Genomic DNA, 112,396 nt, shown 5'->3' with positions numbered 1-112,396 from the left:
GCGCCATGTTCGCCCCCCTTGATCCCGCGCCCTGCAAGGTGGCGGTGCTGGCCGAGACCCCCGAATGCCCCGCCGACCCCGAGGTCTCGGCGGCGATCCGGCAGGCGGCGCAGATGCTGGCCGCCGCAGGTTATCAGGTCGAGGAGGTCACGCCCCCCTCGTTGCAGGAGCTGATGGATTACTGGCGGCTGATCCTTGGCAACGAGATGCGCGCCGGGCTGGGCCCGCTGATGCTGGCCCATGGCGATCACCGGATGAAGCGCGCCCTTGAGCTGCTGCTGCACGAGGTCCCCGACCTGACCGGCCGCGATGCCTTCCTGGAGGCCTATGCCCGGCGCAGCACCCTGCTGCGGCAGTGGCAGCTGTTCTTCCAGGATCATCCGCTGCTGCTGACGGCCACCAGCTGGGCGCGGCCGATGGTCGATGATTACGACCTGCGCGAGGATGTCGATATCGACTGGTTCTTCCGTGTCGCCGCCCCCATGAGCGGTACGCCGATCATCGGTCTGCCGGGGTTTTCGGTGCCGGTGGGCACGGAACCCGGGCGCCCGATGGGGGTGCAGCTGCTGTCGGACCGCTTTCAGGACCGCCGCCTGCTGCAGGCCGGTCTGGCGCTGGAACGGGCAATGGGACCGATCACGCCGGTGGATCCGATGGTTTCGCGGGCATCCGCGACAGTGTGACCGCCCTTTTCCCTGCGGCATCTTGCCCGAACCGGGCCGGGTGCCGCCTAATCCCGCCTGCGGCCCAGGTCAGGAGGAGACCATGCTCGACCCCCGTTCCGCGCTGCCGCCCGAGCTGCTCTCGGCGCATGGCGCGCATCGCTACTATACCGACGAGATGGACCAGACCTGCCGCCTGGTGGCGCGTCTGGCGACCGAGGGCGAAAGCCTCTTTGCCATCGAAAGCGTCTATACCCGCGGCTTTACCTCGCGCTACCATTCCCATGCCGAGGGGCAGGTCAGCTTCGTGCGTGCGGGGCTGATGTCGCTGGTGACGGAGGGGGCCTCTTTCGTGGTGCCGGCGGGTCATGCGATCTGGATCCCCTCAGGCGTCATGCATCTGGCGCGCGCCCATGGCGAGGTCTGCATGCTGTCGGCCTATTCGGGATCTGATTTCCTGAACGGCCTGCCCGAACGCTGCGCGGTCTTCCAGGGCTCGGACCTGCTGGAACCGCTCCTGAAGCGGGTCATCGGCCAGCAGCTGCGCCGCCAGGAGGGCCCGGTCTACGACGCGCTGCTGCTGCTCTTGCACGAGGAACTGGCGGGCTGCCGGCGCCTCGATACCGCGATCCGGATGCCGCGCGATCCGCGGCTGCGGCGGGTCTGCGGCGCGGTGCTGAACGAACCCACCATCGCCACCAGCAAGGAGGCGCTGGCGCGCATCGGCAACATGTCCGTGCGCACCATGACCCGCCTTTTCCGCAAGGAGCTGGAGATGACCTTTCTGGAATGGGTCCAGCAGGCGCTGATCATCTCGGCGGTGGCGCGGCTGTCGCGCGGGGAACCGGTGGCGAACGTGGCCGCGGATCTGGGCTATGCCAGCCCCTCGGCCTTTACCGCGATGTTCCAGCGCCGCATCGGGCGCACCCCCTCGACCTTCCAGGGGCGGCTGCGCCTCAGCTAGCCTATGCGGGCCAGCACATCGGCCTTCAGGAAGCGTTCGATCACCAGCATGAACCCCAGCGAGGGCACCAGCAGGATCAGCGCGGTGATCGAGGCCACCTGATAGTTGCCCTCCATCGCGGCATTGTACATCAGCAGCGGCAGGGTGGTGACATCGGGCACGCCGACAAAGAACGTGCCGGTGAATTCGTCCATCGAGGTCAGGAAGACGAAGATCGCGCTGGCAATCAGCCCGGGCAGCGCCAGCGGCAGGCTGATGGTGCGAAAGACCGTCAGGCGCGAGGCGCCCATGTTGGCGGCGGCGTCCTCCAGCGCGGGATCGACGGCGGCAAAGGCGGCCGAGGCGATCCAGACCGAAAACACCAGCCCCTGCAGCGTGTGCACCAGCACGACGCCGGTGAAGGTGCCGTTCAGCCCCAGCCCGTAGAAGATCCGGCCGATGTTCATCTGCACCGCGATCGCCGGGAAGGCCTGCGGCAGCAGGAACAGCAGCAGCACCGCGCCCCGCCAGGGCAGCCGCCCGCGGCCAAGCGCCAGCCCCGCAGGCACCGCGACCAGCAGGGACACCAGCACCGTCAGGCCCGCGATGATCAGAGAATTGGCAAGCGATTCCATGGCATTGCCCTGCGGGCGCAGGACCCGCTCCCAGAACGACAGGCCATAGCTTTGCGGCAGCTTGGCGGGGAAATACCATGTCTCGGTGAAGGCCCAGAGCAGCATGTTACCGATGGGGCCGAAGATCGCCAGCGCCAGCGCCGCCAGGGCAGTGCCGGTCAGGATCGGGCGGATCAGGGTCATCGGGTGTTCTCCTTCAGGCCGCGGCGCAGGTAGATCCAGGCGACAAGGCCGGTCATCGCATAGGCGATCAGCCCCAGGGCATTGGCGGTGCCGTAATCGCCATAGGCATTGATGCGCCAGGCCATGTCGACGGTCAGCAGCGTCGGCTGCTGGGCATTGATCATCATCGGCACCGACAGGACCGACATCATGGTGACAAAGCTCAGGATCAGCCCCGTTCCCAGGCTGGGGCGCACCTGCGGCAGCACCACGTCCCACAAAAGCCGCAGCCGCGAAGCGCCGAGGTTGCGCGCGGCCTCGATGGTGGAACGCTCCAGCGCGGCCATGGCGCCGGCGGTCAGCAGCGCGACGAAAGGGGTCTGCTTCCAGACGAAGGTGATCACCACGCCGCGCCAGTCCAGATAGCTGTGGGTGGTGAAGGGCGTCAGCAGCCCCAGCTCGACCAGCGCGTTGTTCATCATGCCGTTCTTGGCCAGAAAGGTGCGCATCAGCTGGGCGGCGACGACGAAGGGGATGAACAGCGGCCAGCGGTACAGCCAGCGCAGCACCGCCACCATGCGGGCGTTTTCGCCCAGCGTCAGATAGCCCGCGATGGCGGTGGCAAGCCCCCCCGTCAACAACACCGACAGCCCGACGATGACCAGCGAAAAGACGATGTCGGCAGAGTAGAACTGCCAGGCGCGGACAAAGTTGCCGATGCCCCAGCCGCCGGGATCCTGTTGCCGGAAGGCCGAGGCCAGCGACAGGCCCAGCGGCCAGACGAACAGCACTGCCATCAGCACCAGCGCCGGTGCGACAAGCACGAGGGAGGCCTTGCGACCGATCATGGGGGATCTTTCCGAAAAGGGGGGCCGGGGGCGCGTGGCCTCCGGCCCCGGGGGGGCGTCAGTTGGTGACCTGGGTCTCGTAACGCTGCAGGATGTCGGTGAAATATGCGCCCAGCGGGAAGGGCTTGGCGTTCTTCGCCAGATCCTCGGGGGTGATGTCGGTGAACAGTTTGTCCCAGCTGGCCTTATCCAGCACGCCTTCCAGATGGCTGGCGTCGATGCCCGGATACCAGTTGAATTTCTTCACGATGCCCTCGGCCTGCACCTGCGGCGAGGTTGCCAGCGCGATGAATTTCTTCGCGGCCTCGGCATGGTCGGTCTTCGCGGGGATCGCATAGTAATAGGGCTGGCCGGGCATGCCGGGTTCGGGCAGGAAGATCTTCAGCCCGGGGTTCAGGCGGCCGTCCTGCTGCCAGCTGTAGAACATGTCGACCCAGACCGGGCCCATGGCGATCTCGCCCCGGTTCAGCATGTCGAGGGTGCCGGCGTTGCCCGGCGTGAAGGTAACCGACTGGTCGAAGGTCTTCAGATCGGCCAGCGCCTTGTCCCAGCCAGCTTCCTGTGCGGTGTCGTAGGGGCCCTTCATCAGAACGTCGGCATCGCCGCCGAAGGCGTAGATCCAGGCGGTGGCGAAGGCCACGCCCGACATGCCGTTCTTGATGCCGTTATAGCCGAAGGCACCCTTGTGGGCCTCGGCCCAGTCGCGGATCTGGGCCATCGACTGCGGCACGTCCTGCACCAGCGCGGGATTGTAGGCGATGGCGGTCTGAGAGATGAACATCGGCATCACATAGCCGTCGACATCGGTGCCAAGGGCGTTCTTCGCCACGTCGCTGGTGACCAGCTTGCCGGTGTCGATGTCGTCGCGGTATTTCATCAGCAGGCCGTCGTGGACCATCTCGGCGGTCTTAAGCTGGGCGGTGACGATGACGTCCATGTCCCAGTGATCTTTGGACTTTTGCGCGTTCAGCTTTTCCAGGATCGCCTGGCTGCCCGCATCGCCCGGGCCGGTGCCCACGACATTGACGGTCCAGCCGGGGTTCTGCGCCTCGAACATCGGGCCCAGATAGTCGGTCACGTAATCGACCATGTTCTGGCTGCCGCCGGTGGCGACATAGAGCGTCTCTTCGGCATGGGCGAGGGTCGCGCAGGCCAGGGTCAGCGCCACGGGCGCGAGGGTCTTGGCAAGTCGGAGGGCCATGGTGTTCTCCAGGGGCTCTGAGAAGGCGCGCTCAGGGGCGCGCGGGGTAAAGGCAAAGGGCCGGGGCCGGCACATGCAGGCCCAGGGTGGTGCCGGCGGGATGCCGGGTGGGGGTATCGACCAGGATATGGTCGGGGCCCAGGGCAACCTCGTGCCGGTAGACCGACCCCAGATAGGATTGCGTCATGACCCGCCCCGAAAGCGTCAGCGCCGGCCCGCAGGCCGGCCCCGTGCGTACCGCATCGGCGCGGAACATCGCCTGCGCCGGGCCATCGGACAGGCCCTGCGGCGCATGGGCGCCCGCCTGCACCAGCTGCGGATCGGCCGTCAGGGTCAGGCTGTTGTCATAGCCCATGAAGCGGGCGACATAGGGGCTGGCGGGGCGGTGATAGACCTCTTCCGGGGATCCGGCCTGGGCGATGCGGCCCTGCTGCAGGATCACCACCCGGTCCGCCATCGACATCGCCTCTTCGCGGTCATGGGTCACCAGGATCGTCGTCAGCCCCAGGCGTTGCTGCAGGGCGCGGATCTCGTGGCGCATGGTGGCGCGGATCCCGGCATCAAGGTTCGAGAGCGGCTCGTCCAGCAGCAGCACCGGCGGGTCGATGGCCAGTGCGCGCGCCAGCGCCACCCGCTGCCGCTGGCCGCCCGACAGGTCCTGCACCCGTCGTCCGGTCAGATCACCCAGGCCCACCAGCGCCGCCATCTCGGCCACCCGGGCGCGGATCTGCGGGCGCGGCTGACGGCGCAGGCGCAGCCCGTAGCCGATGTTCTGCGCCACCGTCATATGCGGCCAGAGCGCGTAGCTTTGGAACATCATCGCCATGCCGCGGCCTTCGGGCGGGGTCCGGCTGAGGTCGCGGCCCTCGACGGTGATGGCGCCGCGGCGCACCGGCACGAACCCTGCCAGCGCCCGCAGGATCGTCGTCTTGCCGCAGCCGGATTCGCCCAGCAGCGCGATGAATTCGCCGGCGGCGACCTGCAGTGACAGGTTTGTGATCACATCCTGATCGCCATAGCCAAGGTGCAGATCCGTCAGGGAAATGCTGCGGCCAAGGGCGGCCTGAAGGGGCTGGGTCTGGATCATCGCATTTGCCTTCATGAAACTGCCATGGTTCTTCTGCACACGTGTTCACATAGAGACCCCGCGTGACATCCGCGTGACGACGGCAGGAGAATTCGGCAGATGCAGCAGACGGGCGGGCGGCGGGTGACGGCGGCGGATGTGGCGCGGGGGGCGGGGGTGTCGCGTTCGGCCGTGTCGCGGGCCTTCACGGCGGGCAGCTATGTCGATGCGGAGAAGCGTGCGCGCATTCTGCAGGTGGCGCAGGATCTGGGCTATCGGCCGAACGTGCTGGCGGCGGGTCTGCAGGGGCGGGGGCGCTCGAACCTGGTGGCGGTGGTGGTGGGGCGGCTGCACAACCATTTCGACAGCGATTTCCAGGCTCGCCTGATGGAGGGGCTGGGGCGGATGGGCAAATGGCCTCTGGTCATCGCCGGAGAGCCCGAGCTGATCGAGGGCGACATCCTGAACGTGCTGGGCTTTCCGCTGGATGCGCTGATCCTGCGGGGGGGATCGGTGCCTGCCCCGGTGGTCGACTATTGCAGCAAACTGGGGATCCCGCTGGTGGTCTCGGGGCGGGTGCTGGAGGGCGCCCCGGTGGATTGCGTCTGCGGCGACAATGCGGGCGGCGCGGGGCGGGCGGTGGCGGCGCTGCTGGCGCGGGGGCGGCGGCGGATCGGCTATCTGGGCGGGCCGCGGGGGCTGTTCTCGGATCAGGAGCGTCGGGCGGGGTTCCATGCCGCAATGCAGGCCGCGGGCATGACCCCCGCCGCCGAGGACAGCGCCGATTACAGTTTCGAGGGCGGCCAGGCCGCGCTGCCGCGTCTGCTGGCGCAGGCGCCGGATCTGGACGGGCTGTTCTGCGGCAATGATGCCATGGCGCTTGGCGCGATTGCCGCGCTGCGCGATCAGCAGGGCCGGGCGGTGCCCGAGGCGGTCTCGGTCGTGGGCTTCGACGATATTTCCATCGCGCGCTGGCCGGGCATCGGCCTGTCGACGCTGCGCAATGACGCGGCCGAGACGGTCGCGCAGATTCTGTCGCTGCTGGCCTCACGGTTGGAAGATCCCGGTTTGCCGGGCCGCATCCGGCGCATTCCCACCCCCTTTGTTTCAAGGACAACCCATTGACTGTAAACACCGTTCACTCTGTCTGGCTGACCGCCATGGGTCCGCAGGACCGGGCCTTGCGCAGCCTTGTCGCGGATCTGGCGCAGCGCACCGGCACGCCCGCCTTCCTGCCGCATGTGACGCTGGCGGGCGATGTGGCGCTGCCCGCCGAAACCCTTGTGCCGCTGCTGGCGCGGATCGCCGATCTGCCCACGCCCTGCGCCCCGGTCACGGGCCTTGCGGGGGAGCCCACGCGGTTCCGCGCGCTCTATCTGGATCTGCAACCGGTGCCCGCGCTGCTGCGCCTTCAGGCCGCGCTGGCCGCGCATCTGCCCGCGGATCCCGGCCCCTTCCGGCCGCATCTGTCGCTGGGCTATGGCCCCGCCGCCCATGCGCTGGTCGCGCCGCTGCAGGCCCCGCTGGCGCATTGGAGCGGGCAGGCGCTGGCCCTGGGGCAGCTGCATCTGGTGCGCTCGGCGCAGGACATCGCGGTCGAGGACTGGCAGGTGCTGCACAGCTGGACCCTGCCCGCGCCCCTCGTGCATGGACCCTGCGCCGCCGCTGCGCTAGGCTGAACCATCACCCCCGGAGGACTTGGGACAACGATGGCAACGATCCGGGATATCGCGAAACAGGCGGGGGCGTCGATCTCGGCAGTGTCGCGGGCGCTCAACAACAGCGGCTATGTCTCGCGCGAGTTGCGCGAACGGATCGAGGCCGCCGCGCGCGATCTGAACTATCAGCCGAACGCCGGGGCGCGGGCCCTGCGCAGCGGGCGCTCGGGTCTGGTGGGGGTGCTGCTGCCCTCGCTTGAGGTCGAGTTCTTTGCCCGCTTAGCGCACCGGCTGGAACAGGCGCTGTTTCACGCGGGCTATCAGGCGCTGATCTGCGCGACCGCCGAGGACAGCGCCCATGAACAGGCCTATCTGGGCACCCTGCTGGCCAAGCAGATCGACGGGCTGCTGATCGCGGCTGTCGGTCAGGATGAAACCGGCCTTGCGGGGCTGGCCGAGCGCGGCGTGCCGATCGTGGCGATCGACCGGCAACTGGCGGCGACGCCTGCGGTTTCGGTGGCGGGGGATCACCGGATGGGGGGGCGGCTGATGGCGCAGCACCTGTCGGGGCTGGGGCACAGCCGCGTGGCGATCTTTGGTGCGCCGCAGCATTCCCGGCCGATCCTGATGCGGCTGGAGGGGATGCAGGCGGGGATCCGCGATGCCGGCCTGCCGCTGCCGCCCTGCCATCTGGGCCCCGTCCATTCCGTGCCCGATTGCGAGGCCCATGCCACCCAGGTCCTGCGCGCCCATCCCGAGCTGACGGCGTTGATGTGCACCTCGGACGTTGCGGCAATCGGGGCGCTGCGGGCGGCGCGGCGGCTGGGGCTGTCGGTGCCGGATCAGCTGTCGGTGACGGGCTATGACGATCTGCCCATCGCCAGCTACCTCTGGCCCGAGCTGACGACCATACGCCAGCCGCTGGACCGGATCGCGGCCACCGCGGTGGGCTGCCTGACCGAGCGGATGCGCCCCGGCGCCGACCTGCCGCCCGAGGACATCCGGCTGCAGGTCGAGCTGATCCAGCGCGCCTCTAGTGCGGCGCCACGGACAGCTGATAGCGCGTGACGAAGGGCGCATCCGGGTCAAGGGCCATGGTCGTGGGCACCCCCGCCTGCGCCAGCGGCGTTGCGGCCACCGAGGCGCCGCAGCCCAGATCGAAACAGGCCCTGACCGGTTCCACCCCAAGCGCTAGGTGACGGCCCAGCCAGGGCGCACCTGTGCGGCCCCGGTTCGACACCCACAGCATCAGGGCGGGGAACTGCGCCGGATCGAACCGCAGGGTGGTGGTGCTTTCGGCGCCGTGCAGAAGCACGCGGCCGCGGGTGGGGGTGACCAGCAGGCGCGTCTCACTGGCGCCGGGCAGGGGCAGGCGGGTGAAATCCAGCAGGCTTCCGTCGCGCGCGGGCACTGCCTGCAGACCGGGGGCGCGCTGGCCGGGGGCGACCGGGGTCGGATCGCCTGCCGTCGCCGGATGGGTCCAGACCTGATGGGGGCCGGGGACCTCCAGCCGGGCAGAGCCGGGTGTGTCGGGCAGCGCAAGGACGGGGTGCAGCCCCAGCGGCAGGGCGCAGGGGCGGCGGACCTCGATTGTCAGCGTGATCTCAAGGCTGTTGCCATGGGGGTGCAGCAGGCGGGTCAGGCGGCGGACCGGATGGGGGCCGGGCAGGTCGATCCGGGCGCGGATGCCGTGGTCGTCGCGGGCAAGCTGCCAGTGCCGGTGGGCGGCGGTGCCATGGGGCAGCGGGTCCTCCCATACCTCGGGGGCGCCCTGCCAGGGGGCGGGGACCGGATCGCCCGGGGTGCCGAAGGGCACGCAGGGCCATTCCCCCGACAGCCCCGCCATCAGCCCGCTCTGGCCATGGCCGGGGGTGTCGATCCAGGGGGCACGCGCCAGCGGGTGCACCTGCCGCCCCCCCCGGAAGGTCGAAACACAGCGCCGCGATCATCGCGCCCAGCGGCTGCACCGCCAGATGCCCGCCCGGCCAGTCCAGCGTCAGGGGCGTGCCGGGGTGATCGGGCAGGGTCACTTGCGCTCGATGGTGAAGTTGACGAAGACCGCCCCCAGGATCAGCGCGCCGCTGACCACCTGCTGGGCATAGGGGTTGAACCCCCACAGCGTCATCGCATTGATCACCACCCCCAGGAACAGCACCCCCACGAAGGCCCCGAAGATCGAGCCCTTGCCGCCGAACAGGCTGACCCCGCCGATGATCACCGCCGAGATCACCTGCAATTCCATCCCCTTGGCGATGGTCGGGTTGCCCGAGTTGATCAGCGAGGAATAGATGATCCCGCCGATGGCGGCAAAGACCGCGACGATGATCATGCACAGCGTCTTGGTGCGCCAGACGTTGATGCCCGACAGGCGCGCCGCCTCGATATTGCCGCCGACGGCGTAGACCGAACGCCCGAAGGCGGTGAAATTCGCCACCGCATAGGTCGCCCCGAAGGCGGCAGCCAGCAGGAAGACCGGCACCGGCACGCCCAGCAGCCGGCCGCTGCCGATCAGGTAGTACCACGAGGGGAAGGCCTCGATCGCCGAGCCGTTGGTGATCAGGTTCGCCAGCCCCGCCAGGGTCGCCATCATGGCAAGCGAGGTGATGAAGGTGGGCACCCCGATGCGGTGGCGCAGCACGCCGCTGAGCGCGCCCATGGCCACCGCAAAGACCAGCGTTGCGGCGATTGCCAGGGCCACGACGCCGGGCCCCGGTTCAAAGGCATTGCCCGACAGGGTGCGCACCAGCCAGGCGGTCAGGCACGAGGCCAGCGCCACCATGGATCCCACCGACAGGTCGATTTCGCCGACGATGATCACCAGCGCCATGCCGCAGGCGATGATCCCGGGCACGGCGATGTTGCGCAGGATGTTCAGCTGGTTGTCGATGGTCAGAAAGCCATGCGCCGTGACCGAGACGATGACGTAGAGCACCGCCAGGATCACCAGCATGGAATTGCGGCGCAGCAGCGCGCCAGGGTTCGGGCCGCGCACAGGCATCCGGGCGGTGGCAGAAGCGGTCTGGGACATCAGTTGATCCTCTGGGATTGGGTCTGGCCCTGATCAGGGTCGGCCGTCATGCAGGCGGCATAAAGGGTGCGGGGGTCCAGGTCGTGGTTGCGGAAGCTTTCGGTGATCCGGCCGTCGCGCAGCACCAGGATGCGGTCGCAGCACTCGGTCAGGTCCTCAAGCTCGGTCGAGACGACGATCGAGGACAGGCCGCGTTCGGCCATTTCCCAGATGATCTGGTAGATCTGGTGCTTGGCCTGCACGTCGACGCCGCGGCCGGGTTCGTCGAACAGCAGGATCTCGGGGGCGTTGTTCAGCCAGCCCCCGACGACGATCTTCTGCTGGTTGCCCCCCGACAGCGACGACACCGGCAGGCCCGGATCGCCGGCCTTGATCTGCAGCTGGCGGATCTGGCGGTCGACATGCGGCCTTTCGCGCCTGAGCGAGGTCCAGCCCGAGGGCGCGATGCGCCGCTGGCCCGCCAGGCACAGGTTCGCATGGCTGGAGAGCACCTGCACCAGCCCCGCGGCCTTGCGGTCCTCGGAGGCATAGCCCATCCCGGCGGCCTTCATGGCGGGGATGGTCGGGCGCGCGTAGCGGGTGCCGTTGACGATCAGCTCTCCGGCATCAAAGGGCCGGGCACCAAAGAGGGCGTGCAGCAGTTCCGTGCGCCCCGATCCCAGCATCCCGGCGATGCCCAGGACCTCGCCGCGGTGCAGGGTCAGGCTGACGTCGCTCAGCCAGGGGGCGAGGGCGAGGTTGCGCAGCTGCAGCACCGGATCGTCGGGGATCGGCCGCAGCGGCCGGTCCAGCGGCGGGATCGGTCCGAACATCAGCGTCAGGATGACCTCGGGGGTGGCCTCCTCGATGGGGACGGAACCCACGAAGCGGCCGTCGCGGATGGCGGTCACGGTCTGGGCGATCTGCGGCAGTTCCGACAAGCGGTGCGAGATGTAGATGATCGTGACGCCCCGGGCGCGCAGCCGGTCGATCAGCTGGAACAGGCGCGCCACCTCGGCCTGCGCCAGCGCCGAGGTCGGCTCGTCCAGCAGCAGCACCTTTGGGTTCAGGCTCATGCCCTTGGCGATCTCGACCACCTGCTGGCGGCCGACCGAGAGGTCGCGCACCAGGCTGCGGGGGTCGATGTCGGTGGCGCCGATCTCTTCCAGCAGGGTGCGGGCGCGGGCATGAAGGGCCTTCCAGTCGCAGAAGGGTCCGCGTTTCGGCAGCCGCCCCAGAAAGAGGTTCTCGGCCACGCTCAGGTCGGGGACCAGCGACATTTCCTGATAGACGGTGACGACGCCTGCGGCCATCGCATCGCGCGGCCCCGAGAACGCCAGTTCCGTGCCGTCGATGCAGATGCGGCCTCGGGTCGGGCGCAGGGCGCCGGACAGCATCTTGATGAAGGTGCTCTTGCCGGATCCGTTCTTGCCGATCAGCGCATGGACCTGACCGGATTCGAACCGGTGGGTAAAGCCGTCCAGCGCCTTGACGGGGCCGTAATGCCTTGTCAGGTCGTGAAATTCCAGTTGGCTCATAGGGGGGGCTCCCTGTCAGGCGGCCGGGGCCGCCATTGCAGATGCCGCCCGGGCGCAGGGCGCACCCGGACGGGGACAGCGGTAAGGGGGGCTCAGTTCCTGAGCGTGGCGACGTAGGACAGGATGCCGTCCTTGTCGCCGCGTTGCAGCAGGATGGCGGGCACGGTGTTCTGTTCCTGCACCGGCTTGCCGGCCAGCAGGTCCAGCGCCGCCTGCGCGCCTTCGGTGCCCATGGTGGGGCCGTCCTGGGCGGTGGTGGCCTGCAGCACGTCATCCGAAGACATCAGCCCGCGCGCCAGCTGTTCCGAGCCGTCGATGCCGAAGACAAAGACCTTGCCCGCCTTGCCGGCATTGCGCACCGCCTGCATGGCGCCGACGGTGCCGCCTTCGTTGGCGGCAAAGATCACGTTGATGCCGGGGTTGGCGGTCAGCATGTCGGTGGCGACCTGCACGGCCTTTTCGGGCAGCCAGGCATCCTGGGCGCTGACCACGTCCAACTGGGCGCCGGTGGCGGCGGCGGCCTGCCTGAAGCCACCGGTGCGGGCGTCGGATTGTTCGGGCAGCAGCGACTGGAAGGCCAGGATGCCGACGGTGGCCTTGCCGCCCAGTTTCTCGTTGATGAACTGGCCCGCCGCCGTGCCGGTCGAGGCGCCCAGGTCGTGGCTTTCGGTGCTGAAGGTCGCATCCGCGATGCCGGGATCGGCAAGCCCGCCGTTCAGCGCCACGATCTTGATGCCCGCGGCCTTGGCGCGTTTCAGCGCCGGTTCCGAGTTCTTGGCCGACAGCGGCGCGATGACGATGGCGTCGACGCCGCGGGAAATATAGGTGTCGATACTCTGGGCTTCGCGTGCCAGATCGCCGTCGACGTTCAGTTCCAGCACCTTGGCGTCATTGGCGCCGGCGGTGGTGCGGATGCCCTTTTGCAGCGAAGTCATGAACTGGTCGCCCATGAAGACGATGCTGGCAATGACGGGCTGTTCCTGCGCCAGCGCCGGGCCGGACAGCAGCGATACGCCCAGAAGGGCCGCAAGGCCCAGACCCGCGCGGCGGGTGATGGTGGTGGTCATCGGGTTCTCCTCCCCCTTGATCGAACCGTTGGTGGTTCAGGCCCGGGCCTCCAGGAACGGAAGCATCCGGCCAAGCGTCCCCAGATCGGGGATCGCATCCGTGGCGGTCGCTCCTCCAAGCGACTGTGCCGCCACGGCACATCCCAGCCGCACGCAATCGGCGGCGGGGAAATCTTCGTGCAGCCCGTGCAGGACACCGGCGGCAAAGGCATCGCCCGCGCCCACGGGGCTGACGATGCAGGCGGGATCGACCCGGGCAACGGGCCAGTGCTGGCACTGGCCGCCCTCAAGCCACAGCACCAGATCTGTCGTGTGCAGCACCACGGCGCGGCGCACGCCGCCTGCAGCCATGGCGCGGGCCGCGCGTTCCAGCCCCGCTGCATCGTCGGGCGCGATGGGCGGCTGGCCGGTGGCGCGGGCGGCCTCGACCTCGTTCAGCAGCAGCACGTCGATGGCCGGCAGCGTGCCCAGCACGACGGCGCGGTAATCCGGCGCGCTGGACGAGACAAGATCGACGCAGCACAGCATTCCGGCCGCCCGGGCGCCCGTCAGCAGGTCATGGGCCAGCGGCCGCCCCGCGGGCCCCATCCGGTCCAGCCCCGGCAGCAGGTTCAGGTAGCCCAGATAGAAGATCCGCAGCCGCTGCGCCGCCAGCGCCGCCAGATCGACATCCCCGGGGCCAAAGCCGTCATTGGCGCCGGGTTCGTAAAAGAACGTCCGGCTGTCGCCCGGCACGTTCATCACATGGGTATGCCCCGAGGCCCGCCCCGGCACCCGCACCAGCCCCTGCGTCGCCAGACCGGCGCGGTGGCACAGATCCAGGATCGTGCGGCCATGGCCGTCGTCGCCGATGGCGCCCAGCGGCACCACCGGATAATCGACCCCCATCGCCCTGAGGTCGGCCGAGACATTGGCCGCCCCCCCGCCCAGACCCGCTGTCTGCCGGGAAATCCGCACCAGATCGGATTTCGCGGGCCAGGCGGGGATGTCGTGCACGATGTCGAGGATCCAGTTCCCCGCACAGGCAATGCCACGGCGCGCCGTCATGGCCGGACCTCGTTCCACAGCAGGCGGTGGGGCGGTTCGTCCTCCTCGATGGCGGCAAAGCGGTCGGGCGCCTCGAGGAAGTAGTTGTCGCCCATGTCGTCATTGCTCTGGCTGACCTCGGCCACGAAGACCGGCGCGCCCTCGCCCCAGAAGCGGTGCTGGACGCCGCGCGGCACGGTGATGCTTTGCCCGGCGTGCAGGCGGTGGACCTGCCCCAGAAGCGGATGCGGGGCGCCGTCGATGCGGACGTGATCGGGTAACGGATCATCGCCCACATGGCCCTGATCGGTGAATTCCAGGCACAGCGTGCCGCCGCCCCGGACGATGATGTCCTCCAGCTTCATCTTGTGGGCGTGGAAGGGGGTTTCCTGATCGGGATCGACGAACAGCAGCTTTTCCGCATAGGGCCGTTCGCCGGGGGTGCCGGGCTTGCCGTTGCGCAGGCACAGCAGCGTCAGGCCCCGGCGCGGGAAATCCCCCGCGCCAAAGTCGGTCACGTCCCAGCCCAGCTGGCGCTCGGCCAGCCATCCGGCCAGGGCCGGGCGGGCGCGGTGATCCTCGGCCCGCCAGCCGGCCCAGTCGGGCAGCGCCCAGCCGTGCCGGGCGATCATCGCCTCGGCGCGGGTGACGGCCGCGTTGATCTGCGAGCGCTTCATGCGGGATAGGCGACGGGAACCACCGTGCCCTCCTGACCCGATTGCAGCGCGGCGGTCATCAGCGCGTGATGCTGGGCGGCCTCCTGCGGGGTGGCACAGGTGAAACCGCGGGCATCGCCGCCTGCCAGTTCATCGACGAAGGCCGCCCACATCTGCTGGATCGCATCGGTGAAGCCGAATTCGAAGATGCCGCCGGTGATGGTGGGGAACAGCGGGGTATAGCCCAGATCCTCGACCTGCCAGCACTGGCTGCCGCCGGGGGTGTAGCGCATGAACTGCCACTGCCGGGGGTTCTTGGTGCTGAAGAAGGCCGAGCCCTGCATCCCCAGCACCTTCAGCGACCAGGTGTTGCTTTCGCCCGGCGCGATGCGCCAGGTCTTCATCACCAGCGGGAAGCGGCCGCCCTCGTCCTCGACCATGCCGGTGATGGTGGCATTGTCCCAGGTCTCGCAGGGGACGCGGGCGCCGGTGGCATCGGGGCGGGTGGTGACGCGCTTCACGAGGCTTGCCTGCACCGAGGCCGGACGCCAGCCCAGCCGCAGCGGCACGTGGCAGACATGCATCCCCAGATCGCCCATGCAGCCATATGCGCCGTTGACGCCCACCATCCGTTTCCAGTTGATCGGCTTGTCGGGATTGATGTCCGAGCTGTGCAGGAAGGCGGATTCGACCTCCAGCAGGGGGCCCGTTGCGCCCGAGCGCACAAAGTCGATGACCTTCTGCGCGCCGGGATAGAAGGGCATCTCGGACGAGCAGCGCACCAGCAGGTCGGGGCGCGCGGCGATGGCCTTCAGGATGGCGTCGTTCTGCGCGCGGTCCATGCCGAAGGGCTTTTCGCCCAGCAGGTGCTTTCCCGCCGCCAGGATCTGCGGATAGAGGTCCTCGTGCAGCACATGCGGCACCGCGCAGTAGACGGCATCGACCTCGGGGTTGGCCAGCAACTCTCGGTAGTCGGTGGTGCATTGCGTGACGGTGCCCAGATTGTCGCGGTACCAGCCCAGCAGGCTTTCGTTGGTGTCGCAGACGGCGACGATCTGGGGCCGGGCGCGGCTGTCGGACAGGTGCATCCAGCGCGCTGCCGCCGAGGCGAATTCCCGCCCCATGAGGCCGCAGCCGATGATGCCGAAACGGATCGTCTTCATGGCGTCATTCCACCATCGCCAGGGCGTCTTCGACGCTGGCATTGTCGTGGACGATGGCCATCAGGGCGCGGGTGATGGCGCCGGGGTTGGCATGGTGGATGACGTTGCGGCCATAGACGATGCCGCGCGCGCCCTGATCCATCAGCACCCGCGTCCGCGACAGGATTTCCCGGTCCGAGACCTTGCCGCCGCCGCGCACCAGCACCGGGATGCCCTGGGCGATCTGGATGACGCGATGGTATTCGCTCGGATCGGTGCAGGGGTCGGCCTTGATGATGTCGGCGCCCAGTTCCACCGCCTGACGGACCAGGGGGATGATCTTCGACAGGTCGCCGTCGACCATGTAGCCGCCCTTGGCATTGTCCTGCATCACCAGCGGTTCCACCATCAGCGGCATCGAGGCCTGGTCGCAGACATGTTTCAGCGCGTTGATGTTGCGGATGCAGGCGCGGTAGACCTCGGGTTCGCCGGGCAGCATCAGCAGGTTGACGACGACGCAGGCGGCATCGAGGCGCACGGCCTGTTCCACCGGCTTGTCGATCACCTCCGAGAACAGCACGTCGGGCAGCGGCGTGCCGTAGACATTGGCGATGTCGGTGCGCAGCACCAGCGCGGGGCGGTCCTTGCCGGGGCGGGCCTGCAGGATCGGCGCGGTGCCGGGCGGCAGCTGGATCGCATCGGGGGCGGCCCTGGCCACGATGTCGATGGCCGAATGCATGTCCTCGATCCCGCCGAGGAAGCTTTCCTCGTTGAACATGCCATGGTCGATGGCCACGTCAAAGCAGTTGCCCGACGGGGCAAACAGGCGGTTCATCCGCGCAGCTTTCATGATTTTCTCCTCCTGACGTTTCCTGAAACGGTGTGGAAACGTTTCTACATTGCTAGGCGGGCAGTGCGTGGCGTGTCAAAAGGAAAAATGGAAACGTTTCCACATTCTGTTTCCGGCATTTGTTCAATTCACTTGTCTTACCAATCTGGATTGGTAAAATCATCGCGTCTTCATGCAAGGATCCCCAGATGAAAGCCGTGCTGATTGCCGATGACCTGACCGGCGCCCTCGATTCCTCGGTGATGTTCGCGGCGCGCGGGCTGCGGACGCTGTGCGTGCTGGCGCCCGAGCGGCTGGCGGAGGCGCTGGACCAGGGCGCGGATGTGCTGGCGGTCTCGACCGGCTCGCGCGAGATCCCTGAAGCCGAGGCCGCCGCCCGGGTCCGGGCCGTGGCCGATGTGCTGGCGGCGCATCCCTCGACCGCGGGGGCCTTCTGGATGAAGAAGATCGACAGCCGTCTGAAGGGCCATCCGGTGGCGGAAACGCTGGCGATGCGGCGCCCGGATCAGCCGATGTTGCTGTGTCCGGCGATCCCGGACATGGGGCGGATCGTCAAGGATGGCCTGTTGCAGGGCACGGGCGTGGCGCAGCCGCGCTCGGTGGCCGATGCGGTGCCGCTGCCGGGGGCCGAGACGCCGGATGCGGAAACCCAGACGCAGCTGAGCGCGCGGGTGGCACAGGCGGCGCCGGGGATGCTGTTTGTGGGGGCGGCGGGGCTGTCGCTGGCGCTGGCCTGCCGGCTGGCGGAAACCGCGCCCGCGCCTGCGCCCGCGCTGCCGGGCCCGGCGATCTTCGCCATCGGGTCGCGCGATCCGATCACCATGGCGCAGTTGCAGGGCTTTGCGCCGCTGCTGGCGCCGAACGGGGCGCTGGACATGCTGCCCGATGCCCCCCTTGTCCCGGCCGAGGTGATCCAGATGACCCCCGGCCTGCCCGAGGTCGCGGGCGATCAGGCGGCGCGGGCCTTTGCGGCCTCGGTCGCGCAGCGGATCCGCGCCACGGCGCCGCGCACCCTTCTGGCCTGCGGCGGCGAAACCGGCGGCGCGATCCTGGCGCAGCTGGGCTGTTCCATGGTCGAGGTCCTGGGCGAGGCGCTGCCCGGGCTGCCGGTCTCTCGCGCGCTGAACGGCCCCGAGGGGCTGATGCTGGTGACGAAATCAGGCGGCTTCGGCGCGCCCGACACGCTGCACACGCTGGCTGCGCGGCTGGTCGCCTGATGGCGGGCGACCGGCCCCGGCGCCCGCTGGCCGAAGGCGTCTACAACGCGATCTTCAGCCGCATCGCCAGCGGCGAATACCGCACAGATCAGCGGCTGCCGCCGGAAACCCGGCTGGCGCAGGAATTCGGCGTCTCGCGGCCGGTGCTGCGCAGCGCGCTGGAGCGGCTGCGCGCCGAGGGGCTGATCCAGGCGCGTCAGGGGGCGGGGAATTTCGTCCGTGCCGCCTCGGGCGGCCCCGTGGGCTTTGCCCGGATCGAGACCCTGGCCGACATCCAGCGCTGCTACGAATTCCGTCTGGCGATCGAGGGCGCCGCCGCCGAAGCCGCCGCCACCCGCCGCAATGCCGCAAGCCTTGCCGCGCTGGAGGACGCGCTAGCGCAGATGCAGGCCGCCACCGGCAACCGCCAGCATTCCGAGGACGCCGATTTCGCCTTTCACCTGCAGATCGCCCGGGCGGCCAACAACCCCTATTTCGAGGCCTCGCTGAACGCGCTGCGCGATCATGTCCATGTCGGCATGGCGCTGCATGGCGATGCGCTGATGACCGATGGCGCGCGCGCACTGGCCCATGTGCTGGAGGAACACCGCCAGATCCTGCAGGCGATCCGCGAGGGCGATGGCGCGCGCGCCGGCGCCCGGATGCGCGCCCATCTGCAGGGCGCGCGGGGCCGGTTGTTCGGGGACGGGCTGCTGGATCTGGCGCTGCCCGGCCCCCGGTAGCGGCCTCAGCGGCCGGCGGCCAGAAGGCCCGCGTAATCCATTGCCGCCAGCATGTTGACATGGTTCGCGCGGCCGGTGCCCGCGATGTCGAAGGCGGTGCCGTGATCGACGGAACAGCGGTCGATCGGCAGCCCCAGCGAACAGTTCACCGCGGTGTCGAAGGCGATCAGCTTGATCGGGATATGGCCCTGATCATGGTACTGGGCGATCACCAGATCGAAGGCGCCACCATTGGCGCGGGCATAGACGGTGTCGGGCGGGATCGGCCCCTGCACGTTCAGCCCCTCGGCCTTTGCCATGGCGACGGCGGGGGCGATCTGCAGATCGTCCTCGGACCCGAACAGGCCGCCCTCGCCGCAATGGGGGTTGATGCCCGCGACCGCGATGCGGGGATTTTCGATCCCCATCCGCTTCAGGTGGCGATGGCCCACGCGGATGGTCTCCAGCACGCGCTCGGGGGTGGCGCGGTCGATGGCGGTCTTCAGCGACACATGGGTCGAGACATGCAGCACATTCAGCGTCGGCGACGCCAGCAGCATCCACGAGCTTTTCGAGCCCGTCAGATGCGCCAGCATCCCGGTGTGCCCGTCATAATGGTGCCCCGCGGAATTCAGCGCGGCCTTGTTGATGGGGGCGGTCACGATACCCTTGGCGCGCCCCTCAAGGCACAGCGCCACGGCGCGTTCGATGTAGCGAAAGCTGGCTTCGCCGCAGGCATCCGACAGTTCGCCAAACCGGCCCGGCAGGCCCGGCACCGGCACGTCGATCACCTGCAGCGCATCGTTCGACGGCCCGTCCGAGAACGCCAGCGTGACGTCGCAGGCCCGGCAGGCGCGCGCCAGTGTGTCGGGATCGCCCACCACCGCATAGCGCGCGCGGGCCTCGGGGGTGAGGGTGGCCATGGCCTTGACGGTCACTTCGGCGCCCACGCCCGAGGGGTCGCCCATGGTGATCAGGATCGGTTGGTCGGTCATCATCTGGTTCCTTCTGTCCGTCGGGGGCGCTTACAGGCCCGCATATTCCAGCAGCCCGCGCAGGGCGAGGATCTCTTTCACCGCCCGGTCCTGCTCGGGGGTGGGCAGCAGCGCGGGCTGGCGCGACAGCCCGACCGAGGGATCGTTCATGTAAAGCGCGCGCTTGACCAGCGCCGGCGGGAAGCCCAGGGCGTAAAGATCGCCCCGCAGCCCGGCAAAGGCCTTCTGTGCCTCTTCCGCCGCCGCCAGATCGCCGCTGTTGAAGCCCTTGATGATCGCGGCCAGCAGCTGCGGCGCGACATTGCCCAGCCCCGAGACCACCCCGGCGCAGCCCTGCTGCAGGCCCCACAGGACCAGGTGATCGGGGGCGCAGTAGACCTCGAAACCGGGGACGCGGCGGGCGACCTCAAGGTAGTCCAGCACGGTTTCCATGGCGCCGCCGGAATCCTTGATCCCGGCGATGTTGCCATGGCGGGCCAGGGTCTCGCAGGTGGCGGGCTCGATATGGTTCTGAGTGCGGGCGGGGATGTCGTAAAGGTAGACGGGGGTGGTCAGCGCATCCGCGACGGTGCTGAAATGGCGGATCAGCCCGTCCTGGGTGCAGGCGATGAAATAGGGGGTGACGACGGCGATGCCATGCAGCCCCAGCCCGTCGACGGCGCGCGCCAGTTGCAGGGTTTCGAAGGTGGCGGGGCAGCCGATATTGGCGATCACCTTCACGCGGCCTGCGGCCTCGTCCATGACCTCTTCGCACAGGCGGATCTTTTCGGCCTGGGTCAGGGCGGTGAAATCGCCGTTGGTGCCGCAGACCATCAGGTCGTTCCCGGCCTCGACCTGGCGGCGGGCCTGGGCGCGGGTGGCGGCATAGTTGACGGTCTCGTCCTCGTTGAAGCAGGTCACCAGGGCGACATGGGCATTACGCATGAGGATACTCCTTAAGGTCAGGGCGGGAGGGCTCAGAGAGAGGCACCGGCGCAGAGCGTGATCTGCTGGCCGGTCAGGCTGGGCACCGCATCCGAGAGCAGGAAGCCGATGGTCCGCGCGACCTCGCGCGGGTCGACGAACCGGCCCATGGGCGGCGTTTTCGGGGCAAGCCCGGCGCGTTCGGGCGCCGAGAGCATGGGGGTATCGGTGGCACCGGGCGCCACCACGTTGACGCAGATCCGGTCCTGCACCAGTTCCGCCGCCCAGGAGCGCGCCATGGCCAAAAGCGCGGCCTTTCCGGCGGCATACTGGCTGCGACCGGGGGATCCGGCGGCGGTGCGGCTGCCCACCAGAACGACGCGCCCGCCCGCAGGCAGGGTGGGGGCCAGATGCGCGACGATCTGGGTCGCGGCATCGACATGCAGGCGCCACATCTGCCAGCCATCGCGCCGGTCCAGCGTCTCGATCGTGCCGGGGCGCAGGATGCCTGCCGCATGGACGATGGCATCGACGGGGGCGAGGGTGTCCAGCACCTGCGCCAGCGCGGCCTCGTTCGCGATGTCGACGCCGTGCCAGTCCAGCCGCTCATGCGCCAGTTCGGGCGCCCGGCGGCTGAGGCCGGTGACATGCCAGCCCGCCTCCAGCAGGTGCAGCGCGGTGGCCGCCCCGATGCCCGAGCTGACGCCGGTCAGCAGCACCCGTCCGGGCAGGGTGACGGGGCGACGCTCAGCCATGGGCGCGCTCCCGCGAGGGGGTGCCCAGATCCAGCTGCAGCTGGCCAAGGCCCGCGATGGCGGCCTCGATCCGGGCGCCGGGGGGGGCGTCATGGGCGCCGCCGAAGGCGCCGGTGATGATCCTTGTCCCCGCGCGCAGCCCGTGGCCCTGCGCCCCCAGATGGCCCACCAGCCAGACCAGCGGCGCCAGCGGATCGCGACCCGAGGGATGCGGCAGGGGGCCGTTCACCACGTTCTGGCCGTCGATGGTCAGTCGGGCGTCGCAGGGGGTATCGCGCAGGAAGGCATCGGCGGGCTGCAGGGCCCCGTGGATCATCGCGTGATTGCCCAGCCGGTCGGCCAGCGCCAGATGCGGCGCCTGCGAAGGCGCCAGACGGCGGGCCAGAAGCTCGACCGCGAGGAAGGCGCCGGCGAGGGCGTCGATGATGTCGCGGCGGCTGTGCGTCATGCCCGCGGGCAGGTCGCGGCCCAGCAGGAAACCCACCTCGACTTCGGCGCGCAGGGGGGTGTCGGTGGGAATGCAGGCGGGGGCGGCATGGACGTCGTCCGCAAGGATCGCGCCCCAGCTGCCCGGGCCATCGCCAACCCGCGCCACCTTGAAGCCGCCAAGGCCCCGCTGCGCCACCTGTTGCCATTGCACGGCCTCGGCTTCGGCGGCGGTGGCGGGCCAGAGGGCGGGCGGCACGGGCGTGCCGTCGCGGGCCTGCAGCAGCAGGGCGGCAAGGGTCACTTCGGGCATGGCAGGCTCAGATGCTTGATGGCGCGGCGGAACCAGGTGTAGGCGACGTGCAGGCGGCCATCCTCGGCCTCGATGATGGAGGGATAGGACAGTTCCCGGTTCAGCGAGTCCTTCGAATTGTTCGACAGGCAGAAGCCGTCGCCCAGCTCCAGATCCAGCCACACCGGCCAGCTTTTCCCCTGATCGGAGGAGATCACCAGCGTCATCGGCGCCCGCGGCGCCCCCCAGAAGGCCGTCGGCCGGTCGGTGATCGTGGTCGGATCGACCGAGACACCGGCCTCGTCATCCTCGATCTCGTCATAAAGCGACAGGCGGCGTTCGGCGGCGTTTTCCCGGCTTGACCAGTTCATCACCATCGCCAGCCGCCCGTCGCGCAGCGCCGTCACCTGGATCGAGGAATTGTTGTTGGGCAGGTCCAGATCGCGCACCGCAGACCAGCTTTCGCCTCCGTCCTCGGAATAGCTGACCCGCACGTGATCCGCCCAGCGAGAGCGGAAGAACGCAGCATAGCGCGCCCCGCCCAGGGCCACGATGTTCATGTGCACCGCGCCCAGGCTGTCGGGCACATCGACATGGCGCCAGCTTTGGCCCTGGTCCTGGCTGATCTTGACGGCGGCGGTGTCGTCGTTGCCGACCCAGGCGATGCCGGGTTCGGTGCGGCACAGGAAGACCGGCAGCAGCCAGGCGCCGTCCTCGCGCACGATCACCGGCTGGCGCACGAAGGTGCCGGGGTCCTCCAGCAGCTCGGCGATGGGGCCCCAGCTGGCGCCGTTGTCGTCCGAGATCCGGTAACGCACCAGCGAGGTGTCCTGACGGCCGCTGAACTGCGCCGTCCAGATCAGCCACAGCCGGCCGTCGGGGGCGGGAAACAGGATCGGGTTCTGCTCGGACCGGGTGGGGTCATCCGACAGCTTCTGCGCCGGGCCCCAGCCGTCCTTGCCCAGCCGCGAGAACCAGATCGAGATATCGGCAATGCCTTCCTGGGTGCCGCCGAACCAGGTGCAGGCGATGTCGCCGCCGGGCAGTTGCATCAGGTTGGCGGCATGGTTCTGCACGCAGTCCGAGGGGATCAGGGCCGTGCTCGCGCCGCTCAGATCGGGGTGGGGGCGCAGGCGGCCGTCATGGGGCAGGCTCAGGTCGGTGTCTTGGGTCATCTCAGGTCCTCTGGAAGGCGCGGGGGGCCGGTGATGGCCCCCCGGGGAGGGTCATCATTCGCCGTGCAGGGCGGCGGCCTGGGCGCGCTGGCGCAGAAGGTCGTCGACCTCCATCCGGGCGGTCTGGCCCTGCTTGGCCCTGGAATTGTCGCCAAAGATCCGGGCGCGGATCACGAAGCACCACACCATCATGGCCCAGAACGCCACCAGCAGCAGGATCCACACCGGTGTCAGGCTCTTGAACAGGACGATGCCCAGGCAGATGCCAAGGAAGATCAGCCGTTCGGGCAGCGCCAGGTTCTGGTGCATGTAGGCCTGGATGAAGGCAGCCCAGGCGGCGGTGGCGCACATCATGCCGAAGAAGGCCAGCAGGATATGCGAGAGCGGGCCGCTCCACAGGATCACCGGGTCGTTGACGAAGCCGAAGGGGATCAGGAAGCTGACGGCGCCCATGCCGGTGGCCAGCATCGCGGTCTTCATGGTATTGGACTGCGCCACCCCTGAGGCCGCGAACGAGGCCAGCGCCACCGGTGGCGTCACCATCGAGAGCACGCAGAAGAACATCACGAAGAAGTTCGCCGCCAGCCGGTCGATGCCCATGTCGACAAGCGCCGGCACGAACATGACCGAGCCGATGATATAGGCCGCGACCGTCGGCAGGCCCATGCCCATGATCAGGCAGCCGATGACGATCAGGATCAGCGACAGATACAGGTTGCCGCCGCCCAGCACCGTCAGCCCGGTGACGAATTTCAGCGCCAGGTTCGATTGCGTGGCCGAGGCCATGATGATGCCGATGGCGCAAAGGGGGATCGACAGGATGGCCATCTGCTGGGGCACTTCCAGCGCGATCTCGTAGAGCTTGCGCAGGGAATAGCGCGTGGTCTTGCGCAAAAGCGGTGCGACCAGCGCCGCGAGCGAGGCATAGAAGGCCGAGAACGGCGCCGAGAAGCCCGCGAACAGCATGAACAGCAGCAGCAGCGGCCCCACCAGCAGGTGCAGGCGCGGGCGCAGGGGCGCGATCATCTTGCGGGTGTCGATCTGCACCGATCCCGCGCCGGTCTTGCGCGCCCGCAGGTCGACGATCAGGAACAGCGCGCCGTAGAACGCCAGCGCCGGGATGATGCCCGCCAGCGCGATGCGCGTGTAGGGGATGCCCATCAGGTCGGCCATCACAAAGGCCGCGATCCCCATGACGGGCGGCATCAGCTGGCCGCCGGTCGATCCGATGGCCTCGGTCGCGGCGGCCTCTTCGCCGGTATAGCCCGCGCGGCGCATCAGCGGGATCGTCAGCACCCCCACCGCCGCCACGTTCGACACAGCCGAGCCCGAGATCGTGCCGAACAGCGCCGACCCGATCAGCGCCGATTTCGCCGCCCCCCCGGTCAGCCGGCCCGCCGCCATCATCGCGATGTCGATGAACAGCTGCCCGCCCCCTGTCGCCGCGAAGATCGCGCCGAACATGATGAAATAGAAGACGAAGTTGATCGAGGTCGAGGAGGTCACGCCGAACAGCCCGTCGGTGTTCATGCTCATGATGTCGGTCAGTTCCGACAGGTTGAAGCCGGAAAAGCCCAGCGGACCCGGCACCAGATAGCCGAAGGCGGCATAGGCCAGGAAGACCGCGATCATGATCAGCAGGCTCCAGCCGACCGAGCGGCGGACGCATTCGAAAAGGATCACCGTGCCCAGCACGAAGACCAGCTTGTCGACGGCGAACACCTCGTCAAGGTAGGGCAGGCGGGTCTGCATCCGGTCAAGGTTCACCACGTAATGCGCGGCCATCAGCAGGCAGGCCACCACCATGACGATTTCCAGCCCGCGCACCAGGTTGCGTGCCGTGGTTCCGGCAGGGCGGATCGGCATCAGCATCACCGTCAGCGCCATGGCCGAGAACACATGCACCGGGATCGCCAGCATCGGCGGATCGGGCCAGAAGAACTGCTTGAGCAGGAAGGCGAAGTACAGCAGTGACAGCGCCACCAGCAGCAGGCGATGGAACTTGGGATAGGTGATCATCGGAAGACCCCTTGAGCTGTGATCTGGATCGGGACGCAGGCCGCGTCCGGCGCGCCGGACCGTGCGGCGCGAGGCGGGGGGCGCGCGCGGGATGGACGCGCGCGCCATAGGCGGCCCCGGGGGGAAGGGGCCGTCAGGCAGGCGGGATCAGTTGATCGCGCCCAGCTCCTCGCACAGGCGCTTGGCGCCGGGGTGCAGCGGCGGCGAGCCCGCATCGACGTGGCAGCCCTCTTTCGGATCCCAGGCCGCCAGGGGGGCGTGGGTCTCGCCGATGTAGGTCTTGTTGTCGACGAGGGTCTTCAGGAAATTGTAGACCTCGTCATCGGGCACGTCCTTGCCGGCGATCAGCATGGTGTAGCTGACCGGGGTGACATAGGGCGCGTCCTGGCCGCGGAAGCTGTTCGCGGGCATGGTGCCTTCGGGCATGCCTTGCTTGGCCAGCGCCTCCATGTCGGCCTGGGTGAAGGGCACGAAGACCATGTCGTTGGTCAGCGTCATCTCGGTCACGGTCGCCTGTCCGGCGGGGGCGTTCTCGATATAGACGTCGATACGCCCGTCGGTCAGCATCGAGCTGAGCTGCCCCGAGGACGCCTGGGTGATCTCGCCCTTCTTGCGCAGGTCCTCCAGGCTGGTGCCTTCGGCCTGGAACAGGAAGTCAGCGATGATCGGCACCTGGCTGCCGGTGGGTTTCAGGCCGATCTTGGGATCGACACCCGCCTTGAACAGGTCGGCGACGGTCTTGATGTTGTGTTCGTCGACGAATTTCTTGCGCGCGATGACCAGGGTATAGGCGGTCTGCATCCGGCTGGTGACCTGGCGGATGTTGTCGGCCTTCTTGCCCTTGTAGACCGCTTCCAGGCCGTCCTTGGCCCAGACCGCGGTGTTCGAGGTGGTAAAGCCGAAATCGGCCATGCCGCGATCCACGGCGGTCGGGTTGCCGAAGGCGCCGCCGCGGGGAATGATCTCGGCCTTCATGTTGGCGGCCTTGTTGTCATCCAGCAGCTTCGAGAACGTCGCCGCATAGGTGTAAAAGCTGCCGCCCGGTTCCTGGGCGCCGATCTTGACGGTCTGGGCCGCCAGGGCCGCGGTGCCGCTCAGCGCCAGGCCGAGGCCGGCGGCGACAAGGGTGCGGGTCAGGGTCTTGGTGGTCATCAGTGCTCCTCCACTGCTGGGGCCGTGGGCGGCCCCGGTAAAGGGTGGGCGTCGCTGCGCGCCCTCCCCGGTTGGGAAGATCGGCGATCCCGGTCGACCCGCCCTCCAGTCGGGGCCGGCCGGGGTCCTCCCGCCGATCTGCCGGTTCGCCCGATCTCAATTTGATCGGATAGCGAACGTTTGATCTTATAATGATCAATGGGAAGCACAGTGATCCGGATGCGTCAAGCAAAGTTTCACCGCCACGGCCGCTTGGGGACGGTCAACGGGCAGGCAGGCAGGGCCCGCCCCAAGCCTGATGCAGATGCGGCAAGTCACTGGAAAATTTGACGGGTATTCGCTCTTTCTGACCACGGGAAGGGCCGCCGCCGTCGCACAGGCCGGACAAGCGATTTTGCCGGGGGCCGGGGAACGGGCTTGCCAAGCCTCAGCCTTTGCCATCAAATGTTCGCAATCCGAACGAATGCGAGGCCCCGATGACGACCCCTGATTCCAAGCGCGCCAGCAAGCCCGAGAACCCGAAGAACTCGGTCCAGTCGGTGGTGAAGGCCTTCAACGTGCTGCGCAGTTTCACCCCCGACCAGTTCGAACTGTCGATTTCCGAGGTGGCGCAGCGCACCGGGCTGGACCGTGGCACCGCCTACCGGCTGCTGCACACCCTGCGCGAAGAGGGCTATATTGCGCCAGTGCCAAAGACCCGCCGCTTTCGGCTGACGCTGAAATGTCTGGAGCTGGGCTTTACCACGCTGTCGCATTTTTCGTTGCGGGACCTGTCGCGGCCGCTGCTGATCGGCCTGCTGGAGGACGTGGCGGATGCGGCGTCGCTGGGGATGCTGGATGGCGCCGATGTGGTCTACATGGAGCGCGTGCAGGGTGATATGGGCGGGCGCCTGCTGGAGCGGCGCATTGGCGTGCGCACCGGCATCTACGCCGCAGCCCTTGGCCAGGCGATCCTGGCCTTTGAGCCCGAGGACATCCAGCGCCGCACCCTTGAGATGAGCGACCGCATCAAGCTGTCGGAACGCACGGTGACCGATATCGACGCCCTGCTGGCGCGCCTGTCAGAGATCCGCGCCCGTGGCTGGGCGGTATCGGATGGCGAGAACGCCTATGGCCTTCGCACCGTCGCGGCACCGGTCTTTGACGCGCGGGGGCAGGCGGTCGCGGCGGTCTCGGCGACGGTGGGGGCAGAGCGCTGGACGTTGGAAGGGTTCCTGGAAAAGGCCGTGCCCCGGGTGCTGGAGGTGACGCGGGAGCTGTCAGAGGGGCTGCGCATGTCGGGCGGGGCGATTCCCCTGCGCCGTGCGGAATGATCTTACCAATATCCAGATTGGTAAAATGATGGCCCCCGGCATCCGGCTGATTCAGCTGGAAACGGAGGGGATTCCACGAAATCAGGCAAAGTTGTTTTACCAATTGACAGGGCCTGCCCCAGGCGGCCATAGTCACGGCGAAACCGGCCCGGGCATCTTCGGGTGCCTCACCGCCCTCCAGCGGGCCTGCCTGGCAGGGAGTATTCCGGATGACCGATCTGACCCATGCGCTGGAGATGCAGCGCCCCCCCGTTCTGCGCTTTGGCAGCGGAACGCTTGCGACGCTGGCTGACTGGGTGCGTGCCCAGGGCTACAGCCGTCCCTTCGTGGTGGCCGATGCCGTCAATGCCGCGCGGCTGGATCTGCTGGGGCTGGGGGCCGTTCCCTGTTTCGGCCAGGTGGTGCCCGAACCCGACATCCCCAACCTGATGCAGGCGGTCGCCGCCGCGGGCGAGGCCGATCTGGTGATCGGTTTCGGCGGCGGCTCGGCGATGGATCTGGCCAAGCTGGTGGCGGTGATGGCGGGAACCGACCTGCAGCTGTCGGACATTTCCGGGCCGCAGCGGGCGCCGCGGCGCAGCCGGGGTCTGGTGCAGATCCCCACCACCGCCGGGACGGGCTCCGAGGTCGGCACCCGCGCGCTGGTCACCGATCCCGAAACGCTGAACAAGGTGGCCACGGAATCCGTGCACATGCTGGCGGATCTGGCGATCATCGACCCGGATCTGACCATGTCGGTGCCGCGCTTCGTCACCGCCGCCACCGGCGTCGATGCCATGGCCCATTGCACCGAGGCCTATACGTCGAAACGCTCTCATCCGGTGATCGACGCCTATGCGCTGCAGGGGGTCGAACTGGTCGGGCGCTTCCTGAAACGCGCCGTGGAGGACGGCAGCGATGCCGAGGCGCGCGCCGGTCTGGCGCTGGCGGCCTTCTACGGCGGCGTCTGCCTGGGGCCGGTCAACACCACGGCGGGACATGCGCTGTCCTATCCGCTGGGCACCCGGCACAAGCTGGCCCATGGCATCGCCAATGCGCTGATCTTCCCGCATGTTCTGGCGGTGAACCAGCCGGCGGTGCCGGAAAAGACCGCCCGCATCGCCGCGGCCCTGGGCTTTGACGGCAGCAGCCCCGCCACGGTCGAGGCCGGCGCGCGTGCCTTCTGCGAAGGGCTGGGGCTGGATATGCGCCTGCGCGCCCATGGCGTCCCCGAAAACGACCTGGCCGCGATGGCGGCCGAGGCCCATGGCATCCGCCGCCTGCTGGACTGGAACCCGGTCGATCTATCGGTCGCGGAGATCGAGGCGCTTTATCACCGTGCCTGGTAGGGGGGGCTGGTAGGCCTCGCCGCGCAGGGCATCAGCCCATGGCGCCCGCCTCCAGAAAGCCCGCGACAAAGGGCGTGGCGGGGCGGGCGCGCAGTTCGGCCGGGGCGCCGATCTGCTCGATCCGGCCCATCGACATGACCACCACCCGGTCCGCGAGGCTCAGGGCCTCGTGCTGGTCATGGGTGACGAAGATCGTGGTCAGGCCGGTGGCATCGTGGATCTCGCGCAGGCCGGCGCGCAGCTCCTTGCGGACCTGGGCGTCAAGGGCGCCGAAGGGTTCGTCCAGCAGCAGCATCCGCGGCTCGGTCGCGAGGGCGCGCGCCAGCGCCACCCGCTGGCGCTGCCCGCCCGACAGCTGCGCCGGATAGCGCCCGGCGATGTCGGGCAGGCGGATCAGCTCCAGCAACTTGCCGACGCGGCGGGCGATCTCGGGGGGCGCGGGGCGGGTCGCGCGGGGGCGGGCGCGCAGGCCGTAGGCGATGTTCTCGAACACGCTCATGTGGCGGAACAGCGCGTAGCTTTGGAACACGAAGCCCGCGCCGCGGTGCTGGACGGGGCGCCCGGTGGCATCCTGGCCATCCAGCAGCACCCGCCCTGAACTGGGCTGTTCCAGCCCCGCGATGATGCGCAGCAGCGTCGTCTTGCCGGATCCCGACGGGCCCAGCAGCGCCACCATCGCCCCCGAAGGAACCGAGAGCGAGACGGGCGACAGCGCCTGCGTGCCGCCGAAGGATTTCGCGATGTCGTCGATGTCGATATGCATGGGGGTCTCCGGGGATCAGTGGCGGCGGGTGGCGGCCAGAAGGTCCGCGTGCTGCCATTCAAGAAGGGATTTCAGCGCCAGCGTCACCAGCGCGAGGGCCGCCAGCAGCGCCGCAAGGGTGAAGGCCGCGGCGGACAGGTATTCGTTGTAGAGCATCTCGATCAGGATCGGCAGGGTGGTGGTCTGGCCGCGGATCTTGCCCGAGATCACCGCCACGGCGCCGAATTCGCCCATCGCGCGGGCATTGCACAGCAGCACGCCATAAAGCAGCGCCCAGCGGACATTGGGCAGCGTCACGGTGCGGAACATCCGCCACCCCGAGGCGCCCAGCGTCAGCGCCGCCTCTTCCTCGGCCGGGCCCTGTTCGGCCATCACCGGGATCAGTTCGCGGGCCACGAAGGGGAAGGTGATGAACAGCGTCGCCAGCAACAGCCCCGGCAGGGCAAAGACGATCCGCAGGTCATGCGCCTTCAGCCAGTCTCCGAACACCCCGCCCGCGCCGTAGAGCAGCACCAGCGCCAGCCCCGCCACCACCGGCGAGACCGAGAAGGGCAGGTCGATCAGCGTGATCAGCACCGCCTTGCCGCGAAAGTCGAAGCGCGCGATGGCCCAGGCGGCGGCCAGTCCGACGATGGCGTTCAGCGGCACGGCCAGGGCGGCCACCGTCAGCGTCAGCCGGATCGCGGCGCGGGCATCGGGCTGGCGCAGCGCGTCCCAGGCGGTGGCGATGCCGCCGCGCAGGGCCTCGGCAAAGACCACCGCCAGGGGCGCCAGCAGCAGCAGCGCGACCAGCGCCACCGCCACCAGCGTCAGGCCAAGGCGCATGAGCGGCGCTTCGGTGCGGGCGGGATGGGCAAGGATGTCAGACATGGCGCACCTCGGCCTTGGGACGCGGGGGGCGGGCCATGTGCAGACCCAGCCAAAGCGCACCCAGCAGGGCTGCGGGCAGCAGCGCCCAGGCCAGCAGCGCCGCCAACAGGCCCGCGCCCGCCAGCCACAGCAGCAGGCCCGCCAGCAGGCCGCAGGTGCCGAAGGCGGTGGCGATCAGGAAGCCTCCGGCAGGGGGGATGCCGCGGTCGGCGGCGTAAGGGATGTCAGGCATGTCCGATCCTCCGTCTTGCCCAGACCTGGGTTGCATTGATCAGCAGAAGCATCGCGAAAGAGACCGCCAGCATGGCGATGCCGATCGCGGCGGCGGCGTCGTAGTCGTATTCCTCCAGCCGGATGACGATCAGCAGGGGGGCGATCTCGGTCAGCTTGGGCAGGTTGCCGGCGATAAAGATGACCGAGCCGTATTCCCCCACCCCCCGCGCCAGCGACAGCGCAAAGCCCGTGGCCATGGCCGGCGCCAGCACCGGCAGCACCACCCGGCGCAATGTCCGCAGCCGCGAGGCGCCCAGCGTGGCCGAAGCTTCCTCGCATTCGGGGTCGATTTCCTCGATCACGGGCTGGACGGTGCGCACCACGAAGGGCAGGCCGACAAAGATCAGCGCCAGCCAGATGCCGGCCTGGCTGTAGGCGATCTGCAGCCCCAGATGGGCCAGCACCGCCCCGAAGACGCCGTTCGGCGCATAAAGCGTGGTCAGCGCAATGCCCGCGACGGCGGTCGGCAGGGCGAAGGGCAGGTCCACCGCCGCATCGATCAGCCGCCGCCCGGGAAAGCGGTAGCGCACCAGCACCCAGGCCAGCAGGCTGCCCGCCAGCAGGTTCACCACCGCCGCCCCGAAGGCCGCGCGAAACGACAGCCACAGCGCCGCGCGCACCCGTTCGGGCGCCAGATGCGCCAGCAGCGCCTCGGGGCCTATCGCCACCCCCCGCCCCAGCAGGGCAGCAAGCGGCAGCAGCACGATCAGGCCCAGGGCGCCGCTCAGCACCCCGAGGCCGAGGCGAAAGCCCGGCAGCGCGGAGGGGGAACGCAACAGCATCGCCTAGCCCCCGTAAACCTGGTCAAAGATCCCGCCCGATCCGAAGAAGCGCGGCTGCGCCTGCGCCCAGCCGCCGAAATCGTCAATCGTCAGCAGATCCAGCTTGGGGAATTTCGCCAGATCCTCGGGCGCTGCCGCCGAGGTGTCCCAGGCGCGGTAGCCGTTCTTCAGCGCCAGCGCCTGGGCCTCGGGGGAATAGAGGTGCTGCAGATAGGCTTGGGCGGCGGCGGTCTGCTCGGGGTCGTGCAGGTTGCCCGGCAGCAGCGCCACCGGCGGATCGGCCCGGATCGAGATCGAGGGCACGACGATCTCGAACCTGTCGGGGCCCAGTTCCTGCACCGCCAGCAGGGCCTCGTTCTCCCAGGCCAGCAGCACGTCGCCGGTGCCGCGCTGCGTGAAGGTGGTGGTGGCGCCGCGCGCGCCGGTGTCCAGCACCGGCACATGGGCGAAAAGCTGGTGCAGATAGTCGCGCGCCGCAGCCTCGTCGCCGCCATGGGTCTTCAGCGCCCAGCCCCAGGCCGCCAGCACGTTCCAGCGCGCCCCGCCCGAGGTCTTGGGATTGGGCGTGATCACCTGCACGCCCGGCTTCACCAGGTCGCCCCAGTCGTGGATGCCCTTCGGATTGCCCCGGCGCACCAGGAACACGATGGTCGAGGTATAGGGCGCGCTGTCATGGGGCAGCGCCTTCTGCCAGTCCTTCGGCAGCGCCCGGGACCGATCGGCAATGGCGTCGATGTCCGAGGCCAGCGCCAGCGTCACCACCTGCGCGTCCAGCCCGTCGATCACGGCGCGCGCCTGGGCGCCCGATCCGCCGTGGCTTTGTTCGATGGTGACGGGCGGGTGGCCCTGCGCCTGCCACCAGCTGGCGAACATGGCATCATAGGCGCGGTAGAATTCGCGTGTCGGGTCGTAGGAGACGTTCAGCAGCGTCGTGTCGGCCAGCACGGGGCCGGACAGCGCGGTGAGGCCAAGCAGGGCGGCAAGGACCGGCCCTGCGCCCCGGGTCAGAAGGGTGCGGGTCATGGAAAGCTCCGGTTGTCGAAGGGTCAGGCGGGCAGGATGCGCACGCGCCAGTGGCGCGGATCGCGGCCGCACATCAGTTCGCGGGCGGCCAGCTGGGGATCGCGGGCCAGCACCGTCAGCGGCTGGCCGTTCAGGCAAAGGGGGCGTCCGGTGTCGCGGGCCACGAGATGCAGCACGTGCACGCGACCGGGATGCGGTGTCGGGCAGGCAGGTATCATTTCGGTCCTCCGTAGCGGGACGCGGGGGCATCCCCGCAATACCCTTAATATCTACCGAGGTTGTCGTGAATGGGAGGGAATGTTTTCGCTGTTCTGCATCCGGCGCCGGAGAAGATTATTCTCCCGCGACCCCACCCGAGGCGGACGCAGCCCCTGCACCGGCCGTGTCATCGCCCGTCAGATCCAGGATTTTACCCGTCTTTTCAGGGCCCTGAAGCAGATCCTGCAGGGTCAGGGATTCGATCAGCAGCAGGTAGCTCCAGAACACCTCGCCCAGCACGCGGCGCAGCTGGCAGCTGTCTTCGTCGGTGCAGTCGTCGCAGCGGCGGTAGGCGCGGCGCGACAGGCAGGGCAGGGGCGCGATGGGGCCCTCGACCTCCTGCAGCAGGGCGCCCAGGGAAATCCGGGCGGGCTCTCGGATCAGGAAATAGCCCCCCGCCCGGCCGCGCTTGGCGCCCAGATAGCCCGCCTTGCGCAGGTCCAGCAGGATATGTTCCAGGAATCGTTTCGGCGCACCCGAGCGCTGCGCGACCTCTTCGATCGTCAGCGCCTCGCCGGGCTTCAGCGCACCGAGCGCCATCATGGATTTCAGGGCGTACTTGGCCTTCTGGGTGATCATCGCCAGAGTAAATCACCAATTCAAAGCCAGGGAAAGACGGCTTTTCCGCCTATACACGATAAACACGGTAGACATTTAGTTCTTTTGCGGCATCCTGAGAGCAGAACGACCCTCGGGAGGGCACAGATGGAACTGGACCGGATCGACCGCAAGATCATCGCCGCGCTGATGGCCGATGCGACGGTGCCGCTGGCGCGGCTGGCGGATCAGGTGGGGCTGACCCAGACGCCATGCTGGAAACGGGTCCGCAAGCTGCAGGATGCGGGGATCATCCGGGCCCGGGTGGCGCTGGTCGACCCCGAACACCTGGGCCTTGGGCTGACGGTCTTCGCCGGTGTCAGCGCCCCCGACCAGGGCGCCGACTGGCATGATCGTTTCGAGGCGCTGCTGGCCGCCATCCCCGAGGTGATGGATGCCTACCGTCTGGCCGGCAGCCAGGACTACGTGCTGCGCATCGTCGCCCGCGACATGGCCGATTACGACCGCATCCGCCGCCATATCACCGAGGCGATCCCGGTGCGCGACATCACCGCCAGTTTCGCGCTGAAGCGGCTGAAGGCCAAGACGGTGCTGCCCGTCGACACACGCAGCGCGTGAAGCCCGGGCGCGCGGTAAGCCCGCCGACGGCATTTCCGTAAATTGCCAATCCCGCGGTCGCGGATATAGAGGAGGGAAGGGCCCCGGCCTGCTCCTCACCCTCTCCTGGATCCAGAAGGCATCATGCCCATTACCCTGACCCGCGCCCCTGCCGCGGCCGTCCCCTGCGGCGCGTCCCGCTATCTGCTTGGCCGCGTCTCCTGCGCGCTGGCACTGTTTGCCGCGCTGATGGCCAGCACCACGCCCAGCCCGCTTTATCCGCTTTATATCGAGCACCTCCATCTGTCGCAGGGGATCGCCACCACGATCTTCGCGGTCTATGCGGTGGGCACGCTGCTGGCGCTGTTTCTGGCGCCGCGGCTGGATGCGCGGGTGGCCGACCGGCGCAGGCTGCTGATCCCGGGGCTGCTGATGACGATGCTGGGGGCGGTGCTGTTCGCTCTGGCGGGATCGGTCACGATGCTGATCGCCGGGCGGGTGCTGTCGGGGGTGGCGACCGGGCTGATCACCAGCACGGCCTCGGCGGCGCTGCTGGATCTGGATCCCTCGGCCAACCGCAAGCGGGCGGCGGTGATCAGCACCGTCGCCTTCACCGGCGGCGCGGCGACGGGCCCGGTGGTGTCCTCGGTGGCGCTGGCCCTGGGGATCGCGCCGCTGGTCACGCCCTTCCTGGTGATCGCGGGCACTGCGGCGCTGGCGATCCTGGGGCTGCTGGCCTCGCAATGGCAGACCCGCCGTCATGCCGAGCCGACCCCAAGCGGCGCCGATCTGGGGCAGGGTCTGAGCGATGCGATGCGGCGCAACTATGCGCTGCTGGCCTGCCTGTCGATCGTGGTGGCCTGGATCCTGGGCTCGGCGTTGATGGCCACCGGCGTCACTCTGGCGACGCAGCTGTTCGACCTGCGGGTGCATGCGCTGGCGGGGCTGCTGCCGGCCATTTTCCAGGCCTTTGCCGGCCTGGGCCAGGTGCTGGCGGGACGCTTCCGGCCGCTGGGCGCGGTGCTGGTGGGCTGCCTGTCGATGGCGGCGCTGCAGCTGGGGCTGCTGCTGGGGGCGGGGGCCGGACTGGCCCCGGTCTTCGTGCTGGCCATGCCGCTGTGCGGGCTGGCCTATGGCGCGGCCTTCGTCGGCGGCGCCGCCCTGACGAACGAGGCCGCCACGGCGCAGAACCGCACCCGGCTGATCTCTCGGTTCTACGTGACGGGGTATCTGGGCAATGCGATCCCGACGCTGGCCTTCGGCATGCTGATCGATGTCATCGGCCTGGGGCGGGCCTTTGGCATCTTCTCGGCGGCGCTGGCGGCACTGGCGCTGGTCACCGGGCTGATCGCCTGGGGCCTGCTGCGACGGCGAACTTAGGGCGCGTGGATATTCACAAGATGTTTCCTTTTGCCGCACGGCCTTGACCTGGCCGCGCCGCAGTGCAGAATCCACCGGTAATAGTTTGAACCCTCAAGTTTTTTGACGCCAATGGCGCGTACCGGGGGTCTGGTTGCGGGGTGGCTTCGGCGGGTCGGGGCGCCTAGTGGCTGCGCGCCTGCCCGACCCGGATGGCATGGAAGCACTGCAATGACCGACACCCCCACCGCATCGAAATACGAACATTCCGTTCCCTGGTTCTGGCCCATGGCCACCTGGATGGAGTTCGAGAAAGCCGGCTTTCGCGCCGTCGAGGACAGCCTGCGCTACATGAAGGAGGCGGTCGAGGTCACCGCGCCCCCCGATCCGCAATGGGCGACGCCGAACCAGATCCTGCTGGATCTCGACACCATGCGGCTGCGTGATTTCGGCGGCGCGGGCGGCGGTATCCCGGTGATCGTGGATGCGCCCTTCGCCGGCCATTCCGCCACCATCGCCGATTACGATGCGGGTCAGAGCCTGATTGCCACGCTGCTGGCGGCGGGGCTGGGCCGGGTGGTCTGCACCGACTGGAAAAGCGCCACCCCCGGGATGCGCGATTTCGACATCGACAAATACCTGGCCGAGATCAACGTCGTGGTCGATGAACTGGGTGGCCGGGCCATCCTGGTCGGGCTGTGCCAGGGCGGCTGGATGTCCTCGATGTATGCGGCGCGCTTCCCCGACAAGGTGGCGGCGCTGGTGCTGGCCGGTTCGCCCATCGACACCGATGCCGGTGACGGCCCGATCCGCAAGATGGCGCATGAGATGCCGCTGTCGGTCTACCAGGAGATGGTCACCGCAGGCGAGGGCCGGATGCTGGGGCAATTCATGCTGACCGGCTGGAAGAACATGCACCCCGACAAGCAATATATCGGCAAGTTCGTCGACCTGTTCTCTCATATCGAGGACCCGGCCTATCTGGAGCGCACCGAGACCTTCGAAAGCTGGTACGAACGTCCGCTGGACCTGCCGGGGGTCTATTACCTTCAGGCGATCGAGCTGCTGTTCAAGAAGAACCTGTTCGCCAAGGGCGAATTCGTGGCCCTCGGGCGGCAGCTGAAGCTGAAGGACATCACCTGCCCGACCTACCTTCTGGCCGGTGAAAGCGATGACATCACCACCCACGAGCAGGTCTTCGCGGCCCGCGACCTGCTGGGCACCCCGCCTGAACAGATCGAGAGCAAGCTGGTCCCGGGCGGGCACATCGGGCTGTTCATGGGGCGCCGGACGCTGGCGGACACCTGGCCCGGCATCGCCGCCTGGCTGGCCGACAAGGGCGCGCGCTAGGCTGCCCCGACCCGGTCCGCAAGCTGGCGCAGAAAGGCCTGCAGGCTGGCGCGCGGACCGGGCTGCTGCAGGTGGCAGGCGATCTGCTGCGGGGTCATCTTCATCAGCGCGAAGCGGGCGAAGACCTCGGGGGCGAAACCGGCGCTGAGCGTCGACAGCACCAGCCGCAGCTGCGCCAGCATGTCCTCGCCCCGGTGCGAGGCATGCAGCAGCGCGATGGGCTTGCCGATGATCTCGTCCCGGGACACCATCCAGTCGAGCGCATTCTTCAGCCCGCCGGGAATGGCGCGGACGTATTCGGGGCTGGAGATCACCAGCGCGTCGCAGTCCCGCAGGGCGTCGGCAAAGGCCGCGACGGGGGCGGGCAGGGCGGTGCCCTCCTGGTCCGGGCTGAAGACCGGCAGGGCGCCCGTCCCGGCGATGATCTGGACATCATGGGCGGGCCCGGCCGCCACGGCCAGCCCCCGCAGCAAGGCGGTATTCGTCGAGGCAGCCCGGCCGCTGCCGGAAAGAGCAAGGATCTTCATGCCGCCTGCCTAGCCGCAGCCGGACGGGCGGGCAAGCGGATCAGGCCGTGATCAGCAGCCGCAGCGCCAGGGTCCACATCACGATGGCGATGACCCCCTCAAGGGCCCGCCAGGCGCGCGGGGCGGCAAACAGCGGCCGCAGTGGCCGGGCGCCGAACCCCAGCAGGAAGAAGAACAGGAAGGACCCCAGGATCGCGCCGCCGCCAAAGGCTGCGGCCTGACCCGGGAACTGCCCCGACAGGCTGCCCAGCAGAACCACGGTATCCAGATAGACATGCGGGTTCAGCCAGGTGATCGCCAGGCAGGCCAGCAGCGTCCGCCCCAGCCCGGTCAGCGCCTGCGGCCCGTCGGCCTGCAGCGCCCCCCCGGGCCGCAGCGCCGCCCGGGCGCTCTGGGCGCCGAACCACAGCAGATAGGCGGCACCGGCATAGCGCATGACCGGCCCGATCCAGGGCAGCCAGCCCGCGACACTGCCGAACCCCGCCACCCCCAGCGTGATCAGCACCGCATCCGACAGCGCGCAGGCCAGGCAAACGGCCAGCACATGCTGCCCGCGCAGCCCCTGCCGCAGCACGAAGGCATTCTGCGCCCCGATGGCCACGATCAGGCTGAGGCCCATCGACAGCCCCGTCAGAAAGACCGGAAAATTCATGGCAGCGTGCCCCTTGGTTGTTGTGCCGCTTGCTGTAGCCTGGGCCGATGAATTAGGAAAATTAAGGTATGTAATCTCGATTAAGGAAAACTGATGTCGATCGACTACCCCGCCGCCCGCGCCGTGGCCGAGGTCGTGCGCACAGGCAGTTTCGAACGCGCGGCCCTGGCCCTACACGTGACGCCGTCGGCGGTGTCGCAACGGATCAAGCAGCTGGAGGAACGCCTGGGCGTGGTGCTGGTGCGCCGGGGCACCCCCTGCACCGCGACCGACCGCGGCGCCGCGCTGTGTCGGCACGTCGAGCAGGTCGGGATGCTGGAGCAGGACCTGATGGCCCGCCTGCCCGAGCTTGCCCCGCCCGACGGTGCCGCACCTCGGGTGACGCTGCCGCTGGCCACCAATGCCGACAGCCTGGGCACCTGGTTCCTGGAGGGTATCGCTGCCTTCACCGCCGCCAGCGGCCATCTGGTCGATATCGCCCTTGATGACGAGGACCACACGGCCGACTGGCTTCGCCGGGGGCGGGTAGTGGCGGCGGTGACCTCGATCGGGCGGGCGGTGCAGGGCTGCCGGGTGATCCCGCTGGGGCGGCTGCGCTACCATGCCACCGCCAGCCCGGCCTTCATCGCGCAGCATTTCCCGGCCGGGGTCGACCGGGCGGCGCTGGCCCGGGCGCCGGCGCTGATCTTCAACCAGAAGGACAGGCTGCAGGCCGACTGGGTGCGGCAGAGCTTCGGGCAGGAGGTCGCGCTGCCGACGCATTGGCTGCCGTCGACCCAAGGGTTCCTCGATGCCAGCCTGGCGGGCATGGGCTGGGCGCTGAACCCCGCTCCGCTGGCCGCGCCGCATCTGGCGGCAGGTCGCCTGGCCGAGCTGATCCCCGGCGCCGTGCTGGACCGTCAGCTGTACTGGCAGATCAACCGCGTTTCGGCGGCGGCCCTGTCGGGCCTGACCGACTGCCTGCGCCGCGCCGCGCGCCGCCATCTGGCGCCGCCCGACCCGGGCTGAGCCCCCCCTCAGGCCCTGGCCTCGGCGCGCAGCCAGTCGCAAAGCGCGGCCGGGGCTGCGGCATCGCGGGCGCCGGGCGGATGCACCAGGTAATAGGCCAGATCGCTGGCCAGCGTGGTGGGGAAAGGGGCCAGCAGGCGGCCCTTGGCCAGTGCCTGCGCCACCATCGAGCGCCGCAGCAGCGCGACACCCTGTCCCGCCAGTGCGGCCTCGGCCGCGCCATTGCCATCGACGAACAGCGGCCCCGTTGCGGCCTCGGTCTGCGGGGCGCCGGCGGCCATCATCCACAGCGGCCAGTCCTGGCGGTGCTCGTCATGCAGCAGGCGCGCCCGGCCCAGGTCGGCGGCCGTGTCGAAAGGCCCGTGGCGGGCCAGATAGCGCGGGCTGCACACCGGGGTCAGCCCGTCGTCGATCAGCCGTTCGGCGACCAGGCCGGGCCAGCGCCCCAGCCCGTGGCGGACCGACAGGTCGATGCCGTCCCGGCCAAAGTCCAGCACCCGGTTCGAGGCGCTGATGCGCAGGTCGATCCCGGGATGGGCCTGTTCGAAGCGCGCCAGTCGCGGCAGCAGCCACTGGCTGGCAAAGCCCGAGGTGCAGCCCAGCGTCACCACAGCGGGGGTCGGGCGGGCCCGGGCCCGGGCCGAGGCCTCGCGCAGGATCCGCAGGGCACTTGAGGCGGAGGTGGCCAGCTGGGCGCCGGTCTCGGTCAGCACGATCTGCCGGGGCCGGCGCAGGAACAGGGCCACCCCCAGGTCGCGCTCCAGTTCGCGGATCTGCTGGCTGACCGCACCGGGGGTCACGCAAAGCTCGTCTGCGGCGCGGCTGACGCTGCCATGGCGGGCGGCGGCCTCGAAGGCGCGCAGCGCGTTGAGCGAGGGGAGGGGACCTGGCATGAGTTAGAAAATCTCAAGCATAGAGGCAGAAATCATCGTTTGTCTTCATCGCCGGTCCGTGGTCATTCGGGCAGAACGGTCGCGGGGGCGGATCCGCATTGGTGTAGATATTCTAAGACATGGAAGACAGATGTCGCAACATTCCTCGCCGAAGGCGCTTGACTGGTCGCTGCTGATCCTGCTGTCGGTCCTGTGGGGCGGGTCGTTCTTTTTCTCGAAGGTGGCGCTGGCGGCGCTGCCGCCGCTGACGGTGGTGTTGTGCCGGGTGATGCTGGCGGCGCTGGCGCTGTGGATCTACCTGCGGGCGCGCGGCACGCGCCTGTCGCTGGGCCCGGCCGCCTGGCGCGCTTTCTTCCTGATGGGGGCGGTGAACAACGTGATCCCCTTCAGCCTGCTGGTCTGGGGGCAGACGCAGATTGCCAGCGGGCTGGCCTCGATCCTGAACGCCACGACGCCGGTCTTTGCCATCCTGGTGACCAAGGCCCTGGCCCCCGAGACCGAGGTCTCGGCCAACCGGCTGGTCGGCGTGGCGCTCGGGCTGGCGGGGGTGGCGGTGCTGATGGGGGGGGATCTGGTGTCGGATCACGGTTTTCCGCTGCTGCCGATGCTGGCCTGCCTGGGGGCGACGCTGTCCTACGGCTTTGCGGGTTATTTCGGCCAGCGCTTCCGGCAGATGGGCATCGCCCCGGCAACCGGTGCCTTCGGTCAGCTTGCGGCCTCCAGCGTGATGATGGTGCCGCTGGCCGGGATCGTCGAGCAGCCCTGGACGCTGGCGGTGCCGGGTCCGGTTGTCCTGGCCGCGCTGGTGGGGCTGGCGCTGCTGTCGACGGCGCTGGCCTATGTGATCTACTTTCGCAGCCTGTCCAGCATCGGCCAGCTGAACACCTCGATGGTGACGCTGATGATCCCGGCCAGCGCCATCGTGCTGGGCAGCCTGGTTCTGGGCGAGCGGTTGCAGGTCAACCATTACGCCGGGCTGGGGCTGATCGGGCTGGGCCTGCTGGCGATCGACGGGCGGATCTGGGCGCGCCTGCGCTGCCGCGGGGGCTGACGCCCGGCCCCTGCCAGCACGGGTGCCCGGGCCCTGGCCCGATACGGGCTGCAGGGGCCGGGCGGCAATACCCGCGCAGCGCCACGCGCGGCGTTGCAGGGGGCGATCCCGGCGGCGTTCATCGCCGATGACCGCGGTCTTTATCCTGTCGAAAGGCCCCTCGGCACAGGCCCCGCCCGATCAGCACCGAAGGCAGCGGTATGGCAGCGCATCACCGTCTGCAGCGCCCGGTTCGTGCAGAACCGACCCCAGAGCCAAAGGCTGTGCCCCAAAGGCGTGTCGCCACCCGGCGGGGCATGCCGACGGCCGAATATCGCTGGGCACGGGGGCATGAGGGTGATCCATCAAGGCGCCATCATGGCGGACGCCTGGGGCGGCCAGCCGACCCTTCCCCGCGTCCTCCTGCCACAGGCCCGTATCCGGCCCTCGGTTGCAGCCGTCAACCGCCCGTGGCCCGGCTGCGGCAACATGCGGAACGCCTCCCGGCACGATCTGGTGCTGGCGCCCTGGCTTGCTATCGTGCCGCAGTTGCAATCATCTTCGTGGTGATCCGCTTCAATTTCACTGACGTTGGCTTGCGCGACATACGCGGTCTGCGCCACGACCACAGCCGTACCGGGGTCTGCGCGCCCCCTTCTGGAAGGACCCCCGCCATGCAAGGCGAAACATCATACTGGAAAGACGCGGCGCCGGATTACCGACCCCGCGAGGTGGCCCCGATGACAGAGGCCGATGTGGTCATCGTCGGCGCGGGCTATTCCGGGCTGGGCTGTGCGATGTATCTGGCGCGGGCCGGCCGGTCGGTCGCGGTCTATGACGCCAACGAGGTGGGCTTTGGCTGCTCGTCGCGCAATGGCGGCATGTTCGGCCCCAGCTTCCACAAGCTGGGCATCGCGGGGCTGACCGCGAAATACGGTGCCGCCAAGGCCAGTGCCATCCTGGGCGAGGGCATGACCGCCGTCGCCCATTTCGAGGCGCTGATCGCCGAAGAAGGCATCGACTGCGATTTCAGCCCCGTCGGCCGTTTCCGCGGTGCCACCACCCGCGCCGCCTACGACGCCTCGGCGCGCGAATGCGAGGCCCTGCACAAAAGCGTCGGCCTGACCTTCCAGATGGTCCCGCGCGCCGACCAGCATGCCTATGTCGGTTCGGATTTCTACCATGGCGGGGTGATCTACGACCGCGACGGCGGCATCCATCCGCGCAAGCTGGTGCAGGGCCTCGCGCAGCGGGCCGAGGCCGCGGGGGCGGCGCTATTTCCGCATGTGGGCGTCACCGGCCTGCGCCGCGACGGCGCCCGTTGGGAGGTCCGCCATGCCGCCGGCATCACCCGTGCCCGCGAGGTGATCGTGGCGACCAACGGCTATTCGGACCGGGGCGTCGACAGCATGCGCCGCCGGGTGGTGACGCTGCGCACCTCGGCCGGGGTGACCGCGGAACTCCCCCCCGAGGTCATCGCCTCGATGAGCCCCAGAAGGATGATGCACGGGGAATCCACCCGAGTCTTCATGTGGTACCGCCCGACGCCTGACGGCAAGCGGATGCTGTTCGGCGGTCGCCTGGCGCCGCGCAATGCCTCGGACGCCCGGCGCCGCAGGCTGATCGCCGAAGCGGCGCGGCGGGTCTATCCGCAGCTCGAGACTGTGCCGATCACGCAGGCCTGGTGGGGCGACGTGGCCTATACCCAGGATCATTCGGCGCATCTGGGGCAGATCGACGGCATCTGGCACCTGGGCGGCTACTGCGGTTCGGGCGTCACCCGCTCGCTCTATTTCGCCGCCAAGACCGCGCGGCGGATCCTGGGCCAGCCCGATGCGGACACCGCCTTTGACGACCTGCCGTTCGATCCGATCCGCTTTCACGCCTTCGCCGTACCGGTGGCCAATGCGCTGACCACCTACTACGCCTGGCTTGACCGCCGCGAATTCGCGCGCAGGGGCGCGGCGTCCTGACGGGGGACGGCAGTGACCAGGCGCTTGCGGATGCCGCCGCCCGCGCGGCCCTCTGGCAGGAGGTCCCTGCCGCGCGGCCAGGCCACTGACCCCCTGCGAAGCCGCGATTGCCGATCCGGTGCAGGTCTGCCGGTGGGCAGGGGGGGGATCTGGCGCGGCTGCCGGACCTGCAGGTGACCCGGCCCATCGCCAGGGTCTTCTCCTGCCCGCAGAGATCGACGTCACGACCGGTTAATCGGCCGGGCGTGCCGTGCCCGGGGCGATCTTGTCCGAAGGACATCCCCGATGGCCAAGCGGATCACCACCCGCAACGACCAGTGACCCTTAACCGTGAGACCCATGTCTGGGCTCGTGGCGCGGCCCGGCGCCTGATTTCGAAGCGGCGATGCTGACGGGGCTTGCATCCGACGACGCGACCTTGGTCTTCGAAGCGATCCCAGGGGGTTCGGCCGCCGCATGGGCCTGCCCGTCGCGCATTTGGCGAACGTTGGCAACAACAACCTCCCCGACCGGGTGCTGCGCGACGCCACCTGCCGGGCCCGCCGCCCCATCCGTCCAGTGATGGCAGGCCAGGTCAGCGCGGATATCACGCGGCTCTTGGTCGATGCGACGGGGTGTGAGGGCGTGGCTGAGGGGGGGGCGCCCGGACGGTGGTGTTGACCTGCTGGCCGGGTCTTTCGGTCCGGGGCGGTTTCTGCGGCCGCAGCCTTGGCCCGCATCCCTGCCGTAACCGGCATGCTGCCGGGTCCGCATTCGGCCATCGGCCTGGCCACAGCCGGGCGCCGACAGGCCGGGGTCCCGGTGATTGCGAGAACCAGAGCCCATCCCGCCAAGGGCTGCAAAGTGGTCGCATGCGCCACTCGCTGGCCCCCGGCGCGATCACATGGCGGGGCCTCGGGGCCATCCCGGATGCCGCCTGGCCATCGCGCCCGCCGCTGCGCAGATCAGGGCGGTGCGCCTGCCGACACTGGAGGGATCCCGGCGGGCGCCTGTCGCCACGCGGGCGGCAGATCGCCCGGCCGACCGCCCGCCCGCAGCGCCAAAGCGCCCTGCCACAGGGCTTGCGCATGGGTATCGGGCAGGCTGCGGATTGGCCTGGCGCCCAGCCGACCCTGCCAGCCTGCCGCATCCAGATCCCGCAGCGTCACGTTCAGATGCACGGCGGCATGGGCGAACAGGTTGCGCAGCGCCTGCGGTGGCAGGGTCGCGGCCAGGGCAATGTCGGCGGGATCGGGGATGGGGTCGGCCACCCCACCCTCCAGCGCTTCGGCCAGGCGCCGGGCGGCCAGCCCGACCCCGGCCACCACATGGGCGCGGCTTTGCCCGGGCCGGGTCGAGGCCCCGGCCAGATCGGCATCGCTCAACCCGTTCAAAAGGCGCGCGAAATAGGCGGTGCCCAGCCGCATCTGCTCTAGCGCGGCGGCGGGGGCAGATCCGGCATCATAGCGCGCACCAGGCCCCTGACGGGCCCGCAGCGCGGCGCGCTCGGCTTCTTGCGGGGTCATGCCTCGGGCCCGGCCACGAAGGTGCGGTGGAAATTCAGCCGCTCGATGATCGGCGCATCCGAGAAGCGGAACAGATCGAACCCGGTCTCGGCCTCCAGCGACCAGGATACCCAGGAGGGCACGACGAACATGTCGCCTTTTTCCAGCCTGTGCGTCTGGCCCCCCAGCACTACCGCGCCGCGCCCTTCGAAGACCTGAAAGACGGACGAGCCGACCTCTTGACGCGCGGGCGTCTGGGTGCCGGCGCGCAGGCGGTGGAATTCGCAGCGGATGGTGTTCATCACATCGCCGCCGGTGGTCGGGTTGACATAGCGGATCGCCGCATGGCCCTGCTCTACCGTGGCGGGCTGGCCCTCTTCCTCCAGCAGCAGTTGTTCTGTCAGCGCGCGGTCGGTGTGCTCCCAGCGATAGGCGGGCAGCGGAGAGGACACGGTATCGCGCAGCCCCGACAGGGGCCGCAGCCCCGGATGCCCCCACAGCCGTTCGGCGCGCGAATAGCGCGGCGTGGCGTAATCGGTCACCCGGTCGGCGCCGAATTCGAAAAAGCCCACGTCGTTCTGCTGGCTGAAGGGGATGTCCAGCCCGTCGATCCAGGCCATCGGCTGATCGGTATCGTTGTGATGGCCGTGGAAGTTCCAGCCCGGCGTCAGCAGCAGGTCGCCCCTGCTCATCCGCACGGGATCGCCGTTGACCACGGTCCAGACGCCCTCACCTTCCACGACAAAGCGGAAGGCGTTCTGGGAATGGCGGTGTTCCGGCGCGGTTTCGCGCGGGCCCAGATACTGGATCGCGGCCCAGAGCGTGGGCGAGATATAGGCATTCCCCCCCAGCCCCGGATTGGCCAGCCCAAGGGCGCGCCGTTCGCCCCCCCGGCCCACCGGCACCAGATCGCCCGAACGCTGCGCCAAGGGCAGCAGCACCGACCATTTCCAGACATGGGGCAGGGCGCGCGGGCGCGGGGTTTCGGGCATCAGGTCGCCGCGCTGCGTCCACAGCGGCAGGATGTGGTTTTCCGCGAAGGCGGCATAAAGCGCGCGCAGTTCGGGGGTGTCGTCGGGCTCCATCGTGTGGGGCATGTCGGCGATGTCTTCGGGCATGTCAGGTCTCCTCCCTGAGATGAACGGGGATCAGGTGGCGTCGGGCTGGCGCGGCGGGGCGGCCCCGGCAAAGGCGGGCAACGCGTCCAGCCGGGCGAAGATCGCCGCGATGGTGGGCCAGGGGGCGGTGGAAATGTCGAAGCGGCGGTTGTTCCAGACCTGCGCATAAAGACAGCAATCGGCCATACCCGGCGTGTCGCCGTGGCAATAGAGGCCGGTCTGCGGATCGCGCGCCAGCTGGGTTTCCAGCGCGTCGAAAGTGGTGGTGACCCAATGGGTGAACCACGCCTTCTGCGCCTCTGCATCGGCGTGCAACTGGTCACCCAGATAGCCCAGCACCCGCAGGTTGTTCAGCGGGTGGATTTCGCAGGCGATCATGTAGGACAGCGCGCGCACGCGGGCGCGCCCATCGGCATCGGTGGGCAGCAGGGGGGGCGTGGGATGGGTGTCCTCCAGCCATTCCATGATGGCCAGGGATTGCGTCATGAAGGTGCCGTCGTCGCGTTCCAGCATCGGCACCAGGCCGGCGGGATTGCGCGCCAGATAGGCTGCGGTCCGGGTTTCCCCGTCCCGCAGCAAATAGGGCACATAGTCATAGTCCAGCCCCTTCAGCGCCAGCGCGGCCCGCAGCCGCGTTGACGTGGAAGAGCGGAAGAAATTGTGCAGCTTCAAGGTCATGCCTTGGGTCCGATGGTGGTGCTGATCTGTCCCAGCCCTGCGATGGAAACGGTGCAGACATCGCCTTCGACCAGCGGGCCAACCCCGGCGGGCGTGCCCGTCATGATAAGGTCGCCCGCCTTCAGCACCACCTGGCGCGACAGGATCGAGATGATTTCAGGCACCGACCAGATCAGCTCGGCCAGGTCGGCATCCTGTTTCACCACGCCGTTGACCTCCAGCCGGATGGCGCCGGCTTCAGGATGGCCGACAGAGGCGACCGGATACACCGGGCCGATCACCGCAGAGGCATCGAAGGCCTTGCCCATGTCCCAGGGGCGGCCCTGTTCACGCGCCGTCATCTGCAGGTCGCGCCGGGTCAGGTCATTGCCCACCGCATAGCCCCAGACATGGGACAGGGCGGCGTCTTCCGACACATTGCGCGCCTCCGAACCAATGACGACGATCAGCTCGGCCTCGTACTGGAAGTTGGCGGTTTCGGGGGGATAGGCGACGGTCTGGCCATCATCCACCACCGCATCGGCGGGCTTGGTGAAGAAGAACGGCGGATCGCGGTCGGGATCCTTGCCCATCTCGCGGGCATGGGCGGCATAGTTGCGCCCGACACAGAAGATGCGGCGGACGGGCAGGCGGTCTTCGGTACCGGCGACGGCGACACTGGCAGTGGGCAGGGGGGCGAAAACGAAAGTCATGGTAAGGCTCCGGGTCTTGAGGGATCAGCCGATCAGGTAGCGGTTAACGCGGTTTTCCAGGCGCTCCTGCGCGCCGGAACGGGGCTGGGGATCCAGGCCCTCATCGGTGACGCGGGCGGCGGCGGCCTCCAGCGACCCCGCCAGCATGGATTGCGCGGCGGGGGTCTGCCAGCCGGCGTAACGGTCGCGCAGGGGGGCCTCCAGCACCTCATCCTGCAGCATCTTCGCGGCCGCCTTCAGACCGGCGGCGCAGACATCCATCGCCCCCACATGAGACAGGATCAGGTCTTGGGGATCCAGCGACTGACGGCGCACCTTGCTGTCGAAATTGGTGCCGCCGGTGGTGAAACCACCTGCCTTCAGCACCTCATAATAGGCCAGCGCGACCTCGGGGACGTTGTTGGGGAACTGGTCGGTGTCCCAGCCCGATTGGTAATCGTTGCGGTTCATGTCGATCGACCCCAGGATCCCCAGGGCGCGCGCCAGATGCAGTTCATGTTCAAAGCTGTGCCCGGCCAGGATCGCGTGACCCTGTTCGATGTTCATCTTGACCTCGGTTTCCAGCCCGAACTCCTTCAGGAACCCATAGACCGTGGCGACATCGAAATCATACTGATGCTTCGAGGGTTCCTGGGGTTTGGGTTCCACCAGGATCGTGCCCTTGAAGCCGATCTTGTGCTTGTACTCGACCACCATCTGCAGGAAGCGGCCGTAGTGGGCGCGCTCGATCCCCATGTCGGTGTTCAGCAGGGTTTCATAGCCCTCGCGCCCACCCCACAGGACATAGTTTTCCGCGCCCATGCGGTGGCTTGCGTCCATGCAGGCCTGCACGTTGGCGGCGGCCCAGGCAAAGACATCGGGATCGGGATTGGTGGCGGCGCCGGCCATCCAGCGGCGGTGGGTGAACATGTTCGCCGTGCCCCAAAGGCACTTGACCCCGGTCTTGTCCATCTTCGGCAGGACGTAATCGACCCATTCGAACAGCCGGTCACGGCTTTCGGCGAAGGTCGCGCCCTCGGGGCGGACATCGGCATCGTGCCAGCAGAAATAGGGCGCGCCGAGGATCTCGAACATCTCGAAGGCGGCATCGGCCTTGATGCGCATGGTCTCCATCGCGTCCTGGGGATACCAGGGGCGTTCAAAGGTGCGCCCGCCGAACGGGTCGCCCCCCTCCCAGGCGAAGGAATGCCAGTAGGCCACGGCAAAGCGCAGGTGGTCCTTCAGGGGTTTGCCCATCACCACCTCTTCGGGGTCGTAATGGCGGAAGGCGAATTCATTGGCGCTGTCGCGGCCCTCGTAACGGATGGGGGCGATGTCCTTGAAGAACGGGGGGGTGGAGTGGTCTTTCATGGGGGCCTCTGGGGTCAGCGAAAGGTCAGAAATGGGCATCGGGGGCGCCATCGAAGGCATCGACGGGGCTGTTGCGGTTCCATTCACCGCGGCCCAGCAACAGGTCGATCACCGCCTGCTGCATGCCGTCCATCGTCGCGAAGGCGTTGATGTAGGTGGGCACGCGCGGCGCGTCGTAAAGATAGTAGGGATAGCCGAAGCTGATCATGATCGTGGGCACCTGGTGCCAGGCGCGTTGCATCGCGCCGCGCATCCCGCCGCCCAGCCTGGCCCAATCCAGGAAGATCCGCCCTCGCGTCAGCAGAGTTTCCTCGGTGAAGGCATAGATCACCAGGTCATAGTCCGCAGGGTCGAAGGCCTGGCCGATGGGATGGGTGGTGACCTCGAACCCCTCGGCGGCCAGCAGATCGGGGAAGGCGGGGGCAAAGCTGGTGTTCCACAAGGGTTCAACGATGCCCGGCGCGATCACCAGAACGCGGCGGTGGGTGTCGGGCGCAATCGGCAGCTGTTGCGCCACGTCCTTTTCCAGCACCGGCGCGCGGTGCAGCAGTTCGGCCATTTCCGCATCGCGGCGCGGCGGGATCGGCGGCAGGGCCTCATGGCGGTGCAGGCCCAGCCTGGCCTTCAGCCCCAGCACGCGGCTCAGGGCATCGGCAAAGCGGACGGCGGGGATTTCGCCGCTGCGCATGGCCTGCAGCACGGCATCGAAATGCCGCTCCGGATCGTTCGAGAACAGGATCATGTCGTTGCCGGCACGCAGGATCTCGGCCTTGGCAGGGGTGGCGGCGGTGACGGCGGTCAGTCCCGCCATTTCCGAGGCATCCGAAACGATGATCCCGTTAAAGCCCATTTCCTCGCGCAGCAGGCGGGTGGTCAGCAGCGGCGACAGTGAGGCAGGTAGGTAGACATCGGCGCCACGGGCGCCCTGCGACAGGGCATAGGCCGGCAGCGCGATATGGGCCGACATCACCGCCAGTACGCCATCGTCGATGGCCCGGCGGTAGAGGTGGCCGTGGCTGGCCTGCCAATCGGCCATCGACAGCGGATTGATCGTGGTCACCAGATGCTGGTCGCGGTCGTCATGGCCTTCGCCGGGCCAGTGCTTGGCGGTGGCGGCCAGCCCCGCCTGCTGGAAGATGCGGATCTGGGTCAGCGCATGGCGGGCGATCCGCGCCGGGTCGTTGCCGTAGCTGCGGGTGGCGACGATCGGACTGCGGGTCTTGGCATTGATGTCGAGGACCGGGGTAAAGGACCAGTTGACGCCGATGGCGCGGGCCTCTTCCGCCATGACCCGGCTGACCGCTTCGGTCACCGCAAGGTCGTCGATGGCGGCCAGCGCCAGCGGGTTCGGGACCTGGGTGCCGAAAGGCAGGCTCATCCGGCTGCCTTCCAGGTCAGCCGAGACCAGCAGGGGGATCTGGGCTTCGGATTGCAGCTGGGCCAGCCGGGCGCGTTCGGCCTGCGCGTCATCCAGGAAATAGCGGGTGATGCCGCCGGGCCGGAAACGGCGGAACATCTCGGCCTCGCCCGGCTCGTCGCCGCGCGACAGCATGTTGAAAAGCTGGCCCACCTTGCCCGCGTCATCAAGGGCGTGAAAGGTGGCCTCGACCCAGGCGATGTCCTCGGGCGAAAGGCTGAAGGGCGGGCGGGTCAGGTGGCTGAAGTCAGGTGTCATTCGGCATGGGCCTTCCGGAAGCTGTGGCGCAGGGGAAAGCTCTGCGGGCCGATGCCCGAGTGGCCGTCCATGTGCTTGAGGAACAGGTCGTAGGAAAAGATCGGCGCGTCGGGGGTGTAGCTGCCGTCGAGCTGGTGCAGCAGATAGCCTGCGGCGCCGCGGATGTACTGGCCGGGCTCTGCGGCGCCGGCGGCGGCGGTGGCGCGGCTGATTTCGGGGTGCAGGGGCAGCGCCGAAAGGGCGCTGAAGGCCTTCAGTCGCTGCCAGAGCGGCTGGTCGGTGGTGGCAAGGGCGGTCAGGGCGGTCACGGCCATGCGGTCCTGACCGGCATGGCCCAGGGCCTCCAGCAGGGCGATGCGGGTGTCGGGATCGGTTTCGGCCTCGGGCAGGATGTCCAGGGCCGCAGGCATGGCGCAGCCATGGGCGGCCAGGATCAGCAATCCCTGCGCGCCCCAGTAACGCAGCACCGGCGAGGCCTTGGTCAGGGCCCGCAGGAAGACAGGGATATGGGCGGGATCGCGGGTGATGGCCAGGTTGGCCAGGGCCAGTACCCGTGGCAGCGGGTAGATCGCGGGATCGTCGCGCATCGGCTGGGCCTCGGCGGGCGAACGTTCGGGGATCAGGCCACAGTCGTGGATCCCGATCATGTGCTCATCCAGCGCGGCGCGCATCCCGCGCAGCGTTTCCGAATGGTCGGGGTCACAGGCCAGGTTGTGCAGCGCGTCGGGATCGGCCTGCATGTCGTACAGCTCTTCCGCGGGCTTTTGGCCCCAGAAGCGGTCCTGCAGGGGGGACAGGCCACCGGCCAGGTGCGCGGCCTCGTAGGCACGATAGCCCGCCGCCAGCCAGGCGTAGGAATAATACTGCCCCCAGGGGCGGTGCGGCGCATAGTTGCGGATGTAGCGATAGCGCGGGCCGCGCAGGCTGCGTGTCAGGTCATAGCGCGCATCCATCCGGTCCCGCCCCGAGGGCGCATGGCGCCGCCGGCCGCGTTCCGGTCCAAGGAAGGGCTGCCCCTGCACCCCCGCAGGCGCGGTGACCCCGGCGATCACCGCCAGCGTCTGCAACAGGTCGACCAGCGACACCGGCGTGGCGATCCGGCTGCCGGGCGCTTCGGGCAGCAGGTGGCGCCAGCGCTGTGGCAGATGCACGATCAGCGGCACCCGCAGCCCGTCGTCATAGCAGAACCGCTTTGAGCGTGGCAGCGGTGCGGCATGATCGGAATGGTAGATCACGATGGTGTCCTCGGTCAGGCCGGCGGCCTCCAGCTCGGCCAGGCGCTCGCCCATCCAGGCATCCATCTGGGCGATGCGGTTGTAGTAGCGTGCCAGGTCCTCGCGCAGTTCGGGCAGATCCGGCAGATGGGCGGGCAGGCGCATCTGATCGGGCCGCGCGGGCCCCTCGAGCGGATCGAAGATCCGCCCCTCATGGGTCAGCATGCAGTTGAAGACCGCCAGAAAGGGCTGGCCGGGGGCGCGGTCGATCCAATGGGCGGCGCCGCTGCAGGCATCCCACAGCGCCGTCGGATCCGGCAGATCGACGTTGTAATGGGTCTTCGAGTTGTTGGTGCAGTAATAGCCCGCCGCCCGCATCATCTGCGGATAGGTCGTGATCGCGTCGGGCATCTGGCCCCAGGCGGTCATCTGTTGTGCCGGCGGCACGCTTTCGGGAAAGCGTCCGGTCAGCAGGGCAAAGCGCGACGGGGCGCAGACCGGCGACACGGCACAGGCGGCATCGAAGGTCACGCCCCGCGCCGCCAGTGCATCCAGATGCGGCGTGCTGGCCTGCGCATCGCCATAGGCGCCAAGACGCGGCGGACAGTCCTCGCTGACGAGGCACAGGATGTTGGGTCTCATCTTCGGGTCTCCAGCTTAGGCGGGGCTGCTGGCCCACAGGGGCGCAAGCCTTTGTTCCAGATCGGAAAGAGCCTGAAATCCGGTGCCGGGCTGCATGGTTGCGACCTCGATCACCGTCTTGTGGCCGATGTAGGGGCGCAGGGTGGGCTGGCCCAGCACCGGCAACAGTGCCAGCAGCAGGGCCGCGGTTTCCGCATCGTCCAGCAGCCGGGCCACGGGCAGGCTGCGCACGATGGCGCCTTCGGGGAAGGCATCGCGGCGCACCGCCGGCATCCGGGCCAAGGCGGCCTGGGGGGCCTGGGGGGCCTGGCAGGCGACCAGAAGATGCGCCTGGGCAACCGGGCCCCGGACCGGCAGGCCCAGGCGCTCGTATTGCTCGTCCGGGGCGTCGGTGGCGCGCATCAGATCGAGCAGCAGCTGCGCCATGCGCAGTTCCAGCGCCGGATCGTCCAGCGGGGACAGCTGTTCGGGATCCTGCTGCAGGTCGAACAGCAGCGTGCCATGGCCATGGGCACTGCCACCCGCCCAGGCCGGCACCTTCAGAACCGGCACCTGCTTGGTGAAGCCGAAGGGCGGCGCCAGCGTGGCCGACTGCAACTCGGCCGGAGAGGCCATGGCGCGCATGTGCACCGGCATCAGGGTGTAGTCGAAAAGCGGCCCGTTGTCGGCCCGCACCGGGGCCCGCATGTAGACATGGCGGCCGTCGGTGACGCTGACATGGCCGCCGTGCGCGCCGAACAATGCGCCCTGACGCAGCGGCGTGTCGGCCTCGATCACCGGGCGCAGCGGGCGGCCCTGCATGTCGGGGGTCAGGGGCTGCCGGAACAGCTCCAGCAGGGTCGGCCCCAGGTCGATGGTCTGCACCAGGGCGCTGCGGCGTGTCCCGGCCTGGCCCAGCCGGGGGTCCCAGACAAAGAGCGGCGTGTGGATCGTCTCGTCATACCAGGGCTGCACCGACTTGCCCCACCAGCCCTTTTCGCCCAGCATATAGCCGTGATCGGTGCAGACGATCAGCGCGGTGTCGTCCCACATCCGATGGGTATCCATCGCGTCGAGGACCCGGCCCAGGTTTTCGTCGCACATGGCCAGCAGCGACAGGTAGCGGTTGCGCGCCACGGTTTCGGTCGCGGGGTCCTCGGTGACGCGGGCATAGGGCGGCCAGTCAAAGGCCGGATCGCCGCCTTCGGGATCGGGATAGCGCGCCATGTGGCGCGGGGTGGAATGGAAGGGCTCGTGCGGGTCGAAGGTCTCGATCTGCAGCAGCCAGTCGTCGGCTGCGGCATTGGTGTCCAGAAAGGCCAGCCCCAGGTCGAAGACCGATTGCTGGGGATGCGCGCCCGCCTGCGCCAGCGCTGCGCGGTTGATGTGGTCCTGGCGGCGCATCCTGGGGCCGATCTCGGTCAGGCGGGCCGGGTCCGAGGCCGCCACGTCGGCCTTCCACAGATCGCCCTCCTGGCCACGGACGAATTCGTAGGAGGCGAAGCGGTTGTGATAGGTGGCGCCGCCGTCTTCCCAGTAATGCTGGTGGTCGGTGATCAGATGGGTGTAGATGCCCGCCGTCTTCAGCATCTGCGGCACGCTGTCGTCGAAGGGTTCCAGCGGCCCCCAGGAGCGGTGCAGGAAGTTGTAGCGCCCGGTGTGCATTTCCCGCCGCGCCGGCATGCAGGGCATCGAGCCCGCATAGCAGGTGTCGAAGGTGACGGCACGGTCGGCCAGGCGGGCAAAGTTCGGCGCCTGTGCGACCGGCGCCCCCCAGGGGGGCAGCATCCGGCGGTTCAGGCTGTCATACATGACGATGATGGCACGCATGTTCAGGCTTCCTCGGGGGTCATGGCGCGGAAAGCGGCGCGGCGTTCGGCCTGGCGCACCGGATCGGCGACGGGCGCCGCCAGCAGCAGCCGCTGCGTATAGGGATGCGCGGGGCGGGCGGTCACCTGGTCGGCCTCGCCGAATTCGACGATCTCGCCGCGGCGCATCACCGCGACGCGATGCGAGATGTGGCGCACCACCGCCAGGTCATGGCTGACGAACAGATAGGCGACGCCGGTTTCCTTCTGCAGCTCGATGAACAGGTCCAGCACCCGCGCCTGGTTCGACAGGTCCAGCGCCGAGACCGGCTCGTCGCAGACGATCAGCCGGGGCTTCAGTGCCAGCGCCCGCGCGATGGCCACCCGCTGGCGCTGCCCGCCCGAGAATTCACGCGGATAGCGATGCGCGGCATCGGCCGGCAGGGCCACCTGGTCCAGCAGATGGCGCACCTGTCCGCGGGCCTCGGACACCGAGGCCAGGCCGCGGGCGACGACGGGTTCGGTCAGGATGTCCTCGATCGTCATCGCCGGATTGAGCGAGGTGTAGGGATCCTGGAACACCGCCTGGATACGCGCGGCCTCGCCCTTGCGGGCCCGCGGCGGCAGCTGGGCGATATCCGCGCCGCGGAACAGGATCTGCCCCGAGGACACCCGGCCGATGCCCAGGATCGCGCGCCCGATGGTGGTCTTGCCCGATCCGCTCTCGCCCACCAGGCCCACGGTCTCGCCGGGGCGGATATCGAGGCTGACGTCCCGCAGGACATGCAGGGGGCCGAAGAAGGTGTTCACGTCCCGGCAGTGCAGAAGCGGCGCGATGGTCATGCCAGGATCTCCTCGGCGGGGGGGGCGTAGGTGCGGGTGGTGGTGTCCTCCAACACGGAGGACAGCAGCATCTGCGTGTAGGCATGGCGCGGCGCCGAGAAGAGCTGGCGGACCTCGCTGGTCTCGACCAGGGTGCCCGACTTCATCACCGCCACGGTGTCGCACATGTCGGCGACGACGCCGAAGTTGTGGGTCACGATGATGATGCTCATGCCGTATTCGGCCTGCAGGTCGCGCAGCAGGTCCAGAACCTCGGCCTGAACGGTCACGTCCAGGGCGGTGGTGGGTTCATCCGCGATCAGCAGGTCGGGCTTGCACGACACCGCCCCCGCGATCAGCACCCGTTGCGCCATCCCGCCCGAGATCTGGTGCGGCCAGGCGTTGAAGACATGTTCTGGGTTGCGGATGCCGACCCGGTCCAGCAGGGCGATGGCGCGGGTCCTGGCCTCGGCGCGGGAAATGCCCAGCACGCTCATCATCGGTTCGACCAGCTGGAAGCCGATGCGGAAGCAGGGGTCGAGGTTCGACATCGGTTCCTGCGGGATATAGGCGATGCGGCCACCGCGCAGGGCGTGACGCTGGGCGGGCGTCAGCTGTGTCAGCTCCTGCCCGTCGAAGCGGATCGAGCCCGACAGAACCTTGCCCCCGGCCGACAGCAGGCCCAGCACCGCGAAGGCCGATTGCGTCTTGCCCGAGCCGCTTTCGCCGACGATGCCGAAGATCTCTCCGCGGCGCAGACGGAACGAGACATCCTGCACCACCGGTTTCCATGCGTCATGGCCGGGATAGCCGACGACCAGGTTGCGGACCTCCAGCAGGGCATCGGGATCGGCGGGGGTGCCGTCCAGGGCCGGAAGGGTCGGCATCGGCAGGCGGCTCGATTGCGGCGCGGCCTCGCCCAGCTGCATCCGGTCGCGGATGGCATTGGCCAGCAGCACCAGCGAGGCGACGGTGAAGGCGATGGCCAGCCCGGGCCAGTACAGTGACAGGGGCGCCACGTAAAGGTTGTCGAAGGCGTCCTGCAGCATGCCACCCCAGGTCGGCCGGCTGCTGTCGCCCAGGCCCAGGAATTCCAGCCCGGCCTGGATGACGATGGCGATGCCCGCCACGATCGAGGCCTGGATCACCACCGGCGCCCGGATCACCAGCAGCACGTGGCGCAGGATGATGCGCAGATCGCTCAGCCCCGAGACCCGTGCGGCGTCGATGTAAAGCTCGTGCCGGACAGCGCGCACCAGGCTGCGGGTCAGCCGGAAGAAGCCCGGCGACAGCATGACCCCGAAGACCGCCATCGACAGCGCCATCGACGACCCGAGCGCCTGGAACAGCGCCAGCAGCACGATGATGGCCGGCAGCGCCATCAGCCCGTCCGCGACCCAGCTGGAGACGACGTCGAAGGCGCGTCCGTAATAGCCCGCGAACAGGCCGCCCGTGACGCCGATGCACCCCGAGACGGCGACCACGATCAGCGCCCCCGCCAGCGTGCTGCGGGTGCCCCAGATCAGCCTCGAGAGGATGTCGCGCCCCGAACCGTCGCCGCCCAGCAGGAATTCGGCATCCGGGGGGGCGTTGACCTTGAAGATCTGCACGTCGGTGGGGTCATGCGGGGCCAGCCAGGGCGCCAGCAGCGCCACCAGCACGATCAGCGTCAGCACCACGGCGGCCACCAGGCCGGTGGGGTTGCGCAGCACCGAGGCGGCGAAGGACGCGCGGGGCAGGGATTTCGACACGGGCGGGATCGAGACTGCGGACATCAGGGACGTACCTTCGGATTGGCCCATGCGTTCAGCACGTCGATGAGCATGTTGACCAGGATCACGACAAGGATCATCGCCACGACGATCCCCATCAGCACCGGCACGTCGCCGACGATGGCGGAACGCACGGTCAGTTCTCCCAGGCCGGGAATGGCGAAGACGCGCTCGATGATGGCCGCGCCACCCAGCAGGGCCACGAACTGCACCGACAGCACCGTCAGCGCCGCCGGCAGCGCGTTGCGCAGCGCATGGCGGTACAGGATCGAGCGCATCCGAACCCCGCGGGCCATCAGCGTGCGCACATAGTCCTGACGCAGCGCATCCATCACCGCGCCGCGGATCTGCTGGCTGGCCGAGGCAATGCCCGACAGCAGCAGCGCCGCCACCGGCAGTGTCACCGAGGCCATCCAGCCGAACCAACTGGAGCTGAAACGCACATAGCCCGTCGCCGGCAGCCAGCGCAGATCAAGGGCGAAGAAGACCACCAGCATCAGGCCCAGCCAGAAGTTCGGGATCGCAAAGCCCACGACGCTGACCAGCTGGATGACCCGGTCGGCCCAGCCGCCCCGGACCGCCGCCGTGATCCCCAGAAGCGAGGCCACGACCGCCATCAGCAGCACGGCCGCGGTGACGATCGACAGGGTGACGGGCAGGCGGGTGGCCAGGATCTGGGTCACGGAACCGGTGGTGGTCCAGGCCTGGCCCAGATCGCCGCGCAGCGCATGCGACAGCCAGTCGCCATATTGCACCACCAGCGGCCGGTCGATCCCCAGCTTGGCCGACAGGGCCGCGATATCGGCATTCGATGCGGTATCGCCCAGGATGTTGGCGGCCACCCTGTGGGTGCCTCCGAAAACCAGAACGAACGTGACGGTCGACATCACGGCCAGAAGCGCCACGCCGAAACCGGCGCGCTTCAGCACATAGGCTAGCATCTCTTCAGTCCTCCCAATGAGACCGCCGCGCCTCCTCGCGCGGGCGGTCCTCCTGTGCTCAGGTTAACAGTTGCCGACCTGATGAAAAAATGAAAAAACTATGGTTAGGTATTAGGGAAATTGATCGCTCGGATGCTGGACAAGTTCACCCATCTGTTTCGCTTCATGGCCATCGTCGAAGAGGGCAGCATGCACCGGGCCTCGGGCCGTCTGGGGCTGACGCAGCCGGCCCTGTCGCGCTCGATCGCCATCCTGGAGGCCGATTTCGGCCGCCCGCTGCTGGAACGCCATGCGCGCGGCGTGCGGCCCACGCCCTTTGGCGAAAGGGTTCTGATCAACGCCCGGCGGCTGGACCGGTTCTGGAACATCGCCCAGGGCGAACTGCTGGCCGATCCCGCCGAACAGCGGGTGGCGATGCGGCTGGGGGTCGGGCCGATCTGGCGCTCAGGGGTGCTGGCACCGGTCTTCGAGGCGATGCGGCAGGACTATCCGAACCTGCTGCTGGAGATCTCTCCGCTGCGCGAGGAAAGCGCGCTGGCGGATTTGGAGGAAGGCCGGCTGGATGCCATTCTGGGGGGCACGCAGATCGACCGGCGGGCGCATCCCAACGTGGTGCATCACCGGCTGACCGATATCACCGTGCAGCTGACCGCCCGCGAGGGGCACCCGATCTTCGACCAGCTGGACGGCACGCCCGCCGCCGAGGCCTGCCTGCTCGATTACCCCTGGATCGTCTATTCCGAGATGGCGCTTTATGCCGACGATTCAGACCATTCGATCTGGGAGAAATTCGGCCGCGAGCCCAATGTCTGGATGCGCAGCTCGAACCTGCTGACGGTGCTGACGACCCTGCAGCGCAGCGACAGCCTGAGCGTGCTGTCGGATCTGGCGATCCTGGCGGTATCGGCGCCGCGGCTGGTGGCGGTGCCGGTGACGCTGCGGCGGCGTCTGATCCCGCTGGGGCTGATCCACCGGGAAGAGCTGTCGGGCTGGCCGCTGATGCAGCGCTTCCATCAGCTGTGCGTTGAACGCTTTGCCCGCCTGCCCTGAGATGCGAAACGGCCCGCCCCCGGGGTGGGGACGGGCCGTGCCGGCGCAGGGGCTTGGGGTCACTTGGCCGGGTGATAGCTTTGCAGGAAGGGCACGTCGTTGCCGAACTGCATCGACACATCGGTGTCGGCGCCGGTCAGATAGATCGTGTCCTGCCGGTACCAGGGCACGAAGAAGGCATTTTCCACCACGTAACGGTTGATCGCCTGGAAATCTGCCACCTGCTCTTCTCCGGTGGCATATTGCGCGGTGTGGATCAGCGCATCCAGCTTCGGATCGTCGTAGTGGAAGGCGTTCCAGCCGGCGTCCTTGGTCAGGTGCTGCTGGATGTCGGTCCAGGCGTCATGGCCGGCAAAGGTAAAGACATAGGCCGCATATTTGCCGGACCGGATCACCGGGATCGCACTGCCCGGCGGCAGGCCCTCGAAGGTGGCCTTGATGCCGATGTCGGCCAGCTGCTTGGTGACGATCGGATAGAAGGATGCAAAGGGCCGGATGTCGGGAAAGACCAGATCAAAGCCGTTCGGATAGCCTGCCTCGGCCAGCAGTTTCTTGGCCTTGGCGGGGTCGTAGGCGTAATAGTCGTCCAGCGCCGGGTCGTAGGCCTCGCTGCCCTTCGGAAAGATCTGGTCGCTCAGCCGACCATAGCCCAGATCGACGTATTTCAGGATCGAGGCCTCGTCGAAGGCCATGTTCAGCGCCTGGCGCACCCGCACGTCCTTCAGCGGCGGGGCGACCTTGCCGTCGCGGTCCGCCAGGATGATCCCGGCCCAGTTGACGTCGCCGTGGTGCACCTTCAGCCCGGCGCTTTCCGCCTGCTTGACGGCGCGCGTGTTGGCGATGGTGCCGTCGGCCTGGCCTGCCAGCACCGCATTGACGCGGGCCACGTTGTCGGTGATCGGTGTGATCACGACGCGGTTGTAGGGATAGGCGGCGGCATTCCAGTAGTCGGGATTGCGGTCGTAGACATATTGCGCGCCCTGGGTGGTTTCCTTGGCATCAAGGATGTAGGGCCCCGATCCCACCGGCGTCACATCCGATCCCGGCGCCCCTAGGCTTTTGGGGCTGGCCATGGCGCCCGCCACCAGACCCAGGTTCGACAGCAGCGCCGGATCGGGGGCGCTCAGCTCCAGCCGGATCTCGTGGTCCGAGAGGATGTCATAGCCGCTGATCGAGCGCGCCATGTAGCTGTTTTGCCCGTTGCCCTTGGCCAGGTATTCCAGGTTCGCCTGCACGGCGGCTGCATCAAAGGGGGTGCCGTCGGTAAAGTGGACGCCGGTGCGCAGCTGCAGCGTCAGGGCGCGGTTGCCGTCGGAATAGCTCCAGGCTGTGGCGAGGTTCGGCTGCAGCGTGCCATCGGGCGCGGTCGCCAGCAGGGTGTCGAAGACCGGCTGCCAGTACTGGATCTGGTTGGCGACCATCAGCTCGGCGCGGTCGAAGCTGTTGTTGTCGATCCGCGCGGCCAGCACCAGCGTGTCGGCATCATTGGTGACTTCGGCCCGCAGCGGCGTCAGCGCGGTCGTGCCAAGCGCGACGCCAAGCGCCACGGCAAGAGCAAGTCTCATGTCCATTCCTCCCATGTGCCCAGGCCTCCTCCGGTCGGGACGTCTTCGGGCTAGCATCCCCAAGAAATAAGGAGAAATGAATTTTTGACCTAAACAGATAAGGGAAAGTGATCACTATCGGGGCTGGGGTCCTGCTGCCCTGCCTTCGCCTGTTTTGGCCCCGCCTGTTCTGGCCCCGTGCCGGGTTGCCCGGCGATGTGGGCGAGGCAACAGGCGTGTGACGACATTTTGTCGGCACAGTGTCGATTTCTTTTGACGGCGCGAGGGCGCGGCGGCAGTGTCCTTCTTGTCGACATAACATCGACAAGAATCGACGACAGATCGAACCAGGGAGTGTCATCATGACTTTGAAGAAATTCTGCGCGGGACTTGCGGCCGCGCTTGTCGTCGCGGCGACGGGGCAGGCAGCCGTGGCGCAGGACCAGGGCAGCTACTGGCAGAAGGTGCAAGAACGCGGCACGCTGCGCTGCGGTGCCGCTGTGGCGCCGCCCTATGTGATGCGTGATCCGGCCTCGGGCACATACTCGGGCTTTTTCGCCGATCTGTGCCGCCAGTTCGCCGATGAACTGGGGGTCAAGGCCACCTTCGTGGACACCACCTGGGACAATATCGTGGCGGGTCTGCAGGCGGGCAAGTGGGACATGTCGCTGGCCCTGAACCGCACGCCGCTGCGGGCGATGGCGGTGCAGTTCTCGATCCCCGCGATGGAATACCAGATCTCGCTCGTCTACAACAAGAGCAACCCAAAGATCCCGAAGGATGCGGTCTCGGTCGCGGATCTGGACGTCAAGGGCATCACCATGGCGGTCATGTCGGGCACCGCCCAGGACAAGGCGATCTCGGCGGCGGTGAAGACTGCGACGATCCTGCGGTTGCCGTCCTCGGATGAAACCCGCATGGCGCTGGTGTCGCGCCGGGCTGACGTTCTGGTCGATGCCTCGGATACCAACATGCTGTTTACCCGGGCCAATCCCGAATGGGCCGTCGCGCTGCAGCCCACCCCCGCGCTGACCAAGCAGGGCGTGGCCTTCGGCCTGCCGCATGATCTGTCGGCCTCCGATGTCAGTGTCGTCAACATCTTCCTCGAACAGCGCATCGCCACCGGCGAGGTCGACAGGCTGATCGCTGCTGCCGCCGATCAGGTGCTGAACGCCAAGGCCGAGTGAGCGCCGTCACCAGGACGGCCGGGGCGGGGCGGCCGCGTGCGGCCCTTCCCCTGTCCAAAAGGGAAAATCATGACATTGCAGTTGGATACAGAAGCCCTGGTGCGCATCCGGGGGCTGGAAAAGAACTACGGTCCCCGGGTCCGGGTGCTGCAGGGGCTGAACGTCGACATTCAGCGCGGTGACCGGGTGGTGGTGATCGGCCCCTCGGGGGGTGGCAAAAGCACCTTCCTGCGCATCGTGATGGGCCTGGAAGACATCCAGGGCGGCGAAATCGAATTCGCCGGTGCCCCCTATATCTCGGTCGCGGGTGGGAAGACGAAGATCGACACCGAGCAGCGCAAGAAGATCGGCATGGTCTTTCAGCACTATACGCTGTTCCCGCATCTGAGCATCCTGCAGAACCTGATCCTGGCGCCCTGCAAGGTGCAGGGTGAACCGAAGGCGCTGGCGCGCGGCCGGGCGCTGAAGGTCCTCGGGCGTTTTGGCCTGGCGGACAAGGCCGACGCCTATCCCTCGCAGCTGTCGGGCGGGCAGAAACAGCGGGTGGCAATCGCGCGGGCGCTGATGCTGGATCCGCAGTTGATGCTGTTCGACGAGGTGACCTCGGCGCTGGATCCGGTGCTGGTGGCCGAGGTCGAGCAGGTGATCCTGGACCTGGCCGCGCAGGGCATGCCGATGATGATGGTCACCCATGACATGGGGTTTGCCCGCAATGTCGCCAGTCGGGTGATTTTCTGCGCCGGTGGCGTGGTGGTCGAGGACGGCCCGCCCGAACAGGTCCTGGGCCATCCCAAGGAAGAGCGCACGCGCGAATTCATCAGCCGCGTCTTTCACATCAACGCCTGAGGGTCCCGATGCAGTATTCCTTCGACCTGGGCGCGGTGACGCGCCATCTGGGTCCCCTGCTGGAGGGGCTTCAGACCACGCTTGTGCTGTCGGCTGCGGCCAATGTCATCGGCATCGTCGCGGGTTTCGCGCTGGCGCTGCTGCTGAGCGGGCGCAGTCGCGTGCTGCGCCTGCCCGCGATGCTGTTCGTGGAATTCTTCCGCTGCACCCCGGCGATCATCCAGATCGTGTGGTTCTTCTACTGCGTGCCGATGCTGTTCAACGTCTTCTGGGATCCGGTGACCATGGGCATCCTGTCCCTGGGGCTGAACCTGACGGCCTTCAACGCCGAAGCCTACCGCGCCGCGATCCAGGCGGTGCCGCGCGACCATCTGGATGCCGGCATCGCCCTGGGCCTGGCGCCGCACCAGCGGGTGCTGCACATCGTTCTGCCGCAGGCGCTGCGCAACGCGCTGCCGGTGCTGCTGACGAACGGTATCGGGATCTTCCAGCAATCCGCGCTGGTGGCGCTCGTGGGGGTGGCGGACCTGATGTACGAGGGCAAGACCCTTGCCACCCAGACCTATCGCCCGATCGAGACCTTTACGGTCGTGGCCCTGTTCTATCTTGCCGTGTCCTTCCCGGTCAGCCAGCTGGTCGGCTGGATGGAACGGCGTCGCGGCATGGCCGTGTAAGGAGCGCCCCGTGATGCCTGTTACCTTCGATTTCCCGATCGTCCTGCACTATGCCGCTCCGCTGGCCCTGGGGCTTTGGATGACCGTGCGGATGACGCTTCTGTGCATCGTGCTGGGCACGGCGCTTGGCTTTGCGGTGGGGCTGGCGCGGGCGTCGCGACTGATCTGGCTGCGGCTGCTGTGCAACCTCTATGTCGAGGTCTTCCGTGGCACGCCGGTGCTGATCCAGCTGTTCTGGATCTTCTTCTGCCTGCCGCTGATCCTGGGTGTCGAGCTGTCGAATTTCGTCTCGGCCGCCATCGCGCTGACGCTTTACATGGGGGCCGTCACCTCCGAAACCTTCCGCGCCTCGCTGCGCGCCGTCGGCCGCGAACAGCACGATGCCTGTGTGGCGCTTGGCCTGCCGCGGCGGGTGCAGATCAGCCACGTGATCCTGCCGCAGGCCATGCTGCGAGCGGCGCCCACGCTGCTGTCGAACGCCGTCAGCCTCTTTAAGGAAAGCGCGCTGGTCTCGGCCGTGGGCATGGCCGACCTGATGTTCATCGGCCAGAACATCTCGAACAACACCGCCCGCCCCGTCGAGGTGCTGACGGTGGTCGCCTGCCTCTACTTCCTCATCGCCTTCCCGCTGACCCGCATTGTGACACTGCTGGAAGGCCGTCTGCTGCGCCGGTTCTCCATCTGACGCCCCCCTCTTACTGCAAGGAAAGACCAATGACCTACAACCTGCAACTCTCGGGCGTGATGCCCGCGCTGATCACCCCCTTCGATGCCACCGGCAAGATCGATTTCGACGCTTTCGCCCGTCACCTGACCGGGCTGCGGGCCGATGGTGTCTCGGGCTGGGTGCCCTGCGGGTCCTCGGGCGAATACAACCTGATGAGCGACGCCGAACGCCACGAGGTGCTGACGTTCGTGCGCGATTTCGCCGCCCCCGGGGAAACCCTGATCGCCGGCACCAATGCGCCGCACACCCGGGGCGTCATCGCCAACACCCTGCAGGCCAAGGACCTGGGCTATCACGCCGTGCTGCTGGCCACGCCCTTCTACACCAGGCCCACCGACGAAGAGCTGATTGCGCATTACCGCGCCGTGCTGGATGCGACGGATATGAACATCGTCCTCTACTCTTATCCCGCCAAGGACGGCATCGAGATCTCGACCCAGGTGCTGGATGCGCTGGCCGATGATCCGCGTATCATCGGGATCAAGGAAAGCTCGGGCGTGCTGCAGCGCGCGGTGACCATCGCGACGCGCTACAAGGGGCGCATCCAGCTGGTTTCCGGGTCCGATGACATCGCGCTCGATTTCATGCTCTGGGGGGCCGACAGCTGGATCTGCGGGCCGGCGAACTGCATGGGCCGCGCGGTCTGCGACCTGGATCGCACCTTCCGCGCCGGCAAGCTGGAGAAGGCGCGCGAGCAGATGACCACGCTCTACAATGCGATGAACATCCTGGAGAGCGGCAAGTTCGTCCAAAAGCTCAAGTACGGCTGCGAGGTGATGGGCAATCCGGTGGGGGAATGCCGGATGCCGCTGGGCGCGCTGAGCGATGCCGAGAAGGCCGATTTCCGCGCGGCCATGCAGCCGATTCTCAACTGGTAAGGCCTGCCCGGGTCCGGCGGCTGTCGCGGGACCCGCTCTTGAAGGGAAAAGACCATGCGCTGTGTTGTGATTGGCGGTGGGGTCATCGGTGTGACGCTGGCCCATGCGCTCATGTCCTACGGCCATCAGGTGACCATCGTCGATCGCGACGGCATCGGGATGGGGGCCTCGTTCGGCAATATGGCCTCGATCGCGGTGACCGAGTTCATGCCGGCCTCGCGGCCCTCGGTCTGGCGGCAGATGCCGGGCTGGCTGATGGATCCCGAGGGGCCGGTGCGCATCCGTCCGGCCTACATGCCGCGGCTCGCGGGCTGGATGGGGCGGTTCCTGATGGCCTCGCGTCCTTCGGTGCTGCGCCGGCTGGAGGCGCAGGGGGCGGTGCTGTGCGAACGTGCGCTGGCCGACACCCGGGCGCTGATGCAGCAGGTGGGCTTTGCCGGGGATCTGACGCAGACAGGCTGCCTGTCGCTTTACGCCACCGAGGCCGAATTTGCCGCCGACCGCGACCACCTGGAGATCCTGGAACGCTTCGGCTTTGATCATCAGGTGCTGGATGGCGCGGCGCTGCGGGCCCTGGAACCGGCGCTGACCCCCGGCATCGCCAAGGCGGTGCTGTTCCCCGACAACCGCTCTGTCGCCAGCCCCCACGGCTTTGTCCGCAAGGTCTTCGAGGCCTTCATGGCGGGCGGCGGGCAGCATGTCACCGGCACCGTCGCGGGTTTTGACCGCGCCGAGGCGATCCGTGCCGTGGTCCTTTCGGATGGACGGCAGATCCCCTGCGACCGGCTGGTGATTGCGGCGGGCGCCTTTTCGGCGCAGTTGTCGAAGCGGCTGGGAGAGCCGATGCCGCTGGAAACCGAACGCGGCTACCACACTCAGATCATGCAGCCGGGCATTGGCCTCGGGCATTCGATCATCTGGCCCGCCCGCGCGTTTATGGTGACCCCCACCGCAGGGGGGCTGCGCGTCGGCGGCACGGTCGAGATGGCGGGTCTGGATGCCCCACCCGATTACCGGCGCGCCCGGGTGAGCGTCCGGCGGGCACAGCAGGCCCTGCCTGGGCTGCAACTGCGGGACACCAAAGAATGGATGGGACACCGTCCGGCCTTCCCCGATACCGTGCCCGTCATGTCGGCCTCGGGCAGGGTGCCGGGGGTCTTCTATTCCACGGGGCACGGCCATCTGGGCCTGACCTATGCCGCCACGGCGGCCCGCCTGATGGGAGAGCTGATCACCGGGCGCGCTCCGGCGATCGACATGGCACCCTACAGCATCACACGTTTCTGAAAGGACCTTTCATGGCACAAGACACGTCCGGCCTGAAAAGCTGCCTGATCATCGGCGGCGGCCGCGGCATCGGCGCCGCCACGGCCCGCCAGATGGCTGCCCGCGGCTATCGGCTGACCCTGATGTCACCTTCCGAAAGCTGCGAGACCCTCGCGGCGGAACTGGGCGGCGTGGCGTGGCGCGGCCGGGCCGAGACCGCAGCCGACACCCGGGCGGCCTTTGATCTGGCGATGGATGCCTACGGGCGCATCGACGCGCTGCTGATCCATGTCGGCGGCCCGCCCAAGGGCGATCTGCTGGAGATCCCCGAAGAGGACTGGGACCGCGCCAACGAGATGGTCCTGAAGCCGGTCATCCGCCTGGCCCGGCTGGTCACCCCGGTGATGCAGGCCCAGGGCGGCGGCGCGATCGTGGCAATCACCACCTTTTCGGCCTTCGAACCCTCGCTGCTGTTCCCGACCTCGTCGGTCTACCGGGTCGGGGTGTCGTCCTTCGCCAAGCTCTATTCGGATCGCTACGCGGCCGACAACATCCGTTTCAACTGCGTCCTGCCGGGCTATACCGACAGCCTGGACCTGCCGCAGAAATATGCCGACATGTCCCCGATGAAGCGCCTGGCCCGCGCCGAGGAACAGGGCAAGGCCGCCGCCTTCCTGCTGTCCGACGACAGCAGCTACATCACCGGTCAAAGCCTGCGCGTCGATGGCGGCCTGACCCGGGCGATGTGATCAGATTTCAGGAATTCATCATGCAAGACCAACTTTATATCAACGGCCGCTTCGTTCCCGCCCAAACCGGAGAGATGTTCGACGTGGTCGATCCCTCGTGCCGGGCCGTCGTTCACCGGGTGGCCCGTGGCGGGGCCACGGACATTGACCTGGCGGTGCGCGCGGCGCGGGCGGCCTTCGACACCGGCCCCTGGCCGCGCATGAGCGGCGCCGAACGCGCCGCCATTCTGCACCGGATGGGCGATCTGATCGCCGAACGCACGGAGGCGCTGGCCCGGCTTGAGGTGCTCGACAATGGCAAGCCGCTGCCCGAAGCCCGCTGGGACATCGAGGACACCGCCGGCGTCTTCCACTTCTACGCCGGGCTGGCCGAGGCACTGGACCACGACACCGGCACCGACATTGCCCTGGGGATGGAGGGCTTTACCTCCAAGGCGGTGCGCGAACCGGTGGGGGTGGCGGGCGCCATCATCCCGTGGAACTTCCCGATGCTGATGGCCTCCTGGAAGGTTGCTCCGGCGCTGGCGGCGGGCTGCACCATGGTGCTGAAACCCTCTGAGGTGACGCCGCTGACGGCGCTGGAACTGGGCGACATCGCGACCCGGGCGGGCCTGCCTCCGGGCGTGCTGAACATCGTCACGGGTTTTGGACAGGATGCGGGGGCCGCCCTCAGCGCCCATCCCGGGGTCGACAAGCTGGCCTTCACCGGCTCGGTGCCGACGGGGGCGCGGATCATGGCCACGGCGGCACAGGACATCAAGACCGTCTCGCTGGAACTGGGCGGCAAGTCACCCCTGGTGATCTTTGCCGACACGCCGGTCGAGGAAGCCGTTGAATGGATCATGTTCGGCATCTTCTGGAACCAGGGCGAGGTCTGCTCGGCCACCTCGCGGGTGCTGATCGAGGCGGGCGCCTATGACGCGGTGTTGGCGCGCCTGGCCGAAGAGGCGGGCCGGATCCGCATCGGCCACGGGCTGGAAGACGGGGTTTTGCTGGGGCCGCTGGTCAACGAGGCGCAGCATCGCAAGGTTCTGGCGGCGATCACTCAGGGGGTCTCGGACGGGGCGCGCCTGGTCTGCGGCGGCGGTGTGCCTGCAGGTCTGGAACAGGGCTGCTACGTCGAACCCACGATCCTGGCCGATGTGCCGCTCGACAGCCGCGCCTGGACCGAGGAGATCTTTGGGCCCGTCGTCTGCGTGCGGCCCTTTACCGACGAGGCCGAGGCGATCAGGCTGGCCAATGACACGCGCTTTGGCCTGGCGGCGGCCGTCATGTCGGCGGATCTGGAGCGCGCGAACCGCGTGGCCCGCGCCTTCCGCGCCGGTATCGTCTGGATCAACTGCTCGCAGCCGACCTTCACCGAGGCGCCCTGGGGCGGTTACAAGACATCCGGCATCGGCCGCGAGCTGGGCGTCTGGGGCCTGAACAACTATCTGGAAACCAAGCAGATCACGACGTTCGACCGCGCCCGTCCCTGGGGCTGGTACCTGAAAGGCTGACCCATGCGCTGGACCCGAACCCTGCAAAGCGTCGACGTTCACTGCGCGGGCGAGATCGGCCGCGTGATCACCGGCGGGGTGCTGCCCCTGCCGGGCGCGACCATGGCCGAGCGGCTGCAGCACCTGAACAGCGGTCACGATGCCCTGCGCCGCTTCCTGTGCTCCGAGCCGCGCTCGGGGCCGGCGGGGTCCTTCGTGCTGCTGCAGCCGGCCACCCGCCCCGAGGCGGATGTGGGGATGATCGTTCTGCAGCCCGACCAGGCCCATGCGATGTCAGGATCGAACGCGATGTGCGCGGTGACGGCGCTGCTGGAAACCGGCATGAAGCCGATGCAGGAGCCGGAGACCGACGTGGTGCTGGATACGGCCGCAGGGCTGGTGTGCGCCCGCGCCGAGTGCCGCAATGGCAAGGTGGTGCGGGTGTCTCTGGACATGCCGCCTGCCTTCGTGATGCGCAGCGACGGCGTCGTGACGGCGCCAGACGGCCGGCTGATGCGCTATGACATCTGTTTCGGCGGGGTGTTCTATGCGCTGGTCGACGTGCGCCAGACCGGGCTGACGATCGCGCCACGGAACGCCCGTGCCCTGGCTGCGGCGGGGGTGAGGCTGCGGGACCTGATCGCGGCGCAGGAAACGGCGGTGCATCCCGAGATCCCCGCAATCCAGGGCGTGGCCTATGTGATGTTTTATGACCGGGACCCGGACGGCGCGGTGCGCACCTGCACCACGCTGCCGCCGGGCCGCGCCGACCGCTCGCCCTGCGGGACGGGTTCGAATGCGACGATGGCGCGGCGCTTCGCCCTGCACGAGGTGGCGCCGGGCGACGTCGTGACCTCGCGCTCGATCATCGGAGGAGAGTTCGCCTCGGAATTCCTCGGCACGACCAGGGTCGGGGAGCTGACCGCGACGCGCGCCCGGATCTCGGGGCAGTGCTGGATCTACGCAATGACGCAAATCGGTCTGGACCCGGGCGATCCCTTCCCCGAGGGCTTTACCCTGTCGGACACCTGGGGAGACACCGCATGAGCCTGCAGGATCAGACGGTGCTGCTGACCGGCGCGACCGGTGCCATCGGTGCCGCCATTGCAGGCGCGCTGGCGGCGCAGGGGGGCCGCGTCGTGCTGCATTACGGCCGCAACGAGGCCGCGGCGCAGGCGCTGGCCGGGCGCATCGGTGGCGGATCCTTTGCCATTCAGGGCGACCTGTCGCGACCCGAGGGGCCGCAGGATCTGTGGGACCGGGCATTGGCGCGGGCCGGGGGGATCTCGGCGCTGGTCAACAATGCCGGTATCCGCAGCCAGGTCTCGGTCGATGCGCCGCTGGAGGACTGGCAACGCTACTGGGCGCGAGAGATGCAGGTGAACTTTACCGCCGCTGTCGATCTGACCCGCGCGGCCATCGGCCATTTCCGCGGCCGGGGTGGCGGGCGGATCGTCAACATGGCCAGCCGGGCGGGCCAGCGCGGCTATGCGGCCGATGCCATGGCCTACGGGGCCTCGAAGGCGGCGCTGATCAACCTGACGAAATCCGTGGCGCAAAGCTTCGGCTCCGAGGGGATCGTGTCGGTGGCCATTGCCCCCGGCTGGGTGCGCACCGAGATGGCCGAAGCCTTCATCGCCGAACATGGTGCGGCGGCGGCGCTGGCGGGGATCCCCATCGGCGCCATGGCCGAGCCGCAGGAAGTGGGCGAACTGGTGGCCTTTGCGCTGTCGCCGGGGCAGCGTTCGCTGAACGGGGCGGTGCTGGATGTCAACGGTGGAAGTTACCTCAGATAGGAATGCAGGGCATGCAGAAGCGATTTGAAGACCGGGGCGTGATCGTCACCGGTGGCGCAGGCGGCATTGGCGCGGCGATCTGCCGGCGTTTTGCGGCCGAGGGGGCGGTGGTGCATATCGTCGACATGAACGATGCGGCGGGCCAGGCACTGGCGGCAGACTTGCGCTCCGGGGGCGCGCTGGCGGAAAGCCATGCGGTGGACCTGACCGACGGCGCTGCGATTGCGGCCTTCGTGCAGGGGCTGGTGGCGCGTGGCCGGCGCATCGACGTGCTGTGCAACAACGCCGGGCTGATGCGGCGCGGTCCGCTGATGGAGCTGTCAGCCGAGGATTGGCTGCTGTCGTTCCGGGTCAATGTCGATGCGCTTTTCCACATGTGCCAGGCGGTGGTTCCGGTGATGCAGGGGCAGGGCGGTGGCGCCATCGTCAACACCGCCTCGCAATGGGGGCTGCACCCGGCGCCGGGCCATATCGCCTACAACACGACCAAGGCGGCCGTGGTGGCCTTTACCCAGAACCTGGCGCGCGATTATGCCCCCGACCGGATCCGCGTCAATGCCGTGGCCCCGGGCGAGGTTCGCACGCCGATGCTGGAAAGCAACCTGGCGCGCAGCGGGCGCAGCCTGGCGGATCTGAACGCATTGGTGCCCTATGGCCGCATCGGCGAGCCGGAGGAGATCGCGGCGCTGGTGGCCTTCCTCGCCTCGCAGGAAGCGGCATATCTGTGCGGTTCGGTGGTCGAGATCACCGGGGCCCAGGCCGTGGCCTGACGGGGTCCGGCCAGAGTGGAACTCCTGCGGGCGGTCGATTATACCGGCAGCAGGCCCAGCAAGGACAGGAGCGGCATGACCGACATGGCAGAGGTGGAGCGCCCCGCAAAAGGACGCGGCGCGAAATTCGTCTACGAGACGCTGAAACGGGAAATCCTGTCGCTGGAGCTGCCGCCGGGTGCGCCTCTGGACGAGACCGCGCTGTCGAACCGTTTCGCGATGTCGCGCTCGCCGATCCGCGAGGCCATCGTGCGGCTGTCGTCCGAGCATCTGGTGGTGATGTTGTCGAACCGCTCGACGCTGGTGGCGCCGATCGACCTTGAGGGGTTTCCCCGCTATGTCGAGGCGCTTGATTACCTGCAGCGGATCAACACCCGCCTGGCGGCCAGGAACCGCTCCGAGGCGGATCTGGATCGCATGGAAAAGCTGGCCCATGCCTTCGACGCAGCCTGCCGGGCGCTTGACTACCTCGAGATGTCGGCGCTGAACCGTGATTTTCACCTGGCGATCGCCCGCAGCGGTGGCAATCCCTATCTGGCCGAGGCCTATGGCCAGTTGCTGGACCAGGGCCGCCGCATCCTGCACATGCATTTCGACTTTTTGCAGACCTCGAACAGGGATCGGCTCTTGTCGGCGGACCATCATGACATGATCGCGGCGATCCGGTCCCGCGATGTCGAGCAGGCGGACCTTCTGGCCCATGCCCATACCCGGCAGTTCCATGATCGCTTCATGGCCTTCCTTTCGGCCCGCTACGACGAGGATTTCGATTTCGACATCAAGCCCATCGGCGGCGCCCCGGTCTGACCCTGCCCGCGCCGTCCCGCAAGGCGCGCGCCGGATGCGGCCTTTCGCGGGGCGCGGTGCATCGGTGGTACCCCGGTCTGACCCTGCCCGTGCCGTCCCGCAAGGGGCGCGCCGGATGCGGCCTTTCGCGGGACGCGGCGCATCGGTGGTACCCCGGTCCGCACCCGCCCTTGCCGTCGCGCAAGGGGCACACCGGGCACCGCCGCCGGCAAGGTCACGGCCCGCCGGGCGCCGCATGGTGAACCGGCGAGGGCAGGCGCGACCTGTATTTCCTTGTGCGACAGCTTTGGTGGGGCCGGTTCAATGCGATCCTGTCGCTGGATCCGACCGGCCAGCAGGTGGCGCGGGCCGGTGGCGATCCGTCCAGGGGGGCTTTGCGATCCGGGGCCCGGACAGGCGTCCGGGGTCTGCCTGGCGCGAAGGGACGGTCTGGCCAGCCCATGCAGCCGGGCATGGCCTTCTTGCAGCCTCGGGCCCGAGGGCGCCGGAACCGTCCCGGTTCGCCCCCGGACCTGCGCTTGCGCCCTTTGGCGGCCATGGGATCGCGGCCACGGTGCTGCGCATGGGATGTTCCAGGCCTTTCGCGCCGGTTCCGCCCCCCGTCCGCGCGTTTCGGTGGTGCCCATCCGGCCCGGCGGATCCGTGCGGGGGCTGTCGCATGCGGGTGTGCCTTTGCGTCCCGGGCGATCCTTGCGGTGGGTGGCCTGCCGCGTTGCGGGGACGCGCGCCCCTTGGTGGCGCCGGGGGCCATCTGCCCCGGGGCTCAGACCTGCACGGCGCTCAGGTCCGGGGTGTCGGCAATGTCTTTCAGCAGGAAATCGACAAAGCCCGCGACATGGGGATTGTCACGGGCCCCGGGGTTGATCTTGAGGAAATACGACCGCTGAGAGCCCAGCGGGTGGTCCAGAATCCGCACCAGCCGCCCGGCCTGCAGATCGGTCTGGACATGATGGCGCCAGCCCAGGGTGATCCCCTCGCCATCCAGCGCCGCCTGCAGCAGCGTGACGTAGCTGTTGGTCACGAAATGCGGCCGCGGCGGCGTCAGGCCCGGGGCATGGCGGCGGAACCAGTCGGCCCAGGTCAGCGGATACCAGTCGATCGCCTGAGAGCTCCAGTGCAGGCGGTGCAGTTCCAGGATCGGGACGCGGGCCAGATCGGCCGGGGTTTCGAAGGGGCCGTGACGCTCCAGGAAGGCGGGGGTGCAGACCGGGTCGACCACCTCGGGAAACATGTGCACCACCTGGTGACCGATTTCCGAGCGCTCGTTGCCGCACAGGACCGCCAGGTCGACCTCGCCAAAGTCGTGCAGGCCAAAGTTCTCGTCCGAGGCCAGCAGGGTAAAGCGCACTTCGGGGGCCTTTTGGGCAAAGCGGTTGACCAGCGGCTTGATGTAATGGGCGATGCCCGCATAGGTGCCCGCGATGGTGATGCTGTCGCGTTCGGCCCGCTGGCCGATGTGGCGCACCGCATCCGACAGCCGGTCCAGGCCCTGGGTCACCGCCTCGTGCAGGGTGCGGCCCTCGGCGGTCAGTTCCAGCGCATTGTGCTTGCGCAGGAACAGCCGGCAATCGAGCGCCTTTTCCAGCGCCCGGATCTGCTGGCTGATGGCGGCCTGGGTGACGTTCAGCTCGGCTCCGGCCAGGGTGAACGACAGGTGCTTGGCGGCGACCTCGAAGGTGGCCAGCGCCCCGAGCGGCGGCAGATGCTTGCGCTGCGAGGCGGTGGTGGGAGAGGTCTTGGCCATGGGAACCATCCAGATCAGAGCGATAGGTCATAATCTGTGACTGATGCCCCTTTGGCAAGATGGCCGGGAATGCCTGCTGCTTCAGGTGTCTGGGCAGAGCGCGGCCGCCCGGTGCAAAAGCCCGGGCTGATGGGCGCCGGTCATTCGTCGCGGGCCTTCCATTCCTTCCAGCGCAGCAGCAGATCCGCCCCCAGCCGGGCCAGCGGCGCCGGTGGCAGCCGGGGCGGGGCGGGCTGGGCGGAAAAGAAACGGGTGATGTCGCTGCTGTGGCCAAGCACCGTCTCGGCGGCGGCGATGCCGGTCAGCGTGCCGCGCGCGGTGCCCAGCCCGTTCTGCACGCAGGCGGCATAAAGATCCGCGTCGATCCGGCCGGTGACCGAAACCGAATTCCGGGTCAGGCACAGGTGGCCGGACCAGGCATGGGCCATGGGCATGCCCTTCAGGGCGGGAAAGCGGGTGTCGAATTTTTCGCGCATCATCGCCGTGGCGCGAGCCATGTGGGCGGGGGTGGTGGTCATCCCGGGCAGCAGCTTGGTCATGGTGCGGGTGATGATCCGGTTGCCGCCCTGCGCGCCCGAGATCCGCCGCATCGTCGTGCCCAGCGGGTCCGACGGGGTGACGCCCCAGCAGGGGGCTCCGCCCAGCCGGGCCATGTCATCGGGCGACAGTTCCCGGGTCATGGTGGCAAAGAGGAAGATCTGCATCAGCCGCCCGGCGGCGAAGCCGAAGCTTTCCAGATGGCCATTGGTGGCCAGGATCACCGCGCCGGCATCGACCTGGCCCTGCGGGCATCTTAGGCTCCAACCCTGGGCCAGCCGGATCAGCGCCGTCACCGGCGTGCCCTCGAAGATCTGCAGCCGCGGTGCCAGCCCGCGCGCCAGGCCCCGGATGTAGCCCGCGGGCTGCAGCATCACGGTGCCGGGGGTGAACAGCCCCGAGCGGTAGTGCCGAGAGCCCGTCAGCGCATGCATCTCCTGTGCATCCAGCATCTGGTGCGCCTCGCCCAGCCCGTCCAGATGGGTGGCGTAGCTGCGGTTGGCGGCCTCGGCATGGGCGCTGACGGCGCCGTTGACCTTGCCGTCGCGGCGGAAATAGCCCTCGGGGATGGCATAGTCCTGCACCGCTTCGGCGGCAAAGGCGATGGCGTGGCGGTTCAGCGCGATCAGCTGGCGGTCGGTTTCACCGGCGGCGCCCGCATAGTCATGCGAGGTCAGCTCGTGCGGGAGGTCGATCATGAAGCCCGAGTTGCGCCCGGCCGACCCTTGGGCGATCTGGCCCGCCTCCAGCAGCGCGATGCGCAGCTGCGGGTCCAGTTCCAGCAGGCGACGGGCTGCCGAAAGCCCGGCAAAGCCGCCGCCGACGATGCAGATATCGGCGACGATCCGGCGATCAAGCGCCGGCTGTGCCACGCGGGGCGGCAGGATCGCATCCCAGGCGGCTGGGCCAGACAGGCGGGGAAGCCTGCGGGCGCGGTAGGTTGTGGGCATGGGGACCTCGGAAGGGAGACAGGGCCCGCCAGGGCGGCGGGCCCGGGGAAGATCAGTCGATCCGGTCCTGATCGGTATCGGTCAGGTCAACCCAGATGGTCTTGAGCTGGGTGTACTGATCATGGGCGTGGATGCCGTTGTCACGGCCGCCGAAACCCGATTGCCGGTAGCCGCCGAAGGGGGTCGAGATATCGCCCTCGCCGAAGCTGTTGACGGTGACGGTGCCGGCGCGGATCATCCGGGCGCCGCGGATCGCGCGCCGGGCATTGGCGGTGAAGATCGAGGCCGCCAGCCCGTAATCGGTGTCATTGGCCGTGCGGATCGCCTCTTCGAAGCTGCCGACCTCGATCAGGGTCAGGATCGGGCCAAAGATCTCCTCGCGGGCCAGCGGATGGTCATTGCCGGGCACCTCGACCAGGGTCGGGGCGACATGGGTGCCGGTCGTGGTGCCGCCGAACAGCACCTGGCCCGCGCCCAGCCGGTCCAGATAGCCCGCCACCTTGTCGTAATGCGCCTTGGAAACCAGCGCGCCGATCCGCACCGAAGGGTCCAGCGGGTCGCCCAGGTTCCATTCCCGGGCATGGGCGGTGATCTTCTCGATCAGCCGCGCCTTGATGCCGGACTGCACGATCAGCCGCGACGCGGCCGAGCAGTTCTCGCCCATGTTCCAGAAGGCGCCGTTGACGACATGGGCGGCGACCGCGTCCAGGTTCTCGGCATCATCCAGCACGATGCAGGGGTTCTTGCCGCCCATCTCCAGCACGACTTCCTTCAGGTTGCTGTCGGCGGAATAATGCAGAAAGCGGCGCCCGGTGACGGTCGAGCCGGTGAAGGATACGGCATCGACATCGGGATGGCGGCCCAGCGGTTCGCCGACCTCGGTGCCGGAACCGGTGACCACGTTCAGCACCCCCGCCGGCAGGCCTGCCTCGATCGCCAGCTCGGCCAGCTTCAGCGCCGTCAGAGAGGTCTCGGCGGCGGGCTTGACCACCACCGAGCAGCCGGCGGCCAGCGCCGGGCCGATCTTCCAGGCCAGCATCAGCAGCGGAAAGTTCCAGGGCAGCACCAGGCCCACGACGCCCACCGGTTCGCGCAGGATCATCGCGACATGGCTGTCGCTGGCCGGGGCGACCTGGTCGTAGATCTTGTCGATCAGCTCGGCGTGCCAGCGCAGGCAATGGATGGTCTCGGGAATGTCGACGGTGACGCAATCATAGATCGGCTTGCCGGAATCGACGGATTCCAGCACCGCGAACTCATTGGCGTGCCGTTCCAGCAGCCGGGCCAGCTGCAGCAGCACCTGCTTGCGTTCCCCCGGCGCCAGACGCGACCAGCGGCCATCCTCGAAGGCATCGCGGGCGCGCGACACGGCCAGGTCGACATCCTCGGGGCCACAGGCCGCCACCTGGCCCAGCACGGCGCCGGTGGCGGGGTTGACGGTGTCAAAGGTCGCGCCCGAGGCGGCGGGCCGGAAATGGCCGTCGATGAAGGCATTGCCGGGCATCTCGAGCGCGCGGGCCAGCGCGGCATATTCGCCCTGGGTCAGAAGGTCGGTCATGGCTCAGTTTCCTGCCTTGATGTCTGCGATGGTGGTCTTCAGCACGCGGATGACCTGATCGAGCTGGCGTGACTCGTCGATGTTGAGGCTGCGCAGCGGCGGGCGCATCGGCCCGGTGGGCACGACCTGGGCGGTGGTTACGTATTTCACCGCCGGGACGAACTTGCCGCCCTGTTCCAGCACCCGCATCAGCGGCATCATCGCCGACATGATCCGCCGGCCGGTGGCGAAATCGCCCTTCTGCACGCAGGTCTGATACAGGAAGACATGTTCCTCGGGCAGGAAGTTCGAGCCCGCGCAGATCCAGCTGCGCGCGCCCCAGGCGAAGAATTCCAGCGCCTGGTCATCCATGCCGCAGGACAGCTGGATATGCGGATAGTCCCGTGCCAGCAGATGCAGCCGGTTGATGTCGCCCGAGCTTTCCTTGATGCCGATGATATTGCGCGAGCGGCCAACCCGGTCGAGGAATTCCGCCCCCATGCTGACGCCCATGCGGTCGGGGTAGTTGTAAAGGATGATCGGCAGGTCGGCGGCGCGGTCGATGGCGAGGGCGTTCAGTGCGTTCTCGTGCTCGGTCGGCATGGAATAGGGCGGCGTGCCCAGCAGCAGCGCATCGGCGCCGATGTCGCGGGCGCCGGCGGCCAGTGCCAGGCTGTCGGGGGTGCGCATGGCGCCGGTGCCGACGATGACGGGCAGGCGGCCGTCGACCTGCTGGACGGTGAAACGTGCCAGGGCCAGGCGTTCCTCGACCGTCTGGGCATAGTTCTCGCCGGTCGAGCCGCCGCTGATCAGCCCGTGGACGCCGCAGGCAATCAGGTGCTCGATCAGGACGGCCAGGCTGTCGTAATCCAGCGCGCCATCGTCTTTCAGCGGTGTGACCAGAGGCGTGTAGATGCCTTCCAGCGTCATTCGGAATGTCATCGTGGTGTTTCCCAGCGGGTTCGGGTGCAAATCGGTGTCCCCGGACCCGGGTCCGGGGGCGAGGTCGGGCGGGCCCCGTCAGGCGGGCCGAAGTGGACGGGAAAACTGTGGCACCGCCGCCGCTGCGCCGGCAAACGAGGATTTCAAGGAAATTGGCATAATGAAAAACTTATGATACTTGCGTGTTCAATCCCAAAGGCACCTCTGGGCCGGAAAGGGCATCTTTCGGCTGGACATGGCAGGAATGTCCACTTCATCCCTCAGAATTGGCACTTTTGTACATGATGGCGGGATGATTTGGCCGTAACACCATCTGTTATGGACTGTCCTGCGGCGCCTTTTCGACGTGGATGCAGGGATCTGACAAAATAAAAACCTTATTCAAAAAGGTGGATCCCAGGGCCGGGCGCAGCCGTTCGGCGTGGACCGGTGGCGCCGGGCGGACCAGCGATATCAACAGGGAGACCTTCGCATGAAGAAACTGTTCCGCACGCTTTGCGCCATGGCGCTGGCCCTGGGCACTGCCGCGCCCGTTCTGGCGCAGGACACCAAGACGATCGAGATGGGCACCATGTCCTGGGAGGACCTGACGCCGATCACGCTGATCACCAAGAAGGTGCTCGAGGACGAGGGCTTTACCGTCCACGTGACCGCGTTCTCGGATTGGGGCATCGCCTATGCGGCGCTGGCGCGCGGCGACGTGCAGCTGATGGCCAGCCAGGTCAACTATGCCGCGCAGGATTACTGGGACCGCTACAAAAGCCGCCTCGAGAAGGTCTCGTCGGTGTCGCACGGGCTGTACCAGGCGATTGCCGTGCCCAGCTACGTGACCATCAACTCGATGGAAGAGCTGAATGCCAATGCCGACAAGTTCGGCGGCAAGATCATCGGGATCGAGCCCGGATCGGGCCTGATGAGCGATGCCGAAAAGGCCGTTGACGCCTATGGGCTGAAGCTGAAGCTGGTCGAGGGCTCGACCGCGGCGATGGCGGCAGCGCTGAAATCGGCGGTCGAGCGCAAGGAATGGATCGCGGTGGCCATGTGGGAGCCCTCCTGGATGGCTCAGGCCTTTGATACCAAGTGGCTGGCCGATCCGAAGGGCATCTTCCCGCCGCCGCAGACCTATTACTGGATTGCCAAGGCGGGCTTCTCGGCGGCCAATCCGAAGGCCCGCGAGGCCATCGCCTCGGTCTATCTGCCATTGGCGGACATCAACGCGCTGAACGGCGCCGTCGCCCAGGGCCAGACCATGGAACAGGCGGTCGGGGACTGGGCCAAGGCCCATGCCGATCTGATCACCCGCTGGGAAAACACCAAGGACTGACCGTCCCAGGGCGCCGCCCCCGGTTCCCCCGGGTGGCGGCGTTTCAGCTTTTTGTCCACAGGTGAGGCAAGCGATATGACAGAACAGATCCGCCCTTCCGACGTCCTGATCGAGTGCCGCTCGCTTTGGAAGGTGTTCGGCAAGCGCGAGCAGGCGGCGATCCGCGCGGTGCGCGAACAGGGCGCCACCAAGGCCCAGGTCCTGGCCGAGCACAACTGCGTGCTGGGCGTGCTGGACGCCAACCTGACGGTGATGCGCGGAGAGATCTTCTGCATCATGGGGCTGTCGGGCTCGGGCAAGTCGACGCTGATCCGGATGCTGAACCGGCTGATCGACCCCAGCCTGGGCACCGTGAAGATCAAGGGCGAGGATATCTCGGGGCTGGATCCGCGCCGCCTGCGCGAGGTCCGCGCGCGCCATATCGGCATGGTGTTCCAGTCGGTGGCGCTGCTGCCGCACCGCACCGTGCTGGAAAACACCGCCTTCGGACTGGAGGTCCAGGGCGTGCCCCGTGCGAAGCGGCTGCAGGCGGCGCGCGCCGCGCTGGCCAAGGTGGGGCTGTCGGAATGGGAGGGCCGCTTTCCCGGCCAGCTCTCGGGGGGGATGCAGCAGCGGGTCGGGCTGGCGCGGGCGCTGACCTCGGACCCCGAGATCATCCTGATGGACGAACCCTTCTCGGCGCTGGATCCGCTGATCCGCCGCCAGCTGCAGGATGAATTCCGCGCCCTGACCAAAGAGCTGGGAAAATCGGCGGTGTTCATCACCCATGACCTGGACGAGGCGATCCGCATCGGCGACCGTATCGCGATCATGAAGGATGGCGCGATCATCCAGACCGGCACCGCCGAAGAGATCATCCTGAACCCCGCCGATGGCTATGTGGCCGATTTCGTGGCCGGGATCTCGAAGCTGCACCTGATCCGGGCGCGGTCGATCATGACCCCGCCCGAGGCCTATCCGGGCGATCCCGCGCAGCTGCCGCAGACCGCCCCCGAAGACGATATCGACACGCTGATCGGACGCGCCACCGCCAGCGCCGAGGGGGCGCTGGCCGTCGTCGAAAATGGCCGGATCCTGGGCGTGATCACGCTGCGCGACATCCTGCGGGGCGTCCGCGATGTTCCGGCGGAGGCCGCCCATGGCTGAGGCGGGCTTTGTCGGGGCCTTCGACCGGACCGTCGATGATGCGCTGTTCTGGCTGTCGGATCATGCCGCCTGGCTGTTCGACGGTCTGCGGACGGCTTTGGATGGCGTTTATGCGGCGATCTTCTGGGGGCTGACTGCGCCACCCTTCTGGGTCATCGCGCTGCTGGCCGGGGGGCTGGGCTGGCGCCTGGTCAGCCGCCGGGGCGGCGGGCTGATCGTGCTGGGACTGGGGCTGTGCCAGGGCATGGGCCTTTGGACCGAGACGATGCAGACGCTGGCGCTGGTGGTCTCGGCCACGGCGGCGGCGGTGCTGGTGTCGTTGCCGCTGGGGGTGCTGGCGGGCTATCTGGGCCGCTTGCAGCAGCTGTTCGAGCCGGTGCTGGACCTGGTGCAGACGATGCCGCCCTACATCTACCTGCTGCCCGCCATCGCGCTGTTGGGCTATGGCCAGGCGACGGCCCTGGCGGCGACGATCATCGTCGCAGTGCCGCCGATGATCCGGCTGGTGGCGCTTGGCATCCGCACCACGCCGCCGGCCTATCTGGAACTGGGCCATGCCAGCGGCATCGGGCCGGTGCAGATGTTCCTGAAGATCCGGCTGCCCTTCGCGCTGGCCTCGATGATGGTGGGGCTGAACCAGGGGCTGATGATGGCCTTCGGCATGGTGGTGATCGCTGGCATCGTCGGATCGGGCGGGCTGGGGCAGACCATCTACGAGGCGATCCGGACCCTCGACATCACCACTTCGGTCAATGCCGCCCTGGCCATCGTCATCCTGACGATGACCCTTGACCGGATCACCCAGGGCCTTGCCCGGAAAGGGACGCAGGAATGACGGGACAGTTCCAGATTTCGCCGGGGGCCTGGGTGACGCCGGGCATCGACTGGCTGAACGACCACTGGCACGGCCTGTTCGCGCTGATCTCGACCGGGATCGAGACCGGTCTGAACGGGATCCAGGCGGCGCTGGTGCTGCCGCCCGCCCCGGTGCTGCTGGCCGTGGCGGGGGCGCTGGTGCTGTTCAGCCTGGGCTGGCGGCTGGCGCTGCTGGTGCTGGGCTGCCTGGGCTTTGCCTGGGGCATGGGCCTGTGGCAGCAGACGTTGCAGACCATCACGCTGGTCGGGGTGTCGGTGGCGGTTTCGGTGCTGGTGGCCTTCCCGCTGGGGGTGCTGGCGGCGCGCCGGCCGCGCCTGGAGGCGGCGCTGCGGCCTGTCCTCGATATCATGCAGACGGTGCCGCCCTGGGTCTATCTGATCCCGGCGGTGATGCTGTTCTCGCTCGGGCAGGTGCCGGCGCTGCTGGCCACGATCATCTATGGCATTCCGCCGATGCTGCGGCTGACGACGCTGGCCTTCCGCCAGGTTCCCGCCGATCTGAAGGAGCTGGGGGCGGCGATCGGTGCCAGGCCGCGCACCATCCTGTGGCGGATCGAGATCCCCGCCGCCACCCCGACGCTGCTGGTCGGGCTGAACCAGTGCATCCTGCTGTCGCTGGCGATGGTGGTGCTGGCGGGGCTGGTGGGGGCGGGGGGCCTTGGCGCCGAGGTGACGCGGGGCCTGACGCGGATGGAAATGGGCCTGGGCCTGCGGGCGGGCCTGGCCATCGTGGCGGTGGCGCTGCTGCTGGACCGGCTGTCCCGCAAGGCGCTGGCGCCGCGCCTTCGCGAAACCGGGTAAGGACCCTGCCATGAGAAAGACTGTCTTCTGCATCGACAGCCATGCCTGCGGCAACCCGGTCCGGGTGGTCGCGGGCGGGGCCCCGCTGCTGCCGCATCTGCCCGCAGCCGAGCGCCGCGCCCTGTTTGAACGCGATCACGATGCCCTGCGCCGCGCCCTGATGTTCGAGCCGCGCGGCCATGATGCCATGTCGGGGGCGCTGTTCTACCCGCCGCACCGCGCCGATTGCGACGTGGCCGTCGTCTTCATCGAGGTCAGCGGCTGCCTGCCGATGTGTGGCGCAGGCACCATCGGCCTGGCGACGGTGCTGATCGAGGAGGGGCTGGTGGTGCCGCGCATCCCCGGCCGGCTGGCCATCGAGGCTCCGGCCGGGCGTGTCGATGTCACCTACGAACTGCAGGGCGACCGGGTCAGCGCGGTGCGGCTGCACAATGTCGCCAGCTACCTGCACGCCCGTGACGTGGCGGTCGAACTGCCGGGGCTGGGGGCGCTCAGCGTCGACATCGCCTTTGGCGGCAATTTCTATGCCGTGGTCGAACCCCAGCCGGGCTGGCCCGGCCTGGACATGCCGATGCGCGAGGTCGTGCGCCTCAGCCAGGCGCTGCGGCGGGCGCTGGCGGATGTGATCGATCCGGTGCACCCGGAGGATCCGCGGATCCGCGGGGTGCATCACGTGATCTGGTGCGACGGTGCGCCAAAGGGGGCAGCGGATGGCCGGGGCGCGGTGTTCTATGGCGACCAGGCGATTGACCGCTCGCCGGGGGGGACGGGCACATCGGCCCGGATGGCGCAGCTTTTCGGGCGGGGCCGTCTGGCGCCGGGCGACAGCTATCGCAACGAAAGCCCCATCGGCACCGTCTTCGAGGGCCGCATCGAGGGGCTGGAGCAGGTCGGCCCCTATGCCGCGATCCGCCCCAGCCTGGGGGCCTGGGCGCGCATCACCGGTCACAACACGATCTTCATCTCGGATGACGACCCGCTGAAAGAGGGCTTTTTGCTGCAATGACCGCAGGCCCTGCGGCGCATGAAGACCCGCGGCACCGAAGGCGCCGCGGGTCCGTCTTTGTCCCCTTGGGGTTCAGCATTCCGGCAGGTTGACCGCGATGCCCCCCGTCGAGGTTTCCTTGTACTTCAAATCCATGTCCTGCCCGGTCTGCAGCATCACCCGGATGCAATTGTCGAGCGGCATGACATGCTGACCATCGCCGCGCAGCGCCAGCGAGGCCGCCGAAACCGCCTTGATCGCGCCCAGGGCGTTGCGCTCGATGCAGGGGACCTGCACCAGGCCCGCAGCGGGATCGCAGGTCAGCCCCAGGTGATGTTCCAGGGCGATCTCGGCGGCGTTCTCGACCTGGGCATTGCTGCCGCCCAGAGCCGCGCAGAGCCCGGCGGCGGCCATCGCGGCGGCCGATCCGACCTCGCCCTGGCAGCCGACCTCGGCGCCCGAGATCGAGGCATTGTGCTTGATCAGCCCGCCGATCGCGCCGGCGACCAGCAGCAGGTCGCGGGCGCCCTGGGACGTGGCCCCCAGGCAATGGTCCCGGTAATAGCGCAACACCGCAGGCAAAACCCCCGCCGCGCCATTGGTGGGCGAGGTGACGACCCGGCCACCGGCGGCGTTTTCCTCGTTCACCGCCATGGCATAGACGCTCATCCAGTCATTGGCCTGGTGCGGCTGCGCCTGGTTCAGGCCGCGTTCGTGCAGCAGCGCCTGATGGATCGCCCGCGCCCGGCGGCGCACCTGCAGCCCGCCCGGCAGGATGCCGTCGCGCGCCAGGCCCCGGTCTATGCAATCGTCCATCGCCTGCAAGATGGCATCCAGCCGCGCATCCAGCCCCGCGCCATGCAGCCTGGCCTCGTTCAGGCGCTTCATCCGGGCGATGCTGTAGCCTGTGCGCGCGCCCATCGCCAGCATCTGGGCTGCCGTGGCGAAGGGAAAGGGGACGGTGGAACCGTCCTGGGCCTCGGAGGGGGCTGCGGTCCGGGCCGCAAGCTCGGCCGCGGTCAGAACAAAGCCGCCGCCCACCGAATAGTAGGTCTCGCGGTGCCACAGATGGCCGGCGGCGTCATGAGCGGTGAACACCAGCCCGTTGGCATGGCCGGGCAGCGCCGGGCCCCAGTCGAAGACCAGGTCGTGGTCCGGGGCAAAGCGCAGGGGCCCCAGCCCCTTGGGGTGCACCAGCCCGTCGCGCCGGACCTGTGCCTCCAGCGCCTCGGCCTGATCTGGATCCAGCGTGTCGGGCCTTAGCCCGCACAGGCCCAGGATCACCGCCCGATCGGTCGCATGGCCCTTGCCGGTGAACGCCAGAGAGCCATGCAGCCGCACCCGCAGGCGATGCAGATCCCCGGCGCCGGGGATCTTTTCCACACCGCCGCGCAGATCCTGCAGGAAACGCGCGGCCGCCAGCATCGGACCCATCGTGTGCGATGACGAGGGCCCGATGCCGATCTTGAAGATCTCGAAAACCGACAGGAACATCAGGCGCCGTAGATCGGGAAGGCGTCGCAGAGGGCGCGGACCTCTGCGCGGACCCGGGCCTCGACCTCGGGGTTGCCCTCGGGGGTGTCGGCCAGCGCGTCGATGACCCGCAGGATCAGGTGGCCGATGCGTTCGAATTCGGCCTCGGCAAAGCCGCGGGTGGTCCCGGCCGATGTCCCAAGGCGCACACCCGAGGTGATGAAGGGCTTTTGCGGATCGTTCGGGATGGCGTTCTTGTTGCAGGTCAGCCCGGCGCGTTCCAGCGCCTGTTCGGCGGCCTTGCCGGTCACGCCCCTGGGCTGCAGATCGACCAGCACCATGTGGCAGTCGGTGCCGCCCGAGACGATACCCAGACCGCCCAGCATCAGCACGTCGGCCAGCGCGCGGGCATTGCTGACGACCTGTTCGGCATAGCGGGCGAAGGCGGGATCCTGGGCCTCGCCGAAGGCCACGGCCTTGGCGGCGATCACATGCATCAGCGGCCCGCCCTGGTTGCCGGGAAACACGGCCGAGTTCAGCTTTTTCGCCAGCGCCTCGTCATTGGTCAGGATGATGCCGCCCCGCGGGCCACGCAGGGTCTTGTGGGTGGTCGAAGTGACCACATGGGCATGCGGCACCGGGTTCGGATATTGCCCGCCGGCGATCAGCCCGGCGTAATGGGCCATGTCGACCATCAGATAGGCGCCGACCTCGTCCGCAATGGCGCGGAAGGCGGCAAAGTCGATGACGCGCGGATAGGCCGAGGCGCCGGCGACGATCAGTTTGGGCCTGGTCTTCACTGCCAGGGCACGGACCTGCTCCATGTCGATCCGCTGGGTTTCGGCGTCGACCTCGTAGGAGACGACATCGAACCATTTGCCCGACATGGTGACAGGCGAGCCATGGGTCAGGTGTCCGCCATGGGCCAGCGACATGCCCATGATCCGGTCCCCCGGCTGCAGCAGGGCCAGGAACACCGCCTGGTTGGCCTGGGCCCCCGAATGCGGCTGCACATTGGCAAAACCCGCGCCGAACAGCTGCTTCAGCCGGTCGATGGCCACCTGTTCGACGGTATCGACATGGGCGCAGCCACCATAGTAGCGCTTGCCGGGATAGCCTTCGGCATATTTGTTCGTCAGCACCGAACCCTGCGCCGCCAGCACGTCGGCCGAGACGATGTTTTCAGAGGCGATCAGTTCGATCTGGCCTTGCTGGCGCGCCAGCTCCTCGGCCATCGCGGCGGCGATCACGGGGTCCGAGATGTCGGATTTGGGACGTCGTTCGAACATGGGAAATCCTTCTCAGGTCAGGTCAATTCTGGGGGCGGGGCGGTGATAAAAGACTGTCGCCCAGCTGTAGCCAGAGTGCGCTGGTGCGGCATGGATGTTCCTGCCCCGGGTCTTGCAGATTTCGGACAGGGGCCCGGCGGGATGAAGATTTTTGAGCGCCTTTGGATAATGTTTTAATTATACATTGGGTGCGGCAGCCATCTGGCGTCGGATCCGCGATGCGCCGCGCCCGGGGTGGGGCGCCTCTTTGCCTGCGCCAAGGCGGTCTTTAGGATGAAAGGGGCGCAATAAGAATATCTTCTTGCCATAGCGGTAGCAGTGGCATCATGTGCATTGCCAGAATTCACGCCCTGTGGGGGCAAGGTTTGGCGGCCGGCGGGACGGGTTCCGGCCCGGATAAAGGACAGGAGTTGCGCGCAAATGGATAACCTTATGCTTTTGTCTGATAGGCTCTGCCCTGGGGGATATTCGGGACCTGACCGGCGTCCACAGGTCCGGCATGGCTAGCCCGGCACCGGCACCGCGCCGTCGCCTGCGCGTGGCGTTCCTGCTGGCCGACAACTTCACGCTTTCGGCCTTTGCGAATTTCGTCGATGTGCTGCGGCTGGCCGCCGACGAGGCCGACAAGTCCCGCCCCATCCTGTGCGACTGGGCGGTGCTGTCGGACAGCATGGACCATGTCCGTGCATCCTGCGGGGTCAAGATCCAGCCCGACCGGCGGCTGCGCGATGCCGGCCAGTACGACTATCTGGTGGTGGTCGGCGGCGTGATGAGCCAGCGTGCCTCGCTCAGCGGGGCCTGCCTGGCCTATCTGCGTGACATGGCCCGCAAGGTGCCGATCATAGGCCTGTGCACCGGGGTGTTCATCCTGCAGCAGGAAGGGCTGCTGGCCGGCTACCGCTGCTGCGTCAGCTGGTTCCATCACCAGGATTTCCTGGACCGGTTCGACAGCGAGGTGCCGATCGCCGACCAGATCTTTGTGATCGACCGCGACCGGCTGACCTGTTCGGGCGGCCATGGTGCGGCGCATCTGGCGGCCTTCCTGGTCAATCGCCACATCGGCCATTCCGCTGCGGTCAAAAGCCTGAACATCCTGATGATCGACGATGCCTTCGGCGCCGAGCGGCCACAGCCCGGCCAGTCGCTGCCCCGCAAGCCCCGGGATGCGCTGGTCAAGCGCGCTGTCCTCAGGATGCAGCAGAATATCGAGATGCCGCAATCCATCGAGGACCTGGCTCGTGATCTGGGCGTGTCGCGGCGCACCCTGGCACGCAGGTTCCTGGCCGATCTCGGGCAGCGTCCCCTGAAGGTCTATACCGACATCCGCCTGGAACGCGCCCTGGTGCGGTTGCGATCCAGCGACAAGTCGATCCACGAAATCGCCGTGTGGTGCGGCTTTTGCGATGCGCCGCATCTGTCGCGGGTCATGAAGGCCGAACGCGGCATGACCCCGGCCGAATACCGAAGGACCCAGCCCGGCCCGGCGCAGGCGCCTGCCCCCGAGCCCTCCGCACCGCTGGCCTGAGGATGGGCAGGGGCCATTGCATCCCGCTCCTGCGGCTTCATCCCCGGCGGCGCCTGCCAATGGCCTCTGCGTCGCCGCGTGGCAGGGCGCGGGCAGTCCACCGGCCCGGGAGGGGCCCGCACAGCCAGACCCGCCGGTGGTCTGAAGGGGCCTTGGGGCTTTGGCGAACGCAGCCCCCCCCCCTGGCGACCGCCCGCAGGGGCGCTGCCGAGTTGACCTTTGCCGGGGCCGCTGCGACAAGGGGCGGCCGGTGTCCTTCGGGACCGAACAGGGAATCCGCCCCGAGGCTTTCGGGAAACGGAACTGCCCCCGCAACTGTAGGCGAAGAGCCCGTCCAAGACGCCACTGGGACCTCCCGGGAAGGCAGGGCGGGCCGTGAGGCGCCAGTCAGGAGACCTGCCGGCACAAAGGTAACGTGTCCGGACGGGGTGTTCCGGCAGCGGGGCTGGCCGTTCGACGACGGCGGCAACGTCGCAGGCATCCCGCTCTGGCCCATCTGACGGGATGAACAGATGAAACAGCTTCTTGCCGCGGGGATCCTCCTGGCGGCTTCGGCCCTGCCGCTGGCGGCGCAGACGGCCTATCCGCTCAGCCTGCGCAACTGCGGGCGCGATGTCACCTTCGATGCGCCGCCCCGGGGCGTCGTCACCATCGGCCAGTCGGCGACCGAGATCCTCTATGCCCTGGGGCTGGCGCAACATGTGCGCGGCACCTCGGTCTGGTTCAATCCGGTGCTGCCGCAATTCGCGGCCGAGAATGCCAGGATCCCGCGGCTGGCCGACAACGATCCCAGCTTTGAAAGCGTGGTGGCCCGGCGGCCCGATCTGGTGGCGGCGCAGTACGAATGGCATGTCGGGCCCAACGGCAGTGTCGGCACCCGGCAGATGTTTGCGGATCTGGGGATTGCCACCTACATCCTGCCCGCCGATTGCGACACCAAGGACAATTCCGCCGGCGGTGACGGCCGTCGCACCGGCGCCTTCGCCCCGGAACAGGTCTACAAGGGCATCCACGAGCTGGCCGAGATCTTTGACGTCACCCCCGCCGGCGATCGCCTGGTGGCGCAGCTGCAGGCGACCGAGGCCGCCGCCGTGGCCCGCGCGGCGGCGCTGCATCTGCCGCAGGGCTTGTCGGCGGTGTTCTGGTTCTCGTCTCCGGCGCTGCAGCAGGATCCCTATGTGGCGGGCCGTCTGGGGGCGCCGGGCTACATGATGCGCCAGCTTGGCCTGCGCAATGTCGTGCAGTCGGACGAGGAATGGCCGACCGTCGGCTGGGAGACCATCGCCCGCGCCGATCCCGACATCATCGTCATCGCCTCGATGGACCGTCGCCGCTACCCGGCCGACGACGTGGCCGCCAAGCTGAAGTTCCTGCACGAAGATCCGGTCACCCGGCAGATGCGCGCCGTGCGGGCCGGTCATATCGTCGAGATGGACGCCCATGCCATGAGCGCGACAATGCGCACGATCTACGGGCTGGATGCGCTGTCGACGGCGCTGGCGCAGATGTCCTTCGAATGAGGGGCGCGGCCCTGTTGCTGCCCTGGTTGCTGGGGGGCCTGCTGCTGGGTGCCTCGGTGCTGGCGGGCGCCGCCATCGGAGAGACGCCGCTGCCGCTGGCCACGGTCTGGCAGACGCTGGCCAATCACCTGTGGGATGCAGGTCATGCGGTTGACCGGATCGATGCGGGCATCGTCTGGAACTACCGCCTGCCGCGGGCGATCCTGGCGGCCGCCTGCGGCGCGGGCCTTGCGGTGACGGGGGTGGTGCTGCAGGCGCTGCTGCGCAATCCGCTGGCCGATCCCTATCTGATGGGTCTTTCGGCCGGGGCCTCGACCGGGGCGGTGCTGGTCACCGTGGCGGGCCTGGGGGCGGGGGCGGTGTCGCTGTCGGCGGGGGCGCTGGCGGGTGCGATGGCGGCCTTTGCCTGCGTGGTGGCGCTGTCCCATGCGGTACAGGGCGGCAGCGGCGGAGGGCGGGCCGCGGCGGCGATCATCCTGGCGGGGATCGCGGGCAGCCAGATGTTCAACGCGCTGACGGCCTTCGTCATCGCGCGTTCGGCCAGTGCCGAGCAGGCCCGCGGCATCCTGTTCTGGCTGATGGGCAGCCTGTCGGGCGTCAGATGGGCGGATGTGCCGGGGGCGGTGGCGGTTTCGGGGCTGGGCACGGCGCTGTGCCTGTGGCACCGGCGCGGCTTGGATGCCTTCACCTTCGGCACCGACAGCGCCGCCGCCCTGGGCATCGAGGTCCGCAAGCTGCGCGGCGGGCTGATCTGCGCGACCGCCCTGATGGTGGGCGTGCTGGTGTCGAAAGTCGGCGCGATCGGCTTTGTCGGGCTGGTGGTGCCCCATGCGATGCGCCTGGTTGTGGGGGCGCGCCACCAGCGGCTGGTGCCGGCCTCGGCGCTGGCGGGGGCGGTGTTCCTGGGGCTGGCGGATGTGATTGCGCGGATCATCGTGCCGGGCCAGGTGCTGCCGATCGGCGTGGTCACCGCGCTGGTGGGGGCGCCGGCCTTCGCGCTGCTGCTGGTCCGGGGGGCACGGCGATGACGCCGGGGCTAAGCTGCCGGGACGTCTCGGCCAGGGTGCACCGGGCCTGGCTGCTGCACGAGGTCTCGTTGGCGGTGGCGCCCGGCGAATGCCTGGGGCTGATCGGGCCGAATGGCGCGGGGAAATCGACGCTGCTGCGCTGCCTGGCCGGTCTGCTAAGGCCGCGCACAGGTGGCGTGTGGCTGGGCGATCAACGGCTGGACCGGATGGCGGCCCGGGCCCGGGCGCAGCGCATCGCCCTGGTCGAGCAGCAGACCGACACCACCGACCGGCTGAGCGTGCGCGACGCGGTGGGGCTGGGCCGCACGCCGTTCCTGACGGCGTTGCGCGGCTGGGGCGCCGAGGACGATGCCCGGGTCGATGCCGCCTTGGAGGCGGTCGAGATGACGCCCCTGGCCGCGCGCCTGTGGCACAGCCTGTCGGGTGGCGAGCGTCAGCGCGTGCAGATCGCCCGGGCGCTGGCCCAGACCCCCGAGGTGCTGCTGCTGGACGAGCCGACGAACCATCTCGATATCCGCCACCAGCTGTCGCTGATGGCGCTGATCCGGGGGCTGCCGATCACCCGGGTGATTGCCTTGCACGATCTGAACCAGGCGCTTGGCTGCGACCGGCTGGCGCTGTTGGCGGGCGGGCGCCTGCAGGCCATCGGAACGCCCCGGGAAGTGCTGAGCGAAGACGCGCTGCGGCAGCATTTCGGCGTCAGCGCCCGGACCGTCACCGATCCCGACGGCCGGCCCGCGCTGCATTTCTCGCATGCCCTGTGACCGGTTGCCCAGAGATCCTGGCCTTGGGCGCGATGCTCAGTGATCCGGCGCCCAGTGATCCGGCGCCTTGTGATCTGGGGCCTTGAGATCTGGGGCCTTGTGACCCGACGCCATTTGAGCAGGGCACAGCCGTCAGGGTGCGGCCGGTGGCGTGACGCGGGTGCGCAGCGCCTGCCAGTCCCGCAACAGATCGCTTCGGCGGCGGGGCGGCTTGCGGTCCAGCAGGGTCAGGCCGGACATGCGTTCGGTTCGGAAATGCCGGATCGCGTTGCGGCTCTCGCACCAGCCGATCAGCAGGCAGTGGCAATCGTCATAGCCCAGCAGGATCGGCCAGACGCAGCGCTGGCTGTGCGCACCGTCCCCCGCGCGGTAGTCAAAGCGCACCACCCGGCCCCGGCGCAGGGCCGCGCGCAGGGGCGCCGTATCGATCATCTGCGCCGCCCCGGCCCGGTCGGGGCGAATGCCCAGCGTCGGGTGCTCCAGCACGAAACGCTGCGGCTGCGGCAGGGCCAGGCGGATCTTGGCCAGCGCATCCTGCGCCAGACGCGCCAGCGCCTGGTCGGGATGGCCCGCCACCCACTGCGCCCCGAGCGCCAGTGCCTCGGCCTCGTCCGGGGCCAGCGCCAGGGGCGGAATCTCATAGTCATCGGCCAGCACATAGCCCAGCCCGGCCTCGCCCTGGATCGGCACGCGCTGGCCGATCAGCTGGGCGATGTCGCGATAGACGGTGCGCCGCGAGACCTCAAGCTCGGCCGCGAGGGCGGCGGCGGTCACCGGCCGCGCGGTCCGGCGCAGGATCTGGATGATCTGGAACAGGCGGTCTGTGCTGCGCATGGCGGGGTCTCCTGCTGACAGAATGACGGCAGCAGGGACGCCCTGCAAGAGGCGGCGGCCGTTGGCGTCGAGGGCCCCTGAGGGCCGGGCGGCCGATGGCCCCGCTCGCCTGGGCGGCATGAGGACGGGCGGTTCCGGGGGCGGGCCTGACGGCCCTGTTCTGGCCTCCGGTGCTGATGCCGGGCCCGGCGGGATTGGCGGGGAAAGACGTCTGGCCGGTCCGCCCGCCCGGGACCGCCCCCCCCCTTGCCGGACCCACCGCGTGTCGTCCGGGAGGAGCCAGGCGTGCCCTCAACCGTAACGCCTCCCGTCAGCCGGTCCTGTTACCCCGGAGATGGCCAGCCCCGGGAGGGCGCGGGCATGCCTGCAGGACTGCCAGGGGCGCGCGCCGAAGACGGCCTACTGGACCCAATCCGTGCTGTCCCGGGACAGCTGATCTGAGGCAGTCTGCGGCGGCCGGCCCGGCTTCGGGGGGCGTTCGGCGCAGTCGTGGTTGCGGCAGATCGGCCTTTGCTCGCTGGCAGGGGCCGGTCATTCCGGCGCCCCGAAGGCGGTCGCACCGCGGCCGGTGTTCAACCCCAACGCCTTGCATTAGACTTGGCCGGGCAAGCATCTGCGGAACGGGGCGGACCCCGGCGGCGCGGCCCCGAAACGGCGGCCACCGCACCCCCCCGGCCATTCTTGCAGCGCGAAACGGAAATTTGGAGAGGCCGCAATGGCAACCACCGGCAAGCAACTGTTCACGACACTGGATGCGGACGGCACGCTGACCGTCGCGATCGAGGACGTGACCCTGCCCGATCCGACCGGCAACCAGGTCCTGGTAAAGATGGAAGCAGCGCCGATCAACCCCTCGGACCTCGCCATTCTGGTCGGGGCGGCGGATCTCGGGACCGCCCGCTTCTCGGCCGGGCGGTTCGTCGCGACTGTGCCCGAACCCTTCAACACCGCCGGCAAGGCGCGCCACGGCCTGAAGCTGCCCGCCGGCAACGAGGGCGCCGGTACCGTCGTGGCCACGGGCGAAGGGGCGGCCGCGCGGGCGCTTATGGGGCAGCGCGTCTGCTGCGTGCCCGGATCCGCCTACAGTCAATACTGCCTGGCCGAGGCCGCGCTGTGTCTGCCGCTGGGCGATCATACCGCCGAGGAAGGCGCCAGTGCCTTCGTCAATCCGATGACCGCCCTTGGTTTCGTCGAGACCGCCCGGCGGGATGGTCAGAACGCCATCGTGCATACTGTCGGGGCCTCGAACCTTGGCCAGATGCTGACCCGGATCTGCAACGAGGACGGCATCGGTCTGGTCAACATCGTGCGCAAGGACGATCAGGCCCGGCTGCTGGCCGGGCTGGGGGCGCGCCATGTGGTGAATTCCTCGGATCCCGATTTCATGACCCGGCTTTGTGCGGCGATCGAGGCCACCGGGGCCTTCTACGGCTTTGATCCCGTGGGCGGCGGCAAGACGGTCGACACGGTCTTTCGGGCCATGGAACAGGTCGCCGTCGGCCGGATGAGCGAATATTCCCGCTATGGCTCGAACCAGCCGAAGCGCATGTACATCTATGGGCGCCTGGATACCGGTCCGACGATCCTGTCGCCGGGCTACGGCTTTGGCTGGACGCTGTCGGGCTGGCTGCTGTTCCCCTTCCTGCAAGCCGCCGGTGCCGAGACCGTAGCCCGCATGCGCCAGCGTGTCCTGGACAACCTGACCACGACCTTCGCCAGCAGCTACAAGGCGCGGGTCAACCTGGAGGAAATGCTGACCCGCGAGGCTGTGACCGACTACCGCGCCATGAAGACCGGCGAGAAATACCTGGTCACCCCCTGGTCCTGAGCCCGGCCGCAGCAGTGCCCCCTTTGCGCCTGCTGTCCCGGGGTTCGGGGGCGCCCTGATGGCCCCGCAGGGGCACTGTTTCTGCCCCCTGACCGCCCATCGGATCAGCCCGCCGCGCGGCGTGAAAGGCCCCGCTGTCACGGTCGGTTCCGGGCTGTTGCGGCCAGGTCTCGGGCCTCAGAGGCGCAGGCCAGGGGCTGTTCACCGTGGTGACAGGGGGCAACGTCACGGACCCGCCGCAGCGCGGCTGCGCGGGCACGCGCGCCAGATGGGTCCGGGGACGGCGGGGATTGCGGTCTTGAAGGTGGGCCGGATGTGGCGCAGGCCGCCACCTGCGCATGGCCGCATGATGAGGGGCATTCAGGAAGGCGGGATGTCGGCCGCCCCCTGTGCCGCGCCATGGCGGTTACGGGGCCGTGGCACGATCTTGCAAAAGCGCGATGGCGCGCTGAGGTCGTCTTTCCGCGGATTGGCCGCGCGGAGGTTTTCGGGATCCGGCAGCAGCAGGCCGCCCTTGATCAGGGGGCAGATCGTCTTGCTGGCATGGCGGTTTCGCGCGATCTGTGCAAAGCGGGCGATCCCCCCCGGGGATGCGCTGCGGTATCCTGGGCCTCTGGCTGCCGCGCAAGGGGCCCGCGATGCTGCGCCGGAAGGGTCCGGCGCCAGACCGGACAGGCCGGCCCCGCCGTCGTGGCACCGGACGGGGGCGACAGACCAAGGCTGCCTCTGTCAGATCCGCCGTCATCGAGGGCGACAGCCGGTCGGCGCCGTGGGCCGTCGGCCGCCCTCAGCTTTGACCGGTGGCGATGGAAGGATGCCTCGGCGCGCAACTGCCGCATGCCTGGTGCTGCGGGTGGCACCCCCCCGGGGTTGGCAGGCTTCCGGCGGTCACGACTGCACCGGTTGCCGTAAGGGGGCGGCCTGCCAGGCCTTGAGGGCAGGCATGCCGGTTCCCGGTCCGGCAGGATCCTGTCGCGGGGCCCGGCCTCTGCGGTGTCGTCCGGTTGCGACCGGCCTGTGCTGGGGTGTCCCGCGGTCAGGGTGATTTCGGCGCTTTCGATCTGAAACCGCAGCATCGGTGCCAGCCGGGCCATCCCCTTGGGCATGCAGGCCACGAGGGCCGAGCGCCGCAGCCCGGGCGGGGGGCATCGCATCGGGCCGTCCGGCAAGATCGGCCTCATGCGGCCCGCCAGACGCCCGCGCCATGGCTGTCGAGGCGTCCGGCCGCAGGCGGTGGTGGCGGATCCGGTGCCGTCGGGCTTGGCAGACGGGCCCCGCGCTGCAACGGTTCGGGCGCCCTGGCAGCGCGGCACCGTCATCCGGTCCGGCCACAGCAGGTGGTTCCGCACCCCATGGGGCAGTTCGTTGCAAGGGGCCGGACCGGACAGCCTGCCAGCGATTGGCCAAAATTGCCCAGTGTTTAGGCAAATGGCGACATATTCACCCTGTTTCCCCCGGGCAAAATCGGCCGGATCGGGAAAATATTGACTTTTTGGTAAAAAATATCGGTCCTAAGGGAAGAAGCAGGAGGGATGCGCCATGCCGATCGATCTGACTACCCGTTTTACCGGTCTCGACTTCGTCAACCCGTTCGTGCTGGCCTCGGCGCCACCGACCGAGAGCAAACGCAAGATCCTGAAGGCCTTCGAGGCCGGCTGGGGCGGCGTCGTCACCAAGACCATCGGCCTGCATCCGGTGGAAAACGTCGCCGGTCCCAAGACGATCTACCAGCGCAGCAGCGAGACGAAGCCCTATGTGTCGCGTGAAAAGCGGCCCGAGACGGTCTCGCATTCCTCGTGGAACTGGGAACTGATCTCGGATCAGCCGCTGGAGATGTGGCTGCCCGATCTGGAAGAGATCAAGACCACCTATCCCGACCGCATGGTCATCGGCTCGATCATGGCCGGGGCGGGATCAGAGGCGGAAATGCAGAACTGGCAGAAGCTGGCCCGCGCGGTCATCGGGGCCGGCTGCGACGCGCTGGAGCTGAACCTGTCGTGCCCGCACATGGACCGCAAGGATATGGGCGCCCATATCGCCAATGACGAAGAGATCATCCGTTCGGTGCTGAAGGCGGTGACCACGGCGGTCGACGTGCCGGTCTGGGTCAAGCTGACGCCCTCGACCTCGTCGCTGGTCGATGCGGCGGGCGTGGCCTATGCGGCGGGCGCCTCGGCGATTTCGCTGTGCAACACCTTCCCCTCGCTGCCGCTGATGGACCCCGAGACCCTGAAATTCGAGGTCGAGGTCGACGGCCTCGTGACCTCGGGCGGGCAGGGGGGGCTGGCGATCCTGAACCAGGCGTTGCAGAAGGTGAATTCCATCGCCAAGGCCTATCCTGACGGAGCGATTTCGGGCATCGGCGGCATCAAGGGCTTCCGCGAGGCCTTCAACTTCATCGCCCATGGGGCCGGCAACCTGCAGATCTGCACCGCCGCGATGGAGGAAAAGGGCAGCGGCGGCGTCGGCGTCAAGCTGATCCAGGAGCTGACCGAAGATCTGAGCGATTACCTGGAACGCAAGGGGCATGACTCGATCGAGGCATTCCGGGGCATCGGGCGGGACCGGATCGTCGAACATTCCCGCATTCGTCGCAAGAGCGAGGATTACAATGGCGGCTACGCGCAGACGGCCTGACACGGCCGATCCCATGCGGCCGGTCTGAGCGTCTTGTCTGATGAGACCCGGTCCCGGACCGCCAGCCGGGGCGGCGCCGGTCCGGGACGCGGACTGATTGGACCTCGTCCATGGTCGATCGGAAACGAGGAGGCCCGTTTCGGGCGGTTCTGCGTATCGCGATCTTGCGGACGTGGCCGAGCTTGAGCCGCCGCCACATGACGGAAGGGAAGTGTGGGCGGATAGGTCAGGGAATCCGTTTGATGGGGCCCGAACCTAGCGGCCAGGCAGGGCGGCCCGGGGGGCTGTGGCCCGTGACACGCCCCAACGCAGTGTCACGCCCAGGCTGGCCACCAGGATGCAGACGAACCCTGCGTATTGGCTGGGGCGAAGGCTGTGCCCGTAGACCAGGGCCTCGACCAGGACGGCGCTGGCCGGGTAGACGAACAGCAGGACCGCCGCCAGGGCCATGGGCAGTTTCGGCAGCCCATTGTACAGCAGCGCATAGACCAGCCCGGTGTGGACGGCGCCGATGACCGCGAACCAGCCCCATTGCGCGGCGCTGACCCGCATCGGGCCCAGCGGCGCCAGCAGGCACAAAAGGGCGGCTCCGCACAGGCACTGGATCAGCGCCAGCTGCGGCGGGCGGATCCCCTTCAGCCCCTTCGCCAGCAGCGTCACGAAGGAATACAGCAGCGCCGCGCTGACGGTGCAGCCGATGCCGATCCACCAGGCACGGTTCGGGGCCAGCCCGCCCGTGGCATAGCCGGTCGCAAGGATCAACCCCGCCAGCGCCAGCGCCACCCAGCCGAAGGTCGCCGCATGCAGGCGCTCGCCAAACAGCAGCGCCGCCAGGATCACCACGAAGAAGGGCTGGACATGGAAAAGGACCGTCGCCACCGCGATGCCCGTGCGCTCGATGGCCATGAAGAACAGGATCCAGTTGCCGACCATGAAGACGCCGCTCAGGACCGCCAGCAGCAGGACCCGCAACGGCAGGCGCAAAAGCCCCGGCAATCCGCCCTGCAGCGCCAGGAACAGGGTCAGGGCCAGCGCGCCGATCAGGCACCGGTAAAAGGCCACCGAGACCGGGTCCGCCCCGCTTTGCAGGACGCAAACCCCCAGTGAGCCCAGCAGGAACTGGGCGGCGAAAACGCTCAGCATCCCTTCTGTCCGTTCCGTCATCGCCCCTGTCCTTCCGATCTTGTGCGGCGACAGGCTTAGCAGCGTTGACTGTTCCATCAAGAAATATAAACTAACTGCATTATTTGGGATTTCTGAAGAATAATGCAGCTCGATCATGTTTTGCTTCGAACCTTCGTGGCCTCGATCGACGCCATGAGCTTTACGCGGGCGGCGGCCAAGATCCACAAGTCGCCCGCCACGGTCTCGACCCAGATTGCCCGGCTCGAGGCCGAGATCGGCACGCCCCTGTTCATCCGTGACACGCGGAACCTGTCGCTGACCCGCGCCGGAGAAGAGCTGGAGGCCTATGCCCGGCGCATCCTGCGGCTGCACGACGAGGCGGTCGAGGCCTTCCGCCGCCCCGACATGGTCGGCCGGATCCGCATCGGCGCCCCCGAAGACTACATCTCGCTGCTGCTGCCGCCGGTGCTGCGCCGCTTCGGGTTGCTGTTCCCCCGGGTCGAGATCGAGATGACCTGTTCACAGTCCACCGCGCTTCTGCCCCGGATCGCGGCGGCAGAGCTGGATCTGGCCATCGTCACGCGCTCTGCCGGGGTCACCGGGCAACTGATCCGCCGCGAGCCGATGGTCTGGATCGCCAGCCGCGAGCGGATCGCGCTGGAACGCCGTCCGCTGCCGGTGGCGCTGTTCGAACCGGGCAGCCAGGCGCGGGCGGTGGTTCTGGCGGCCCTGGGGCGGGGCAACATCCCATTTCGGCTGGCCTATGAAAGCGTCAGCCAGCTTGCGCTGCTGACATTGGTCGAGGCGGGTCTGGCGGTCGCCGCGATCACCCGGATGTCGGCGCCCGGATCGGTGATCGAACTGGGCCCGGCCGATGGCCTGCCCGAGGTCGAGCCGCTGGACGTGGTTCTGGTGCGGGGGCCGGGATCCGACAACCCGCTTTGCGATGCCATGGCCGAAGCGGTCCGCGAGGCCTCGCATCCGGCCGAGGGGCTGCCCCGGGCTGCGGCGGGCTGAGGCCCCCCTCGGGGCCGGATCCCGGTCTGCAGTCACGTCGGCCGGGCCTTCGCGCCCCGGGGGGCGGAAAAGCGCCGGGCTGTCGTCCAGCCACTTGTCCTTATGCCAGACCTTTCAGCATGTTGGCGTATCTTGTGCCGGAAAAAGTGTCAACTGCGCTCGGCATACGCCGCCGCCGGGTGGTGCTGTGCGGAGGCCCGTCCAATGGGTGAAGCGACGCTGTGGCTGGGATGGATCGGAGAGGGCAACTGCAGGAGCAGAAAGGGGCATCCGCACCCGCGCCGATGCGGATCGTCCGGTTGCGGCCGGGCATGTCCCACCGCCCGGTGACCCGGAAATTGGCTTGGGAGTCTGGAATGCACTGACTTCTGGCCACCCGCGCGGGCGCTGCAATGACGCACGGGGGGCTGCTGCGACCGGCCGTGCCTCTTCCGCATTTCCAACGGGATCGGGCCGAAGGTGGGGCAAGGGCTGTGCCCTGCAGCGTCGGGTCCGGGCATCTGGCAGCTGGCGGGGCGGCGGCCCGCCACCCTGATCGGGGAACGGTCGGGACCGGCCTGTGCCTGTGCGCCTCTCCCCCCCTTGCGGGGCATTGCGGCGGATGGGCCTGCCCTGACGGGGCTTCGATCGGATGGCGCCGGGCAGTGCGGGGCGCGCCAGCGCCCCTGTCCCGTTGCTCTGCCCCCGACCGACGGCTTATGGCCGTCGTTTCAGACCGCCGGACCCAGCGAACTGATGCCGGATGCAAGGCCTGCGCATTCCCCTGGGGCAGGCAGGTTCAGGCCACGCCCTTCCAGGTCTCGGGGGTCAGGTAGACGACGCTATCATCGGCGCTGACCATGACCTCGCCGTCCTGGATATTGACCTGCAGCTTCATCGCCCGGCTGGCCAGCCCGGCCAGTGCGGTGCTGTCGGCCTGCGCGACATTGACCACGCGCAGGTTGTCGAAACGGGCCGCGCCATGCCGGACCTTGTCCCACCAGACCTCGGCCGGGCGGCCGCCATAGGCATAGACCACGACCTGCCCGGACTTGCTGCAGGACTGTCGCAGGACCTTCTCGCTGGGCTGGCCAAGGGCCACCCAGACGTCGATCTCGCCGCTGAGGCTTTTTTGCCAGAGGTCGGGCTCGTCATCCGTCGACAGACCCTTGGTCAGTTCCAGATGTTCGTGCGCATTCAGGGCGAAGGCGACGAGGCGCAGCATCAGACGCTCGTCCGTCTCCGAGGGATGCTTGGCGACCGTCAGCTTGTGCGTCTCGTAATAGTGGCGGTCCATGTCCGAAACCGACAGCTCGACTTTGTAAATGGTGGCATTCTGCGCCATGATCTTTCCAGCCCTTGCAAGGATCGGGCTGCCTACCGCGTGCGGCCGGTCTTGGAAAGCAGATATGGCAGGCGCCGTCCGACATGACCGCCCCTGTCAGGACGGCAGGGACCCGGACGATGACCGGGGCAATGCCCGGCCACTTGGCCTCTCCCCTTGTCGGAACTGCCCCGTGTCGGGCCGGGTGGTGTGGACTGGCCCGGCCCTTGTCCGACGGCCGGGACCGGCCGCTTCGGGCGATCCGCACGAAGGGGGGCGGCATGGCGCAAAGCCAGGCGGCCGGGCGCGCTGTCAGCCCGACCGTCCACCCTGCGCACCGCGTGGCGGGTCCCGGAAAGGCTGCCGGGGACCGTCATTTCGGTCGTCATGATCCGGCCACAGGCGCCGGACCGGACGCGCCACTTCAGGCGCCTCTGGCCGGGGGCGAACATTGCGGTTTCCCAATGTTCCGGTCAGGGCAACGCATCCTTGCATCGCCATCTTGAGGGCATCAGATCACCAAGGGCGAAGGAGACCCTGACGATGGAACGGATCAAGATGGGGCTGGCAGCCGTGCTCATGGGGGCCGTGGCGGTTGCCGGTTTGTGCTTTGGCCTGATGGCGCTGCTGATCATGTCGATGATCGGGGCCGTGGCTGTGCTGGCGGCCCGCATCGCGGCGCCGGTGCTGATCAAGCGGATGGAGGCCCGGCGCGCCCAAGGCGGTTCCGGCCCGCACGAAGAGGTCGTCTGGATCCACGTTCCGGGCTGATCGCGGCAGGCCACAGGCGATGAACACGGACGGCGCCGGGGCAGGGATGCCCTGGCGCTTTTTGCGTTCCGGCTGTGACAGGCGCCTCAGTCGAAGGCGACGGTCACCACAAGCCCTCCGGCTTTGGCATCGCCCAGGGTCAGGGTCGCTGCGTGCTGATCCGCGATGGCCCTGACCAGCGCCAGCCCCAGACCGGATCCCGGAGTGCTGCGACTTGCCTCGAGGCGGACGAGGCGCCGCTGCACGTTGTCCCGCTGATCTGCCGGGATGCCGGGGCCGCCGTCCGTCACCCGCAGGGTGCCTGCGTCGATTTCGACCTGGATTTCGGTGCCGGGGGCATGGCGCAGAGCGTTCTCGATCAGGTTCGCGATCAGTCGCGACAGAAGGTGGCGATCCCCGGTGACGGCTCGGGGCTGACGCACCGCGCTCGTCAGGCTGCCGCCAGCTTCTTCGACCGCAGGGCCGTAGATCTCGACCATGTCACGGACCAGCGTTTCCAGATGAACCGGCCCGAAGCTGTCGCGCCCCTGTCCGCCCTCCAGCTGCGCGATCTGCAACAGGGACTGAAAAGTCCCGATGATCCCGCGCGTCTCGCTGCGCGCCGCCTCAAGCGCATCGGCGGCGGCCTCGCTGAGGCTTGTGTCCCCAAGCCGTTCGAGGTGAACGGCAACGCGCTGGATCGGGGTCTTCAGATCATGCGCGATGTCCGAACCGATCTGGCGCAAGGCCTCGGTCGCGGCTTCCTGCGCGGTTGCCATGCGGTCCAGGTCGCGCCCGATGTCGCCCAGGTCGGTGTCGGGGTAGGGGGCGCCGACACGGGCCCTCAGGTCGCCTTCGCTGATCGCATGCAGCGTGCTGCGGATACCGTCCACGCGCCGCCCGGTGCGCCGGACCGCCACGATCGCGATGGCCCAGGTCAGCAGCAGCGCCGGCAGAAAACTGTAACCCAGAATGGCCACGAAGGTTTCGTTCAGCTCTGACACGGCTTCGCGGCCGACAAGCACCGTCGCCTGGCCGGCGGGCAGGCGGGCCGTCATCGCAAGATAGCTGTCGGCGGTGCCCTTTAGCGGCAGGCTGTCGCCTGGAATGATCCCCTGCAGGGCTCCGGTCAGCGGCAGGGTGCCCACCCGTGTCGCGCCAATGCTGACGCCCAGCAGCAGGCGGTCGGTTTCGGCCGCCCCCGCGATTTCCTGCGTGCGTTCGCGCAGTTCTTCCGGATCGTCGATCTTTCGCAGCTCTTCGATGACCTGCGCGCCACGATCGGCGATGTCCGATGAAAGCGTCCGGTGCATCATCACATAGGCCGCGCCAAGGCCGGCCGACAGGAACACCGAAAAGACCGCGATCAGCACCACGGCCAGCCGGAACGGCGTCGAGCGCGATGGCTTCATGCGCAAACCCGGTAGCCAGAGCCCCTGACCGTCTCGATGAGGGCGGTTTCGAAGGGCTTGTCGACCTTGCCGCGCAGGCGGCTCATGTGGCTTTCCACAACGTTGGTCTGAGGATCGAAATGGATGTCCCAGACGGCCTCCAGCAGCATGGTGCGGGTCTGCACGCGGCCCTTGCGGCGCAACAGGTGTTCCAGCAGGGCGAATTCGCGCGGTTGCAGGTCGATCTCCTGCCCGGCACGGGTGACGCGGCGCGACAGCAGGTTCATCTCCAGGTCCAGCGCGCGCAGCACCGTGGGTTCGTCCGACGGCGGCGGACGGCGGGCCAGGGCGTTCAGTCGGGCCGAAAGTTCGCCGAAGGCGAAGGGCTTGACCAGATAGTCGTCAGCCCCGGCATTCAGGCCATCGATCCGGTCCTCGACGCCATCAAGCGAGGTCAGCAGAAGGACGGGAACCGGGCTTTTGGAGGCCCGCAGCGTGCGCAGGATCGACATTCCGTCGACACCCGGCACCATCCGGTCCAGCACCATGACGTCGTAGCTGCCCGACATGGCCTGAACGAGCCCCTCGCGACCGTCGGCAATAAGGTCGACCACATGGCCTTCGGCGCGCAGGCCGGATGCGATGTAGTCGCCGGTGATGCTGTCGTCCTCGATGACCAGAATATGCATGCCCTGCCTTCCCCTTCCCGCGGGCGGTGACCGTCACCGCCCGCATCCCCTTCTACAGCTTTGCCCCGGTTTACACGTCGGGCAGGGGTCTGTCAGTCGTCACTGGCCTCGTCGTCGCCATGGTGGTCCATCTCCGGGGTCATGCTGGTGATCGCCCCGGTGGCCGCATCGACGAAGTAGCTCTGGACGGCCGTCCCCGAGGTGTCGGCGACCTCGACCTCATAGCCCCAGGATTTGCTGGCGTCGTCCTGTTCCCAGGCGGCCGACATCAGGGTGCCGGAGACCTTGCCCTGAACGCTGGTGATCGCGTCCCCCAACGACAGGTGGCTGGCCTGAAGCGCCTGGATCTCGGCCGTATCCGGGGTTTCGCCATGCTGGCTGGTCGCGGCCCAGGCGGCCCCGGCGATGCCACCGGCAAGGGTCAGCGGAAGCACGGTCATGGTGAGGATGCGTTTCATGGTCTTTCCTTTCGGGTCTGGATGCGGGCCCGGCGGGCTGCCGTCGCCTCGTGAACCAGATTTGGGCACCCCGCTTTGCCGGTGCCTGACGACCAGATTGATTATCCGTAATGCCGTGAAACCGCAGATTACCGATTTGCAATCTTTCCGTCAGGCAGCGGCGAGGTCGCACATCCAAAACAGCCTCATCACGTCCAACGCTGAGGTCCTGTCTCATGAAACAACTATTGCTCGCCACGGCCCTGATCGCGGTTCCGGTCGCGGTCTTTTCGGCCGTGGAGCATTCCATCGTGCCGCCCGCACCGGCCACGGCTTCGGTGCAGCCGTCTCTGGGGGATATGTCACCGTTCCAGACCATTGTCACCGACACCCAGAGCATTGCGGCAAGCGGCGACATGGTCGCGGCAGAAAAACGCATCACCGATCTGGAAACCGCCTGGGACAAGGCCGCGAAGGTGATGCGGGCGCGGGCGCCGGTGGCCTGGGGCAATGTCGATGCCGCGGCCGATGCGGCCTTTTCGGCGCTGCGGGCGAAATCCCCTGATCCGGCCAGGGTGGATGCCGCGCTGAACGCGCTGAGCGCAGTGCTGGCGGCCCCCGGTGGCGGCGCGGCCGCAGGCCCGCAGGAACAGGTTGCAGGCATTGCCGTCACGGATGCAGGCGGCCACCCGATTGCCTGTGAAGTGATGCTGAACGCGCTGCGTGACGGCATCGCGGCAGGCCGGGTGCCGGCCGACAAGCAGATCAAGGTAGGTGACCTGCAAGCGCAGGCCACCGAACGCTGCAACGCCGATGACGACCGCCGCGCCGATGGCTTTTCCGCCCAGGCGCTGGCCCTTTTGACCCCGAAGGAGCTTTCCAGATGACCACGATCGAATCCTGCGGCCCCGCACCCACCCCCCACAACAAGGTGCCCGAGGTGACGCCCGGCTTCTGGGTGATCAAGCTGATGGCCGTCACCATGGGCGAAACCGCCGCCGACTATCTGAACGTGAACCTCGGCTTCGGGCTGACCAACACATCGCTGATGATGTCGCTGATCCTGGCGGGCACCCTGGCGCTGCAATTCGCGCGCGACCGCTACGTCCCCTGGAGCTACTGGCTGAACGTGGTGCTGATTTCGGTGGTGGGAACGCTGCTGACCGACAACCTGGTCGACAATCTCGGCGTCAGCCTGGTGACCTGTACCGTCGGCTTTGCCATCCTGCTTGGCCTGACGTTCCTGGCCTGGTTCCGCCTGGAGGGCACGTTGTCGATCCATGCGGTCGATACCCCGAAACGAGAGGCCTTCTACTGGCTTGCCATCCTTTACACCTTCGCGCTCGGGACGGCGGCAGGCGATCTGGTGGCAGAGCACTTTGGCCTGGGTTACCTTGCCACGGGCGTGCTTTTCGGATCGGTGATCCTGAGCCTGGCGGCCGGGTATTTCCGGCTCGGCCTCGACGGGATCTTCGCCTTCTGGCTGATCTACATCCTGACCCGTCCCCTGGGCGCCAGCTTTGGCGATCTGCTGTCGCAGCCGGCGCAATACGGTGGCATGGGCCTTGGGACGATCTCTACCAGCCTGATGTTCCTGCTGGTCATCATGGTGACTGTCGGCGGAATGACCTTGATCCTTCGCCGAAAATCGCAAGTTTAGGGTCCGTTCCTCTCCCCGGTGAGCCAAAACCTCACCGGGGTTACATTCTGAAGGCCAACACCGGGGTCCCATGCACAACTTCCTCGCGAACCTTTTGCCGACGCTCGATTCCCTTGGGGTCTGGTCCTATTGGATCATCGGGCTGTTCTCGTTTCTGGAAGGGTGGTGGCTGACCGGCGTCATTGCGCCGGGTACCTTGGTGGTGGATGCGGGCGGCGCGCTTGTCCGGCTGGGGCATCTTGGTTTCTTCGATCTCGTCTGGTTCGTGGCCATCGGCGCGATCATCGGCGGCGAGGTCAGCTGGCACAGCGGCCAATGGCTGGGCAGCCGGGTGCGCCTGCCCCGGGGCAAGACCTTCCTGCGGGCGCAGGACCTGGTGCGGCGCAGGGGCCCGATTGCCGTCGTGATCGGCCGCTTCCTTGGCCCGGTGGCCGGGCTTGCCGCACTTGCCGCGGCGATGTCCGGCATGAAGCGGCGTCAGTTCGTGATCTGGAACATCGTCAGCGGCTTCATCTATGCGCTGGCGCATGTCGCGATGGGCTACCTTGCCGGAGACATCCTGGCCCGGATCACACCCTATCTGCCCCGGATCATCCTGCCGCTTGGCCTGCTGGCAGCAATCATCCTGATCACCTGGATCGTGACGCGCCAGATCCGGCGCGGCTGGCCCGTCCTTGCGGAAACGCTGGAAGCCCTCGCGCTGCGCCTGGCCGACTGGCCGGCAGCGCGCGCCCTGGCCGCGCGGCACCCCGGAACGGCAGCATTCGTCAAAGCCCGCCTGCACCTGCGCGACGGCAGCGGGCTGATGACAACCGCCATTTGCATGCTGCTGATCTATCTGGCCGGGGTGTTCATCGACAATGCCTTCGATCTGACCTTCCTGCCGGAAACCGCGGCACTGGATCATCGGGTCGCGAACCTGGCCCATGCCTACTGGACGGATACCGGGTTGCGCATTGCCGGCTGGCTGACGCAGCTGGGACATGCTCCGGTGTCGGCGACCATTTCTGTGGGCGCCGTTGTCGCGCTGGCGCTTTGGGGGCGGCGGGCGGCGGCGATCGGCCTGGCGGTTTCGGTGCTGGGCGACGCTGTGACCGTGACCCTGCTGAAGCTCGCCTTCGGTCGCGCCCGGCCGTCCCTCGGCTATTTCCTCGAAAGCTCGCACAGCTTCCCTTCCGGTCATGCCGGGATTTCCGTTGCCCTTTATGCCTGCATCTTTGTCATGCTGTGGCGGGAACGGTTTATCGGCCCGACCTTCGCGCTGATCGCCGGCACGGGCGTTGCGGCCACGCTGGGGCTGACGCGGATCTACCTGGTCGAGCACTATCTTTCCGATGTCCTGAACGGCTGGGTCATTGGCGCCATCTGGCTGGTGATCGGCTTTGCCATCGCCGAGCAGCTGCGCCGCACGCACGGCCCCTCCCGTCCGCCGGTCCGGGTTGCGGCGGCCGTCGTGGTTGTGCTGGCGCTAAGTGCGGCAGGCTGGCTGGCAGTTGCCCGCCAACCCGTCCTGCGACAGGCGCAGGCGGCCCCGCCCACGGTCGTCGCGGACATTGCCGCGACGGTCACTGCACCGGGCTATCCGCTTGAGGTCATGACCCTGACCGGCGAGGACCTGCCGCCGGTTTCGATGATCATCGAAGGCGAGGCGCCGCAGGCGCTCGCGGCGCGGCTGGTGCCTGCAGGCTGGACGGTCGTGCCCGCCCCGGGGATGGTGTCAATTCTGTCCGCGCTGCGCCAGGACCTCTCGGACAAGAGCCGCGCAGACGCGACTGTCGCCCCCGCCTTCCGCGATGCGTTGCCTGCGACGATCACGCTGCGGGCGCCGTCCGGGCATAGTGTCCTGCGCCTGTGGCCAGCCGGTCGGACCCCCACGGGCTTGCCCATTGTCGCCGGAGCGTTTGCCCCCGTAGGAGATCTGGCCGAATGGTCCGGGCAGAGCGTCCGTGGCGATGTTCAGTCGCTGCTTCCCGGTCGCTCAGAGCAATATCCGACCGCGATCGCATCCGGCCGGACCGACCTTTACGGCACGTCCTGGCGCACAGATGGCCAACTTGTCCTGATGACCATCCAGCAGCCTGTCCCGGCGCCTGCAAAGCCCTGATGGCCGGACTGTGAACCGGTCAAAGGCGACAGCCAAAACCGGATGCCCTCTGGTCTTCCCCTGTGAAAAGACCAAGGCATGCCGAAACGAAGGCATCACGATGCGGGCTGCCGGGGCCACGTGCCGGACGAAACTGTCCGGTATTGTCGAGGCCTCATCTGGGCTGAAGGGCCAGCGTATCTTCTGTCTGCAGCCGGATTTTCTGCCCCGAACGGACGTTTGGCGGCGTTGTGAAACAGGAGGGCCGAAACAGGTCATCGCCCCGGATATAGATGCGAAGCCCCGGCGCCTTTCGGGCAAGGCGTGACCTCCTGCAAGGCGCCGGTCAGGATCGGACGCGCAACGGTCGTGACCGAACCGGCATCGGGCACGCCTGCTGCCCCAGATCGCAAAGATCGCCTGCATCCGGGCGGCAGGCCCCTGCGGATGGCCGCGCAGGCGTTCCTGGTGGCGACAAGGCCGGTGGAGTGCGGGAAGGGGCAGGGCGGCCTTGCTTCTGCCTGGGCTGGCCTGGGGCCCCGTCCGGCACGGTCTTCGTGTTCCGCTCAACGCGGACCGGCCGGATCCAGATCCTGCTCCGGGACGACAAGCCGTTGTCAGGTCATTGGTGGCGTGGATGGCTCTCTCTCTCTGCCGATATGAAACTCTCCCACATCGGCGGCGCTCAAACTCGCCACCAAGCCGCGCCATCCATGACAAGGTTTGGCAGGGTCGGCGTCGACCGGGCCCGGCCTGCCTTTCAGCTTTATCGCATCAATGCCTGAGGGGGGCTGCGGCGCAACCAAAGGCCCAAAATCGTCCAGCGTCTTGCGCCCTGCCCGAATGGCACAAAGGCCTGAGCGGGCACGCATCGTGGGGGTCATGAGCCCGGCCAATTCCGCCACGACATCCGGCGGAAGGTCAGCCGTAACCGCGGCCCCGGTGAGGCCGCGCCAGGGCATCGAACCTCCGGCGGGAGACCGATGCGGAGGGGGATATGCGCGCTGCTGCGGCGCCAGCTTCGGTACGAAACGGGTGCGACAGCCCGTCGAAGGGCATTGCGCGCCCCGGGGCCTGCCGCATGCTTTCTGAGGCTGCATGTTCTGACCTGCTCGCCTGCAAATCCCCAGACGCCAGATCGTGGCGGCCGCCATTCCAGGATTTCCGACCGATCGCTGACAGCTCCCGGTGCGACCTTCGCCGCAGGCCGAACTGCGTTGCGCCAAGCGACATCGCACCCTTCGATCTTTGGCACCGGCGCATGAAACCTCCACAAAGCGACAACGGCCCGCCTTGGTCTGGCCGCGACCCCGCCCGGGTCCCCGGCAGGGCAGACCGCGCTGATACTGCCCGGGGGCCGCCGCCCATGACCTTCAGCTTTCGCCCTTTACGCCGCTGCCGCGCTCTCAGCCCCCTGACCTGCCCGCGGGGCCCGACACCAGGCCTCTGTCGGGCCGGGCGCATCGGCAACCGCGCAAGCCCGGGACCTGTCAATGGGCTTGGCGATCCGTGCTCAGATCGTATCTACCAGAACCTTGCCATTTTTCCTGTGCCGTTCGATCATCCTGCGCCCGATCCTGCCCGAAACCAATGGCCGCACCGGAGCGCAGCCTTCCCGCGCAAGCAGACCCGGAAACAGCGTCGAAATTTCCTGCCGGGCCTCTGCGCTGACCAGCGCATCGAACTGCGGGCCGACGAAGAGTGATTCAGTCTCGGCACCATTCGACACAAGGATTTCATGGCGATCGAAGAGCAGGTGATAATAGGTCACCTCACGGGCATCCTCGAGGGTCGTGATGCCGGGGCAGCCCGCCAGCTGGCGGGCCGGAACCAGAACTTCGGCACTTCCTGTCATCCTCTGGGCCACGGCAGACCGCAGAAGCACCCTGTGTTGCGGCGAAAGTGTCAGCGGGCTGGAGGGCCGTCCTGCCCCGAGCGCCCCGGCCGCAATACGGATCGGCCTGAGGCGCGGCGCCAGGCGCAATTCGGCATCACCAAGCACCCGTCGGCCAATCCAGCGGATCGGCTGAAGACCGTTGTCGCGCGTCATGACGACATCGCTCACGGCCAGATCCTCGACGGGGCAGGTGGTGTTGCCGTCGATCAGGATCCGGGTTCCCTTGCCAAAGCAGACGACGGCCGTGACGCGGATTTCCTCGATCTGAAAGAATGTCAGCTCGCCGGCATTGTTGCCCTGTGCGTCGCGCAGCCTGACATAGCCGTCGTAGGTGGCCCCGGATCCGCTGGTGTAGCTTTGCGTGATGACGATCGTGTAGCTGGCCGGGTCAAGCGCGCTCAGATCCAGGACGTCATGATCGGAACCCGTTTCACCGCCGAAGATGCGGTCATGGTTGCCAGCGTCCAGAGAGGTGATGCGGAAGACGTCGCTGCCCTCGCCGCCCTGCAGCAGATCGACACCCGCCCCCCCCTCCAGCACATCATCGCCCGAGCCGCCATCCAGCAGGTCCTGGCCCTGCCCACCCGACAGCAGATCATCCCCCGGTCCGCCAAAGATCCGGTCATCTCCGTCCTGCCCTTCCAGAAAATCGTTCCCCGCCTGTCCCTCCAACAGGTCCTGGCCGGGGCCGCCCATCAGGTGATCAGCCCCATTTCCGCCGAACAGCAGGTCGTCCCCCTGACCGCCGTCCAGAATATCGTCGCCCCCCAGGCCCACCAGGGTATCCTGCCCCCCCAGACCCGAAATCCGGTCTGACTGCTGGGTTCCGATCAGAACGTCATTTTCGGACGTGCCTTCTATGTTCCCGGAGGGATCTCCGGAAATTGGGCCAACGCCAGCCATCCAATGCTCCTGGTTTCACCAGTGAAAAACGCAAGCCCGACGCCGGCGGCAGGATATGGTCTAAGGTCAAATGGCTTGGAATGATGCCCTGGGCTTCAGATCAATCCGGTCGCCATGTTTCGCGTCGAGGCAGCCTAAGGTTGCATTTGAGTCAAGGAATGGTGACTTCAAAAGACGATTTCTTGTTTCTATCCCTGAGGATATGCGGATATCCGTCGGACCCCGCGGCAGGTACGGCAGATACGTTTTCATGCCTTTTATCCCATTGATATAAATGGTATTTAAAGGTATCAAATGGTATTTTGATTTTTGTTAATATATACCCAAACGGATATCCAAAATGCAGCAGATTGTTGCATTCCGGATCGTAAATCTATTATTAACCACCCCATTCAACTATGCCTGCCCCACAGGCAGTCGGCCATCATACCCCTTGGAGTGGAACTTTTCCGAAGGAAATGGACCAGGCGACATTTGGTCAGACGTCGGCCCACTGAATTTGCGTTCATGTGGCATATAGGGCCGGGGCGATGCGTATGACGACGAACGACCGCATCAAATGTTGCACGGCGAAGGGCGGACGCTCCTGGCTGATCGGGATCGTCCAGGGCTGGACCATGGGGTGGCAGGCGCGCGGGTCCTTCGACCTCGTCCCTTCGAAAGTCGACGACGAAAGGCGGGCATGAAGGACAGCCTGCGCTATCCACTCGCCATCCGCGAGCCAAAAGAGGGCTCTTCGGGGCCCGGCGGCAAGGCGTGTCCGACCCTGCACCGAAGGACTGGATTTCGACGGTAATGATACCGACAAGGTGGCGGCAACGCGCCCCGGGCATTGGCCGACAAACGCTTCCCCAAAGCCGTTTTCGGATCCAGCGCACCCGAGGCGCCAGCTGCGGGGTTGGCAATTGTCGGAATCCGGTAAGGCAGCGCGCCCAGACCGCGAGGTCCTGCAACTCAGGTCAGGTTCTTCAATAGGCGACGCCCGATCTGCCGGTCGGGATCTGGCATTCCCTCGGCGGATCTCGCCGGGCGAAACATCGTAAAAATTTCGCTAATCTGTCTTATGTAACTTTACTTGAGAAGCAAGGCGGCGGTCGGCCAGATCATGGCTGGTATTTTGGGGACCCTCCAGAACGGACCCAGCAGGCGGGCCTTGTCCGGGCCCTTTGGGCGTTGTTGCAGAAAGGCGGCCTGAGGCGTGAGTGCCCCTTTCCCGTTCAGGCTCAGGCCACGCGAACAACCTCGGCGGTGCCGAGCGCGTTGAAGCGATTGATAAGAGCGACGCGGATGTGGATTTCGGCGGTTTGGCGATCGGGGTCCCTTGCAGCGATGCGCTCGCCGAAGGACTTGATGCAGCGCATCTTGGCCTCCACGCGGCTGCGAGCGTGGTATCCGGTCCACCGTTTCCAGAACGCCCGGCCGTAGTGACGTGTGGCGCGCAGGGGTTCGTTGCGCGCCTTGGCAGCCGGGCAGTCCTCTTTCCAAGCCCGACCGTTCCTTCGGATCGGTATGATTGCCGAGCCGCCGCGTGCGATGATGGCGCTGTGACATCGGCGGGTATCGTAGGCGCCATCCGCAGTCACGGTGCCGATGTCCTCGTCCTCGGGGATCTGGCCCAACAGGTCTGGCAGGATGGGGCTGTCGCCTTCCCGGCTGGGGGTGAACTCAACGGCCCGGATATCCGAAGTGGTAGTGTCCATTGCCAGATGCACCTTGCGCCATTGGCGACGACCCTGAACACCATGCTTGCGGGCCTGCCATTCGCCGTCGCCAAGAAACTTGATGCCGGTGCTGTCCACCAGCAGATTCAGCGGCCCGTCGGCACGACGATAGGGGATCTGCACCTTGAGGGTCTTCTGCCTACGGCACAGCGTCGAGTAGTCGGGAATGGGCCAGTCCAGTCCTGCGAGCCGCAGGAGGCTCGCGACCATCCCGGCTGTCTGTCTGAGCGGCAGTTTGAACAGCACCTTGATCGACAGGCAGAACTGGATCGCGGCATCCGAGAAAACTGGCGGGCGCCCTGGGCGTCCCTCATGCGGCGCGTGCCAGGCCATCTCCTTGTTCAGCCAGATCAGCAGTGACCCGCGCTTCCTGAGCGCATCGTTGTAGGTAGACCAGTTTGTCGTGTGGTAGCGGGCGGGCTTGGGCTTGCTCATGCAGCGCGTCTAACCGCATGGATTCCCGATGTGAATCCTTCACCGGCTGAGTTCTGCAACAACGCCCCCCCAGCCGCTGCTGGCGGCGCAATCGACAGGCCGGCTGACGACCCTGACCGAGTCCATCGTCCGGCGCGTCCTGACCGATGCCAGCGGCACCCGCGCCACCGGCGTCGAGGTCCTGGATGCCAAAAGCCGCGCCTCCCGCACCGTCACCGCCCGTGCCGTCGTGCTGTGCTGCTCGCCCATCGAAACCGTGCGGCTGATGCTGAACTCGGCCAGTGACCGGCATCCCAACGGGCTGGCCAACAGCAGCGGGGTCCTGGGACGCTACTTCATGGACCAGGTGCCGTTGCTGATCTTCGCCAGCGCGCCCGGATCCACCGGTCAGGAAGACGATCCCACCTGGCCCGCGGATCCGTTCTACGGCCGCACCGGGGGCACGTTCATTCCCCGCTGGCAGAACGTCGGCGGTCAGGATGAACCCTTCCTGCGCGGCTACGGCTTTCAGGGTACCGCAGGGCGGCTTTATGTCCGTCCGGGCAAGGCCTCGCAGGTCGCGATCATGGGCTTTTGCGAATTGCTGCCCAATGCCGACAACCGCGTCACCCTGGCCCCCCGCCGCCGCGATCACTGGGGCCTGCCCGTGCCGCATATCCGCTGCCACATCGGCGACAACGAACGCAAGCTGCTGGGCGCGGCCACCGTCGAAATCCGCAAGATGGTCGAAGAGGCGGGCTTTGCCACCGAATGGGTCGGCTCACCTCTGGGTCTTGAGGAATTCGGCCGCGGCGCCTATCCGGATGCCGATCCGGTCAGCCGCTTCATCTTCCGAAAGTTCTTCAAGAAATCCATGACCATGGGCGGCGCAATCCATGAAAGCGGCGGCGTCCGCATGGGCGAGGATCCTGCCACATCCGTGCTGGATTCCCGGAACCGCAGCTGGGATGTGCCCAACCTTCTGGTCACCGACGCCTCTGCCTTCCCCACCGGAGGCACCTCGGGCACCACGCTGACCATCATGGCGATGACCCTGCGCGCCTGCTCGGCCCTGGCCGACGACCTGGACGCGGGCGCGCTCTGAAAGGCACCGGGTGTCGGGGGGCGCCGGTTCAGGGCCACGGAAAGGTCCCGCTCCGCGGCCTGCACGGCCCGGCCCGCTCCCGAAAAGCCGCGTCGCACCGCCAGCGCCCAGACGTGCTGGCGGTCATGGCCATGCAAACGGCCGGGACTTGGGCGGCACCGGTGAGGGCGTGCCGACAGGCCGCCCATCCCCCGCGCCGCGACCTGCCGCCGACGGCGGTGCCCGGCGACAAGGACCGGGATTTCGGCGGCCGGGAACGCCGCCGCAGGATCCCGTCCCGGCATCGCCCTGCCGGGCCCGGGACGGCCTGATCCAAAGGCGCCCACCCGGGGTGAGGCCTGCCTCGCGCAGCTGGTGCAAACCGGTTTTCAGCAGCCAGCCTATTCCTTGAAACTCAGCTCGGTCAGCAGCTTGCGGACGGCTTCTGCGGGTTCTGACAGCGGCAGGTTGGCCGAGGTGCAGATCGCCATATGCACCGCCATCACCGGCTTGCGGATCCGGTAAGAGGCAAGCTCGGGCATCCGGCGCAGAAACGGCAGGGTCGCCGAACGCGGCAGGATCGTGCCCCCCAGCCCCTGCGCCAGCGCCCCCGCCAGCACCGAGGGGGATTCCGTCTGCGCCACGACATCAGGATGCAACCCCAGCCGCCCGAGCGCCGTATCCACGACCTGCCGCAGCGTGTGAATGCGCCCCGGCAGCACCAGCGGCCCCGAAATCGCCTGCTCCAGCGTCACCTCGGCGTCCTCGGCCGCCATCGGACGGGCGGTCAGCAGATGCAGATCCTCGCTGAAGAAGGGCTCCAGCTGGGTGCCGGGAATGGCGCCGGGATTGAAGATCAGCGCCATGTCGGTCTTGCCCGCCATGATCTGTTCGCTGATGCTGCCGCCGCCGACGCTTTCGTTGATATGCAGCACGATGCCGGGATGGCAGCGGCGGACCTCGCTCAGCAGCGCCGGCGCCAGCGCCGCGCCCAGCCCCAGCGGCGCCAGCGCCACCGTGACGACGCCCGCCAGGTCCTCTCCGGCGCCGCGGACCTCCAGCAGGGCCTGGTCCAGCTGCTTCTGGATCGTCAGGCAGTGGCGGTACAGCATCCGCCCCGCCTCGGTCGGCACGACGCCGCGCTTCGAGCGCACCAGCAGCGGCTTGCCGAAATGCTGTTCCAGCGCCGCGATCTGCTGGCTGAGGGCGGGCTGGGCGATGTTGAGAAGGCTGGCCGCCCGCGTGATGCTGCCAATGTCAATGACCTTCGCAAAAGCCTGAAGCCTCCGGGTATCCATCTGCCTGCTTTTTAACCTCTTTGCGCCGCTTTTGGAAGATTTACCATCTTTTTGAAAACGCATAACAAAATGCAATCATATCAGATGGAAGTCGTCTTTTGCGCCACGGATTTGACCATTTAGCCTGAGGGCATAAACCAGAACCGCGAGAGCTGCATCCCGGAAAATCCACTGCCGTCGGCGGTGCGGGATCCGTTTCTCCGACAACCGGGAGACTTGTATGTCGATCATTCGGAACCTTCTTCTCGGCTCTGCGCTGGCCGCAGGCCTTGGCGCTTCGGCAC

The 112,396-nt window shown here is 68.0% G+C and carries 102 protein-coding genes and 1 riboswitch (2 of these 103 only partly in view); of the genes, 46 read left to right on the top strand and 56 right to left on the bottom strand.

All coding sequences use genetic code 11. The features are described from left to right. Positions 1-683, top strand: the end of a protein-coding gene (locus tag AC2ITM_RS19355; protein WP_486469790.1) for an amidase. Its footprint begins 748 nt before the window's first position; only the last 683 of its 1,431 coding nucleotides appear in the window; its start codon lies beyond the left edge, outside the window; the stop codon is at positions 681-683. A gap of 82 nt (positions 684-765) precedes the next feature. Next, positions 766-1,626 (top strand): AraC family transcriptional regulator, encoded by an 861-nt coding sequence (locus AC2ITM_RS19350; RefSeq protein WP_486469789.1) that lies wholly within the window; start codon positions 766-768, stop codon positions 1,624-1,626. Here the strand turns inward: AC2ITM_RS19350 and AC2ITM_RS19345 are convergent. From AC2ITM_RS19345 to AC2ITM_RS19330, 4 genes are read right to left on the bottom strand one after another with little or no spacing between them, the layout of a single operon-like run. After that, positions 1,623-2,423, bottom strand: coding sequence for an ABC transporter permease (locus AC2ITM_RS19345; protein ID WP_486469788.1), 801 nt, complete (start codon positions 2,421-2,423; stop codon positions 1,623-1,625). The genes AC2ITM_RS19350 and AC2ITM_RS19345 overlap by 4 nt on opposite strands. Beyond that, complete coding sequence (locus tag AC2ITM_RS19340; protein WP_486469787.1) at positions 2,420-3,250, bottom strand: ABC transporter permease; 831 nt, start codon at positions 3,248-3,250, stop codon at positions 2,420-2,422. The genes AC2ITM_RS19345 and AC2ITM_RS19340 overlap by 4 nt, the downstream gene beginning before the upstream one ends. Before the next feature lie 58 nt (positions 3,251-3,308). After that, positions 3,309-4,451, bottom strand: a complete 1,143-nt coding sequence (locus AC2ITM_RS19335; protein ID WP_486469786.1) for an extracellular solute-binding protein — start codon at positions 4,449-4,451, stop codon at positions 3,309-3,311. A gap of 31 nt (positions 4,452-4,482) precedes the next feature. Beyond that, entirely contained in the window at positions 4,483-5,538 is a 1,056-nt protein-coding gene (locus AC2ITM_RS19330; protein WP_486469785.1) for an ABC transporter ATP-binding protein, read from the bottom strand. 99 nt (positions 5,539-5,637) lie between these two features. Between AC2ITM_RS19330 and AC2ITM_RS19325 the strand changes: the two genes are divergently transcribed. The 3 genes from AC2ITM_RS19325 to AC2ITM_RS19315 are packed head-to-tail and all read left to right on the top strand — an operon-like array spanning position 5,638 to position 8,243. Then, positions 5,638-6,642: a LacI family DNA-binding transcriptional regulator gene (locus tag AC2ITM_RS19325; RefSeq protein WP_486469784.1), complete on the top strand. Its 1,005-nt coding sequence runs from the start codon at positions 5,638-5,640 to the stop codon at positions 6,640-6,642. Next, positions 6,639-7,196: a 2'-5' RNA ligase family protein gene (locus tag AC2ITM_RS19320; protein WP_486469783.1), complete on the top strand. Its 558-nt coding sequence runs from the start codon at positions 6,639-6,641 to the stop codon at positions 7,194-7,196. The genes AC2ITM_RS19325 and AC2ITM_RS19320 overlap by 4 nt, the downstream gene beginning before the upstream one ends. Before the next feature lie 30 nt (positions 7,197-7,226). Next, complete coding sequence (locus tag AC2ITM_RS19315) at positions 7,227-8,243, top strand: LacI family DNA-binding transcriptional regulator (RefSeq protein WP_486469782.1); 1,017 nt, start codon at positions 7,227-7,229, stop codon at positions 8,241-8,243. Here the strand turns inward: AC2ITM_RS19315 and AC2ITM_RS19310 are convergent. From AC2ITM_RS19310 to AC2ITM_RS19275, 8 genes are all read right to left on the bottom strand, one after another. Beyond that, complete coding sequence (locus AC2ITM_RS19310; protein ID WP_486469781.1) at positions 8,209-9,081, bottom strand: aldose epimerase family protein; 873 nt, start codon at positions 9,079-9,081, stop codon at positions 8,209-8,211. The genes AC2ITM_RS19315 and AC2ITM_RS19310 overlap by 35 nt on opposite strands. A gap of 120 nt (positions 9,082-9,201) precedes the next feature. Further along, positions 9,202-10,203: an ABC transporter permease gene (locus tag AC2ITM_RS19305; protein WP_486469780.1), complete on the bottom strand. Its 1,002-nt coding sequence runs from the start codon at positions 10,201-10,203 to the stop codon at positions 9,202-9,204. Next, positions 10,203-11,720, bottom strand: coding sequence for a sugar ABC transporter ATP-binding protein (locus AC2ITM_RS19300; RefSeq protein WP_486469779.1), 1,518 nt, complete (start codon positions 11,718-11,720; stop codon positions 10,203-10,205). The genes AC2ITM_RS19305 and AC2ITM_RS19300 overlap by 1 nt, the downstream gene beginning before the upstream one ends. A 92-nt stretch (positions 11,721-11,812) precedes the next feature. Then, positions 11,813-12,787, bottom strand: a complete 975-nt coding sequence (locus AC2ITM_RS19295) for a substrate-binding domain-containing protein (protein WP_486469778.1) — start codon at positions 12,785-12,787, stop codon at positions 11,813-11,815. A gap of 36 nt (positions 12,788-12,823) precedes the next feature. Further along, a complete protein-coding gene (locus AC2ITM_RS19290) occupies positions 12,824-13,834 on the bottom strand; it encodes a carbohydrate kinase family protein (protein WP_486469777.1) in 1,011 nt (336 codons plus the stop codon). Further along, positions 13,831-14,490: a D-lyxose/D-mannose family sugar isomerase gene (locus AC2ITM_RS19285; RefSeq protein WP_486469776.1), complete on the bottom strand. Its 660-nt coding sequence runs from the start codon at positions 14,488-14,490 to the stop codon at positions 13,831-13,833. The genes AC2ITM_RS19290 and AC2ITM_RS19285 overlap by 4 nt, the downstream gene beginning before the upstream one ends. Beyond that, positions 14,487-15,632 carry a Gfo/Idh/MocA family protein gene (locus tag AC2ITM_RS19280; protein ID WP_486469775.1) on the bottom strand — a complete coding sequence of 382 codons (1,146 nt, stop codon included), beginning with the start codon at positions 15,630-15,632 and terminating at the stop codon, positions 14,487-14,489. Before AC2ITM_RS19280 ends, AC2ITM_RS19285 begins: the two co-directional genes overlap by 4 nt. Positions 15,633-15,636: 4 nt before the next feature. Further along, positions 15,637-16,461 carry a class I fructose-bisphosphate aldolase gene (locus AC2ITM_RS19275; protein ID WP_486469774.1) on the bottom strand — a complete coding sequence of 275 codons (825 nt, stop codon included), beginning with the start codon at positions 16,459-16,461 and terminating at the stop codon, positions 15,637-15,639. Between the two features lie 188 nt (positions 16,462-16,649). Between AC2ITM_RS19275 and AC2ITM_RS19270 the strand changes: the two genes are divergently transcribed. Together AC2ITM_RS19270 and AC2ITM_RS19265 are read left to right on the top strand one after the other, a co-directional pair. Beyond that, positions 16,650-17,678, top strand: coding sequence for a four-carbon acid sugar kinase family protein (locus AC2ITM_RS19270; RefSeq protein ID WP_486469773.1), 1,029 nt, complete (start codon positions 16,650-16,652; stop codon positions 17,676-17,678). After that, positions 17,678-18,400 (top strand): FadR/GntR family transcriptional regulator, encoded by a 723-nt coding sequence (locus AC2ITM_RS19265; protein WP_486469772.1) that lies wholly within the window; start codon positions 17,678-17,680, stop codon positions 18,398-18,400. Before AC2ITM_RS19270 ends, AC2ITM_RS19265 begins: the two co-directional genes overlap by 1 nt. 5 nt (positions 18,401-18,405) lie before the next feature. Here the strand turns inward: AC2ITM_RS19265 and pdxA are convergent, their stop codons facing one another. The 7 genes from pdxA to AC2ITM_RS19230 form a co-directional block, all read right to left on the bottom strand. After that, entirely contained in the window at positions 18,406-19,374 is a 969-nt protein-coding gene (gene pdxA, locus AC2ITM_RS19260) for a 4-hydroxythreonine-4-phosphate dehydrogenase PdxA (protein WP_486470043.1), read from the bottom strand. A gap of 30 nt (positions 19,375-19,404) precedes the next feature. Then, positions 19,405-20,298 (bottom strand): dihydrodipicolinate synthase family protein, encoded by an 894-nt coding sequence (locus AC2ITM_RS19255; protein WP_486470042.1) that lies wholly within the window; start codon positions 20,296-20,298, stop codon positions 19,405-19,407. A gap of 32 nt (positions 20,299-20,330) precedes the next feature. Then, positions 20,331-21,032 (bottom strand): SDR family NAD(P)-dependent oxidoreductase, encoded by a 702-nt coding sequence (locus AC2ITM_RS19250; RefSeq protein WP_486470041.1) that lies wholly within the window; start codon positions 21,030-21,032, stop codon positions 20,331-20,333. Next, positions 21,025-21,771 (bottom strand): fumarylacetoacetate hydrolase family protein, encoded by a 747-nt coding sequence (locus AC2ITM_RS19245; RefSeq protein WP_486470040.1) that lies wholly within the window; start codon positions 21,769-21,771, stop codon positions 21,025-21,027. Before AC2ITM_RS19245 ends, AC2ITM_RS19250 begins: the two co-directional genes overlap by 8 nt. Next, positions 21,759-22,925 carry a sialidase family protein gene (locus tag AC2ITM_RS19240; protein WP_486470039.1) on the bottom strand — a complete coding sequence of 389 codons (1,167 nt, stop codon included), beginning with the start codon at positions 22,923-22,925 and terminating at the stop codon, positions 21,759-21,761. Before AC2ITM_RS19240 ends, AC2ITM_RS19245 begins: the two co-directional genes overlap by 13 nt. A 54-nt stretch (positions 22,926-22,979) precedes the next feature. Next, complete coding sequence (locus AC2ITM_RS19235) at positions 22,980-24,944, bottom strand: TRAP transporter permease (RefSeq protein WP_486470038.1); 1,965 nt, start codon at positions 24,942-24,944, stop codon at positions 22,980-22,982. 147 nt (positions 24,945-25,091) lie between these two features. Continuing rightward, entirely contained in the window at positions 25,092-26,096 is a 1,005-nt protein-coding gene (locus AC2ITM_RS19230; protein WP_486470037.1) for a TAXI family TRAP transporter solute-binding subunit, read from the bottom strand. A gap of 476 nt (positions 26,097-26,572) precedes the next feature. Here AC2ITM_RS19230 and AC2ITM_RS19225 point away from each other — a divergent pair, with 476 nt between their 5' ends. After that, positions 26,573-27,409 (top strand): IclR family transcriptional regulator, encoded by an 837-nt coding sequence (locus AC2ITM_RS19225; RefSeq protein WP_486470036.1) that lies wholly within the window; start codon positions 26,573-26,575, stop codon positions 27,407-27,409. Positions 27,410-27,618: 209 nt separating this feature from the next. Then, a complete protein-coding gene (locus AC2ITM_RS19220; RefSeq protein WP_486470035.1) occupies positions 27,619-28,737 on the top strand; it encodes an iron-containing alcohol dehydrogenase in 1,119 nt (372 codons plus the stop codon). Positions 28,738-28,768: 31 nt separating this feature from the next. Here AC2ITM_RS19220 and AC2ITM_RS19215 read toward each other — a convergent pair whose 3' ends face one another. From AC2ITM_RS19215 to AC2ITM_RS19185, 7 genes are all read right to left on the bottom strand, one after another. Further along, positions 28,769-29,500, bottom strand: coding sequence for a sulfate/molybdate ABC transporter ATP-binding protein (locus AC2ITM_RS19215; RefSeq protein WP_486470034.1), 732 nt, complete (start codon positions 29,498-29,500; stop codon positions 28,769-28,771). Between the two features lie 15 nt (positions 29,501-29,515). After that, on the bottom strand, positions 29,516-30,370 hold the full coding sequence (gene cysW, locus AC2ITM_RS19210) for a sulfate ABC transporter permease subunit CysW (RefSeq protein WP_486470033.1): 855 nt from the start codon (positions 30,368-30,370) through the stop codon (positions 29,516-29,518). Continuing rightward, the gene (locus AC2ITM_RS19205) at positions 30,363-30,602 is read right to left on the bottom strand and encodes a hypothetical protein (RefSeq protein ID WP_486470032.1); all 240 of its coding nucleotides are present in this window, start codon (positions 30,600-30,602) and stop codon (positions 30,363-30,365) included. The genes cysW and AC2ITM_RS19205 overlap by 8 nt, the downstream gene beginning before the upstream one ends. Continuing rightward, positions 30,595-31,425: a sulfate ABC transporter permease subunit CysT gene (cysT, locus tag AC2ITM_RS19200; protein WP_486470031.1), complete on the bottom strand. Its 831-nt coding sequence runs from the start codon at positions 31,423-31,425 to the stop codon at positions 30,595-30,597. The genes AC2ITM_RS19205 and cysT overlap by 8 nt, the downstream gene beginning before the upstream one ends. A gap of 3 nt (positions 31,426-31,428) precedes the next feature. After that, entirely contained in the window at positions 31,429-32,448 is a 1,020-nt protein-coding gene (locus AC2ITM_RS19195) for a sulfate ABC transporter substrate-binding protein (RefSeq protein WP_486470030.1), read from the bottom strand. A gap of 23 nt (positions 32,449-32,471) precedes the next feature. Then, entirely contained in the window at positions 32,472-32,666 is a 195-nt protein-coding gene (locus AC2ITM_RS19190) for a hypothetical protein (protein ID WP_486470029.1), read from the bottom strand. A gap of 115 nt (positions 32,667-32,781) precedes the next feature. Continuing rightward, on the bottom strand, positions 32,782-33,285 hold the full coding sequence (locus AC2ITM_RS19185) for an RrF2 family transcriptional regulator (protein WP_486470028.1): 504 nt from the start codon (positions 33,283-33,285) through the stop codon (positions 32,782-32,784). 126 nt (positions 33,286-33,411) lie between these two features. Between AC2ITM_RS19185 and AC2ITM_RS19180 the strand changes: the two genes are divergently transcribed. From AC2ITM_RS19180 to AC2ITM_RS19170, 3 genes are all read left to right on the top strand, one after another. Beyond that, positions 33,412-33,882 carry an Lrp/AsnC family transcriptional regulator gene (locus AC2ITM_RS19180; protein ID WP_486470027.1) on the top strand — a complete coding sequence of 157 codons (471 nt, stop codon included), beginning with the start codon at positions 33,412-33,414 and terminating at the stop codon, positions 33,880-33,882. Between the two features lie 123 nt (positions 33,883-34,005). After that, positions 34,006-35,241: an MFS transporter gene (locus AC2ITM_RS19175; RefSeq protein WP_486470026.1), complete on the top strand. Its 1,236-nt coding sequence runs from the start codon at positions 34,006-34,008 to the stop codon at positions 35,239-35,241. 210 nt (positions 35,242-35,451) lie between these two features. Next, on the top strand, positions 35,452-36,570 hold the full coding sequence (locus AC2ITM_RS19170; RefSeq protein WP_486470025.1) for an alpha/beta fold hydrolase: 1,119 nt from the start codon (positions 35,452-35,454) through the stop codon (positions 36,568-36,570). Here the strand turns inward: AC2ITM_RS19170 and AC2ITM_RS19165 are convergent. Both AC2ITM_RS19165 and AC2ITM_RS19160 read right to left on the bottom strand, forming a co-directional pair. Beyond that, positions 36,567-37,097 (bottom strand): NADPH-dependent FMN reductase, encoded by a 531-nt coding sequence (locus tag AC2ITM_RS19165; protein ID WP_486470024.1) that lies wholly within the window; start codon positions 37,095-37,097, stop codon positions 36,567-36,569. The two genes, AC2ITM_RS19170 and AC2ITM_RS19165, sit on opposite strands and share 4 nt — an antisense overlap. Before the next feature lie 40 nt (positions 37,098-37,137). Further along, positions 37,138-37,749 (bottom strand): LysE/ArgO family amino acid transporter, encoded by a 612-nt coding sequence (locus AC2ITM_RS19160; protein ID WP_486470023.1) that lies wholly within the window; start codon positions 37,747-37,749, stop codon positions 37,138-37,140. Between the two features lie 93 nt (positions 37,750-37,842). On the opposite strand from AC2ITM_RS19160, the gene AC2ITM_RS19155 reads away from it, so the two are divergent. After that, the gene (locus AC2ITM_RS19155) at positions 37,843-38,757 is read left to right on the top strand and encodes a LysR family transcriptional regulator ArgP (RefSeq protein ID WP_486470022.1); all 915 of its coding nucleotides are present in this window, start codon (positions 37,843-37,845) and stop codon (positions 38,755-38,757) included. Positions 38,758-38,765: 8 nt separating this feature from the next. Here the strand turns inward: AC2ITM_RS19155 and gcvA are convergent, their stop codons facing one another. Then, complete coding sequence (gcvA, locus tag AC2ITM_RS19150) at positions 38,766-39,650, bottom strand: transcriptional regulator GcvA (protein ID WP_486470021.1); 885 nt, start codon at positions 39,648-39,650, stop codon at positions 38,766-38,768. 130 nt (positions 39,651-39,780) lie between these two features. Here gcvA and AC2ITM_RS19145 point away from each other — a divergent pair, with 130 nt between their 5' ends. Then, positions 39,781-40,701, top strand: coding sequence for a DMT family transporter (locus AC2ITM_RS19145; RefSeq protein WP_486470020.1), 921 nt, complete (start codon positions 39,781-39,783; stop codon positions 40,699-40,701). A gap of 719 nt (positions 40,702-41,420) precedes the next feature. Further along, positions 41,421-42,653, top strand: a complete 1,233-nt coding sequence (locus tag AC2ITM_RS19140; RefSeq protein WP_486470019.1) for an NAD(P)/FAD-dependent oxidoreductase — start codon at positions 41,421-41,423, stop codon at positions 42,651-42,653. A 944-nt stretch (positions 42,654-43,597) separates the two neighbouring features. Here AC2ITM_RS19140 and AC2ITM_RS19135 read toward each other — a convergent pair. The 11 genes from AC2ITM_RS19135 to AC2ITM_RS19085 are packed head-to-tail and all read right to left on the bottom strand — an operon-like array spanning position 43,598 to position 56,828. After that, positions 43,598-44,158 carry a maleylpyruvate isomerase N-terminal domain-containing protein gene (locus AC2ITM_RS19135; protein WP_486470018.1) on the bottom strand — a complete coding sequence of 187 codons (561 nt, stop codon included), beginning with the start codon at positions 44,156-44,158 and terminating at the stop codon, positions 43,598-43,600. Continuing rightward, the gene (locus AC2ITM_RS19130; protein ID WP_486470017.1) at positions 44,155-45,255 is read right to left on the bottom strand and encodes a cupin domain-containing protein; all 1,101 of its coding nucleotides are present in this window, start codon (positions 45,253-45,255) and stop codon (positions 44,155-44,157) included. The genes AC2ITM_RS19135 and AC2ITM_RS19130 overlap by 4 nt, the downstream gene beginning before the upstream one ends. Before the next feature lie 30 nt (positions 45,256-45,285). Beyond that, positions 45,286-45,933 carry a maleylacetoacetate isomerase gene (gene maiA, locus AC2ITM_RS19125; RefSeq protein ID WP_486470016.1) on the bottom strand — a complete coding sequence of 216 codons (648 nt, stop codon included), beginning with the start codon at positions 45,931-45,933 and terminating at the stop codon, positions 45,286-45,288. Continuing rightward, a complete protein-coding gene (locus AC2ITM_RS19120) occupies positions 45,930-46,625 on the bottom strand; it encodes a fumarylacetoacetate hydrolase family protein (protein WP_486470015.1) in 696 nt (231 codons plus the stop codon). Before AC2ITM_RS19120 ends, maiA begins: the two co-directional genes overlap by 4 nt. 24 nt (positions 46,626-46,649) lie before the next feature. Further along, positions 46,650-47,975 (bottom strand): xylose isomerase, encoded by a 1,326-nt coding sequence (gene xylA, locus AC2ITM_RS19115; protein WP_486470014.1) that lies wholly within the window; start codon positions 47,973-47,975, stop codon positions 46,650-46,652. Between the two features lie 25 nt (positions 47,976-48,000). Beyond that, complete coding sequence (locus tag AC2ITM_RS19110; protein ID WP_486470013.1) at positions 48,001-49,650, bottom strand: glycoside hydrolase family 3 protein; 1,650 nt, start codon at positions 49,648-49,650, stop codon at positions 48,001-48,003. Then, entirely contained in the window at positions 49,647-51,506 is a 1,860-nt protein-coding gene (locus AC2ITM_RS19105; protein ID WP_486470012.1) for a sulfatase-like hydrolase/transferase, read from the bottom strand. Before AC2ITM_RS19105 ends, AC2ITM_RS19110 begins: the two co-directional genes overlap by 4 nt. A gap of 15 nt (positions 51,507-51,521) precedes the next feature. After that, positions 51,522-53,315, bottom strand: coding sequence for a sulfatase (locus AC2ITM_RS19100; protein ID WP_486470011.1), 1,794 nt, complete (start codon positions 53,313-53,315; stop codon positions 51,522-51,524). Between the two features lie 2 nt (positions 53,316-53,317). Beyond that, positions 53,318-54,136 (bottom strand): ATP-binding cassette domain-containing protein, encoded by an 819-nt coding sequence (locus AC2ITM_RS19095; protein WP_486470010.1) that lies wholly within the window; start codon positions 54,134-54,136, stop codon positions 53,318-53,320. Further along, complete coding sequence (locus tag AC2ITM_RS19090) at positions 54,133-55,890, bottom strand: dipeptide/oligopeptide/nickel ABC transporter permease/ATP-binding protein (protein ID WP_486470009.1); 1,758 nt, start codon at positions 55,888-55,890, stop codon at positions 54,133-54,135. The genes AC2ITM_RS19095 and AC2ITM_RS19090 overlap by 4 nt, the downstream gene beginning before the upstream one ends. Continuing rightward, on the bottom strand, positions 55,890-56,828 hold the full coding sequence (locus AC2ITM_RS19085) for an ABC transporter permease (RefSeq protein WP_486470008.1): 939 nt from the start codon (positions 56,826-56,828) through the stop codon (positions 55,890-55,892). The genes AC2ITM_RS19090 and AC2ITM_RS19085 overlap by 1 nt, the downstream gene beginning before the upstream one ends. A gap of 132 nt (positions 56,829-56,960) precedes the next feature. Between AC2ITM_RS19085 and AC2ITM_RS19080 the strand changes: the two genes are divergently transcribed. Further along, on the top strand, positions 56,961-57,878 hold the full coding sequence (locus AC2ITM_RS19080; RefSeq protein WP_486470007.1) for a LysR family transcriptional regulator: 918 nt from the start codon (positions 56,961-56,963) through the stop codon (positions 57,876-57,878). A 59-nt stretch (positions 57,879-57,937) separates the two neighbouring features. On the opposite strand, the gene AC2ITM_RS19075 is transcribed toward AC2ITM_RS19080, so the two are convergent. Further along, complete coding sequence (locus tag AC2ITM_RS19075) at positions 57,938-59,443, bottom strand: ABC transporter substrate-binding protein (RefSeq protein ID WP_486470006.1); 1,506 nt, start codon at positions 59,441-59,443, stop codon at positions 57,938-57,940. A 341-nt stretch (positions 59,444-59,784) separates the two neighbouring features. On the opposite strand from AC2ITM_RS19075, the gene AC2ITM_RS19070 reads away from it, so the two are divergent. The 12 genes from AC2ITM_RS19070 to AC2ITM_RS19015 all read left to right on the top strand — a co-directional run bounded on the left by AC2ITM_RS19070 (position 59,785) and on the right by AC2ITM_RS19015 (position 70,600). Further along, positions 59,785-60,609, top strand: coding sequence for a substrate-binding periplasmic protein (locus AC2ITM_RS19070; protein WP_486470005.1), 825 nt, complete (start codon positions 59,785-59,787; stop codon positions 60,607-60,609). A gap of 69 nt (positions 60,610-60,678) precedes the next feature. Then, the gene (locus AC2ITM_RS19065; protein WP_486470004.1) at positions 60,679-61,455 is read left to right on the top strand and encodes an amino acid ABC transporter ATP-binding protein; all 777 of its coding nucleotides are present in this window, start codon (positions 60,679-60,681) and stop codon (positions 61,453-61,455) included. 8 nt (positions 61,456-61,463) lie between these two features. Continuing rightward, positions 61,464-62,129, top strand: coding sequence for an amino acid ABC transporter permease (locus tag AC2ITM_RS19060; RefSeq protein ID WP_486470003.1), 666 nt, complete (start codon positions 61,464-61,466; stop codon positions 62,127-62,129). Between the two features lie 13 nt (positions 62,130-62,142). Beyond that, on the top strand, positions 62,143-62,814 hold the full coding sequence (locus AC2ITM_RS19055) for an amino acid ABC transporter permease (protein ID WP_486470002.1): 672 nt from the start codon (positions 62,143-62,145) through the stop codon (positions 62,812-62,814). Between the two features lie 41 nt (positions 62,815-62,855). Continuing rightward, positions 62,856-63,734, top strand: a complete 879-nt coding sequence (locus AC2ITM_RS19050; RefSeq protein ID WP_486470044.1) for a dihydrodipicolinate synthase family protein — start codon at positions 62,856-62,858, stop codon at positions 63,732-63,734. A gap of 54 nt (positions 63,735-63,788) precedes the next feature. Continuing rightward, positions 63,789-65,021, top strand: coding sequence for an NAD(P)/FAD-dependent oxidoreductase (locus AC2ITM_RS19045; protein WP_486470001.1), 1,233 nt, complete (start codon positions 63,789-63,791; stop codon positions 65,019-65,021). A gap of 11 nt (positions 65,022-65,032) precedes the next feature. Continuing rightward, positions 65,033-65,749, top strand: a complete 717-nt coding sequence (locus AC2ITM_RS19040) for an SDR family oxidoreductase (RefSeq protein WP_486470000.1) — start codon at positions 65,033-65,035, stop codon at positions 65,747-65,749. A gap of 20 nt (positions 65,750-65,769) precedes the next feature. Then, positions 65,770-67,248 (top strand): aldehyde dehydrogenase family protein, encoded by a 1,479-nt coding sequence (locus AC2ITM_RS19035; protein ID WP_486469999.1) that lies wholly within the window; start codon positions 65,770-65,772, stop codon positions 67,246-67,248. A gap of 3 nt (positions 67,249-67,251) precedes the next feature. Further along, positions 67,252-68,274 (top strand): proline racemase family protein, encoded by a 1,023-nt coding sequence (locus AC2ITM_RS19030; RefSeq protein WP_486469998.1) that lies wholly within the window; start codon positions 67,252-67,254, stop codon positions 68,272-68,274. Beyond that, a complete protein-coding gene (locus AC2ITM_RS19025; RefSeq protein WP_486469997.1) occupies positions 68,271-69,023 on the top strand; it encodes an SDR family NAD(P)-dependent oxidoreductase in 753 nt (250 codons plus the stop codon). The genes AC2ITM_RS19030 and AC2ITM_RS19025 overlap by 4 nt, the downstream gene beginning before the upstream one ends. Positions 69,024-69,034: 11 nt before the next feature. Beyond that, the gene (locus AC2ITM_RS19020) at positions 69,035-69,793 is read left to right on the top strand and encodes an SDR family NAD(P)-dependent oxidoreductase (RefSeq protein WP_486469996.1); all 759 of its coding nucleotides are present in this window, start codon (positions 69,035-69,037) and stop codon (positions 69,791-69,793) included. Between the two features lie 75 nt (positions 69,794-69,868). Next, positions 69,869-70,600 (top strand): GntR family transcriptional regulator, encoded by a 732-nt coding sequence (locus tag AC2ITM_RS19015; protein ID WP_486469995.1) that lies wholly within the window; start codon positions 69,869-69,871, stop codon positions 70,598-70,600. 763 nt (positions 70,601-71,363) lie between these two features. On the opposite strand, the gene AC2ITM_RS19010 is transcribed toward AC2ITM_RS19015, so the two are convergent. From AC2ITM_RS19010 to AC2ITM_RS18995, 4 genes are all read right to left on the bottom strand, one after another. Then, on the bottom strand, positions 71,364-72,344 hold the full coding sequence (locus AC2ITM_RS19010; protein WP_486469994.1) for a LysR substrate-binding domain-containing protein: 981 nt from the start codon (positions 72,342-72,344) through the stop codon (positions 71,364-71,366). A 140-nt stretch (positions 72,345-72,484) separates the two neighbouring features. Next, positions 72,485-73,831 (bottom strand): NAD(P)/FAD-dependent oxidoreductase, encoded by a 1,347-nt coding sequence (locus tag AC2ITM_RS19005; RefSeq protein ID WP_486469993.1) that lies wholly within the window; start codon positions 73,829-73,831, stop codon positions 72,485-72,487. A gap of 52 nt (positions 73,832-73,883) precedes the next feature. After that, a complete protein-coding gene (locus AC2ITM_RS19000) occupies positions 73,884-75,389 on the bottom strand; it encodes an aldehyde dehydrogenase (protein ID WP_486469992.1) in 1,506 nt (501 codons plus the stop codon). 3 nt (positions 75,390-75,392) lie between these two features. Next, positions 75,393-76,310 carry a dihydrodipicolinate synthase family protein gene (locus AC2ITM_RS18995; RefSeq protein ID WP_486469991.1) on the bottom strand — a complete coding sequence of 306 codons (918 nt, stop codon included), beginning with the start codon at positions 76,308-76,310 and terminating at the stop codon, positions 75,393-75,395. Between the two features lie 472 nt (positions 76,311-76,782). Here AC2ITM_RS18995 and AC2ITM_RS18990 point away from each other — a divergent pair, with 472 nt between their 5' ends. The 5 genes from AC2ITM_RS18990 (at position 76,783) to AC2ITM_RS18970 (ending at position 81,463) form a co-directional block, all read left to right on the top strand. Continuing rightward, the gene (locus tag AC2ITM_RS18990; RefSeq protein WP_486469990.1) at positions 76,783-77,634 is read left to right on the top strand and encodes a glycine betaine ABC transporter substrate-binding protein; all 852 of its coding nucleotides are present in this window, start codon (positions 76,783-76,785) and stop codon (positions 77,632-77,634) included. Between the two features lie 75 nt (positions 77,635-77,709). Beyond that, complete coding sequence (locus tag AC2ITM_RS18985; protein WP_486469989.1) at positions 77,710-78,780, top strand: quaternary amine ABC transporter ATP-binding protein; 1,071 nt, start codon at positions 77,710-77,712, stop codon at positions 78,778-78,780. Further along, complete coding sequence (locus tag AC2ITM_RS18980) at positions 78,773-79,615, top strand: ABC transporter permease (protein WP_486469988.1); 843 nt, start codon at positions 78,773-78,775, stop codon at positions 79,613-79,615. Before AC2ITM_RS18985 ends, AC2ITM_RS18980 begins: the two co-directional genes overlap by 8 nt. Beyond that, positions 79,612-80,457, top strand: coding sequence for an ABC transporter permease (locus AC2ITM_RS18975; RefSeq protein ID WP_486469987.1), 846 nt, complete (start codon positions 79,612-79,614; stop codon positions 80,455-80,457). Before AC2ITM_RS18980 ends, AC2ITM_RS18975 begins: the two co-directional genes overlap by 4 nt. A 10-nt stretch (positions 80,458-80,467) precedes the next feature. After that, positions 80,468-81,463 carry a 4-hydroxyproline epimerase gene (locus AC2ITM_RS18970; protein WP_486469986.1) on the top strand — a complete coding sequence of 332 codons (996 nt, stop codon included), beginning with the start codon at positions 80,468-80,470 and terminating at the stop codon, positions 81,461-81,463. A gap of 72 nt (positions 81,464-81,535) precedes the next feature. Here the strand turns inward: AC2ITM_RS18970 and AC2ITM_RS18965 are convergent, their stop codons facing one another. Together AC2ITM_RS18965 and glyA are read right to left on the bottom strand one after the other, a co-directional pair. Then, complete coding sequence (locus AC2ITM_RS18965) at positions 81,536-82,936, bottom strand: L-serine ammonia-lyase (RefSeq protein WP_486469985.1); 1,401 nt, start codon at positions 82,934-82,936, stop codon at positions 81,536-81,538. Further along, positions 82,936-84,204, bottom strand: coding sequence for a serine hydroxymethyltransferase (gene glyA, locus AC2ITM_RS18960; RefSeq protein WP_486469984.1), 1,269 nt, complete (start codon positions 84,202-84,204; stop codon positions 82,936-82,938). The genes AC2ITM_RS18965 and glyA overlap by 1 nt, the downstream gene beginning before the upstream one ends. A 499-nt stretch (positions 84,205-84,703) precedes the next feature. Between glyA and AC2ITM_RS18955 the strand changes: the two genes are divergently transcribed. The 4 genes from AC2ITM_RS18955 (at position 84,704) to AC2ITM_RS18940 (ending at position 89,041) form a co-directional block, all read left to right on the top strand. Beyond that, positions 84,704-85,729, top strand: a complete 1,026-nt coding sequence (locus tag AC2ITM_RS18955) for a GlxA family transcriptional regulator (RefSeq protein WP_486469983.1) — start codon at positions 84,704-84,706, stop codon at positions 85,727-85,729. A 231-nt stretch (positions 85,730-85,960) separates the two neighbouring features. Further along, a riboswitch (cobalamin riboswitch) is annotated at positions 85,961-86,147 on the top strand. A gap of 94 nt (positions 86,148-86,241) precedes the next feature. Then, entirely contained in the window at positions 86,242-87,249 is a 1,008-nt protein-coding gene (locus tag AC2ITM_RS18950; RefSeq protein WP_486469982.1) for an ABC transporter substrate-binding protein, read from the top strand. Next, on the top strand, positions 87,246-88,277 hold the full coding sequence (locus tag AC2ITM_RS18945) for a FecCD family ABC transporter permease (protein WP_486469981.1): 1,032 nt from the start codon (positions 87,246-87,248) through the stop codon (positions 88,275-88,277). The genes AC2ITM_RS18950 and AC2ITM_RS18945 overlap by 4 nt, the downstream gene beginning before the upstream one ends. Further along, positions 88,274-89,041 carry an ABC transporter ATP-binding protein gene (locus tag AC2ITM_RS18940; protein ID WP_486469980.1) on the top strand — a complete coding sequence of 256 codons (768 nt, stop codon included), beginning with the start codon at positions 88,274-88,276 and terminating at the stop codon, positions 89,039-89,041. Before AC2ITM_RS18945 ends, AC2ITM_RS18940 begins: the two co-directional genes overlap by 4 nt. 132 nt (positions 89,042-89,173) lie before the next feature. Here AC2ITM_RS18940 and AC2ITM_RS18935 read toward each other — a convergent pair whose 3' ends face one another. After that, positions 89,174-89,875 carry a helix-turn-helix transcriptional regulator gene (locus AC2ITM_RS18935; protein ID WP_486469979.1) on the bottom strand — a complete coding sequence of 234 codons (702 nt, stop codon included), beginning with the start codon at positions 89,873-89,875 and terminating at the stop codon, positions 89,174-89,176. A gap of 715 nt (positions 89,876-90,590) precedes the next feature. On the opposite strand from AC2ITM_RS18935, the gene AC2ITM_RS18930 reads away from it, so the two are divergent. Continuing rightward, positions 90,591-91,703, top strand: a complete 1,113-nt coding sequence (locus AC2ITM_RS18930) for a zinc-binding dehydrogenase (protein ID WP_486469978.1) — start codon at positions 90,591-90,593, stop codon at positions 91,701-91,703. A 1,539-nt stretch (positions 91,704-93,242) separates the two neighbouring features. After that, positions 93,243-94,340: a tRNA-dihydrouridine synthase gene (locus tag AC2ITM_RS18925; RefSeq protein ID WP_486469977.1), complete on the top strand. Its 1,098-nt coding sequence runs from the start codon at positions 93,243-93,245 to the stop codon at positions 94,338-94,340. A gap of 255 nt (positions 94,341-94,595) precedes the next feature. Here AC2ITM_RS18925 and AC2ITM_RS18920 read toward each other — a convergent pair whose 3' ends face one another. Next, entirely contained in the window at positions 94,596-95,504 is a 909-nt protein-coding gene (locus tag AC2ITM_RS18920; RefSeq protein ID WP_486469976.1) for a DMT family transporter, read from the bottom strand. Between the two features lie 102 nt (positions 95,505-95,606). Between AC2ITM_RS18920 and AC2ITM_RS18915 the strand changes: the two genes are divergently transcribed. Next, on the top strand, positions 95,607-96,482 hold the full coding sequence (locus AC2ITM_RS18915; RefSeq protein ID WP_486469975.1) for a LysR substrate-binding domain-containing protein: 876 nt from the start codon (positions 95,607-95,609) through the stop codon (positions 96,480-96,482). A gap of 778 nt (positions 96,483-97,260) precedes the next feature. Here the strand turns inward: AC2ITM_RS18915 and AC2ITM_RS18910 are convergent. Next, positions 97,261-97,806 (bottom strand): YaeQ family protein, encoded by a 546-nt coding sequence (locus AC2ITM_RS18910; protein WP_486469974.1) that lies wholly within the window; start codon positions 97,804-97,806, stop codon positions 97,261-97,263. A gap of 522 nt (positions 97,807-98,328) precedes the next feature. Between AC2ITM_RS18910 and AC2ITM_RS18905 the strand changes: the two genes are divergently transcribed. After that, the gene (locus AC2ITM_RS18905; protein ID WP_486469973.1) at positions 98,329-98,556 is read left to right on the top strand and encodes a hypothetical protein; all 228 of its coding nucleotides are present in this window, start codon (positions 98,329-98,331) and stop codon (positions 98,554-98,556) included. Positions 98,557-98,642: 86 nt separating this feature from the next. Here the strand turns inward: AC2ITM_RS18905 and AC2ITM_RS18900 are convergent, their stop codons facing one another. The 3 genes from AC2ITM_RS18900 to AC2ITM_RS18890 all read right to left on the bottom strand — a co-directional run bounded on the left by AC2ITM_RS18900 (position 98,643) and on the right by AC2ITM_RS18890 (position 101,073). Further along, positions 98,643-99,947, bottom strand: coding sequence for a sensor histidine kinase (locus tag AC2ITM_RS18900; RefSeq protein ID WP_486469972.1), 1,305 nt, complete (start codon positions 99,945-99,947; stop codon positions 98,643-98,645). After that, positions 99,944-100,615 (bottom strand): winged helix-turn-helix domain-containing protein, encoded by a 672-nt coding sequence (locus tag AC2ITM_RS18895; RefSeq protein WP_486469971.1) that lies wholly within the window; start codon positions 100,613-100,615, stop codon positions 99,944-99,946. The genes AC2ITM_RS18900 and AC2ITM_RS18895 overlap by 4 nt, the downstream gene beginning before the upstream one ends. A 92-nt stretch (positions 100,616-100,707) precedes the next feature. Beyond that, positions 100,708-101,073 carry a PepSY domain-containing protein gene (locus AC2ITM_RS18890; RefSeq protein ID WP_486469970.1) on the bottom strand — a complete coding sequence of 122 codons (366 nt, stop codon included), beginning with the start codon at positions 101,071-101,073 and terminating at the stop codon, positions 100,708-100,710. A 215-nt stretch (positions 101,074-101,288) separates the two neighbouring features. On the opposite strand from AC2ITM_RS18890, the gene AC2ITM_RS18885 reads away from it, so the two are divergent. From AC2ITM_RS18885 to AC2ITM_RS18875, 3 genes are all read left to right on the top strand, one after another. Then, entirely contained in the window at positions 101,289-101,939 is a 651-nt protein-coding gene (locus AC2ITM_RS18885) for a hypothetical protein (RefSeq protein ID WP_486469969.1), read from the top strand. Beyond that, positions 101,936-102,712 (top strand): COG4705 family protein, encoded by a 777-nt coding sequence (locus AC2ITM_RS18880; RefSeq protein ID WP_486469968.1) that lies wholly within the window; start codon positions 101,936-101,938, stop codon positions 102,710-102,712. The genes AC2ITM_RS18885 and AC2ITM_RS18880 overlap by 4 nt, the downstream gene beginning before the upstream one ends. Before the next feature lie 70 nt (positions 102,713-102,782). Continuing rightward, on the top strand, positions 102,783-104,816 hold the full coding sequence (locus AC2ITM_RS18875; RefSeq protein WP_486469967.1) for a bifunctional DedA family/phosphatase PAP2 family protein: 2,034 nt from the start codon (positions 102,783-102,785) through the stop codon (positions 104,814-104,816). A 1,492-nt stretch (positions 104,817-106,308) separates the two neighbouring features. Here AC2ITM_RS18875 and AC2ITM_RS18870 read toward each other — a convergent pair. Together AC2ITM_RS18870 and AC2ITM_RS18865 are read right to left on the bottom strand one after the other, a co-directional pair. Further along, positions 106,309-107,595, bottom strand: a complete 1,287-nt coding sequence (locus AC2ITM_RS18870) for a Hint domain-containing protein (RefSeq protein WP_486469966.1) — start codon at positions 107,593-107,595, stop codon at positions 106,309-106,311. Positions 107,596-108,818: 1,223 nt separating this feature from the next. After that, positions 108,819-109,751, bottom strand: coding sequence for an IS5 family transposase (locus AC2ITM_RS18865; protein ID WP_486469965.1), 933 nt, complete (start codon positions 109,749-109,751; stop codon positions 108,819-108,821). Between the two features lie 34 nt (positions 109,752-109,785). On the opposite strand from AC2ITM_RS18865, the gene AC2ITM_RS18860 reads away from it, so the two are divergent. After that, the gene (locus AC2ITM_RS18860; RefSeq protein ID WP_486470050.1) at positions 109,786-110,835 is read left to right on the top strand and encodes a GMC oxidoreductase; all 1,050 of its coding nucleotides are present in this window, start codon (positions 109,786-109,788) and stop codon (positions 110,833-110,835) included. 380 nt (positions 110,836-111,215) lie between these two features. Here the strand turns inward: AC2ITM_RS18860 and AC2ITM_RS18855 are convergent, their stop codons facing one another. After that, positions 111,216-112,112: a LysR substrate-binding domain-containing protein gene (locus tag AC2ITM_RS18855; RefSeq protein WP_486469964.1), complete on the bottom strand. Its 897-nt coding sequence runs from the start codon at positions 112,110-112,112 to the stop codon at positions 111,216-111,218. Between the two features lie 220 nt (positions 112,113-112,332). On the opposite strand from AC2ITM_RS18855, the gene AC2ITM_RS18850 reads away from it, so the two are divergent. Continuing rightward, positions 112,333-112,396 carry the start of a TRAP transporter substrate-binding protein gene (locus AC2ITM_RS18850; RefSeq protein ID WP_486469963.1) on the top strand. 926 nt of this gene lie beyond the right edge of the window, so 64 of the gene's 990 nt are visible here — the first part of the coding sequence; the start codon lies at positions 112,333-112,335; its stop codon lies off the right edge, out of view.

This window comes from Pseudooceanicola sp. NS-SX9 (assembly GCF_057380705.1).
The sequence above is the reverse complement of the archived record's forward strand: the minus strand, read 5'-3'. Positions and strand labels throughout refer to the sequence as shown.

Coding starts and splice junctions, on each gene's coding strand:
- AC2ITM_RS19350 (WP_486469789.1), top strand. CDS start 766: ATGCTCGACCCCCGTTCCGCGCTGCCGCCCGAGCTGCTCTCGGCGCAT.
- AC2ITM_RS19345 (WP_486469788.1), bottom strand. CDS start 2,423: ATGACCCTGATCCGCCCGATCCTGACCGGCACTGCCCTGGCGGCGCTG.
- AC2ITM_RS19340 (WP_486469787.1), bottom strand. CDS start 3,250: ATGATCGGTCGCAAGGCCTCCCTCGTGCTTGTCGCACCGGCGCTGGTG.
- AC2ITM_RS19335 (WP_486469786.1), bottom strand. CDS start 4,451: ATGGCCCTCCGACTTGCCAAGACCCTCGCGCCCGTGGCGCTGACCCTG.
- AC2ITM_RS19330 (WP_486469785.1), bottom strand. CDS start 5,538: ATGATCCAGACCCAGCCCCTTCAGGCCGCCCTTGGCCGCAGCATTTCC.
- AC2ITM_RS19325 (WP_486469784.1), top strand. CDS start 5,638: ATGCAGCAGACGGGCGGGCGGCGGGTGACGGCGGCGGATGTGGCGCGG.
- AC2ITM_RS19315 (WP_486469782.1), top strand. CDS start 7,227: ATGGCAACGATCCGGGATATCGCGAAACAGGCGGGGGCGTCGATCTCG.
- AC2ITM_RS19305 (WP_486469780.1), bottom strand. CDS start 10,203: ATGTCCCAGACCGCTTCTGCCACCGCCCGGATGCCTGTGCGCGGCCCG.
- AC2ITM_RS19300 (WP_486469779.1), bottom strand. CDS start 11,720: ATGAGCCAACTGGAATTTCACGACCTGACAAGGCATTACGGCCCCGTC.
- AC2ITM_RS19295 (WP_486469778.1), bottom strand. CDS start 12,787: ATGACCACCACCATCACCCGCCGCGCGGGTCTGGGCCTTGCGGCCCTT.
- AC2ITM_RS19290 (WP_486469777.1), bottom strand. CDS start 13,834: ATGACGGCGCGCCGTGGCATTGCCTGTGCGGGGAACTGGATCCTCGAC.
- AC2ITM_RS19285 (WP_486469776.1), bottom strand. CDS start 14,490: ATGAAGCGCTCGCAGATCAACGCGGCCGTCACCCGCGCCGAGGCGATG.
- AC2ITM_RS19280 (WP_486469775.1), bottom strand. CDS start 15,632: ATGAAGACGATCCGTTTCGGCATCATCGGCTGCGGCCTCATGGGGCGG.
- AC2ITM_RS19275 (WP_486469774.1), bottom strand. CDS start 16,461: ATGAAAGCTGCGCGGATGAACCGCCTGTTTGCCCCGTCGGGCAACTGC.
- AC2ITM_RS19270 (WP_486469773.1), top strand. CDS start 16,650: ATGAAAGCCGTGCTGATTGCCGATGACCTGACCGGCGCCCTCGATTCC.
- AC2ITM_RS19265 (WP_486469772.1), top strand. CDS start 17,678: ATGGCGGGCGACCGGCCCCGGCGCCCGCTGGCCGAAGGCGTCTACAAC.
- pdxA (WP_486470043.1), bottom strand. CDS start 19,374: ATGACCGACCAACCGATCCTGATCACCATGGGCGACCCCTCGGGCGTG.
- AC2ITM_RS19255 (WP_486470042.1), bottom strand. CDS start 20,298: ATGCGTAATGCCCATGTCGCCCTGGTGACCTGCTTCAACGAGGACGAG.
- AC2ITM_RS19250 (WP_486470041.1), bottom strand. CDS start 21,032: ATGGCTGAGCGTCGCCCCGTCACCCTGCCCGGACGGGTGCTGCTGACC.
- AC2ITM_RS19245 (WP_486470040.1), bottom strand. CDS start 21,771: ATGCCCGAAGTGACCCTTGCCGCCCTGCTGCTGCAGGCCCGCGACGGC.
- AC2ITM_RS19240 (WP_486470039.1), bottom strand. CDS start 22,925: ATGACCCAAGACACCGACCTGAGCCTGCCCCATGACGGCCGCCTGCGC.
- AC2ITM_RS19235 (WP_486470038.1), bottom strand. CDS start 24,944: ATGATCACCTATCCCAAGTTCCATCGCCTGCTGCTGGTGGCGCTGTCA.
- AC2ITM_RS19230 (WP_486470037.1), bottom strand. CDS start 26,096: ATGACCACCAAGACCCTGACCCGCACCCTTGTCGCCGCCGGCCTCGGC.
- AC2ITM_RS19225 (WP_486470036.1), top strand. CDS start 26,573: ATGACGACCCCTGATTCCAAGCGCGCCAGCAAGCCCGAGAACCCGAAG.
- AC2ITM_RS19220 (WP_486470035.1), top strand. CDS start 27,619: ATGACCGATCTGACCCATGCGCTGGAGATGCAGCGCCCCCCCGTTCTG.
- AC2ITM_RS19215 (WP_486470034.1), bottom strand. CDS start 29,500: ATGCATATCGACATCGACGACATCGCGAAATCCTTCGGCGGCACGCAG.
- cysW (WP_486470033.1), bottom strand. CDS start 30,370: ATGTCTGACATCCTTGCCCATCCCGCCCGCACCGAAGCGCCGCTCATG.
- AC2ITM_RS19205 (WP_486470032.1), bottom strand. CDS start 30,602: ATGCCTGACATCCCTTACGCCGCCGACCGCGGCATCCCCCCTGCCGGA.
- cysT (WP_486470031.1), bottom strand. CDS start 31,425: ATGCTGTTGCGTTCCCCCTCCGCGCTGCCGGGCTTTCGCCTCGGCCTC.
- AC2ITM_RS19195 (WP_486470030.1), bottom strand. CDS start 32,448: ATGACCCGCACCCTTCTGACCCGGGGCGCAGGGCCGGTCCTTGCCGCC.
- AC2ITM_RS19190 (WP_486470029.1), bottom strand. CDS start 32,666: ATGATACCTGCCTGCCCGACACCGCATCCCGGTCGCGTGCACGTGCTG.
- AC2ITM_RS19185 (WP_486470028.1), bottom strand. CDS start 33,285: ATGATCACCCAGAAGGCCAAGTACGCCCTGAAATCCATGATGGCGCTC.
- AC2ITM_RS19180 (WP_486470027.1), top strand. CDS start 33,412: ATGGAACTGGACCGGATCGACCGCAAGATCATCGCCGCGCTGATGGCC.
- AC2ITM_RS19175 (WP_486470026.1), top strand. CDS start 34,006: ATGCCCATTACCCTGACCCGCGCCCCTGCCGCGGCCGTCCCCTGCGGC.
- AC2ITM_RS19170 (WP_486470025.1), top strand. CDS start 35,452: ATGACCGACACCCCCACCGCATCGAAATACGAACATTCCGTTCCCTGG.
- AC2ITM_RS19165 (WP_486470024.1), bottom strand. CDS start 37,097: ATGAAGATCCTTGCTCTTTCCGGCAGCGGCCGGGCTGCCTCGACGAAT.
- AC2ITM_RS19160 (WP_486470023.1), bottom strand. CDS start 37,749: ATGAATTTTCCGGTCTTTCTGACGGGGCTGTCGATGGGCCTCAGCCTG.
- AC2ITM_RS19155 (WP_486470022.1), top strand. CDS start 37,843: ATGTCGATCGACTACCCCGCCGCCCGCGCCGTGGCCGAGGTCGTGCGC.
- gcvA (WP_486470021.1), bottom strand. CDS start 39,650: ATGCCAGGTCCCCTCCCCTCGCTCAACGCGCTGCGCGCCTTCGAGGCC.
- AC2ITM_RS19145 (WP_486470020.1), top strand. CDS start 39,781: ATGTCGCAACATTCCTCGCCGAAGGCGCTTGACTGGTCGCTGCTGATC.
- AC2ITM_RS19140 (WP_486470019.1), top strand. CDS start 41,421: ATGACAGAGGCCGATGTGGTCATCGTCGGCGCGGGCTATTCCGGGCTG.
- AC2ITM_RS19135 (WP_486470018.1), bottom strand. CDS start 44,158: ATGACCCCGCAAGAAGCCGAGCGCGCCGCGCTGCGGGCCCGTCAGGGG.
- AC2ITM_RS19130 (WP_486470017.1), bottom strand. CDS start 45,255: ATGCCCGAAGACATCGCCGACATGCCCCACACGATGGAGCCCGACGAC.
- maiA (WP_486470016.1), bottom strand. CDS start 45,933: ATGACCTTGAAGCTGCACAATTTCTTCCGCTCTTCCACGTCAACGCGG.
- AC2ITM_RS19120 (WP_486470015.1), bottom strand. CDS start 46,625: ATGACTTTCGTTTTCGCCCCCCTGCCCACTGCCAGTGTCGCCGTCGCC.
- xylA (WP_486470014.1), bottom strand. CDS start 47,975: ATGAAAGACCACTCCACCCCCCCGTTCTTCAAGGACATCGCCCCCATC.
- AC2ITM_RS19110 (WP_486470013.1), bottom strand. CDS start 49,650: ATGACACCTGACTTCAGCCACCTGACCCGCCCGCCCTTCAGCCTTTCG.
- AC2ITM_RS19105 (WP_486470012.1), bottom strand. CDS start 51,506: ATGAGACCCAACATCCTGTGCCTCGTCAGCGAGGACTGTCCGCCGCGT.
- AC2ITM_RS19100 (WP_486470011.1), bottom strand. CDS start 53,315: ATGCGTGCCATCATCGTCATGTATGACAGCCTGAACCGCCGGATGCTG.
- AC2ITM_RS19095 (WP_486470010.1), bottom strand. CDS start 54,136: ATGACCATCGCGCCGCTTCTGCACTGCCGGGACGTGAACACCTTCTTC.
- AC2ITM_RS19090 (WP_486470009.1), bottom strand. CDS start 55,890: ATGTCCGCAGTCTCGATCCCGCCCGTGTCGAAATCCCTGCCCCGCGCG.
- AC2ITM_RS19085 (WP_486470008.1), bottom strand. CDS start 56,828: ATGCTAGCCTATGTGCTGAAGCGCGCCGGTTTCGGCGTGGCGCTTCTG.
- AC2ITM_RS19080 (WP_486470007.1), top strand. CDS start 56,961: ATGCTGGACAAGTTCACCCATCTGTTTCGCTTCATGGCCATCGTCGAA.
- AC2ITM_RS19075 (WP_486470006.1), bottom strand. CDS start 59,443: ATGAGACTTGCTCTTGCCGTGGCGCTTGGCGTCGCGCTTGGCACGACC.
- AC2ITM_RS19070 (WP_486470005.1), top strand. CDS start 59,785: ATGACTTTGAAGAAATTCTGCGCGGGACTTGCGGCCGCGCTTGTCGTC.
- AC2ITM_RS19065 (WP_486470004.1), top strand. CDS start 60,679: ATGACATTGCAGTTGGATACAGAAGCCCTGGTGCGCATCCGGGGGCTG.
- AC2ITM_RS19060 (WP_486470003.1), top strand. CDS start 61,464: ATGCAGTATTCCTTCGACCTGGGCGCGGTGACGCGCCATCTGGGTCCC.
- AC2ITM_RS19055 (WP_486470002.1), top strand. CDS start 62,143: ATGCCTGTTACCTTCGATTTCCCGATCGTCCTGCACTATGCCGCTCCG.
- AC2ITM_RS19045 (WP_486470001.1), top strand. CDS start 63,789: ATGCGCTGTGTTGTGATTGGCGGTGGGGTCATCGGTGTGACGCTGGCC.
- AC2ITM_RS19040 (WP_486470000.1), top strand. CDS start 65,033: ATGGCACAAGACACGTCCGGCCTGAAAAGCTGCCTGATCATCGGCGGC.
- AC2ITM_RS19035 (WP_486469999.1), top strand. CDS start 65,770: ATGCAAGACCAACTTTATATCAACGGCCGCTTCGTTCCCGCCCAAACC.
- AC2ITM_RS19030 (WP_486469998.1), top strand. CDS start 67,252: ATGCGCTGGACCCGAACCCTGCAAAGCGTCGACGTTCACTGCGCGGGC.
- AC2ITM_RS19025 (WP_486469997.1), top strand. CDS start 68,271: ATGAGCCTGCAGGATCAGACGGTGCTGCTGACCGGCGCGACCGGTGCC.
- AC2ITM_RS19020 (WP_486469996.1), top strand. CDS start 69,035: ATGCAGAAGCGATTTGAAGACCGGGGCGTGATCGTCACCGGTGGCGCA.
- AC2ITM_RS19015 (WP_486469995.1), top strand. CDS start 69,869: ATGACCGACATGGCAGAGGTGGAGCGCCCCGCAAAAGGACGCGGCGCG.
- AC2ITM_RS19010 (WP_486469994.1), bottom strand. CDS start 72,344: ATGGCCAAGACCTCTCCCACCACCGCCTCGCAGCGCAAGCATCTGCCG.
- AC2ITM_RS19005 (WP_486469993.1), bottom strand. CDS start 73,831: ATGCCCACAACCTACCGCGCCCGCAGGCTTCCCCGCCTGTCTGGCCCA.
- AC2ITM_RS19000 (WP_486469992.1), bottom strand. CDS start 75,389: ATGACCGACCTTCTGACCCAGGGCGAATATGCCGCGCTGGCCCGCGCG.
- AC2ITM_RS18995 (WP_486469991.1), bottom strand. CDS start 76,310: ATGACATTCCGAATGACGCTGGAAGGCATCTACACGCCTCTGGTCACA.
- AC2ITM_RS18990 (WP_486469990.1), top strand. CDS start 76,783: ATGAAGAAACTGTTCCGCACGCTTTGCGCCATGGCGCTGGCCCTGGGC.
- AC2ITM_RS18985 (WP_486469989.1), top strand. CDS start 77,710: ATGACAGAACAGATCCGCCCTTCCGACGTCCTGATCGAGTGCCGCTCG.
- AC2ITM_RS18980 (WP_486469988.1), top strand. CDS start 78,773: ATGGCTGAGGCGGGCTTTGTCGGGGCCTTCGACCGGACCGTCGATGAT.
- AC2ITM_RS18975 (WP_486469987.1), top strand. CDS start 79,612: ATGACGGGACAGTTCCAGATTTCGCCGGGGGCCTGGGTGACGCCGGGC.
- AC2ITM_RS18970 (WP_486469986.1), top strand. CDS start 80,468: ATGAGAAAGACTGTCTTCTGCATCGACAGCCATGCCTGCGGCAACCCG.
- AC2ITM_RS18965 (WP_486469985.1), bottom strand. CDS start 82,936: ATGTTCCTGTCGGTTTTCGAGATCTTCAAGATCGGCATCGGGCCCTCG.
- glyA (WP_486469984.1), bottom strand. CDS start 84,204: ATGTTCGAACGACGTCCCAAATCCGACATCTCGGACCCCGTGATCGCC.
- AC2ITM_RS18955 (WP_486469983.1), top strand. CDS start 84,704: ATGGCTAGCCCGGCACCGGCACCGCGCCGTCGCCTGCGCGTGGCGTTC.
- AC2ITM_RS18950 (WP_486469982.1), top strand. CDS start 86,242: ATGAAACAGCTTCTTGCCGCGGGGATCCTCCTGGCGGCTTCGGCCCTG.
- AC2ITM_RS18945 (WP_486469981.1), top strand. CDS start 87,246: ATGAGGGGCGCGGCCCTGTTGCTGCCCTGGTTGCTGGGGGGCCTGCTG.
- AC2ITM_RS18940 (WP_486469980.1), top strand. CDS start 88,274: ATGACGCCGGGGCTAAGCTGCCGGGACGTCTCGGCCAGGGTGCACCGG.
- AC2ITM_RS18935 (WP_486469979.1), bottom strand. CDS start 89,875: ATGCGCAGCACAGACCGCCTGTTCCAGATCATCCAGATCCTGCGCCGG.
- AC2ITM_RS18930 (WP_486469978.1), top strand. CDS start 90,591: ATGGCAACCACCGGCAAGCAACTGTTCACGACACTGGATGCGGACGGC.
- AC2ITM_RS18925 (WP_486469977.1), top strand. CDS start 93,243: ATGCCGATCGATCTGACTACCCGTTTTACCGGTCTCGACTTCGTCAAC.
- AC2ITM_RS18920 (WP_486469976.1), bottom strand. CDS start 95,504: ATGACGGAACGGACAGAAGGGATGCTGAGCGTTTTCGCCGCCCAGTTC.
- AC2ITM_RS18915 (WP_486469975.1), top strand. CDS start 95,607: ATGCAGCTCGATCATGTTTTGCTTCGAACCTTCGTGGCCTCGATCGAC.
- AC2ITM_RS18910 (WP_486469974.1), bottom strand. CDS start 97,806: ATGGCGCAGAATGCCACCATTTACAAAGTCGAGCTGTCGGTTTCGGAC.
- AC2ITM_RS18905 (WP_486469973.1), top strand. CDS start 98,329: ATGGAACGGATCAAGATGGGGCTGGCAGCCGTGCTCATGGGGGCCGTG.
- AC2ITM_RS18900 (WP_486469972.1), bottom strand. CDS start 99,947: ATGAAGCCATCGCGCTCGACGCCGTTCCGGCTGGCCGTGGTGCTGATC.
- AC2ITM_RS18895 (WP_486469971.1), bottom strand. CDS start 100,615: ATGCATATTCTGGTCATCGAGGACGACAGCATCACCGGCGACTACATC.
- AC2ITM_RS18890 (WP_486469970.1), bottom strand. CDS start 101,073: ATGAAACGCATCCTCACCATGACCGTGCTTCCGCTGACCCTTGCCGGT.
- AC2ITM_RS18885 (WP_486469969.1), top strand. CDS start 101,289: ATGAAACAACTATTGCTCGCCACGGCCCTGATCGCGGTTCCGGTCGCG.
- AC2ITM_RS18880 (WP_486469968.1), top strand. CDS start 101,936: ATGACCACGATCGAATCCTGCGGCCCCGCACCCACCCCCCACAACAAG.
- AC2ITM_RS18875 (WP_486469967.1), top strand. CDS start 102,783: ATGCACAACTTCCTCGCGAACCTTTTGCCGACGCTCGATTCCCTTGGG.
- AC2ITM_RS18870 (WP_486469966.1), bottom strand. CDS start 107,595: ATGGCTGGCGTTGGCCCAATTTCCGGAGATCCCTCCGGGAACATAGAA.
- AC2ITM_RS18865 (WP_486469965.1), bottom strand. CDS start 109,751: ATGAGCAAGCCCAAGCCCGCCCGCTACCACACGACAAACTGGTCTACC.
- AC2ITM_RS18855 (WP_486469964.1), bottom strand. CDS start 112,112: ATGGATACCCGGAGGCTTCAGGCTTTTGCGAAGGTCATTGACATTGGC.